The following is a 113318-nucleotide window of genomic DNA, read 5'->3' as shown; positions in this document are numbered from 1 at the left end:
GCCGCCACTGCAAACAGTGCCGATGATGTCGCCGGCTTCGTTGACGATTTCCGCGCCTTCACGCACAGGCGTGCGTTCCTGAGGCAGCAGGCCTACACGCTTGCGGCTGACACCACCTTGTTGTTGTGCGAACACGGTTTCAGCGCCAGGGAAGCCGCCAGCCCGCGCGCCATCGGCACGACGAGGCTTGGATATGGCCCACAGCAGGCTCGCTTCGATAGGCGTGGTGTCGGTGTTCATGTCATGGCCGTAGAGGCACAGGCCGGCTTCCAGACGCAGCGAGTCGCGGGCGCCGAGGCCGATGGCCGCCACTTCAGCTTCAGCCAGCAAGGAGCGGGCAAGGGCTTCGGCGTTGGCGGCCGGTACCGAGATTTCGAAACCGTCTTCACCGGTGTAGCCCGAACGGCTGACAAAGCAGTCAACACCCAGCAGTTTCACGCGGGCGAACTGCATGAAGGTCATCTTCGTCACTTCGGGTGCCAGACGCGCGAGCACGGTAACCGCCGCCGGGCCTTGTAGCGCCAGCAGCGCGCGTTCTTCGAACAACGGCTCGATGGTGCACTGGTCGCCGATGTGCTTGCGCAGGTGCGCCAGGTCCTGATCCTTGCAGGCCGCGTTGACCACCAGGAACAGTTCGTCGTTACCGAGGTTGGCGACCATCAGGTCGTCGAGGATGCCACCGGTTTCGTTGGTGAACATCGCGTAGCGCTGCATGCCCACCGGCAGGTCGATGATGTCCACCGGCACCAGGGTTTCCAGGGCCTTGGCGGCATTGGCACCGGTCAGGCGAATCTGGCCCATGTGCGAGACATCGAACAACCCGGCCTGATCACGGGTGTGTTGGTGTTCTTTCATCACGCCGAGCGGGTATTGCACCGGCATGTCATAGCCAGCGAACGGCACCATGCGTGCGCCGAGTTCGATATGCAGTGCGTGCAGCGGGGTTTTCAGCAATTGTTCGGTGGACATATTCAGCTCCTGAAAAAGTGTGCAGTGCGCGTGAGCATCAGCACTCGATAATGTTGACCGCCAAACCGCCGCGGGCGGTTTCCTTGTATTTGCTTTTCATGTCGGCGCCGGTCTGGCGCATGGTGCGGATGACCTTGTCGAGGGAGACGAAGTGCTGACCGTCGCCGCGCAGGGCCATGCGTACCGCGTTGATCGCCTTCACCGAGCCCATGGCGTTGCGCTCGATGCAAGGCACTTGCACCAGCCCGCCAATCGGGTCGCAGGTCAGGCCGAGGTTATGTTCCATGCCGATTTCGGCGGCGTTTTCCACTTGCTGCACGGTCCCGCCAAGGACCTCGCACAAGGCGCCGGCCGCCATGGAACAGGCCACGCCGACCTCGCCCTGGCAGCCGACTTCGGCGCCGGAGATCGAGGCGTTTTCCTTGTAGAGAATGCCGATGGCCGCCGCCGTCAGCAGGAAGCGCACGACGCCGTCTTCGGTGGCGCCGGGTATGAAGCGCATGTAGTAATGCAACACTGCCGGAACGATCCCGGCCGCACCGTTTGTGGGCGCGGTCACGACACGTCCGCCATTGGCGTTTTCTTCGTTGACCGCCAAGGCGTACAGGTTGACCCAGTCAAGCACCGACAGGGGATCTCGCAGTGATGATTCTGGGTTTTTGCACAATTGCCGATGCAATGCCGCCGCGCGACGTTTGACCTTCAACCCGCCAGGCAGAATGCCTTCGTTGCGACAACCGGCGTCGACGCAGTCCTGCATCACTTGCCAGATCTTCAGCAGGCCGGCGCGGGTTTCCGCTTCCGGGCGCCAGGCGCTTTCGTTGGTCAGCATTACCTGGCTGATGGACAGACCGTAGGTGGTGCAATGACTGAGCAGATCCTTGGCGCTTTTGAACGGGAAGGTCAGCGGTGTGGCGTCTTCGACGATGCGGTCGGCGCCGGCGGCGTCTTCATCGACCACAAAACCACCGCCGACCGAGTAGTACTCGCGGCTGCGAATCTGCAGGCCGGCGGCGTCGAACGCGCGAAAAATCATGCCGTTGGGGTGATAGGCCAACGGTTTGCGAATCATCGCCAGGTGTTCTTTCTCGTTGAACGCAATGCTGTGTTCGCCGAGCAGGTTCAAGCGTCCGTTGCCACGGATGTCTTGCAGACGGGCGGCGACGGTTTCGGTATTCACGGTGTCCGGGTGTTCACCTTCCAGGCCCAGCAACACAGCTTTGTCGCTGCCGTGCCCCTTGCCAGTGGCGCCCAGCGAGCCGTAGAGCTCGACTTTGACGCAGGTGGTGGCCGCCAAAAGCCCTTCACGGCGCAAACCTTCGGCGAAACGCGCGGCTGCGCGCATCGGGCCGACGGTGTGGGAGCTGGAGGGGCCGATGCCAATCTTGAACAGGTCGAACACGCTTAACGACATGGTTGTTCTCCGGTTTCTTGTTATAGGAATAGGCGGAAAAAATGGTTCTGTAGGAGCTGGCTTGTCGGGTCGCCGCATCGCAGCGAAGGCGTTGTGCCAGGCAACTTTTGTGTCGGCTGATCCTCCGTCTTCGCTGGCAAGCCAGCTCCTACAGGGGAATGCGGTGTTGTTGAAAGTGGGGGCGAGTAATCCCGCCCCCCTCATTGGTTTAAGCGTAGCTTTCGATCGACGGGCAGGCGCAGATCAGGTTGCGATCGCCGAACACGTTGTCGACGCGACCGACCGGTGGCCAGTATTTGCCTTCGATCAACGATGCAACCGGGTAAGCCGCTTGCTCACGGCTGTACGGATGCGTCCACTCGCCAACGATTTCCGCTGCGGTGTGCGGAGCGTTCTTCAGCGGGTTGTCGTCCTTGTCCAGCGTGCCGTTTTCCACCGCGCGGATTTCTTCGCGGATGCGGATCATGGCGTCGCAGAAGCGGTCCAGTTCTTCCTTGGATTCGCTTTCGGTCGGCTCGATCATCAGCGTGCCGGCGACCGGGAACGACATGGTCGGGGCGTGGAAGCCGAAGTCGATCAGGCGCTTGGCGACGTCATCGACACTGATGCCGCTGCTGTCTTTCAGTGGGCGCAGGTCGAGGATGCATTCGTGCGCCACCAGGCCGTTGCTGCCGGTGTACAGCACTGGGTAGTGCTCTTCGAGGCGACGGGAGATGTAGTTGGCATTGAGGATCGCCAACTGCGAAGCGCGCTTGAGACCTGCGCCGCCCATCATTCGAATGTACATCCAGGTGATCGGCAGAATGCTCGCGCTGCCGAACGGTGCTGCGCAGACCGCGCCTTCCTTGCGTTCCATCTGGGCGTGGCCCGGCAGGAACGGGGTCAGGTGCGATTTCACGCCAATCGGGCCGACGCCCGGGCCGCCACCGCCGTGCGGAATGCAGAAGGTTTTGTGCAGGTTCAAGTGCGACACGTCGCCGCCGAACTTGCCCGGTGCGCAGAGGCCGACCATCGCGTTCATGTTGGCGCCGTCGATGTACACCTGGCCGCCGTTGTCATGAATGATGCCGCAAATTTCGCGGATGCCTTCTTCGAACACGCCGTGGGTCGACGGGTAGGTGATCATCAGCGCGGCGAGGTGCTCGCGGTGCTCGATGGCCTTGGCGCGCAGGTCTTCGATGTCGACGTTGCCGCGGGCATCGCAGGCGGTCACGACCACACGCATGCCAGCCATGTTGGCGGTAGCCGGGTTGGTGCCGTGGGCGGACGACGGGATCAGGCAGATGTCGCGGCGGTCTTCGCCACGGCTCTGGTGATAGGCGCGAATTGCCAGCAGACCTGCGTATTCACCTTGCGAACCGGCGTTCGGTTGCAGCGAGATCGAGTCGTAGCCAGTAGCGGCGCAGAGCATCGCTTCCAGTTCGTCGGTCAATTGCTGGTAGCCGGCGCTTTGCTCGGCCGGGGCAAACGGGTGCAGGGCACCGAATTCAGCCCAGGTCACCGGGATCATTTCGCTGGCGGCGTTGAGTTTCATGGTGCACGAACCCAGCGGGATCATGGTGCGGTCCAGCGCCAGGTCCTTGTCGGCCAGCTTGCGCAGGTAGCGCATCAGCTCGGTTTCCGAGTGATAACGGTTGAACACCGGGTGGCTGAGGATCGGCGATTGACGAACCAGTGCGGCCGGAATTGCGCTGACCACTGAAGCGGCTAGGGCGGCGAAGTCTGGCAGGGCTTTGCCGTCAGCCAGTACGCTCCACAGGGTTTCGACGTCGGCCTGGGTGGTGGTTTCGTCGAGGGACAGGCCAAGACGTTCAGCGTCGACCACACGCAGGTTGATGCGCTGGGCGCGAGCCTGCTCGTGCAGCTTGGCGGTGTTGGTGCCGGTGTTCAGGGTCAGGGTGTCGAAGAAGCTGGCTTGTTCGACGGTCAGGCCCAGTGCGCTCAAGCCTTTGGCCAGAATGGCGGTCAGGTGATGCACGCGGCTGGCGATCTGAGTCAGGCCTTTCGGACCGTGGTACACGGCGTACATGCTGGCGATGTTGGCCAGCAATACTTGTGCGGTGCAGATGTTGCTGGTGGCCTTCTCGCGACGGATGTGTTGCTCGCGGGTTTGCATGGCCAGGCGCAGGGCCGGCTTGCCGAAACGGTCCACCGAGACACCGACCAGACGGCCCGGCATGTCGCGCTTGAACGCATCTTTAGTGGAGAAGTACGCCGCGTGCGGACCACCGAAGCCCAGCGGCACGCCGAAGCGTTGTGCGCTGCCGATGGCCACGTCGGCACCGAATTCGCCCGGTGGCGTCAGCACGGTCAGGGCCAGCAGGTCAGCGGCCACGGCTACCAAAGCGTTGGCGGCGTGGAAGCGCTCGGTCAGTTCGCGGTAATCGAACACGTCACCGTTGCTGGCCGGGTATTGCAACAGGGCGCCGAAGAACGGCGTCACGTCAGTCAGTTCGAGCTCGTCGCCGACTACCACGTCGATGCCCAATGGCTCGGCACGGGTGCGCAGCACGTCGAGGGTTTGCGGGTGGCAATGCACGGAGGCGAAGAAGGCGTGGCTGCCCTTGTTCTTGCTCAGGCGTTTGCAGAAGGTCATGGCTTCGGCAGCGGCGGTGGCTTCATCGAGCAAGGAAGCGTTGGCAATCGGCAGGCCGGTCAGGTCGCTGATCAGGGTCTGGAAGTTCAGCAGCGCTTCGAGACGGCCTTGGGAGATTTCTGGCTGGTACGGGGTGTAAGCGGTGTACCAGGCCGGGTTTTCCAGCAGGTTGCGCAGGATCGGCGACGGCGTGTGGGTGCCGTAGTAACCCTGGCCAATGTAGGTCTTGAACAGCTGGTTTTTACCGGCGATGGCTTTGATCGAGGCCAGGGCCTCGGCTTCGCTCAAACCGTCTTCCAGGCCCAGGACGCTGGTACCTTTGATGCTGTCCGGGATAACGCTGGCGCTCAGGGCCTCCAGCGAGTCAAAGCCGAGGCTGTTGAGCATGGCTTGCTCGTCGCCGGCGCGCGGGCCGATGTGACGGGCGATGAATTCGTTGGCAGTAGTCAGATTCACTTGGGTCATGTCAGCGCTCCTCAGGCTTCGGCGTTGGCTTTGATCAGACGGTCGTAAGCGTCCTGATCCAGCAGTTTGGCGACCGCCGAGGCGTCGCTTGGCTGGAAGCGGAAGAACCAGCCTTCGCCCAGCGGATCTTCGTTGACCAGTTCAGGGCTGCTGTCGAGTGCCGGGTTGACTTCCAGCACTTCGCCGTCCAATGGCATGTAGACGCCGCTGGCGGCTTTCACCGATTCCACGGTGGCGGCTTCAGCGCCTTTTTCGTAGGACTGCAGCTCAGGCAGTTGTACGAAAACCACGTCGCCCAAGGCGTTCTGTGCGAAAGCGGTGATGCCGACGGTAACGGTGCCGTCAGCTTCGGTGCGCAGCCATTCGTGATCTTCAGTAAAACGCAAATCGCTCATGAGAACTCCTAAGGGGGCCAGACTCGTCTGGTGGACGCTATTGAATGCGTGGGCAATAAGCCCTGTTATGACGAACTACATAGCAAGAACGCGGCCAATGTTGGTTTTGTCCTTATTAATCAATGTTCTATAGGGTTTTATGGGCGGGTAAAACTTGCGCGCTGTAGCGAAATCGATACGGGCAGGAGCGGAGAGGAAAGCCGAGGTGGATCAAAGCCTTGTGCAGCCGTGATTGAAGAGGTGTGTAGCGATATCGTTCCGCTGTAGCGCTTTCAGTACAGATGGAGGTCGTTTTCAGCATAGAGCCCTGTAGGAGCCGAGCTTGCTCGCGATAGCGGTATTTCATTCACCATTGATTTCGACTGAAATACCGCTATCGCGAGCAAGCTCGGCTCCTACAGGGGGGGGATTCAGGGCTTGTTGGGTATGCCGTATTTGCGCAACCGATGGGCAATCGCCGTGTGGGACGTTTGCAGGCGACTGGCCAGTTGGCGGGTCGAGGGGTAGCTGATGTAGAGTTTTTCCAGCAGGGTTTTCTCGAATTCCTCCATTGCCTGCTCCAGGCTGTCGACATCGCTGTCGCTCTGGCGTGCCACCGAGGTGCCGGCGATGTCGAGGTCGCCGATGTCGACCAGCGTGCTTTCGCAAATGGCCGCCGCGCGAAAGATCACGTTCTGCAATTGCCGCACGTTGCCCGGCCAGCGATTACCCAGCAGCGCCGGGTAGGTGCCCGGTGCCAGGCGACAGACCGGGCGCTGGATTTGCGCGCAGGCCTGCTGCATGAAGTAGCGGGCGAGCAACAGAATGTCCTGGCCACGTTCGCGCAGCGGCGGGACTTCGACATTGAGCACATTGAGGCGATAAAACAGGTCTTCGCGGAAGCTGCCTTCGCTGACCATTTTTTCCAGATCGCGGTGGGTGGCGCTGAGGATCCGCACGTTGACCTTCACTTCACGATCGCCACCGACCCGGCGGAAGCTGCCGTCATTGAGAAACCGCAGCAGTTTGGCCTGCAAATACGGCGACATCTCACCGATCTCATCCAGAAACACCGTGCCCTGGTTGGCCAATTCCATGAGCCCAGGTTTGCCACCCCGTTGTGCACCGGTAAAGGCGCCGGGGGCGTAGCCGAACAATTCACTTTCGGCGAGGTTCTCCGGCAATGCCGCGCAGTTCAACGCGAGAAATGGCGAACTGTGCCGAGCGCTGCTGGCATGGCAGGCCCGAGCCACCAATTCCTTGCCGGTGCCGGTTTCGCCCTGAATCAGCAGAGGCGCATCAAGGGCGGCGACCCGTTGGGCGCGAGCCTTGAGGGTGCGGATCACCGGCGACTCGCCGAGCAGCGCATCGAAACCTTCGGCGTGGTCATGGTGCAGCGCCGAGAGGCGTTCGCCGATGCGGTTGGGTTGGTACAAGGTCAGCAGGGCGCCCGCGTCGGTGATCGGCGTGGCGTCCAGCAGCAACGTCTGACCGTCGACGGTAATTTCCCGCAGCGGCAAGCGAAAGCCGTGTTCAAGCAGGGCGTCGAGCAGCGCCGGGTCGGCAAACAGCTCGGCGATGCTTTCACCGGCTGGTTCACGCCCGTACAACGCAATCAGTGCCGGGTTGGCCAACAACACTTTGCCGGCACTGTCCAGCGCCAGTACCGGGTCGGTCATGGCCGCGAGCAATGCGTCGAGTTGCAGGTGTCGGCGCTGGCCGGGAAGGATGTCGACCACCGTCACCGCTTGCACGCCACGCACGCTGAACAGCGCATCGCGCAGCTCCTCGAGGACTTGCGGGCTCAGGGTCGGGGCGTCGATGTAAACGTTGGGCGGGACCATTTCCACCGCATCCAGGTTGAGATTGCGCCCACCGAGCAGGGCCAGGACTTCCTGGGTAATGCCGACGCGGTCGATGAAGCTGACGTGGATACGCATGGGGCGGTTTTTGGTTCTGAGGTGCGGAGGGTGGCAAGTATGCCTTGGGGCGGGCGAATGGTGAAATCCTGCGCAGGATTTCGGGACCACACTGAACCCCTGTAGGAGCTGGCTTGCCCGCGGAGGCGGCGTGTCAGTCGCTATTAATGCCGACTGTTAGACCGCTTTCGCGAGCAAGCTCGCTCCTACAGGGGGGGCGTGGGTTATTGGAAGTGTTCGGGGTCTACCGGGTCGCCTGATTTCATATCCAGCTGTACCCGGATGTCTTCAAACATTAAATCGTAATGTTTGTGTACCGACCCGATCTGGCTGTGTGTCTTCGGAATGCCGTATTTCTCGGCGATTTTCGTCACGTTCCTGGCAAAGTTGGGGGCCTCCTCCTTGGGCAGGAAGAAGGTCTCTGTCATGTCCTTACCCTGAATGCTGCCATGCATCGTGAACTGGATGCCTTTTTCCCCTTTGGGATTCTTGCTGACTTCATAGTCGAGATGAATGTTGTAGCTGACATCATCCTTGGTCAGCGCATGACGCTCGATATGCAAGTGACCCGGTTCAAACTGTGCCATAGACGTCTCTCCCTACAAGTAAGTAATGCCAGGTTTCGCCGTGCTGATGCGCGTACCTGCCTTGCCCTGGACGATCGCTTCGATGTCCGCGAGTGAACCGATCACCGCGACCTTTCCAGTATGGCGTGCGAATTCACAGGCTGCCTGAACCTTGGGCCCCATGGAGCCTGCGGCGAAGCCGAGTTTTTCCATTTCATCCGGGTGAGCCTGGCCGATGGCTTTCTGGGTTGGCTTGCCGTAGTCGATGAAGGCGGCGCTGACGTCGGTGGCGATCACCAGAATATCGGCTTCAAGTTGTTCGGCCAGCAACGCCGAGCACAGGTCTTTATCGATGACTGCTTCGACACCTTCCAGTACGCCGGGAGCCGTGTACATGGTCGGGATGCCGCCACCACCGGCGCAGATCACGATGCTGCCTTTTTCCAGCAGCCATTTGATCGGGCGGATCTCGAAAATGCGTTTCGGTCTGGGGCTGGCCACCACACGACGATATTTATCGCCGTCCGGGGCAATTGCCCAGCCTTTCTCGGCGGCGAGCTTTTCTGCATCGGCCTTGGTGTACACCGGGCCGATCGGTTTGGTGGGGTTCTGGAACGCCGGGTCGTTGGCGTCGACTTCGACCTGGGTGAGCAGGGTGGCGAAGGGCACTTCGAAGTCCAGCAGGTTGCCCAGTTCCTGTTCGATGATGTAGCCGATCATGCCTTCGGTTTCGGCACCGAGCACGTCCAGCGGGTAAGGGGTAACCGAGGTGTAGGCCGCGGCTTGCAGCGACAACAGGCCGACCTGCGGACCATTGCCGTGGGCGATCACCAGTTGGTTACCGGCGTGGACCTTGGCAATTTGTTCGGTGGCGACGCGAATGTTGGCGCGCTGGTTGTCCGCGGTCATGGGTTCACCACGGCGGAGCAGGGCGTTACCGCCCAAAGCGACGACGATACGCATAATGCAGTCCTTCTAAACAGAGGATTAGCAAACGACTCGATCCTTTGTGGGAGCGAGGCTGCTCGCGAAGGCGGTGTGTCAGTAGACATCCATGGTGACTGTCAGATTGCTTTCGCGAGCAGGCTCGCTCCCACATTGATCGGGTTCCGTTCTTTACAGATCAGCCAGGGTCGACACCAGGATCGCCTTGATGGTGTGCATGCGGTTTTCCGCTTGCTCGAAGGCGATGCAGGCCGGCGACTCGAACACGTCATCGGTCACTTCGATGCCGTTCTTCAGGTTCGGGTACTGCTCGGCAATCTGCTTGCCGATTTTGGTGTCACTGTTGTGGAAGGCCGGCAGGCAGTGCATGAACTTGGTGCGCGGGTTGCCGGTGGCTTTCATCAGTTCGGCGTTGACCTGATAAGGCAGCAGTTGCTGGATACGTTCGGCCCAGGCTTCGACCGGTTCGCCCATCGAGACCCAGACGTCGGTGTGGATGAAGTCCACGCCTTTGACCGCGGCTTTCGGGTCTTCGGTCAGGGTGATGCGGGCACCGCTTTCTTCCGCGTATTGCTTGCAGCGCGCGACCAGGTCGTCAAGCGGCCACAGGGCTTTCGGGGCGCAGATGCGTACGTCCATGCCCAGCTTGGCGCCGACCAGCAACAGTGAGTTGCCCATGTTGTTACGGGCGTCGCCCAGGTAGGCGTAGCTGATGTCGTGAATCGGCTTGTCGGCGTGCTCACGCATGGTCAGCACGTCGGCGATCATTTGCGTCGGGTGGTATTCATCGGTCAGGCCGTTGAACACGGGTACACCGGCAAATTTGGCCAGCTCCTCGACGATTTCCTGTTTAAAGCCACGGTATTCGATGGCGTCGTACATGCGCCCCAATACGCGGGCGGTGTCTTTCATGCTTTCTTTGTGACCGATCTGCGAGGAGTTCGGGTCGATGTAGGTGACGTTGGCGCCCTGGTCATAGGCGGCGACTTCGAATGCGCATCGGGTACGGGTCGAGGTTTTTTCGAAGATCAGCGCGATGTTGTTGCCTTTGAGGTGTTGCTGCTCGGTGCCGGTGTACTTGGCGCGCTTGAGGTCGCGGGACAGGTCGAGCAGGTAGCGCAATTCGCGAGGGGTGTGGTGTTCCAGGCTCAGCAAATTACGGTTGTGAATATTAAAAGCCATGATGGATCTCCTTTGGTGTCGGTTATCCCCTTGGTCGTGCATGCCCTGGGGTACAGGGCAGCGACGGCCAAGGCTGAAGGTTAGTAGTCGATTGGGTCGCGAATGATCGGGCAGGTCATGCAGTGGCCGCCGCCACGCCCACGGCCCAGTTCGCCGGCGCTGATGGTGATGACTTCGATACCCGCCTTGCGCAGCAGGGTGTTGGTGTAGGTGTTGCGGTCATAACCGATGACCACGCCTGGCTCCACGGCCACCACGTTGTTGCCGTCGTCCCATTGTTCGCGTTCCGCGGCGAAGCTGTTGCCGCCGGTTTCCACCACTCGCAACGTTTTCAGGTTGAGGGCCTTGGCCACCGTGTCGAGGAAGCTGGTTTCTTCGCGCCGGATGTCAATGCCGCCCGGTTTCTTCTCGTCCGGACGCAGGGTGAAGGCGACGATCTGGTTCACGACTTCGGGGAAAATGGTGACCAGGTCGCGGTCACAGAAGCTGAACACGGTGTCCAGGTGCATCGCGGCGCGGGATTTTGGCAGGCCGGCGACGATGACTTTTTCGACCGCTTTATGTTTGAACAGGTTTTGCGCCAGCAGGCCAATGGCCTGGCGGGACGAGCGTTCGCCCATGCCGATCAGCACCACGCCGTTACCGATGGGCATCACGTCACCACCTTCCAGGGTGGAACTGCCGTGTTCCAGGTCCGGGTCGCCGTACCAGACCTGGAAGTCGGCGTTGGTGAATTCCGGATGGAATTTGTAAATGGCAGTGGTCAGCAGGGTTTCCTGACGGCGTGCCGGCCAGTACATCGGGTTCAGGGTCACGCCACCGTAGATCCAGCAAGTGGTGTCGCGGGTGAACTGGGTGTTAGGCAGTGGCGGCAGAATGAAGCTGGAGTGGCCGAGGAAGTCGCGGAACATCTCGATGGTTTTGCCGCCGAAACTGGTCGGCAGGTCATCGGCGGAGACACCGCCGATCAGGAACTCGGCAATCTTGCGCGGCTCCAGGCTACGCAGCCACGAGCCGGTTTCATTGATCAGGCCCAGGCCCACCGAGTTGGGGGTGATCTTGCGCTCCAGAATCCAGTCGAGCGCTTCCGGGATCGCGACGATGTCGGTCAGCAGGTTGTGCATTTCCAGCACGTCGATGTTGCGTTCGCGCATCTTGGTGACAAAGTCGAAGTGGTCACGCTTGGCTTGGGCGACCCACAGCACATCATCAAACAGCAGTTCGTCACAGTTGTTCGGGGTCAGCCGCTGGTGGGCCAGGCCGGGGGAGCAAACCATGACTTTGCGCAGTTTGCCGGCTTCGGAATGTACACCGAACTTAACTTTTTCCGTGGTCATTACAGTGATCCTCCAGATGACAAATTATTCAGGTGTTACAGGGTCAAGAAGCCGTCATACAGGCCGTAGGCCGCCACCACGGCGCCCACGATTACGGCTGCAAAAATCAGCTTCTCGACGTTGGTGAAAACAGGTTTGTTGAGTTCTCGCTTGGCCTTGGCGAACAGGATCACGCCGGGCGCATAGAGCAGGGCGGACAGCAGCAGGTATTTGGTGCCCCCCGCGTAGACCAGCCAGACCGCGTAGATCACCGAGATAGCGCCGATGAGCAGGTCCTTGGTGCGGTCGCCGGAATTGTTTTCGTAAGTCTCACCGCGCACCGCCAGCAGCAGCGCGTAAGCCGCCGACCACAGGTATGGCACCAGAATCATCGAGGTGGCGAGGTAGATCAGCGACAGGTAAGTACTGGCCGAAAACAGCGTAATGATCAGGAACAGCTGCACCATCGCGTTGGTCAGCCACAGTGCGTTGACCGGCACATGATTGGCGTTTTCCTTGCGCAGAAACTCCGGCATGGTGTGGTCCTTGGCGGCGGCGAACATGATCTCCGCACACAGCAGCACCCACGACAGCAAGGCTCCCAGCAGCGAGATGATCAAGCCGACGCTGATCAGCACCGCGCCCCAATGACCGACCACATGCTCCAGCACTGCCGCCATCGACGGGTTCTGCAGCTTGGCCAGTTCCGGTTGGGTCATGATGCCCAGCGACAGCACGTTCACCAGCACCAGGAACAGCAGCACGGTGATGAAACCGATGACGGTGGCTTTACCCACGTCGCTGCGTTTTTCGGCGCGGGCTGAGAAAATGCTCGCGCCCTCGATGCCGATGAACACCCAGACGGTGACCAGCATCATTTTGCGCACCTGGTTCATCACGCTGCCCAGGTCCGGGTTTTTCAAGCCCCAGATGTCGGCGGTGAAGATGTCCAGTTTGAAAGCGAAAATTGCGATCAACACGAACAGCACCAGCGGCACGATCTTGGCGACAGTGGTCACCATGTTAATGAACGCCGCTTCCTTGATCCCCCGCAACACGAGGAAATGCACACCCCAGAGCAGCGCCGATGCGCCAATGATGGCAGCCACGGTGTTGCCTTCACCGAAAATCGGGAAGAAGTAGCCGAGGGTGCTGAACAAGAGAACGAAGTAGCCAACGTTGCCCAGCCAGGCACTGATCCAGTACCCCCAGGCGGAAGAGAAACCCATGTAGTCGCCGAATCCGGCCTTGGCGTAGGCGTAAACCCCGCCGTCCAGATCAGGCTTGCGGTTGGCGAGGGTCTGGAAGACGAACGCCAGGGTCAGCATGCCGACGGCGGTGATAGCCCAACCGATCAGTACTGCGCCAACATCGGCACTGGCGGCCATGTTTTGTGGCAACGAGAAGATCCCGCCACCAATCATTGAGCCGACTACCAACGCAACCAATGCGCCAAGTTTCAGTTTTCCGGGGGATTCAGACATCGCATGACTCCAGTGCAGGAGAAGAGAGACAACAGAGTAGATCTGCTAGCTGTTCGAACATCTGACTTAGATCAGTGGATGGGCGCATTTCATTGTTAATTAAAGAGTTACTAATCTTTTCCGTCCATGGGGGTGCTGCCGGAGAAAGCCCTATCCAGAGGCCTCGGTAAGAACAAACAGGAATAACGAACCCCCTGCTTCGATTTTCAAGCTAGTTGGTTTTTGGGTTTCCGCAAATATTTGGCGCCGGTTTCATGAACAGACCTGATTCATCAGGATTAGGCCACGAAATTGCTCTTTGCCATGACGCTCATAGAATGATCGGTTATAAATAAAAAGGCCTGACATGGCGTTATCTAATAAACGTTATTACGCTGTATCTATTTAGTTAAATCCAACCATGTGACGGTTTTATAACCATGGTCGCCCCGGCCGGATCAGGAAACAGTGGAGACGCAGGAATGTCACAACCGACGCAAAAGCTACGCCTGAGCGCGCTGATCGCCCTGGTGGTGGGATCGATGATTGGAGGCGGGATTTTCTCATTGCCGCAAAACATGGCGGCGCGGGCCGATGCGGGGGCGGTGCTGATCGGCTGGGCCATTACCGCCGTGGGGATGCTGACGCTGGCGTTCGTCTTCCAGACCCTGGCCAATCGCAAACCCGAACTGGATTCCGGGGTGTATGCCTACGCCAAGGCCGGCTTCGGTGACTACATGGGATTCTCGTCGGCCTGGGGGTACTGGATCAGCGCCTGGCTGGGCAACGTCGGTTATTTCGTGTTGCTGTTCAGCACCCTCGGTTACTTCTTCCCGGTCTTTGGCCAGGGCAACACGCCCATTGCGATCGGCTGCGCCTCGGTATTGCTGTGGGCTGTACATTTTCTGGTGATGCGCGGGATCAAGGAGGCGGCGTTCATCAACCAAGTGACCACCGTGGCCAAGATCGTGCCGCTGATCATGTTCATCGTCATCGCCGCCGTCGCCTTCAAGGCCGACATTTTTACCCGGGACATCTGGGGGCGCAGCAACCCGAGTTTTGGCGGGGTGATGGACCAGGTGCGCAACATGATGCTGGTGACGGTGTTCGTGTTTATCGGCATTGAAGGCGCCAGTGTGTATTCGGCACGAGCGCAGAAGCGTTCGGATGTGGGGCGGGCGACGGTTATCGGTTTTCTCGGAGTGCTGGCGCTGTTGGTACTGGTCAATGTGCTGTCGCTGGGGATCATGAGTCAGCCGGAACTGGCCAACTTGCAGAACCCGTCGCTGGCGGCGGTGCTAGAACATATCGTCGGGCCCTGGGGCGCGTTGCTGATCAGCGTTGGCCTGGCGATTTCGCTGTTGGGGGCGTTGCTGTCCTGGGCGCTGTTGTGTGCCGAGATTCTGTTCGCCACGGCCAAAGACAAGACCATGCCCGCCTTCCTGAAAAAGGAAAACGCTAACCACGTGCCGGTGAACGCGCTGTGGCTGACTAACGTGATGATCCAGATTTTTCTGCTGATCACACTGTTTTCCGCCGGCACTTACACCAGCCTGATCTACCTCGCGTCGTCGATGATTCTGGTGCCATACCTGTGGTCGGCGGCGTATGCGGTGTTGTTGAGCGGGCGGGGCGAAACCTACGAACACGCCAGCGCCGAGCGCACCAAAGACCTGATGATCGGCGGTATCGCGCTGGGGTATGCGGTGTGGTTGCTGTATGCCGGCGGGGTCAAATATCTACTGCTGTCGGCGTTGCTGTATGCGCCGGGGGTGATTCTGTTTGCCAAGGCCAAGCATGAGCAAGGCGAGCCATTGTTCACGCCTATAGAGAAGGGCATTTTTACCGGTGTCCTGATTGGTGCCGGGCTGGCCGCGTATGGGTTGTACAGCGGGTTATTGTCGTTGTGAGATTGTTGTTGGCGTATCAACCGCCGTATGACTGGCCGGCGATGTTGCAGTTTTTATCGGCGCGGGCGGTGGCCGGTATGGAAGTCGTGGCCGGTGGGGTGTATTCGCGCAGCATCGGGCTGAACGGTGTTCACGGTACGTTTTCGATAGGGCCGGCGGACGGTGATGCGCTTGAACTGACGCTGGATTTTGCGGATGCGTCGGCGGTGCCTGAGATTGTGGCGCGACTGCGACGGATGTTTGATCTGGAGGCGGATTTGCCGTCGATTCACCGTCAGTTAGCCTTGGACCCCTTGATGAAACGCTTGATTGCCCAGCGTCCTGGCTTACGGGTGCCGGGGGCGTGGGATGGGCTGGAGCTGGCGATTCGTGCTGTGCTGGGGCAGCAGATTACCGTGAGCGCGGCGATCCGCTTGGCGGGCAAACTGGTTGCGCAGTATGGCGTGCCGTTGCAGTCGCCGCTGGCGGGTTTGACCCATGTATTTCCTGCGCCGGCCGTGTTGGCGCAAGCGGATCTGGCGACGTTGGGCATGCCGAAAAGCCGGGGGCGAACCTTGTCTGGCGTAGCGCAGGCGTTGCTGGATGATCCGCTGTTGTTTGAGCCCAGTCGGGAGGGCGGTGTGGCGCGGTTACTCGCCTTGCACGGGATTGGGGACTGGACGGCGCAGTACATTGCCTTGCGCCAGTTGCGTGAGCCGGATGCATTTCCGTCAGGGGATGTGGGGTTGATCAAGGCGCTGGCCGCGCTTGAAGGCGGGCCGGTGACGGCGCGGGAGTTGCTGCTGCGAGCGCAGGAGTGGCGACCTTGCCGAGGGTATGCGGCGCAGTTGCTTTGGACTTCGTTGAGTCGGTCGGACTGAATTGTCTGTTCGGGCCTCATCGCCAGCAGGCTGGCTCCCACAGTGGATTTATGTCGATCACAAAACCTGTGGGAGCGAGCCTGCTCGCGAAGGCGATCTGACAGTCACCACCACTGCGCGCGATGGGAACCCAATTCAGAGGCAGGAAGCACCCACTGCAACGGCGTCCCGGTGATTTTCAGCGGCACATGAAGCCGATGCGCCGGTCCCCAAGTCGTCTGTTCAACCACTAATCCCTGGTCGTTTTCATCTTCCGCCCGCAACGCCTCGGCTGTTCCCGCGCCATGTTCAACCAACAACTTTGCTGTGCGCGCCAACGACAACCGCGCCGAGCCACCACGCCCCAACAACCTGATCGCCGCAGCCGCCATCAAATACCCGGTGGCGTGATCGAGTGCTTGCACCGGCAAAGGCGTTGGTTTGTCCGCGTTCTTCCACTGCATCCCGGCGTCTGCAATCCCGCTGCTCATCTGCACCAGGCTGTCGAAACCACGGCGGTTTTGCCACGGGCCACTCCAGCCGTAAGCGTTGAGGCTGACATCGATCAGGCCTGGCGCCAGTGTTCGGCGCTCGGCAACGCCGTAGCCCAGGTGTTCCAGCGCATCCGCGCGGTAACCGTGCAGTAGGATGTCGGCCTCCTTGAGCAGGGTTTCGAACACCGCGCGATCCTCGTTGTTGTGCAGGTCCAGGCGTGCACAGCGTTTGCCCAAGGTGATTTCCGGCACCACGCCGGGTTCGTTCCAGGTCGGTGGGTCAATGCGCAACACGTCCGCACCGAGACCTGCGAGAAACCGGCTGGCGACCGGCCCTGCCAGCACGCGGGTCAGATCCAGCACCTTGAGCCCGGTCAGCGGCCGGGCCACATTGCCTTGCCACGGTTTCGCGGGTTGGCCACTGTCGCCGCTGAACTCAATCAACGGCTCGGCGTTCACGGCCAAACCCTGGGGGTGGCGTTGCCATTGCGCCCACGTGCGCATCTGGGCGGCGCATCCCCCGGCGTCGACCACGGCCTGTTCCAGATCGCTTGTGGCCCATTGCGCCACCTTGCTCGCCATTGCCGTGCGGTCGACACAGCTGCCGAGCACGCTTTCAGCCGCTGCGCGGTGATGGGGCGCGTTGGTATGCAGACGGATCCAGCCGTCCTTGGTCGCGTAGTCACCGGCAATCGGGTCCCACAGGGGAGGGACGCTCCAGCCAACGGGACGGATCGAGGTGGCGAACCAGAAAGAGGCGAGGCGGCGGTCGACTAAAACGCCGGGCAAGCGACCGGTGTGCTGCAGCAACAACTCGCTGACAGCTTGTCCGGCCACGGCAATGCTGGCGCAGGCAAGGTCAGTGACGGCAAACGCCGAGGGCAGGGCGCCGCTGGACGTGAAGGGAATGGGGGTGTGAGGCAAGCCGAGCGCGACTTGAATGGACGTGAGTAAATCAGTCATCGAATGCCCTCCGGAACGAGAGCCCGAGCATAGTTCAAAACAGCTGACAGGCCAGATGAAACCTGTAGGAGCAAGGCTTGCCCGCGATTGAGACACCTCGGTTTGTCAGTCCGCCCGCGTCATCGTTCATCGCGGGCAAGCCTTGCTCCTACAGGAACGGGAACTACACCCGGAACTGGTCCATCAATTTCATCTGGTGGGTGGTCAGCGAGTTGAGCTGGCTGCTGATCTGCGCTGACTCGGTGGCTTGGCCGGTGAGGGTTTCGGTGACGGTGCGGATCGCCGAGACGTTGCGGTTGACCTCTTCGGCCACGGCGCTTTGCTGCTCGGCGGCGCTGGCGATTTGTAGGTTCATGTCGCTGATCACCGTTACCGCATCACTGATTTTGCCCAAGGCCTGGACCGCTTGCTGGATTTGTCCGGCGTTGCTGTGGGCCTGGGTCTGGCTTGAATGCATGGTGGCGACCACGCCGCGTGTGCCGCTCTGGATGCGTTCGATCACCTGACGAATTTCTTCCACTGAATCCTGGGTGCGTTTGGCCAGATTGCGCACTTCATCGGCCACCACCGCAAATCCGCGACCACTTTCGCCGGCACGGGCCGCTTCAATGGCGGCGTTGAGCGCCAGCAGGTTGGTTTGCTCGGCAATGCTGCGGATCACTTCCAGTACCGAACCGATTTGCTCGCTGTTGACCGCCAGCGCTTCGACTTCGGTCACGGCTTTGCTGACTTCGTCGGCCAATTGATTGATGTCGCGGGTGCTGCGCTCGATGATCTGCATGCCATCACGGGCCGATTGGTCGGCACCTTTGGCGGCGTTGGCCGCGTTCGAGGCGCTGTTGGCGACGTCGTGGGCAGTAGCGCTCATTTCATTGGACGCGGTGGCGACCTGATCGATTTCGCGGAACTGTAACTGCATGCCTTCGCTGGTCTGACGGGCGATTTCCGAGGATTGGTCGGCGGTGCCGCGGGCGTCGGTGATGCTTTGTTTGATCTGCGCGATGGTCGGCTGCAGCTTGTCGAGGAAGCGGTTGAACCAGCTCACCAGCTCACCCAGTTCGTCTTTCTTGCTGTAGTGCAAACGCTGTGTCAGGTCACCGTCGCCGCTGGCAATCGCCTTGAGCATCTGGGCCACGCTGTTGATCGGCCGGGTCACGCCCGATGCGGTGAGCCAGATCAGCAGCAAGCCGACCAGGCCGGCGATGACCGCGACCAGTACGGCTTTGATCGTGCCGCTTTGCTGGGCGTCATCGAGCAGCGCTTGCAGTTTCACCGAGTCGGCCAGCAATACTTGTTTGGGCAGGTCGATCACCACGCCCCAGGCTTTGGAGTCGCCAATCGGGCTGACCGGGTACACCGCGCGGATCAAGTCACCTTGTTCGAGAATCTTCGGTGCACCGCCGCTGAGCAGTTGCAGGATGTCCTTGCCGTCTGTGCCCAGAGTTTCGCCGATGCTTTTGCCGACCTTGCTGGCATCAACGCTGTAGCCGGCCAGCACGCCAGTTCCGGAGACGATCAGCATGTGCCCGGCGTTGTTGAACAGTTCTCGCTGGGAGTCGACCGCCGCCGCTTGCAGCGCATCGAGCGCAATGTCGACACCGACCACGCCGATGGACTTTCCATCCACCAGCAGCGGCACGGAAATGGTGGTCATCAACACTTCCTTGTTGCCCACGGTATCGGCGTACGGGTCAAGCAGGCAGGTACGCTTGCTGTCACGCGGGCAGGTGTACCAGACGTTGTAAGGCGTGCCGCTGAGGTTCAAGGTGGTTTTGGTCATGTCTTCTTCGACCATGATCGTATTGAGCGCTTGCCCCCCGGCGCGGCTCCAATACGTGGCGAAACGACCGGCTTCGTTGGACTGGCGGGCGGCGTCGTTGACGAACTCACTGTCCTTGCCATCCAGGCCATTGGGTTCGAACGCCAACCAGACGCCCAACACCTTGCCGTTGCGCTCAAACGCGGTTTTGATGCTCTGGTTCAACTCTTCACGCAGGGCGCCGGGCTCAATGGAACGCTTGGCGGCCATGTTGCGCATGTCGTTGATCTGATCCGCCAGGGCGGTCACTACCGTCAGTCTTTCGCCAAAGGTCTTCTGCACCCGCACCGCTTGTTCGGCCGCCTTGGCTTGCAGCAGGTTCTGCACACTGTTGGTGAGCATTTTGCTGCTGGAGGTACTGACCAGTTCATCGTTCTGATTGGTCTGGTACATGTTCATGCCGACGATCAAGGCGACCACACCGAGCAGGCAAAGACCGGACAGCAAAACGATTTTCAGACGGATAGAGAGAGAGTCGAACATAGGGCGAACTCACAAATGGATGAAGTGTTGGCAAGGAGTCGACAGCGACTCGGTACGCCAAATCCATTCAGCGCCATTCAATGCACATCGGCGCCGTGTGACGGTTGCATGAATCGACACCGACGAACGGTAACAAGTAAACGTTTGCGCAGAAAAATGCCCTGAAAAGGCTGGGAATTCAGGAGATTCTCGGTAGTGATTCGGGCCGTTCGGCAGGGTGAGGCAGAGGGGGGCGGCAAGTCGTCCTGCTGGAACAAGCGCCCGCAGGAGGGCGCTTTTTAGTCAGGTGGGCATCCGGGATGCTGAGGCAAGCCTGTTCCGGCAACAGGTCGAAGCGTCAGGTGCGGCCGAGCAGATAGGTCGCGTAATCGGGGATTCGATGTTCGTGGGCCTGGTCCATCAAGGGGCTGCTCAGCAGGTAATCGGCGCTGCATTCGTTGCAGGCCACCGGGATGTTCCAGACCGCCGCGACCCGCAGTAACGCTTTGATGTCCGGGTCGTGAGGCTGTGGTTCGAACGGGTCCCAGAAGAACACCAGCATGTCGACCCGCTGCTCGGCGATTTGCGCCCCCAGTTGCTGGTCGCCGCCCAACGGACCGCTGATCATGCTCTCCACTGGTAAATCCAGGCGTTGTTGCAACAACAACCCCGTGGTTCCGGTGGCGACCAGTTCATGCTGTGCGAGCCTGTCTTTCTGCCGCTCGGCCCAGTCCAGCAAAAACACCTTGCAGTGGTCATGGGCGACCAAGGCAATACGCTTGCGCGCTGCCATGGTCTTTTGCGTAAAGCTGATACCGATCATCGGTGCTGCTCCTGCTTTTTCACGGCGGGTTATTCAGCGTTACAGAGCGCCAGGCAGTTATCGAGCATGCGGTTGGAGAAGCCCCATTCGTTGTCGTACCAGGCCAGCACCTTGAGCAGCTTGCCGCTGGATTTGGTGTGGTTGGCATCGAAGATCGACGACAGCGGGTTGTGGTTGAAGTCGCTGGAAACCAGCGGCAGGGTGTTGTAACCGAGAATTTTCGAGTGCTGGCTGGCTTCTTTAAGCAGCGCATTCACTTCATCGGCCGACGCTTCGCGCTTGAGCTGCACGGTCAGGTCCACCAGCGACACATTGATCACGGGTACGCGCACCGCCATGCCGGTCAGTTTGCCCGCCAGTTCCGGCAGCACCAGGCCGACGGCTTCAGCCGCACCGGTCTTGCTCGGAATCATGTTCTGGGTGGCAGATCTGGCCCGGTACGGGTCGGAGTGATAGACGTCGGTGAGGTTTTGATCGTTGGTGTAGGCGTGGATCGTGGTCATCAGACCGCTCTCGATGCCCAATTCGCGGTGCAGCACCTGCGCAACCGGGGCCAGGCAGTTGGTGGTGCACGACGCGTTGGAAATGATTTGGTGGTGCTGGCGCAAAATGTCGTGGTTAACCCCATAAACCACAGTGGCGTCGGCGCCTTGGGCCGGGGCCGAAATGATCACTTTGCGGGCGCCGGCCGTAATGTGTGCGGCGGCTTTGGCACGGTCGGTGAACAGGCCGGTGCATTCGAATACCACATCAATCTTTTCCGCAGCCCAGGGCAGCTCGGCCGGGTTGCGAATGGCGCTGACTGCAATGCGGTCGCCGTTGACCGTCAGGCTCTCGCGGTCGTGCTGAACATCGGCGTCGAACGTGCCGTGAACAGTGTCAAACTTGAGCAAGTGAGCGTTGATTGCGCTGTCACCCAAATCATTGATGGCAACGATCTGAAGATCCTGACGATAGCCTTGGGTATACAGTGCGCGAAGGACGTTGCGGCCAATCCGGCCAAAACCATTGATTGCAATTCGAAGAGTCATTTACAGCGCCGCCGTCGTTTTGTTGTTGGAATTACAAGATTATTCGCATAAAAATAGAAAACAAGCGTTTTTAATGGCAATATTTTGTTCAATCTACAACGAGTGACCTGATCAACTGGTCCGACCGATCAAGAAAACCGTCTGTCATCCCAATCACAACGGTCCTTGTTCAGCATAGACAATCAGGTCGCCACATCCGTTAGCCTGGAGTTCTACACATGCATCCCCGAGTCCTTGAGGTCACCGAACGGCTTATCGCCCGTAGCCGCGCCACGCGTGAGGCCTACCTTGCACTGATTCGTGGTGCCGCCAGCGACGGTCCAATGCGCGGTAAGCTGCAATGCGCCAACTTCGCCCACGGCGTGGCGGGTTGCGGCACCGAAGACAAGAACAGCCTGCGGATGATGAACTCCGCCAACATCGCAATAGTTTCGTCATATAACGACATGCTCTCGGCGCATCAGCCGTACGAAGTCTTCCCGGAGCAGATCAAACGGGCGTTGCGCGAAATCGGTTCGGTCGGCCAGTTCGCTGGCGGCACCCCGGCCATGTGCGATGGCGTGACCCAGGGCGAGCCGGGTATGGAGTTGAGCCTGCCGAGCCGCGAAGTGATCGCCCTGTCCACCGCCGTGGCGTTGTCCCACAACATGTTCGATGGCGCGCTGATGCTCGGCATCTGCGACAAGATCGTGCCGGGCCTGATGATGGGCGCGTTGCGTTTCGGTCACCTGCCGACGATTTTTGTGCCGGGCGGGCCGATGGTCTCGGGCATTTCCAACAAGCAAAAAGCCGATGTGCGCCAGCGCTACGCCGAAGGCAAGGCCAGTCGTGAAGAGCTGCTGGAATCGGAAATGAAGTCCTACCACAGCCCTGGTACCTGCACCTTTTATGGCACCGCCAACACCAACCAATTGCTGATGGAAGTCATGGGCCTGCACTTGCCGGGCGCTTCTTTCGTCAATCCGAACACGCCGTTGCGTGATGCCCTGACCCGCGAAGCGGCGCATCAGGTGACGCGTCTGACCAAGCAGAGCGGCGACTTCATGCCGATCGGCGAAATCGTCGACGAGCGCTCGCTGGTCAACTCCATCGTGGCGCTGCACGCCACCGGCGGTTCGACCAACCACACCTTGCACATGCCGGCCATCGCCATGGCGGCGGGTATTCAATTGACCTGGCAGGACATGGCCGACCTCTCCGAAGTCGTGCCGACCCTGAGCCACGTCTACCCGAACGGCAAAGCCGACATCAACCACTTCCAGGCGGCGGGCGGCATGTCGTTCCTGATTCGCGAACTGCTGGAAGCCGGGCTGTTGCACGAAAACGTCAACACTGTGCTGGGTCATGGCCTGAGCCGTTACACCATGGAACCATTCCTCGATAACGGCGAACTGGTCTGGCGCGAAGGTCCGACCGAAAGCCTCGACGAAAACATCCTGCGCCCAGTCGCTCGTGCGTTCTCGCCAGAGGGCGGCTTGCGGGTGATGGAAGGCAACCTCGGTCGTGGCGTGATGAAAGTCTCGGCCGTGGCGCTGGAAAACCAGGTTGTCGAAGCACCGGCCATGGTGTTCCAGGATCAGCAGGACCTGGCCGATGCCTTCAAGGCCGGTTTGCTGGAGAAGGATTTTGTCGCGGTGATGCGCTTCCAGGGCCCGCGCTCCAACGGCATGCCGGAACTGCACAAGATGACGCCGTTCCTCGGCGTGTTGCAGGATCGCGGCTTCAAAGTGGCGCTGGTGACGGACGGGCGCATGTCCGGTGCCTCGGGGAAAATCCCGGCAGCGATTCACGTCAGCCCCGAAGCTTATGTCGGTGGCGCTTTGGCGCGGGTGCAAGAGGGCGATATCATCCGCGTCGATGGCGTCAAAGGCACCCTGGAGCTTAAGGTGGACGCCGAAGAATTTGCAGCGCGCGAACCTGCCAAGGGCTTGTTGGGCAACAACATTGGCAGCGGACGCGAACTGTTTGGATTCATGCGCATGGCCTTCAGCTCCGCAGAGCAGGGCGCCAGCGCCTTTACTTCTGCCCTGGAGACGCTTAATTGAAACTGGCTTTGGTCGGTGACATCGGTGGGACCAACGCTCGTTTCGCGTTGTGGAAAAACCAGCAGCTGGAATCGGTCCAGGTGCTGGCGACGGCAGATTTCGCCAGCCCGGAGGAGGCGATCGCTCTCTATCTGAGCGGGCTCAATCTGGCGTTGGGTTTGATCGGTTCGGTGTGCCTGTCGGTAGCCGGTCCCGTGAGCGGAGATGAATTCAAGTTCACCAACAATCACTGGCGTCTGAGCCGCAAGGGATTCTGCGAGACCTTGCAGGTCGAGCAACTGTTGCTGGTCAACGATTTCTCGGCGATGGCGCTGGGCATGACCCGTTTGCAGCCGGGCGAGTTTCGGGTGGTCTGCGAAGGCACCCCGGAACCGTTGCGGCCGGCGGTGGTGATTGGCCCGGGCACGGGCCTTGGCGTCGGTACCTTGCTGGATCTGGGTGAAGGGCGTTTTGCCGCGTTGCCGGGGGAGGGCGGTCACGTCGATTTGCCGCTGAGCAGCCCGCGCGAAACGCAGCTGTGGCAACACATCTTCAACGAGATCGGCCATGTCAGCGCTGAAACCGCGTTGAGCGGCGGCGGGTTGCCACGGGTTTACCGGGCGATTTGTGCGGTGGACGGCCACACGCCAGTGCTTGAAACGCCGGAAGCAATCACCGCTGCCGGGCTGGCGGGCGATCCGATTGCATTGGAAGTGCTGGAGCAGTTCTGCTGCTGGCTCGGCCGTGTAGCCGGCAATAACGTGCTCACCACGGGCGCGCGCGGTGGCGTCTACATCGTCGGTGGCGTGATTCCGCGGTTTGCCGATTTCTTCCTCGAAAGCGGATTTGCCCGGTGCTTCGCTGACAAGGGCTGCATGAGCGATTACTTCAAAGGCATCCCGGTGTGGCTGGTGACGGCACCGTATTCCGGGCTGATGGGCGCGGGCGTGGCGCTGGAACAGGCTTGAGACCGCGTCGCCGCCATTCGCTGGCAAGCCAGCTCCTACAGGGTGCTGCGGTGCCTTTGTAGGAGCTGGCTTGCCAGCGAAGAGGCCGGAACAGACAACATAGATCCGCGATCGATCAGGCATAATCCGCCCAATTCAAACAACATACAAAGGCACCGCAGCCCCCTGTAGGAGCTGGCTTGCCAGCGAAGAGGCCGGAACAGACAACATAGATCCGCGATCGATCAGGCATAATCCGCCCAATTCAAACAACATACAAAGGCACCGCAGCCCCCTGTAGGAGCTGGCTTGCCAGCGAAGAGGCCGGAACAGACAACATAGATCCGCGATCGATCTCAGGCATAATCCGCCCAATTCAAACAACATACAAAGGCACCGCAGCCCCCTGTAGGAGCTGGCTTGCCAGCGAAGAGGCCGGAACAGACAACATAGATCCGCGATCGATCTCAGGCATAATCCGCCCAATTCCAACAACAAGGACGCCGTCCCGTGAGCTCAGTCAACAAGTCGATATTGTTGGTCGATGACGATCAAGAGATACGCGAGTTGCTGGATACCTACCTGACTCGCGCCGGTTTCCAGGTCCGCACCACGCCCGATGGCGCCGGTTTTCGCCAGGCGTTGAACGAGGCGCCTAGCGATCTGGTGATCCTCGATGTGATGCTCCCGGACGAAGACGGCTTCAGCCTCTGCCGCTGGGTTCGTCAGCACCCGCGTCAGGCTCAGGTGCCGATCATCATGCTTACCGCCAGTTCCGACGAGGCCGACCGGGTCATTGGCCTGGAGCTTGGTGCTGACGATTACCTCGGCAAACCCTTCAGCCCTCGCGAGTTGCAGGCGCGCATCAAAGCCCTGTTGCGCCGCGCGCAATTCGGTCAGGAACGCAACGGCGGTGAAGTGCTGGCTTTCGACGACTGGCGTCTGGACATGGTCAGCCACCGGCTGTTCCACACCGATGGTGAAGAAGTGATTCTTTCCGGCGCCGACTTCGCGTTGCTGAAACTGTTCCTCGATCACCCGCAGGAAATTCTCGACCGCGACACCATCGGCAACGCCACCCGTGGCCGCGATCTGATGCCGCTGGACCGCATCGTCGACATGGCGGTCAGCCGCTTGCGCCAACGCCTGCGTGATACGGAAAAACCACCGCGACTGATCCGTACCGTGCGTGGCAGCGGCTACCAACTGGCCGCCAATGTGGTTGCCAGCAATGGCCACTGAGTTCCTGCGCAAGCTCGCCGACCGCGTGCCGGTGCCCCGTTCGCTGTTGGGCCGGATGTTGCTGCTGACGTTGCTGGCGGTGCTGTTTGCACAGACGTTGTCGAGCGTGATCTGGGTGTCGCAACTGCGTGCTACGCAGCTTCAAGGCTTGGTCACCAGTGCGCGCAGCCTGGCGCATTCGATGACGGCCAGCGTCAGTTACTTCCGCTCGTTGCCGGTCGCCTTCAGGCCATTGGTTCTGGACCAGCTGCGCAGCATGGGCGGCACCCGATTCGTGGTGACGCTCAACGACAAACCCTTGGGCATGGAAGTGCTGCCAATCACCCCGCGCAAGGAAGCCGTGCTCAAAGCGGTGGACGAAGTGCTGCGCCAGTCGCTGGGCCAGGACACCGACATTTCGGTGACTTTCGTCAGCCCCGACGACCTGCGGATTTTTAACGGCGGCTTGAAACTCGACGAATTGCCGCGCTCCTGGGCGCACTACGCCTTGACACTGGAGCCTGTGAACCCGCCCGTGCTGGTTACGCAAATCCAGATGGCGCCGGGCGAATGGCTGTACATCGCCTCGTTGTTGCCCGAGCCCTACACCAGTCTTGAAGAAAAAGGTCTGCCGGCGCAGCAGGTCTGGTTCATCATCCTCACCAGCGGCTTTTTGCTGTTGTTCATCGGCCTGCTGGTGCACTGGCAGAGCCGGCCGCTCAAGCGACTGGCGCGGGCTGCGCGCGACATGTCGCTGGGGGCGGAAGTGGAGCCGGTGGCCGAAGTGGGTGGCAGTGAAGTGGTTGAAGTGAGCCGTGCGTTCAATGCCATGCGCGAACGTATCAGTCGCTACCTGACCGAGCGCAGCCAATTGTTCAGCGCGATTTCCCATGACCTGCGCACGCCGATTACCCGGCTGCGATTGCGTGTGGAGTTGCTGGAAGACGAGCAGCTGCAAGCCAAGTTCGGTCGTGATCTGGATGAGCTGGAGCTACTGGTCAAAGGTGCTCTGCAATGTGTGAAAGACACCGACATTCACGAAAATATCGAGCCGGTGGACCTCAACCATGTGCTCGATTGCCTGGTGGAACCGTATCTGGCGCCCTCCGGCAATGGTCGCGTGACTCAGCAGGGGCGGGCGTTGGCGGCGTACCCCGGCAAACCGTTGGCGCTCAAACGCTGCATTGGCAACCTGATCGACAATGCCCTCAAGTATGGGCAGAACGCGCATCTGCACATCGATGACGATGACAGCGCGTTCATCCTGCACGTCGATGACGAAGGGCCTGGTGTGCCGGAGCAACGACTGGAGCAAGTGTTCGAACCGCACTTTCGACTGGCCGGGCAGCAGCAGGGGTATGGGTTGGGGTTGGGGATTGCGCGAAACATTGCGCATAGCCATGGCGGGGAGGTCAGCCTGCAAAACCTGCGTGAGGGCGGGTTAAGAGTGACGCTTCAATTGCCGCGCAGTGTTGATTAACACCAACCTGTGGCGAGGGGGCTTGCCCCCGTTGGGGTGCGAAGCACCCCCCTTATCCCCAAAAAGAATGGGACTGCTGCGCAGTCCAACGGGGGCAAGCCCCCTCGCCACAGGTCATCATTCACTTCAGAGTTGGGGTGAATGTCACAAGTCGGTGACATAACTCGCCCCCTTCGTTACAAGCCCGCCACCGCCCGTTGTTTAGACTGCCCAAAGTCAAAACAACAAAAAAGGCACCCCATGGACACCTTCCAACCGGACTTTAGCAGTTGGCTGAACGCGCCTGCCCATCAGCAATGGCTCGCCGCTGAAGGTCTGCGCCTGCTGGCGTTTGCCAAGGCATCAAAACTTCCCGAAGGCTTCGGCAATCTGGATGAAAAAGGCCATCTCCCGGCCAATGCCCACGCCGAAACCATGAACACCGCACGCATGACCCACAGTTTTGCCATGGCTCATATTCAGGGCTTGCCGGGGTTTGCCGAACTGGTGGATCACGGGGTCAAAGCGCTCAGTGGTCCGTTGCGCGATGCTGAGTCTGGTGGCTGGTTTGCTGTTGCCCATGCGCTGGATGACAACACCGGCAAAGCGGCGTATCTGCACGCCTTCGTTGCCCTGGCCGCCAGTTCTGCCGTGGTCGCCCGACGTCCCGACGCACAAGCCTTGCTTGATGACGCGATCAACATCATCGACACGCATTTCTGGAGCGAGGAGGAGGGCGCGATGCGCGAATCCTTCAATCGCGACTGGAGCGAAGAAGAAGCCTACCGTGGCGCCAACAGCAATATGCACGCTACCGAAGCCTTCCTCGCGCTGGCCGATGTCACGCAAGACAACCGCTGGTTGTGCCGCGCTCAGCGCATTGTCGAGCGGGTGATCCATGGTCATGCGGCCGCCAACGATTACCTGGTGATCGAGCATTTCGACCGCGACTGGCAACCGCTGCGCGACTACAACCTCGACAACCCGGCCGACGGTTTTCGCCCCTACGGCACCACGCCCGGTCACGGTTTTGAATGGGCGCGACTGTTGCTGCACCTCGAAGCGGCGCGGGTTCAGGCCGGGATGCTCACGCCGGGCTGGATGGCCACCGACGCGCAAAAACTGTTCGACCACAACTGCCGTCACGGCTGGAATGTCGACGGCGCACCGGGGATTGTCTACACCCTGGATTGGGACAACCGCGCGGTGGTTCGCCATCGTTTGCACTGGACCCATTGCGAAGCCAGCGCCGCCGTCAGCGCGTTGCTTAAACGCACAGGCGACGAGCAATACGAACGCTGGTATCGGCTGTTCTGGGAATTCTGTGACAGTCATTTCATCGACCGTTGCGACGGCAGTTGGCATCACGAGCTCGATCCGCAAAACCGCCCGAGCGCCGACATCTGGGCTGGTAAACCTGACCTGTACCACGCCTGGCAAGCCGTACTGATCCCGCGATTGCCGTTGGCACCGAGCATGGCCACGGCCTTGGGGCAGTTGTCCCAGGGCGCTCCTGTGTAACCATGCCGTGACATTCAAGCGTCCCTTCGTTACCTGCGAGGGGATAACTCCTGTTTAAAATCCTATGCAGCGCAAGCACCAGACTTGCATGCATAACAACAAGAAAGGTACTTCTAGATGAATGCGATTTCTCGCCTCGCTACTGTCATTTCTCTCGCTTCCCTGTCTGCGCTCCCTCTCAGTGTGCTTGCCGCCGAATCCAAAGGTTCCGTGGAAGTCGTTCACTGGTGGACGTCGGGTGGTGAAAAAGCAGCGGTCGATGTGCTCAAGGCTCAAGTCGAAAAAGACGGCTTCACCTGGAAAGACGGTGCCGTGGCCGGTGGTGGCGGTGCCACGGCCATGACCGTACTCAAAAGTCGCGCAGTGGCGGGTAACCCGCCGGGTGTTGCGCAGATCAAGGGGCCGGACATCCAGGAGTGGGGCAGCATTGGCTTGCTCGCTCCAGACACCTTGAAAGACGTCGCCAAAGAAGAAAAATGGGACAGCCTCCTGTCGAAGAAAGTCGCCGACACTGTCAAGTTCGAAGGTGACTACGTCGCCGTCCCGGTGAACATTCACCGCGTGAACTGGCTGTGGATCAACCCGGAAGTCTTCAAGAAAGCCGGTATCGAAAAAGCCCCGACCACCCTCGAAGAATTCTATGCCGCTGGCGACAAGCTCAAAGCCGCAGGCTTCATCGCGCTCGCCCACGGTGGCCAGCCTTGGCAGGACAGCACCGTGTTTGAAGACGTGGTGCTCTCGGTCATGGGCGCCGACGGTTACAAAAAAGCCCTGGTAGACCTGGATCAGAAAACCCTCTCCGGGCCTGAGATGACCAAGTCGTTCACCGAGCTGAAAAAACTCACCGGCTACATGGACCCGAACCGCGCCGGTCGTGACTGGAACATCGCAGCCGCCGAGGTGATCAACGGCAAGGCCGGCATGCAGATGATGGGCGACTGGGCCAAAAGCGAATGGACTGCGGCCAAGAAAGTAGCTGGCAAGGACTACCTGTGCGTGCCGTTCCCGGGCACCGAAAAAGCCTTCACTTACAACATCGACTCCCTGGCAGTGTTCAACGTCAAGGACAAGGGAACTATCGCTGCTCAGCAAGACCTGGCAAAGGTCGCTTTGGGTGAAAACTTCCAGAAAGTATTCAGCATCAACAAAGGCTCGATCCCTGTGCGGACCGACATGTTGAACGACATGGAAAAACTGGGCTTCGATTCCTGCGCTCAAGCGTCGGCCAAGGACTTCCTGGCAGACGACAAGACCGGCGGCCTGCAACCGAGCATGGCGCACAACATGGCCACTTCCCTGGCCGTGCAAGGCGCGATCTTCGACGTGGTCACCAACTTCATGAACGACAAGGATGCTGACCCGGCCAAGGCCAGCGCCCAACTGGCATCGGCTGTCAAAGCGGCCCAGTAAAACCCTGGCCGCAGGCTTGTCTGCGGCCTGATTCGACGCGTTCCCCTGTAGGAGCCGGCTTGCCGGCGAAGGCGGTGTGCCTGACACACGGCGGTGCCTGAATCGCTGGCAAGCCAGCTCCTACAGGTGATTCTTCAATTTCTGACTGGATTATCCCGATGAACTCTGTGGCGGTTTTCAGCAAAGCCTCACCGTTCGATGCGCTGCAACGCTGGTTACCCAAGTTGGTACTGGCGCCGAGCATGCTGATCGTGTTGGTTGGTTTCTACGGTTACATCATCTGGACATTCGTACTGTCCTTTACCAGTTCCAGCTTCATGCCGAGCTACAAGTGGGTCGGCCTGCAGCAATACGCCCGCTTGCTGGACAACGATCGCTGGTGGGTCGCGAGCAAAAACCTCGCGGTCTTCGGTGGCATGTTCATCGGCATCAGCCTGGTGCTCGGGGTTTTCCTCGCTGTGCTGCTGGACCAACGCATTCGCAAGGAAGGCTTCATTCGCACCGTTTACCTGTACCCGATGGCGCTCTCGATGATCGTCACCGGTACGGCATGGAAATGGCTGCTCAACCCGGGCCTGGGCCTGGACAAGATGCTGCGTGATTGGGGCTGGGAAGGCTTCCGTCTCGACTGGCTGGTGGATCAGGATCGCGTGGTGTATTGCCTGGTGATCGCCGCCGTATGGCAAGCCTCCGGGTTTGTGATGGCGATGTTCCTGGCCGGCCTGCGGGGTGTCGATCAATCGATCATCCGTGCCGCGCAAGTCGACGGTGCGAATCTGCCGACCATCTATATGAAGATCGTGCTGCCGAGCCTGCGCCCGGTGTTCTTCAGTGCCTTCATGATCCTCGCGCACATTGCGATCAAGAGCTTCGACCTGGTGGCAGCGATGACGGCCGGCGGTCCTGGCTACTCGTCCGACCTGCCTGCGATGTTCATGTATTCCTTCACCTTCAGCCGTGGCCAGATGGGCATTGGTTCGGCCAGCGCGATGATGATGCTCGGCGCGATCCTGGCGATTCTGGTGCCGTACCTGTACTCCGAATTGCGAGGCAAACGCCATGAGTAATCAACTCGGCAAACCGGCCTTGAGCTTCAGCCGTATCGCGATCTACGCAACGCTGTTACTGGCGGCTGCGGTCTATCTGATCCCGTTGGTGGTGATGCTGCTGACCAGTTTCAAATCCCCGGAAGACATCCGTACCGGCAACCTGCTGAGCTGGCCGACCGTGATTGACGGTATCGGCTGGATCAAGGCCTGGGACGTCGTCGGCGGGTATTTCTGGAACTCGGTGAAAATCACTGTGCCGGCCGTTCTGATTTCCACCTTCATCGGTGCCATGAACGGTTATGTGCTGTCGATGTGGCGCTTCCGTGGTTCGCAACTGTTCTTCGGCCTGCTGCTGTTCGGCTGCTTCCTGCCGTTCCAGACCGTGCTGCTGCCGGCCTCGTTCACCCTCGGCAAGATGGGCCTGGCCAACACCACCACAGGTTTGGTGCTGGTGCACGTGGTCTACGGCCTGGCGTTCACCACGCTGTTCTTCCGCAACTACTACGTGAGCATCCCGGACGCACTGGTCAAGGCAGCACGCCTGGATGGCGCGGGCTTCTTCACGATTTTCTGGAAGATCCTGCTGCCGATGTCGATCCCGATCGTGATGGTCTGCCTGATCTGGCAGTTCACCCAGATCTGGAATGACTTCCTGTTCGGCGTGGTCTTCGCCAGTGGCGATGCCCAGCCAATTACCGTGGCCCTGAACAACCTGGTCAATACCAGTACCGGGGCCAAGGAATACAACGTTGATATGGCCGCCGCGATGATCGCCGGGCTGCCGACACTGCTGGTCTACATATTCGCTGGCAAGTATTTCCTGCGTGGGCTGACGTCCGGCGCGGTCAAGGGGTAGAAATATGGCAACTCTCGAATTACGCAACGTCAACAAGACCTACGGTGCCGGTTTGCCGGACACCCTGAAAAACATCGAACTGAAGATCAATGACGGTGAGTTCCTGATCCTGGTCGGTCCGTCGGGCTGCGGTAAGTCCACGCTGATGAACTGCATCGCCGGTCTGGAAAACATCAGCGGCGGCGCCATCCTGGTGGACGACGCTGACATCAGCGGCATGAGCCCGAAAGATCGCGACATCGCCATGGTGTTCCAGTCCTACGCGCTGTACCCGACCATGAGCGTGCGCGACAACATCGCTTTCGGTTTGAAGATCCGCAAAATGCCGACCGTCGAAATCGACGAAGAAGTCGCTCGCGTCGCCAAATTGCTGCAGATCGAACACCTGCTGAGCCGCAAGCCGGGCCAGCTCTCCGGTGGTCAGCAACAGCGCGTGGCCATGGGCCGTGCCCTGGCGCGTCGGCCGAAGATTTACCTGTTCGACGAACCGCTGTCCAACCTCGACGCCAAGCTGCGGGTCGAGATGCGCACCGAAATGAAACTGATGCACCAGCGTCTGAAAACCACCACGGTCTACGTGACCCACGACCAGATCGAAGCGATGACGCTGGGCGACAAAGTGGCGGTGATGAAGGACGGGATCATCCAGCAGTTCGGCACGCCAAAAGACATCTACAACAACCCGGCCAACCTGTTCGTGGCGAGCTTCATCGGTTCGCCACCGATGAACTTCATCCCGCTGCGTTTACAGCGCAAGGACGGTCGTCTGGTCGCACTGCTCGACAGCGGTCAGGCACGTTGTGAATTGCCGCTGGGCATGCAGGACGCCGGTCTCGAAGACCGCGAAGTGATTCTGGGCATGCGCCCTGAGCAAATCGTGTTGGCGAACGGCGAGCCGAACGGATTGCCGACAATTCGCGCTGAAGTTCAGGTCACCGAGCCGACCGGTCCAGACACCCTGGTGTTCGTCAATCTCAACGAAACCAAAGTCTGCTGCCGTCTGGCGCCCGACGTCGCACCGGCCCCGGGCGAAACCCTGACCCTGCAATTCGATCCGTCGAAAGTGCTGCTGTTCGATGCCAAGACCGGGGAACGGTTGGGTGTGGCCGGCGAACCAAAAACCGAGACACACATCGCCAACGTAGCCCAGTTCAAGGGCCGCTGAAGATCAAAACTGTAGGAGCCGGCTTGCTGGCGATGGCGGTCTGACATTCAACGTCGATGTCGACAGTCAGATTGCCATCGCCAGCAAGCCGGCTCCTACAGGGGGAAATCCGCGGCGGGTGGCCTGTTATCCGTCGCACCTGATGTCACCGCGTTAGAAAAAGTTAATAACAATAAAACGAGGAAGTAGGGATGAAGAAGAACAACAACGCTCAGCTTATCTGCCAGTTGTCAGCAGTTGCAGCCATGATGCTGGCCGCTAGTGTGCATGCAGCTGACGCGTTCAGCGCCGATTCCGAATGGATGACCGGCGATTGGGGTGGCGAGCGGACCAAGCTGATCGAGCAAGGCATCGACATCAAAATGGACTACGTTGGTGAAGTCGGCAGCAACCTCCACGGCGGCTTCAACGACGACACAACGGCTCGTTACGCCGACCAGTTCGGTCTGGGGGCCGCGCTGGACCTGGAAAAACTGTTTGGTTGGGATAACACCCAAGCCAAGGTCCAGTTCACCAACCGTAATGGCGAGAACATCTCCAATGACCGTGTCGGCGACCCGCGTACCGGCACGTTGAGTTCCTCCCAGGAAGTCTTCGGCCGTGGTCATATGGTCCGTCTGACCCAATTGTGGATCAAGCACCAGTTCCTCGACAATAAACTGGACATCAAAGCCGGTTACTTCGGCGAAGGTGAAGACTTCAACACCTTCCCATGCGAGTTCCAGAACCTGGCGTTCTGCGGTTCCCAAGTGGGTAACTGGGCCACCAACATCTGGTTCAACTGGCCGGTCATGCAGGCTGCGGTCCGCGTGAAGTACAACATCTCGCCTGAGTTCTATGCGCAGATCGGCGCGTACAACCAGAACCCGTCGCAACTGGAACACGGTAATGGCTTCAAGCTGAGCGGCAGTGGCACCGCAGGTACCGTGTTGCCCGTCGAAATGGTCTGGCTGCCTAACCCAAACAACCTGCCGGGCGAATACCGTGTCGGTTACTACAAGAGCACCGCCGAGGCCAATGACGTCCTTAAAGACGCCAGCGGTACTGATGCGGCAACGACCGGCCAACCCTATCGCGAACACAGCAGCAAGCACGGCTACTGGTTCGTTGCACAACAACAACTCACCAGCCACAACGGTGACAAGTCTCGCGGTCTGAACATTGCGGCCAACGCCACTTTCCACGACAAGGAAACCAACATCGTCGACAACTACCAGTCGCTGATGTTTGTGTACAAGGGGCCGTTCGATGCGCGTCCAAAAGATGACATGGGCATCGGTTTCGCGCGTATCCATGTCAACGATGACGTGAAGAAAAACGAAGAAGCGATCAACGCTGCCAACGGTGTCACTGAATACGAAAACCCGCTGTTCACGCCTTTGCAGACCACCGAATACAACTACGAAATCAACTACGGTTTCCACGTTACCAACTGGCTGACCGTGCGTCCTAACCTGCAATACGTCACTCACCCGGGCGGTGTGGATGAGGTTGATAACGCGCTGGTGGCCGGCCTGAAAATTCAGTCGGTGTTCTAACGTTGTTGCGATAAGCTCCCCTCTATGTGCGCATATTTGCGGACAGCCCAGGCTGTCCGCTTTTTTTTGTGTGGCGAGGGGGCTTGTCGGACCGCCGCATCGCCCCGTTGGGTCGCAAAGCGACCCCAGAATTTGCAATCGCGAGTACACCCATTATTTTCAGGACCGCGGCACATGCATGAGCATCCGCTACAACGCTTCTTCAAATCCCTGCGCGAACGTTCGGTGTTTGCGTGGGAGCGCTATCAGAAGCGCGACGTGTTGGTGATCGACCATCCGCTGTGTCAGGCGGTGTTCAGTCGCCAGGGCGCGCAGTTGCTGCACTTCCAGCCAACGGGTCAAAAACCCTGGCTCTGGTGCGCGGCGAAGTGGCCGCAGGTCGGTGCGATTCGTGGCGGGGTGCCGGTGTGCTGGCCGTGGTATGGCCGTCATCCGAGCGAAAATGCCTGGCCTTCCCATGGTTGGGCACGGTTGATCGACTGGAAGCTGCTCGACAGCAGCCATGACGACGATGGCGTGCGATTGCACTGGCAACTCCAGTTGTGCGACTGGCAAGTGGACCTGCATGCCCACCTTGGCGAGCGCATGGATTTGCGACTGAGTACCGAGCATCAGGACAGCCTGCCGTGCCAATTGAGTCAGGCGTTGCACGCTTATTGGCGTATTGGTGACGTGGGAGAGGTAGCGCTGTCTGGGCTGGAGGGCGCGCAGGGTTATGACCATTTGAACCGCCAGATGTGTCAGCAGGAAGGTGAGTTGCGGGTTGATGGCGGGTGCCAGCGAGTGTTCCAGCACGACGGCGAATTGCAGCTCAAGGACCACGCCTGGCAGCGTGAGTTATGCATCGATACCGGTGATCAGGCGGACACGGTGGTCTGGCATCCAGGCTCGCGGCCATTGTTGGGTGTGAGCTGGAATGAGATTTCAGAGTTTGTGTGTGTGGAGGCGGCCAGCGGCGGCACCGACAGCCTGAGCCTGGCGCCGGGGGAGAGGGCGCATTTGAGTTTGCAGGCGCGGGTTGGGGGTTAAAGAGTTCTCAAAAGATCGCAGCCTCGTTTCACTCGACAGCTCCTACAGGTGTGGCGATCTCTTGTAGGAGCTGTCGAGTGAAACGAGGCTGCGAATCTTCAATTAATTAAATTCATCCCCAATCGGATACCGGCTCGCATTCAGGCTCTCTTTGATCTTGCGCAAATGTGGCTGGAAATCCACACCGCGACGCAAGGTCATGCCGGTCGCCAGCACGTCCAGCACGGTCAGTTGGATGATGCGCGAGGTCATCGGCATGTAGATGTCGGTGTCTTCCGGCAGTGGAATGTTCAGGCTTAGCGTACTGGCCTTGGCCAATGGCGATCCCTCGGCCGTCAGGCCCAGTACCGATGCACCGTTTTCACGGGCGATGCGCGCCACTTCCACCAGTTCGCGGGTGCGGCCGGTGTAGGAAATGATCACGAACAGCTCGCCGGTGTGCGCCACCGACGCAATCATGCGCTGCATCAGCACATCGGCGTGGGCGGTGACGGCCAGATTGAAACGGAAGAATTTGTGCTGCGCATCCAGCGCCACCGGGGCCGAGGCGCCGAGGCCGAAGAAGTGGATCTGCCGGGCCTGAATCAACAGATCGACGGCGCGGCTGATCAGGTTCGGGTCCAGCGCCTGCAAGGCGCTGTCCAGAGAGGCGATGGCGCTGCCGAAAATCTTTTTTGTATACGCTTCAGGATTGTCATCGGCCTCGACCGCACGGCTGACATACGCCGCGCCACTGGCCAGACTTTGGGCCAACTGAAGTTTGAGTTCCGGGTAGCCGCTGACGCCGAACGAACGGCAGAAGCGGTTGACCGTCGGCTCGCTGACCTTTGAGGCCTGGGCGAGCGCAGCGATGCTGAACCGGGTGGCCTGCTGTGGGTTGAGCAAGATCACTTCGGCGACTTTACGTTCAGCCTTGTTAAGGTCTTCAAGGCGGTTCTGGATCTGTTCCAGTAAATTTCGCACGCGGTCCATATATGTTCCTTGGGTCAGCAGCGCAAATTAGAGTTCGGCTATGCCAAAAGGGCCTTGGATGCGGCCCCAAACGGTGGCCTATCCTACTGATGGCTCTGACCGACCACCACTCGGAATCTGTATTTTGCGAAAATGTTGTGGTTATTACTACATTTTCTCTTGAGCGATACCTTAAAAAAAGGTATTTGTAGCTTAACTTGATAAAAGAACAAACATCATGCCTTCGATTACGGTTGAACCGTGCACCTTTGCCTTGTTCGGCGCCCTCGGCGATCTGGCCTTGCGCAAGCTGTTTCCTGCCCTCTATCAACTCGATGGCGCAGGCCTCTTGCACGAGGATACGCGCGTTATCGCGCTGGCCAGAGAGCCCGGCACTGAGCAGCAGCACCTGGCATTCATCGCCTCGGAGTTGCGCCGTTATGTGGGTGCCAAAGAGCTGGACGAAGCGGTGGCCGAGCGCTTTCTGGCTCGACTGAGCTACCTGCACGTCGACTTTTTCAACGCTGACGATTACATCGCCCTGGCGGAAATGGCCGGCAGCGCTCAGCGTGTGATTGCCTACTTTGCGACACCGGCTGCCGTTTACGGCGCGATTTGCGAGAACCTGGCCAAGGTCGGTCTGACTGAAAACACCCGCGTAGTGCTGGAAAAACCCATCGGCTCGGACCTGGAATCCTCGCGCAAGGTCAACGACGCCGTGGCGCAGTTCTTCCCGGAAAACCGCACCTACCGTATCGACCATTACCTGGGCAAAGAGACGGTTCAAAACCTCATTGCGCTGCGTTTCGCCAACAGTCTGTTCGAAACCCAGTGGAACCAGAACTACATCTCCCACGTGGAAATTACCGTGGCGGAGAAGGTCGGGATCGAAGGCCGTTGGGGTTACTTCGACAAGGCCGGACAGTTGCGGGACATGATCCAGAATCACCTGCTGCAACTGCTTTGCCTGATCGCCATGGACCCGCCGGCCGACCTGTCCGCCGACAGCATCCGCGACGAAAAAGTCAAAGTCCTCAAGGCGCTGGCGCCGATCAGCCCGGAAGGCCTGACTACTCAGGTGGTGCGCGGTCAGTACATCGCCGGTTACAGCGAAGGCAAGTCGGTCCCGGGTTACCTGGAGGAAGAAAACTCCAACACCCAGAGCGACACCGAAACCTTCGTCGCCTTGCGTGCCGATATCCGCAACTGGCGTTGGGCCGGCGTACCGTTTTACCTGCGTACCGGCAAGCGCATGCCGCAGAAGCTGTCGCAGATCGTCATCCACTTCAAGGAACCGTCGCATTACATTTTCGCCCCTGAGCAGCGCCTGCAAATCAGCAACAAGCTGATTATCCGCCTGCAACCGGACGAAGGTATTTCCTTGCGTGTGATGACCAAAGAACAAGGCCTGGACAAGGGCATGCAGCTGCGCAGCGGTCCGTTGCAGCTGAACTTTTCCGACACCTATCGCAGCGCGCGGATTCCCGATGCCTACGAGCGGTTATTGCTGGAAGTGATGCGTGGCAATCAGAACCTGTTTGTCCGTAAAGATGAAATTGAAGCCGCGTGGAAGTGGTGTGACCAGTTGATCGCCGGGTGGAAAAAATCCGGTGATGCGCCCAAGCCGTACGCGGCCGGGTCCTGGGGGCCGATGAGCTCCATTGCTCTGATCACGCGGGATGGGAGGTCGTGGTATGGCGATATCTAAATTGAAACTGCCTCAGGGCGTCAGCGCCCATGGGTTCAAGAGCCCGGTGCTGCTGGCTGAAGCTTTGGCACTGACGGTCGCCAAGCAACTGAGCGATGCGATCGATACCCAAGGCACCGCCACGCTGGTGGTGTCCGGTGGTCGCAGTCCGGTGGCGTTTTTCCAGCACCTGGCCAAACAGGCGCTGGACTGGTCGAACGTGGTGGTCAGCCTGGCCGATGAGCGTTGGGTGCCGGTAGAACACGCCGACAGCAATGCCGGTTTGCTCAAGCGTTATCTGTTGCAAGGCCTGGCGGCCAAGGCTCAGTTTCTGAGTTTGTACAGCGCCAGCACCAACCTTGAACAGGCCGCCGAGCAGGCCGACCGTTTGCTGTCTGAACTGCCGGTGATCGACGTGCTGGTGTTGGGCATGGGCGATGACGGCCATACCGCGTCGTTGTTCCCGAACAGCCCGAACCTGGCCGATGCCTTGAAAGTCGACGGCACACGTCGCTGCTACCCGATGCTGGCGCCCACCGTGCCGCATCAGCGTTTGACCATGAGCCGTGCGCTGTTGGCCTCGGCCAAACACAAAGTTCTATCGATTTCCGGTCAGTCCAAACTGATCACCCTGAGTGCCGCATTGGCCAGTGACGATGTCGCTGCCATGCCGATTCGCGCGTTTTTGCAACCTACGTTAGAGATTTACTGGTGCCCATGAGCCAAGGAACAGCCGCTATGACAACCCCATCCCCGACCGTTTCCATGGCGGACAAAGTTGCCCTGATCGACAGTATCTGCGCCAAGGCGCGGATTTTGCCGGTGATCACCATCGCTCGTGAACAGGACGTACTGCCGCTGGCCGACGCCCTCGCCGCCGGTGGCCTGACCGCCCTGGAAGTAACCCTGCGTTCGCAGTTCGGCCTCAAGGCCATCCAGATCCTGCGCGAACAGCGCCCGGAACTGATGACCGGTGCCGGCACCGTGCTGGATCGCCACATGCTCGCTGCTGCCGAAGCGGCCGGCTCGCAGTTCATCGTCACGCCGGGCATCACCCGTGATTTGCTCGAAGCCAGCGTCAACAGCCCGATCCCGCTGTTGCCCGGCATCAGCAATGCCTCTGGCATCATGGAAGGCTATGGCCTGGGCTATCGCCGCTTCAAGCTGTTCCCGGCGGAAGTGAGTGGTGGCGTCGCCGCTATCAAGGCCCTGGGTGGTCCGTTCGGCGAAGTGAAATTCTGCCCGACGGGCGGCGTCGGCCCGGCCAACATCAAGAGCTACATGGCGTTGAAAAACGTGATGTGCGTGGGCGGTAGCTGGATGCTTGATCCCGAGTGGATCAAGAACGGCGACTGGGCCCGCATTCAGGAATGCACCGCCGAAGCATTGGCGCTGCTGGACTGATCAGCTTTACCTGACACTTCGTTGTGTGTTCTACGGCTTTACGGTGCACTTGGTCGGTGCACCGTTTTTTTTGTCCAAAGAAAACACTGTAGGAGCATGGCTTGCCCGCGATAAACGATAACGCGGTGCATCTGTTGAACCGCGGTGCCTGAATCGCGGGCAAGTCGGACCGCGGCATCGCACGCTCCCGCATGCGATACATAATTACCGCACATCCGCACTCGTCTCGCCCTAACCTGCGTTCATCTTATGGAAGAGAGAACGTCATGGACGACAACACCTCAGTTACACCCTCACAACCGGTTTACCTGCTGTCTCCCGAACAGATCGCCGGCCCGTATTTCCGTAACCCGAAACTGATCAGGCGCAACATCAGCGAAGGCGCCGATGGCGTTCCCTTGGTGTTGCGCCTGGCAATCGTCGATGCCATGACTGGGCAGCCTGTCACGGGTGCGCTGGTCGATATCTGGCATTGCAACGCGCGTGGCGCCTATTCGGGTTGGAGCAAGATCGATCCGGACAAGGAAGTCGATGTCGATGAAATCGGCTCGATCCCGCGCACCGACGACGACACTTACCTGCGCGGCGGGCAATTCACGGACAAGCAAGGTGTCGTGCGGTTTACCACGATCTATCCGGGGTTCTACGCCGGTCGCGCGCTGCACATTCACGTCGCTGTGCGCATCACGGCCGGCAACAATTATCTGGAAGAACGGCATGTTGCCTGGGTCGGTCAGCTTTACTTTCCACAGGTGGCTTCGCGATCAGTGCTGAACAGCCGTGAATACAGCAGTCGAAAGGCCTTGGCGCTGACCAACGAAGAAGACGTTTACTACAAGCAGCACGGCGGCGAAGCTTCGACCTTAAGCGTTCACACCCTCGCTCGGGACTCGAATGAAGATGGTTTTTTCGGTTTCACCACCATCGGTATCGACACCTTCGCGGTGTCATCGCACCTCAAGCCCGAGGACTTCGACAAGTACACCGTGTGACCTCAGCGCAGTTCGGTCAGCGCCCGGGCCAGCAGTTCCATGTGTGCGGCGGTGGTGGTCAGGCCCGGTGTGATACGAATGCACGGGCCACTCGCGGCGCCGCTGCGCATCACGGTAAACAGGTTGTAGTCGCTGATCAGCCGCTCGACCATGGGCTGTTGATCGACCTGTTTCGTGAAGCGCATCGACGTGATGCCGCAATACAGGCGAGGATCATCCGGCGTCATGACTTCGATCCCCGGGAGTTCGCGTACCGCGCGTACCCACAAATTGCGCAAGTAGTTGAGCCGGGCACCCTTGGCGGCGGATCCGCCCATGACGCGATGTTCTTCAAACACCAGCGGCAAGGTCAGCAGCGCCGGAATATTAGGTGTGCTGTGCGGCGTGCGTGCGCGAATGTCGGTGACAGGGAAACTCGTCTCGCCCATGTCCGGGTCGATGTCGGTCAGGCGCTCGGGGGCAATGTAGATGAACCCCAGCGTCAGCGGTGCACCGATCCATTTGTGCAGGTTGTAGCCAGCGAAGGAGATACCCAATTCATCGAGATTGAAGTCGATTTGTCCCAACGCATGAGCGCCGTCGAGGATCACATCGATCCCGTGTTCTTTGGCCGCGGCGGCAATCGCCTGCACCGGCATGACCAGACCGGTGCGGTGGGTGACGTGAGTCAGGGCCATCAGTTTGAGCTTGGGGTAACGCACAAACGCTTCGCGATAGCTGGCCAGCAAACTGTCGAAAGTGGCGGGGTGCGCATGGTCGATTTCGATCACCTCGACGCCGCGATTGCGCGCCAGCCAACGCATCGCCCCTTTTACGGTGTCGTATTCCAGATCGCAGATCAGCACCTGATCGCCCGGCTGAAGACGGTTGTAGTTGCGGATCAACGATTGCAAGCCGTCCGAGGCGTTGCGGGTCAGGGCCACAGAGTCGGCAGGTACGCCCACCAGTTCGGCCAATTGCGCGGTGATCTTCAGCGTTTCGCCCTGTTCGAACCGCTGGCGCACATACACCGAGTTACTGCGGTTGATGAACTCGATGTGGCGTTGGTATTCCTCAACCACCGTTCGCGACATGCGCCCGAAGTAACCGTTTTCCAGATTGATCGGGCCGGGTTCGACAGCATAGCGATCGGCAAAGGTCTTCCAGAACGTTTCATCACGGGTGCGGCGGGTGTTATCGGGCATGGGCTACTCGGTCAGGATCAATGGCGGGGGGCAGGTTTGCCATGTTTGGCGCGCAGGGGCTCAAGCAATTCCGACAAGCCGTTGTGATCGATCTCCTGCATCAGGGCCAACAAGCCACCCAGTTCGCCATGAGGAAATCCTTCCCGGGCGAACCAGTTCAGGTACTGGCCAGGCAGGTCGGCAATGATCCGGCCTTTGTATTTGCCGAAGGGCATTTCGCGGGTGATCAGCAGTTCGAGTTTTTCAGGGTTCATCAGTCGGTCGTCTTGATTCAATCGGTCTGGAAAATACAGGCATTCTGCATGCAGGCCAATTGACAGATCATGCAAAAAAAACGGATACAGATTTCGCTGTTTAAGCTAACCATATGAAATATAACGGATAAGTTATCAGTTCGAAGCTGGCATGCAGGGTGCAATAGTCATTACATCTTTCATCAACCCGCGAGGAATTGAAAAATGACCGACATGAATAAAGAGGCGATCTCTGTACTCAACGACCTGATCGAAACCAGCAAAGACGGTCAGGAAGGGTTCAAGACTTGCGCTGAAGACATCAAACACCCAGAACTCAAAACGCTGTTCGTTCAGCGTGCCGCCGACTGCGCCTCTGCCGCTTCCGAACTGCAAACCGCCGTACGTTCGATGGGCGGTGATCCGCAAACGTCCACCAGTGTCAGCGGCGACTTGCACCGTCGTTGGGTTGACGTTAAATCAATGTTCACCGGCAAGGACGAAGAGGCTGTGCTGAACGAAGCCGAACGCGGTGAAGACCATGCACTGAAGGCTTACCGAGAAGCCATGGAGAAAATCAACAAACACAACCTGGTGGGTATTCGTGATCTGGTTGAACGCCAATACCACGGCGTGCAACGCAATCATGATCAGGTAAAAGCCCTGCGCAACCAGGCTCGCGCACGCTCGTAAGTTTCACTGAAAAAACTGTGGGAGCGAGCCTGCTCGCGAAGAGGTCGCGTCGGCAACATCATCGTTGCCTGACACTGCGCATTCGCGAGCAGGCTCGCTCCCACAATGGTTTTGACCGGTCGATTAGCCGATGCTGATTGCCGGCAATTTTGGCAACGTCACGGTCTGCTGCTTGCGCGGTGCCAGGATCTCCGCTTCTCCATCCACTACCAATTCATCACGCTGGTTAAACACGCGCGTGGCAATGCGCACACGAAACTTCGGCATTTTCTCGAGGATTTCCAGACGCACGGTCAAGGTGTCGCCAATCTTCACCGGCTTCTGAAAGCTCATCTGCTGGCCAATATAAATAGTCCCCGGCCCAGGCAGCTCACAGGCTACGGCGGCACTGATCAGTGCGCCACTGAACATGCCATGCGCGATGCGCTCCTTGAACATGGTGCCTGCCGCGAATTCGGCGTCCAGGTGTACCGGGTTGTGGTCGCCGGACATGGCGGCGAACAATTGAATGTCGCGCTCTTCGACGGTCTTGCTGTAGCTGGCGGTCTGGCCGACTTCGAGGGCTTCATAAGGGGTGTTGGTAACCTGGGTCATCAGTTTCAATTCCTGTCACGAATAAATAAATTCACAAAAAAACTATTCCGACCGGGGTGGCCGGCGGTGGCTGAGCGCCTCGGCGATCCACTGCAACACGTCGTTGACCACTTCATCGCGATTGCTCTCGTTGAAGAGTTCATGCCGCGCCTGGGGGTAAATCGTCAGGTGCAGGTTCTGGCTACCTGCCGCGCGTAAGGCGTCGGCCAGATCTTTCAGACGTTTGCCTTCGCTCACCGGATCACATTCGCCACCAATCACCAGCAGCGGCAGGCCCGGATCGATCTGCGCGAGATTGGACGCTTTGCTGATTTGCTGCAACCCACCCAGCAAATCGATCCACATCTGGTTGGTGCAGCGAAAGCCGCAGAGCGGGTCGTTGGCGTACAAATCCACTTCTGCCGGGTCGCGACTAAGCCAGTCGAAGCGGGTGCGTGCCGGTTTGAACTGTTTGTTGAATGATCCGAAGGACAGCCATTCGATCAGCGCACTGCGCCCCTTGGGCCCTTGGCGCAACTTTTCTAAACGGGCGATCTGCCGCGCGGCGCGATACAGCGCCACGGGCTGGAAATTGGAGCCGCTAAGCACCGCGCCGTGCAGGCTGGCGCTGTGATGCAGCAAATAGGCCTGCGCGATGTAACTGCCCATGCTGTGACCGAGCAACACGATGGGCACGCCAGGATGCTGTTGGCCAATGTGTTGGTTGAGGCAGGCCAGGTCGCCGACGACTTTGCACCAGCCATCATCATCGGCGAAATGTCCGAGAGTACCGTTTTCGGCAGTTTTGCCATGTCCACGCAAATCCGGTGCGTACACGCCGTAACCCTGCTCGCAGAATTTTTCGGCCAATCGGGCGTAACGAGCGCTGTGCTCGGCCATGCCATGGGCCAGCAGGATCACGGCTTTTAAGGGCGAGGCGGGCAGCCACTGGTTGACGAAAAGGCGGCTGTGGTCCATCGCGGTCAGCCAGAACGTGTCGTGGAGCATGGCGATTCCTTTGCATGGGGCTGCATGTGGCATGGGCTTGGTTGCATTGTATAGCGCATCCCGTGCTCGCCGTCTGATCAGGTCATGCCACGGCTGGAAGATTCACACGGTCAATGACGGCGTTGGCTGTATTTGCCTGAATCGCCATAACTGCTAGTGTCCGTGAAGCCCGCTTTTTTCAGAAGTGACAGAAAAGCGACCCGGATAGGCTCAGGTAAAGAGGACAAGAATAATGCAACCTGAATTCTGGAATGACAAACGCCCGGCCGGCGTGCCCCTGAACATAGACCTTGGGGCCTATAAGTCGGTGATTGAGGTGTTCGAGCGTTCCTGCAAGAAATTTGCTGACCGCCCGGCATTCAGCAACATGGGCGTGACCCTGACCTACGCCGAACTGGAACGCCAGAGCCTGGCATTCGCCGCTTACCTGCAAGCCCACACCGACCTCGTGCCGGGGGATCGCATTGCGGTGCAGATGCCCAACGTCCTGCATTATCCGATTGCCGTCTTCGGTGCCTTGCGCGCCGGGCTGATTGTGGTCAACACCAACCCGTTGTACACCGCACGGGAGATGCGTCATCAGTTCAAGGATTCCGGCGCCCGGGCACTGGTGTACCTGAACATGTTCGGGCAGAAAGTCCAGGAAGTGCTGCCCGACACTGACATCCAGTACCTGATCGAAGCGAAAATGGGCGACTTGATGCCGACCGCCAAGGGTTGGCTGGTCAATACCATGGTCAGCAAGGTCAAAAAAATGGTCCCGGCGTATTCGTTGCCGCAGGCCATTTCGTTCAAGAACGCGCTGCGCATGGGGCGTGGCCTGGGCATCAAGCCGCTGAAAGTCGGCCTCGACGACATCGCCGTTCTGCAATACACCGGCGGCACCACCGGTTTGGCCAAGGGCGCCATGCTGACCCACGGCAACCTCGTGGCGAACATGCAACAGGCGCGGGCGTGCCTGGGGCAGTTCGGCGCTGACGGTCAGTCGCTGCTGCGTGAAGGGCAGGAGGTGATGATCGCGCCGCTGCCGCTGTACCACATCTATGCCTTCACGGCGAACTGCATGTGCATGATGGTGACCGGCAACCACAACGTGCTGATCACCAATCCACGAGACATTGGCGGCTTCATCAAGGAACTGAAAAACTGGCGTTTCTCGGCGTTGCTGGGGCTCAACACGCTGTTCGTCGCGTTGATGGATCACCCGGACTTCAAGACCCTGGACTTCTCCAGTCTCAAGCTGACCAACTCCGGCGGCACAGCATTGGTCAAGGCCACCGCCGAGCGCTGGCAGCAAATGACCGGTTGCCGCATCACCGAAGGTTACGGCCTGACCGAAACGTCACCGGTGGCATGCACCAACCCCTACGGCGACCAATCGCGCATTGGCACGGTCGGTCTGCCGGTGCCGGGCACCGCGCTGAAAGTGATCAACGATGAAGGCGTCGAGCAGCCGTTGGGTGAGCGTGGTGAACTGTGCATCAAAGGCCCGCAGATCATGAAGGGCTACTGGCAGAAACCCGAGGCCACCGCTGAAGTGCTGGATGCCGAGGGCTGGTTCAAGTCCGGTGACATCGCGGTGATCGACCCGGACGGTTTTGTGCGCATCGTCGATCGCAAGAAAGACATGATTATCGTCTCGGGTTTCAACGTGTACCCGAACGAGATCGAAGACGTGGTCATGGCTCATCCGAACGTCGCCAACTGCGCGGTCATCGGTGTGCCGGACGAGCGTTCGGGCGAGGCGGTGAAGTTGTTTGTGGTGGCCCGTGAAGCCGGGGTCAGCGTTGAAGAGCTGAAGGCTTTCTGCAAGGAAAACTTCACGGCCTACAAAGTGCCCAAGCACATCGTGTTGCGTGAGTCGTTGCCGATGACGCCGGTCGGGAAGATTCTGCGGCGGGAGTTGCGTGATATCGCGTAGGTGTTGAATGGCCGCGCTTTGCGCGGATCGTCGGAACGCCGCCCGGGGCAAGCCTCGCTCCTACAGGTTTAATGTTGTCCACATAGAATGTGAACGACGCGGAACCTGTAGGAGCATGGCTTGCCCGCGATGCTTTTAAGGATCTAGAAATCCCCGGATTCAGGGGCTTTCAAGGAGCTATAGAATTTTTGCTCTAAAATGACCGCCAGAAGTTCTTGAGTCATATTTGTGACCGTAGAGGCCGCTTTTGGCTCTGGTCGACCCTTGGCAAAGCTGCTACTCTCGGCGCGCTTTGTGACTTCTCGGCCTAGTAAAAAGCCAGACTCACCATTGAACAAACACCAATAATAATCGCATCAAATGCGGTGCTGAATTCGCGTTGCTGAGGAGTGGGCTTCCATGATCGAAGACTTTTGGAAGGATAAGTACCCAGCTGGGATCGCTGCCGAGATCAATCCAGACGAGTACCCGAATATTCAGGCAGTGTTGAAGCAATCCTGCCAACGCTTCGCCAACAAGCCGGCATTCAGCAACCTGGGCAAGACACTCACCTACGGTGAACTGTACGAATTGTCCGGTGCTTTTGCCGCTTACCTGCAACAGCATACCGACTTGCAGCCGGGCGATCGAATCGCCGTGCAATTGCCTAACGTGCTGCAGTACCCGGTTGCCGTCTTTGGCGCCATCCGCGCCGGTCTGATCGTGGTCAACACCAACCCGCTGTACACCGCGCGGGAAATGGAACACCAGTTCAACGACTCCGGTGCCAAAGCTCTGGTCTGCCTGGCGAACATGGCCCACCTGGCCGAGATCGTCGTGCCGAAAACCGGCGTCAAGCACGTGATCGTCACTGAAGTGGCCGACCTGTTGCCGCCACTCAAGCGTCTGTTGATCAACAGTGTCATCAAGTACGTGAAGAAGATGGTCCCGGCGTATCACTTGCCCAAAGCCATCAAGTTCAACGACGTGCTGAGCAAGGGCCATGGCCAGCCAGTGGCTGAAGCCAACCCGGCCAGCGGCGATGTCGCTGTGCTGCAATACACCGGCGGCACCACCGGCGTGGCGAAAGGGGCGATGCTGACCCACCGCAACCTCGTGGCGAACATGCTGCAATGCAAGGCGCTGATGGGCTCCAACCTCAATGAAGGTTGCGAGATCCTGATCACGCCGCTGCCGCTGTACCACATCTATGCGTTCACCTTTCATTGCATGGCGATGATGCTGATCGGCAACCACAACATCCTGATCAGTAACCCGCGCGACCTGCCGGCGATGGTCAAGGAACTGTCGAAGTGGAAGTTCAGCGGTTTCGTCGGCCTCAACACCTTGTTTGTGGCCCTGTGCAATAACGAAGGTTTCCGCAAGCTGGACTTCTCGGCGCTGAAAATCACCCTGTCCGGTGGCATGGCCCTGCAACTGGCCGCCGCCGAACGCTGGAAAGCGGTCACCGGTTGCGCCATCTGCGAAGGTTACGGCATGACCGAAACCAGCCCGGTGGCCACCGTCAACCCGATCCAGAACATCCAGATCGGCACCATCGGTATCCCGGTTCCATCGACTCGCTGCAAAGTCATTGACGATGCCGGCGTGGAGCAGCCGCTGGGTGAAATCGGCGAACTGTGCGTGAAAGGCCCGCAGGTCATGAAGGGTTACTGGCAGCGCCAGGACGCCACCGATGAAATGCTCGACAGCGAAGGCTGGTTGAAGACCGGTGACATCGCGCTGATCCAGCCGGATGGCTACATGCGCATTGTCGATCGCAAGAAAGACATGATCCTGGTCTCCGGTTTCAACGTGTACCCGAACGAACTGGAAGACGTGCTCGCGACGCTGCCGGGCGTGCTGCAATGCGCGGCCATTGGCGTGCCGGACGAGAAATCGGGCGAGGCGATCAAGATCTTCATCGTTGCCAAACCCGGCGTGACGCTGACCAAAGAGCAAGTGATGGAGCACATGCGTGCGAACGTCACCGGCTACAAGGTGCCGCGAGCCGTCGAGTTCCGCGATGCGCTGCCGACCACCAACGTCGGCAAGATTCTGCGCCGAGAGCTGCGCGACGAAGAACTGAAGAAAATCGCCGCGAAAAAGGTCGGCGCGTAACAAAAAAAAGCCCCGCAGATGCGGGGCTTTTTGTTTTTAGCAAAATCTGAAGTGCCTTTGTGGCGAGGGGGCTTGTCGGAACGCCGCACCGCCCCGTTGGGCTGCGAAGCGGCCCCCAAGCATTTCGTCTGCCTCACCGCGCCAGCAGGTTTTGGGGCGGCTGCGCCACCCAGCGGGGGCAAGCCCCCTCGCCACAGGGATCGGTGTTACAGGCGAAACGGCGCGAAATTGACGTTGGTACCCGCCGGGCGCATGTCTTGCAGGTACGAGTCCTTGTCGGCACTCAGCTCCAGGCTCAATGCAGCCTTGCGCTTGCCTTCATTACGCACCACCAGACCTTCAAGCTTCTCGCGCAGGAACACGGTCGGCACTTTCAGGTGCAGCAGTTCGTCGGTGTCCGGCGTGTGCATCAGCAAGTGAACCCATTCGTACTGACCAACGGCCAGGCGCGCGACCGGGATATCGAACCACCAGATGTTGCGGTTGCGGTTCAATTCGGTGAAATGGCAGTTGTTGACGCCAAGCACGGCACCGCCAAGTTCCTGGTTTCTGCGGGCAATGGCCTGCTTTTTATCGAGTTTCATAACATTCCTACGGGATTGGATCTTCAGCGCCATGGCCTGAATACGTTGCGCATTCTCGGGGGTTGGTCGCTAAACATAAAGCCCAACCTGCTGAGATCGACGAAATGTGCGGTACAAAATAAATGAAACTCCGCGCAAACGCCTCCGGTCGATCCTTGTGTAACGACTTTTCTCATTGAATTGTTCGCAGGAGAAACACCATGAGCAGCACTGGCGATAAAGTAAAAGGTATCGACAACGCTTGATCTGGCCTTTGACGATGATCAGGAACGGCCATCCACGGATGGCCGTTTTTGTGTCAGCCTGAACTTGAACACGGAAATTGTTTCAAAGTCGCCAAGTAGGCTACTTTGATGTAGAAAACGGCCCCTGAGTCGCCACGACTGACTCCCGATCTTGCGGCGAAAGGAGACGCTAATGATTATCCCGGACATGAAAGGTCTGCCCCTGCACCGTGTGATGATGCGCACGGTCACCGAGTTCATCGACGATGAAATGTCGACCTATGCCTCGGCGCTGGCCTATCAGATGTTGTTCTCGTTGTTTCCCTTCATCCTTTTCCTGATTGCCCTGATCGGTTTCCTGCACTTGCCGGATTTTTTCTCCTGGCTGCGCCTGCAATCGGAACTGGTCTTGCCGCCCCAGGCGCTGGAACAGGTCAACCCGGTGATTGACCAGCTCCAGCAATCCAAGGGGGGGCTGCTCTCGGTGGGTATCGTGATTGCGCTGTATACCGCCTCCGCCGGTGTGCGGCTGATGATGAGCGCGATGAACGCAGCCTACGATGTGGTCGAAGGCCGGCCGGCGTGGAAGCGCTTCCCGCTGTCGATCATCTACACCGTCGGCATCGCCGGGATGCTGTTGATCGCCGCCGCGCTGATGGTGCTCGGCCCGCAGGTGATGGGCTGGATCGCCTCGCAAGTCGGCCTCGAAGACTTCATTGTGACCCTCTGGACCATCATGCGCTGGCCGGTGGTCGTGATTCTGTTGATGGTCGCGGTGGCGCTGATTTATTACGTCATGCCGGACGTCAAACAAGAGTTTCGTTTCATCACGCCGGGGTCGGTGCTGGCGGTGGTGGTGTGGATTCTCGCCTCCGTGGGCTTCGGTCTGTACGTCAAAACGTTCGCCGACTACAACGCCATGTATGGCAGTATCGGTGCGATCATCGTGCTGTTGCTGTACTTCTACATTTCCTCCGCGGTGTTGTTGCTCGGCGCGGAGATGAATGCGGTAATCGAACACATGTCGAGGGAGGGCAAGGACCCCGGCGAAAAGTACCCTGGCGAGCCCGGCCATGACCATCAAAAACACCACGTTTCGGGACTGGGGCGCGATCACTCGGTCCATCCCTCCACTGACGAAGTCATCAAATGATCCGTGAAATTCTGAAAATGGGCGATGAACGCCTGCTGCGCATTGCTCCGCCGGTTCCGGCCGAGATGTTCGACAGCCCCGAGTTGTGGCAGTTGATCGACGACATGTTCCAGACCATGGAAAGCGTCGGTGGCGTTGGCCTGGCTGCGCCGCAGATTGGTGTCGACCTGCAGCTGGTGATCTTCGGTTTTGAGCACAGTGAGCGGTATCCGGACGCCGAAGCGGTGCCGCAAACCATTCTGATCAATCCGCTGATCACGCCGTTGAGCCCGACGCTGGAAGAGGGTTTTGAAGGTTGCCTGTCCGTGCCAGGCCTGCGCGGCGCCGTGGAGCGTTACCAGCAGATTCGTTACGAAGGTGTCGACCCCAAGGGCCAGCCCATCGTGCGCATCGCTTCAGGGTTCCATGCGCGTGTGGTGCAGCATGAATGCGATCACCTGATCGGCCGCTTGTATCCGTCGCGGATTACCGACTTCAGCAAGTTCGGATTTACCGAAGTGATGTTTCCGGACCTTGATCCGACAGCAGACGATTGATCCTGTAGACACCGCCAAATCCTGTGTATTCAGGTTGTGTGGGGCTCCAGCCCCATCGCAATCATCGGCTTGCTGCGCGCATAGCGGCTCAAGCGTTCCACCATGGCATAGGGCATCTGCGGATCGAAGGCAAAGCCGCGACGTTCATAAAAGCCACGCAAATCCGGATGGCAAAACAACCACACCGGAAGGTCGAGGTCATTGACCGCCGCGGCGATCAACGCGCCCGCAACCCCTTGTTCGCGACAGGCCGGATCGACAAACAGCCCTGTCAGCCAATGCCCGCCCGCCACCGGCCGCAAACACAGCGCCGCCACAATCTCATCGCGTCGCGCCACCCATAACCGAGCGTCGCGCACGGCCTTCATCGGCGATTGGTGAGCGCGATAAAATTTGTTCATCAGTGGCCATAACGGCTCGTCGAGCAAGGTGTACTGGGTGTCGGGCATGGGTCTTGACTGTCAGTGTGCAAAGCCTGCGATTATAAAAGAACACGCGCGCAGGGATAGGTGTATACCTGATCTCACATCCCGTATGAGTGGAGTACGCATCATGTCCAAAGGTATGGATTCGAAGAAAGCAGCGAAGAAAAAGCCGGCGAAAACCGCCATCGAAAAGCGCGCGGACAAGAAGGCCAAGAAGGTGGATGTGTTCGGTCATTGATCCCGCGCCAAGGGAGCCCGGCAATCGGGCTCCTGCTGCACGTCTAACGATATAAGCAAATAATCTGCAAGATTTTCCAGGGCTATTGCACAGAAGGGGACTGGTTCCCGATCTGAGCAACGCCATGCCTCATTACTTCGATAGCGCCCACCGAGAAAAAATCGAAACCCTGAGTCAACGCCTGACGGCCCGCACCGAATGGCCAACCTGGCTGTTGTTGGTCGGCGTGTATGGCGGCTGGTTCAGCCTTATCTTGGCGAGTGACCGATTGGGGCTGTGGTGGAGCACTGTGTTGTTGATTCCACTGGTGGTGCTGTGGTTGTCGGTACAGCACGAATTGTTGCACGGTCACCCGACCCGCTGGAGTTCGCTGAACAAAGTCCTCGGCTATGCACCGTTCGCTGTCTGGTATCCCTACACCCTGTATCGCGACAGCCATCTGCTGCATCACCGCGACGAAGACCTGACCCTTCCCGGTCGCGATCCTGAAAGCCGCTACCTGAGCGCCGAGCAGTGGCAGGGCAGTTCGCTGTTCGAGCAGGGCCTGCACTGGCTGAACAAAACCGTCCTCGGTCGTTTTGTTCTCGGCGCACCGCTGGCATTGCTGGCGCTGGCCCGGGAAGAAGGGCAGCGACTGAAAGCTGGCCAGCGACAGGCGTGGCTGATGTGGCTGAGCCACGGTGCACTGACCTTGCTGATGCTGGCGTTCATCGCCCGTTATAGCGTGCTGCCGGTCTGGCATTACCTGTTGCTGATCAGCGTGCCGGCGCTGTCGATTGCGATGATTCGCTCCTACTATGAACATCGCCCGCACGCTGCTCCCGAGCAGCGTACCGTGATCAATGAAGCGGCTTGGCCGTGGCGCTGGCTGTTCCTGAATCTTAATTTTCACCTGGTGCATCATGACTTGCCGGGACTAGCCTGGTACGACTTGCCGCGTGCTTATCGCGCACGCCGTGAGCAATGGATTGAGCGCAGTGGTGGGTTTCTGGTGCGGGGTTATGGGCAGTTGTGGCGCCAGAACGGGGTGAAGGCTATCGACAGCCCACAACATCCGTTCCACTGATTTTTTGGATCAACCCCCCAATCCCCTGTGGGAGCGAGCCTGCTCGCGATAGCGGCCTGACATTCAACATTAATGTCGACTGACACACCCTCATCGCGAGCAGGCTCGCTCCTACAGGGGAAATTTGTCACCGGGAAGATTTTGATGACACAACACATTGCCGAACTGCTGATGTACGTCGCCCCAGAGCCGATCCGCCAGGCCAACGAACGCTGGCTGACGCGCATTCTCGAACGTCTCGGTAGCGAGCGTCTTGATGGCAAAGGCCTGTCACTGACGGACCTTTGGCTGTCCCCGCATCTGCTGCTGACCCAAACCTGCGGCTACCCGCTGATGACGGCATTGCGCGGTCAGGTCCGGGTGGTCGGGCGGCCTCGTTATGAACTGCCGGACAGCAGCGGTGGCAGCCATTGCAGTCTGCTGTTGAGTCGCGCCGATGATCGTCGGCGGACCTTGCCTGACTTTCGCGACAGCCGTGGCGTGATCAATGGCGAAGATTCCAACAGCGGCATGAACCTGCTGCGCCATCGACTGGCGCCGCTGCATCGCAACGGACAATTTTTTGCCAGTGTCGCCATCAGCGGCAGCCATCGTGAAAGCCTGCGCTGGCTGTGTGAAGATCAAGCGGATCTGGCGGCCATCGACAGCGTGACCTTTGCTTATCTGGCGCAACATGCCCGCGAAGAAGTCGCCGGCCTGCACGTCGTCGCCCGCAGCGCGCTCAGTCCGACCTTGCCGTACATCTCAGCCGCCGGGACTTCCATTGAACAGGCTGATCACCTGCGGCAAGTGATGAATCAGACCTTGAGCGAACTGCCCGACGTCGCTGAAATCCTCGGGCTTAAAGAAGTGTTACCCGCCAGCGAAACCGACTATCAGATCGTCCTCGACTATCAGCAGGAAGCGCAAATCCTCGGCTACGGACGCTTACGTTGAAATTTCTAAATCGAATATAAAAATGCTTTTTAAATATTATTAAAGAATAAGGCTCCTTGTTAGGATCGCGCCACCGGATCACCGGACATTCAGCGACCCCTAACCCTTGGAGCATCTATGTCCGGCACCGACCTATCCCATCGCAATCACGTGGGCGGATTGTTTCGCGCTCATTACCCTTGGCTGTGCGCACGCTTGCGCCGGCATTTGGGAGCCAGTGCCAGTGTCGAAGACATCGCCGTCGACACCTTTGTGCAATTACTCGAGTCGCCAAACCTGACACCCATTCGTGAGCCGCGTGCGTTGCTCACCACCATCGCCCGCCGACGGGTTTATGAGCTTTGGCGTCGCGGTAATCTGGAGCGCCAGCACCTCGAACAACCGCTAAAGGCAGGCCTTGCTGGCGGGCCATCGCCTGAAGATTTGTTTCAGTTAACGCAAACCCTGAACAATCTGGACCGCACCCTTGAGGGCTTGCCGAGCAAGGTCAGGGCTACCTTCCTGCTGTCGCGAGTCGATGGTCTCACTTACCCGCAAATTGCTGTCGAACTGGGCATTTCCCAGCGTTCGGTCAGCGTCTACATGACCCGCTCCCAGGCACTGTGCGTCCAGCACAGCGTCAACCAACCCTTGACCCTGAGGTCCGCATGAGATCAATCAAAACCCTGCTCGGCAGTTCGCTGCTGGCGCTTAGCCTGGTGGCCAGCCATGTTCCGGCGGCGGAAAAAACCGCACCTATCCACTTCGGCGACATCACCTGGGAGAGCGGTAGCCTGATCACCGAAATCCTGCGGCTGATTGTCGAGAAAGGTTACGGCTATCCGACCGACACGTTGCCGGGCAGCACCGTCAGCCTCGAAGCGGCGTTGGCCAAGAACGATATTCAAGTGATCGGCGAAGAGTGGGCGGGGCGCAGTCCGGCGTGGGTCAAGGCGTCTGCCGAGGGTAAGGTGTTTGGGTTGGGCGACACGGTCAAAGGCGCCACCGAAGGGTGGTGGGTGCCGGAATACGTGATCAAGGGCGACCCGGAGCGTGGCATCAAGCCGCTGGCCCCGGAGTTGAAGTCTGTCGCTGATCTGGCGAAGTACAAGGACGTGTTCCGAGACCCGGAAGACCCGAGCCGCGGCCGCTTCCTCAACAGCCCCACCGGCTGGACATCGGAGATCGTTAACAGTCAGAAACTCAAGGCTTACGATCTGACCGCCAGCTACGTCAATTTCCGCACCGGTTCCGGCGCGGCACTGGATGCCGAGGTCGCTTCATCGATCCGCCGTGGCAAACCGGTGCTGTTCTACTACTGGTCGCCAACGCCGCTGCTGGGTCGTTTCAAACTGGTGAAACTTGAAGAGCCGCCATTCGACGCTGAGGCCTGGAAAACCCTGGCCGATGCGAACAACCCGAACCCCAAGGGCTCGCGCTCGATGCCGGCCAGTCTGGCCATTGGCGTGTCTGCGCCGTTCAAGGAGCAGTACCCGGACCTCGTGGCGTTCTTTGAAAAAGTCGATTTGCCGATCGATCTGCTGAACCAGACGCTGGGGCAGATGAGCGAAAAACGTCTGCAACCGCGTGACGTGGCTCAGGTGTTTTTACGGGAGCAGCCGCAGGTGTGGAAGGCTTGGGTGCCGGGGGAGGTGGCTACCAAGGTGAGTGCGAGCTTGTAATTTGTCGGCACCTGTTACACCGCCGCGCAGTCATGCCAGGCCGTTACAGCCGTGTTTGAGGAAGCCAGGGCGTTGTGCCAGGCGTTGGAAATATTCGTCGATGGCGGGGAAGTCCGGCCGCTCCATCGGGGTCATCAGCCAGCGGTTGACGGACAGCCCGACGACAATGTCGGCCAGCGTAAAGTGAGGCCCGGCGACATAGGCTTTGGTGGTTGCGAGTTGATGTTCGAGGATGGCCATTTTCTGGTTCCAGCCGCGTATGCCGACAGCAATCCGATGCTCGTCCTGAAACTCCGGGTCCTTGCGCACCAACGCAGTAAACGCATAACTCCAGGAGGGATTGAGCTCGGTGGCTTGCCAATCCATCCACTGTTCCACCCGTGCACGCGCTGCCGGTTCGTGCGGCAGCAGATCAGTGTTTTGGTGTTTGCCGGCCAAGTAGCGGCAGATGGTATTGGACTCCCACAACACGCCGGCGTCATCAATGATCACTGGCACCTGCGCATTGGGGTTGAGCCTGAGAAACTCCGGTGCATGGGTTGATGCATATCCACTGCCCCAGTCCTCGCGTTCGTAGGGAACGTCCAGTTCCTCACAGGTCCACAGGACTTTTCTGACGTTGATGGACGACGCTTTGCCGAGAATTTTCAGTGCATGTGTCATTGAGTTATATCCATCCACCAAGCGATCAACAGGATGAGGAACAGTATCAAGGTTAGTTGAAAACCCAAGGCATGGGCGATGCGCCGCTTGACGGAAGGTGGTCTGACAGCCACATCATTCGTTTAATGACACACCACTTTCGTCGGAACGCCGCCCGGAGCCGGCTCGCTCCCACAGTGGGTCAGGTGCTTTCCCGGATTTTCAGTTCAAACCCCATGTCCTGCACCGGCTTCGCCACCGCATTCCCCGCCAGCAACGTCAACATCAACTCCGCCGAACGCCGGCCAATCGCCTCGCGCGGGGTGTTGATGCTGCTCAGGCGCGGCACCATGTGCGCCGAGGCGGGCAAGTCGTTGAAGCCGAGGATGGCGACTTGTTCGGGGATTTTGATCCCGCAGCGCATGGCTTCGAGCAGTGCGCCCTGGGCCAGGTCGTCGTTGCCGAAAAAGATCGCATCGACATCGGGGTGAGTGGCCAGCAGTTGTAGAAACAGTTCGCCGCCCAATCCCACGGAGGAGGCGCGCGGGGTCAGCACTTCAAGGTCCGGGTCATACAAACCGGCCTTTTGCAGGGCTTTGCGAAACCCTTCACCGCGCAGCAGGGTGCGCTGGTCCAGTTGCGCGCCGATGTAGGCCAGGCGCTTGCGACCGCGTGACAGTAAATGTTCAGCCGCTGTTTCGCCGGCGGCCAATTGCGAGAAGCCCACGCAATTCACGCCTGCCGCACTGTCCAGTTCCATCATGTACACACACGGGATGTTGCTCGCCTCGATCATCCGCCGTGAGCTTTCCGTGCGGTCGAAACCGGTCAGCAGCAAACCGCGAGGCTGGTACGCCATGTAATTGCGCAACAGGTTTTCTTCTTCATCGCGCGAGTAGTGGAAGTTGCCGATCAGCACTTCGAAACCCTTGGGACGAAGCACCTGATGAATGGCTTCCAGCGTTTCGATGAACAACAAGTTGGACAGCGACGGCACCAGCACCACCACCGAATGGCTCTGCGCCGAGGCCAACGCGCGGGCGGCGGGGTTGACCACATAGTTGAGTTCAAGCGCGGCTTTCTGGACTTTTTCCACCAGTTCCGTGGCCACGGTGCTGACACCGCGCAGGGCGCGAGAGGCGGTGATCGGGCTGACACCGGCCAGGCGTGCAACTTCGTTCAACGTAGGGCGGCCAGTGGTACGTGTATTTTTATCGTTTTTAGGAGAGGTCATCGGGCTGCTTGCCAAACAAAATTCAAGGCACTAAGGTAGCGCTGTCCCGAAGCAGCTGCAAATGCGTAAGCGAGTTTTGCCTGAACCTCGCTTTTCGGCATCGGGAACGAACATGCTGCAACCCACAAAAATGACAAGAAGGCGTCGGCAACTTCTACTTTTGATCTAGTGTCACAGCTGGCAAAGGTAGCGCTGTCTGCGCGCTGAGGTGTTACATGAATCATCCCATCACCGCCCTGGTCATCATGGGCGTTGCCGGTTGCGGCAAGACATGCGTCAGCGAGGCCTTGTGCCAGCTCAGCGGCGCCACTGCCATTGAAGGCGATACTTTCCACCCTGCCGCCAATATCGAAAAGATGAGCGCGGGTATCCCCCTGAACGACCAAGACCGTGCCGGCTGGCTCGACAGCCTGTGCGACGAATTGCGCCGCGTCGACGCCATGGGCGAACGCCCGGTGCTGACGTGCTCGGCCCTCAAACACAGCTATCGCGAAGTGCTGCGCAGCGCCTTGCCGGGCCTGGGCTTCGTGTTCCTTGAACTGACCCCTGAAGTTGCCGCCGAGCGTGTGTCGCATCGACCGGGCCACTTCATGCCATCGACCCTGATCGACAGCCAGTTCGCCACGCTCGAATCCCCCGTTGGCGAGCCGTTGACCCTGGCTCTGGATGCATCGACCTTCAGCGTCGAGCAACTGGCATCGCAGGCGCATATCTGGTGGCAGGCTCACGGCCTGAAACGCGCCGTATGAGTTTTTCCGAAAAAGATAGCGCTGTCCTGATGGCTTTCGAATTACCCGCTTTAATAACAACAACAACCAGGAGACACCCCTAATGTTTGGCATGTCCCACGAGACGTTCCTGCTGCTCGATGCAGTGGTCACGGTGATCGGGCTTATCGTCCTGATCACCAAGTTCAAGTTCCATCCGTTTATTGCCCTGATCATTGCTGCAGCCTTTCTCGGGCTGACCTCCGGCATGCCAGTCGGTACCATCATCAAGGCGTTCCAGGACGGCTTCGGCGGGGTGCTCGGTTTTGTCGGGATCATCCTGGCGCTGGGCACCATGCTCGGCAAAATGATGGCCGAGTCGGGTGGGGCGGATCAGATTGCCCAGACCCTGATTCGCGCGTTCGGCAAGGATAAAGTGCAGTGGGCGATGATGTTCGCGGCCTTCCTGGTCGGTATTCCGCTGTTCTTCGAAATTGGCTTTGTGCTGCTGATTCCGCTGGTGTTCATCGTGGCGCGCCGCACTGGCGTGTCGATCATCAAGATCGGTATCCCGCTGCTGGCCGGTTTGTCCGCCGTACACGGTCTGGTTCCGCCGCACCCGGGTCCTTTGCTGGCCATCGGCGTGTTTGGTGCCGACATCGGTAAAACCATTCTGTACGGTCTGATTGTCGCGCTGCCAACGGCCATTATTGCCGGCCCGATCTTCGGTACGTTCATTGCCAAGTACATCCCAGGTCACCCTAATCAGGAACTGGTGGATCAACTGGCGCACGAGCCTGAAACGGCGACCCTGCCAAGCTTCAGTATCACGCTGATCACTGTGCTGCTGCCGGTGCTCCTGATGTTGCTCAAAACCTTTGCCGACGTGGTGCTGCCTGAAGGCAATTTCGCACGCGCCTTCATGGACCTGATCGGTCACCCGATCGCAGCGTTGCTGTTGGCACTGCTGCTGTCGCTGTACACCTTCGGTCACCGTCAGGGCGTCGATTCGAAAACCATTCTGAAATGGCTCGATGCGAGCCTTGCGCCGACTGCCGCGATCATTCTGATCATTGGTGCCGGTGGTGGCTTCAAGCAGATGCTGGTGACCAGCGGTGTGGGTGACGTGATCGGCCACATGGCGGTGAACGCACAGATCTCGCCGATTCTGTTGGCGTGGCTGGTGGCAGCGGTGATTCGCGTGGCAACCGGTTCGGCCACTGTGGCGACCATTACCGGCGCGGGCATTGTGGTGCCGGTGGTGGGGATGATTCCGGGTGTTAACCGTGAGCTGCTGGTGTTGGCCACCGGTGCCGGTTCGTTGGTCCTGTCTCACGTCAACGACGCGGGTTTCTGGCTGGTGAAGCAGTACTTCAACATGACCGTGGCGGAAACCTTCAAGACCTGGACCGCGATGGAAACCATCCTGTCCGTGGTTGCGCTGGGCTTTATCTTGCTGCTGTCGATGTTCGTATAAGCAACACCGCAAAACACAGGTGGTGACACAGCTTTTGTGATCGCCACCAAACAAATGTGGGAGCGGGCTTTTGTAGGAGCCGGGCTTGCCCGCGATGGCATCGACTCGGTCTGACGGTAAACCGAGTTGTCTGCATCGCGGGCAAGCCCTGCTCCTACAAAGGCTTTGTGTCAGTTATCAGGATTTGGTGGCTAACCCATCCGCCCTGAACATCCCGCGAATCCCGCGCACGGCCTGACGAATCCGGTCCTGGTTTTCGATCAGCGCGAAGCGCACGTGATCATCCCCGTACTCACCAAAGCCCACGCCCGGCGAGACGCAGACCTTGGCCTCGGCCAGCAGTTTCTTGGCGAATTCCAGCGAGCCCAAGTGTGCATAAGCCTCGGGGATCTTGGCCCAGACATACATCGACGCCTTCGGGTTTTCGACCATCCAGCCCAGTTCATGCAGGCCTTTGACCAGCACGTTGCGCCGCTGGCGATACTGTTCGGCGATGTCTTTGACGCATTGCTGATCGCCTTCCAGCGCCGCAATCGCTGCGACCTGCAGCGGAGTGAAGGTGCCGTAGTCGTGGTAACTCTTGATCCGTGCCAGGGCATTGACCAGTTCCGGGTTGCCGACCATGAAGCCGATCCGCCAACCCGCCATGTTGTAGCTCTTGGACAGGGTGAAAAACTCCACCGCAATGTCCTTGGCGCCCGGCACCTGCATGATCGACGGGGCTTTCCAGCCGTCGTAGACAATGTCGGCGTAAGCCAGGTCGTGCACCACCAGCACGTCGTACTGTTTGGCGAGGGCGATCACACGCTCGAAGAAATCCAGTTCCACGCACTGCGCGGTGGGGTTGGACGGGAAGCCGAGGATCATCATTTTCGGTTTCGGGATCGAGCCGCGAATCGCCCGTTCCAGTTCGGCGAAGAAATCCACCCCCGGAATCAGCGGTACCGAGCGCACCTGGGCGCCGGCAATCACGGCACCGTAGATGTGAATCGGATAACTCGGGTTCGGTACCAGCACGGTATCGCCCTGATCCAGGGTCGCCAGCATCAAATGCGCCAGGCCTTCCTTGGAGCCAATGGTGACAATGGCTTCGGTTTCCGGGTCGATGTCGACCTCGTAGCGATCTTTGTACCAATTGGAAATCGCCCGGCGCAGACGCGGAATGCCTTTGGACGTCGAGTAACCGTGGGTGTCTTCGCGCTGGGCGACGGTCACCAGTTTTTCGACGATGTGCGGCGGAGTCGGGCCGTCAGGGTTGCCCATGCTCAAGTCGATGATGTCTTCGCCACGACGACGGGCGGCCATCTTCAGCTCGGCAGTGATGTTGAAAACGTAAGGGGGGAGTCGATCTATGCGCGCAAAGCGGCGCGGCGAACCTTGTTCGGCCATTGTTGCCTCGAATAACGTAAGCGCCCGGAACCGTCCGAGCGACGCTGGCCACTGCGGTGGCCTGTTGCGGAAGATAAGGGCAGTCGTGGCACACTGTCCAGCGAGTATGTAAACAAATTTTTCCGAAGGAAATCGGTTGATGGAATTTAGCAGCGGCTTCTTGCTGAGCCTTTCGTTGTGCCTGGATATCGGCGTGGCCAATATCGCGATGATCACTCTGGCCATGCAACGCGGCTATTTCCAAGGCTTTGCGTTGGGGTTGGGCACCTGTGTCGGCGACCTGATCTACGCGGTGCTGGCGCTGGCGGGCATGACCGTTTTGCTGCAATACGAAACCGTACGCTGGGTCCTGTGGATTGGCGGTTCAGCGTTACTGGTGTATTTCGCGGCGAAGATGATCTATTCGGCGATTCACCACGAAGCGGTATTGGCGCAAGCCGACGAGGTGGTGCAGAACTCCCATCGTAAAGAATTTTTCCGCGGGATTTTCCTCGCCATGTCCTCGCCCAGCGCCATTCTTTGGTTCGCAGCTGTGGGCGGTACGCTGATCGCCCGTTCTGGCGGCGGTGGTGCCCTCAGTTCGGCGCTGTTTCTCGGCGGATTCCTCTGCGCCGGTTTGCTCTGGAGCGCGGGTTTGTGCTTTGCGGCGAGCCACGGCGGCAAGTTGCTGGGCGACAAACTGCTACGTTATTCCTATATGGCATCGGCGGCGATCTTCTGCTATTTCGCGGTCTACGTGATCCTATCGGGTTACAACGAGTTTGTTGGTGCGGTGGCCGTCGAACAGTTGCACGCCCTGTAACTGGGCGAATCGGGTTTGGCTTCTATACTCCCAGCCGTACCCATTTTTAAGCTCAGGAGATGAGTCATGGATGAGCAAACAGGCGCCGAAGTAATGGAACCACGCTTCGAACACGGACACTTTCTGCTGATTGCAGGGTTTGGTGGACAATTTACCCAACAGACCACCGCAGGCATTCCCTCGCTCTGGGAAAAATTCAATCCGCACATCGGCAATATTCCCGGGCAAAAAGGCGAAGTGACCTACGGGGTCTGCTGCAATTTCGACGGCAAGGGTGGCTTCGATTACATCGCCGGCGTCGAGATCAGTAAGCTCGACGATTTGCCAGAAACCTACCGCTGGGTCGAGGTCCAGCCTCAGCAGTATGTGGTGTTCGAACACAAAGGACCGCTGGAGTCCTTGCCGCAGACCTTCCAGTACATCCATGGCACGTGGTTGCCGCAGTCCGGGCACGAACTGTTGGACGCTCCGGAATTCGAACGTTACAGCGAAGATTTCAACCCGAAGCTCAACACCGGCAAGCTGGAAATCTGGCTGCCAATCAAAGGCTGAACACTTGCATCGAGAGACGGATCGGTGATTCGTCTCTCGATGTCGTGTGGAGGCTGATTTATGATCCTCGGCCTTTCCATCTGATTGCGACCTGCCATGAACACAGTCATCCGCCACGTCACGCCCGCTGATCTGGACCGTTGCTACGCCATCGAAACCGTTGCCTACGAAGGCGACGAAGCCGCCACCCGCGAAAAAATCGCCACCCGTATTGCCACGTGGCCTGAGGGCTTCATCGTGGCTGAAGTCGATGGCGTGGTAGCCGGTTTCATCAATTCCGGTGCGGCGTTTCAAGTGGAAATGTCGGACGAAGCGTTCAAGGAGCTGATCGGCCACGACCCGGCCGGCCCGCATGTGGTGATCATGTCGGTGGTGGTGCACCCGGATTATCAAGGGCAGGGTCAGGCGAAGCGTTTGATGGGCGAGTTCATTGAGCGCATGCGTGCACTGGGCAAGGCCAGCATTCACCTGATGTGCAAGGAGCGGCATATTCCACTGTATGCCGGGTTTGGCTTTGCCTACATCAAACCGTCGGCCTCGGACCATGGCGGGATGGCGTGGCATGAGATGGTGTTGGATTTATAAGTCCGCTAGAGATCCCTTGTAGGAGCGAGCTTGCTAGCGAAGGCGGTGTGTCAGTCAACTATGATGTCGACTGACACACCGCCTTCGCTAGCAAGCTCGCTCCTACATTGGTTTGGCGGTGAGTCAGTAGCTATCTCAGAAAACCAGACCCATTCGCCGCTCATAACCAATCCGCCCCTTGTACGCTTCTCCGCTGTCGACCCAGCCGAACTTTGTGTAAAGCGCGATAGCCGGCTCATTGTCCGCATCCACGGACAATTCCAGCCCCTTTATTTCCGGAAACGCCTGACGCGCCACCTCGGGTAGCGCTTGCAGGCAGGCTTTGCCATACCCTTTGCCTTGAGCGCGTTGGTCGACTTGTAGCGCATGCAGGGTGGCGCTGTGTTCATCGGCCCAGGCCGGCAGCACCGGCGGGCGCTTGAGCAGCAGGAAAGCCACGGGAACGTCCTCGACCAGCAGCGCAAATCCTTTGACACCGGGGCCGGGTTTGGACAACAGGGAGTGCAACGCTCCGTGAATGTCGCCGCTGAATTTTATTTGTTCTTTGTGAACTTCGATGGCCTCGACCTGCTGGCGCTGGCGCGTGTTCAGGCTTTCATAAGGCACGAGTCGGGTAATCACTGGAGTGTCCTTTTTCCAACACGAATGAGCCTCGGATTCTAGCGAGTTTGCGTCGATGGATTATTTTTATTTCGGTTGTCGATTTGGTTTTTTGCCGAACGACTAAGGGTGTCTTCACAACAAAAACCACGGAGAACCACCATGAGCGCCACACACGAAATCCAGACCCTGATCGACACCTATCGCCAGGCCGTCATCTCCAAGGATGTCGACCGAATCATGGCTCTGTATGCCGAGGACATCGTCTCCTACGACGCGGTCAAGGCCTTGCAATTCCGGGGCAAGGCCGCCTACCGCGCGCATTGGCTGGAGTGCATGGAAATGTGCCAGGGCCCGCATAAGTTTGACTTCGACCATATGAACATCGTGGCGGACGAGCACATCGCCTTCGCCCATTGGCTGGCCCATTGCGGTGGCACCAACGACAAGGGCGAAACCCAGGCCTGCTGGATGCGCGTAACCGCCTGCTACCGCCGCGACGCCGGGCAATGGCGCATCGTCCATGAACACTGGTCGGCCCCGTTCGACATGGTCAGCGGTACCACGATCTTCAATCTGGAGCCCTGATCGTCGGGAATTTCGCCAACGCGTCAATCTGCAGCCATAGTTGATTCGTTCGATTCAGGAGAGCCACATGAAATACCTATGCCTGGTCTACAGCAACGAGCACACCTTGCACTCGCTGCCCGAGAGCCCGAACGACGCCGAGTGCATGGCCTACGCTGAGTCGATTCAGAGTGGTGGCCGCATGCTCGCGGCCGAGGCGCTGGAGTCGGTGCAGACCGCCACCACCGTGCGCATGCGTAACGGCAAGATGTCGATCACCGACGGCCCGTTTGCCGAAACCAAGGAGCAATTGGCCGGCTTCTACCTGATCGATGCCAGGGACCTCAATGAAGCGCTCCAGGTCGCCGGCAACATCCCGGCGGCCCGCGTCGGCTGTGTCGAGGTGCGTCCCGTTCGCCAGTTGAATGCTTGAAATACAACGACCAAAAAGGGGGCCTGCATGAGTCCGCAATCGGCTGAAAGAAAGACTGCCGAATTCCAGTTATCCATCAGTCGCTTGATCGAGGAAACACTGGTCACCGAAGGCATGCCGCACTGATGCCTGGCGCCTCGGTGCAGGCCCGGGTCGAGCAGGTTTACCGCGAAGACTCGCGGCGGATTCTCGCGACGCTGATTCGTTTGCTCGGCGATTTTGACCTCGCCGAAGAGGCCCTGCACGAGGCCTTTTTTGTTGCGGTGGAGCGTTGGCAGCGTGACGGCGTGCCGGATAATCCGCGCACCTGGCTGGTATCCACCGGGCGCTTCAAGGCGATTGATGTGTTGCGCCGGCGCGCGCGATTTGCCGCGTCCCGGCCGCTGCTGATTGCGCAGGCCGAGGCGCTGGAACAGGTCGAATGGAGTGAAGAAGACGTGGAAGACGATCGCCTGCGCCTGATCTTCACCTGCTGTCACCCGGCACTCGCAGCGGACGCACAAGTGCCACTGACCTTGCGCGAAGTCTGCGACCTGACTACTGAAGAAATCGCCCGGGCATTTCTCTCGGCGCCCGCCACCATCGCTCAGCGCATCGTGCGGGCGAAGGCGAAAATTCGTGATGCGAAAATCCCTTATCAAGTGCCGACACTGGCGGAATTACCCGAGCGTCTCGACAGCGTGTTGCGGGTGATTTACCTGGTGTTCAACGAAGGTTACTCGGCGTCCATCGGTGCTGAAGTGACGCGTGAAGATTTGACGCGCGAGGCGATTCGGCTGGGGCGGTTATTGATGGACTTGTTGCCGGAATCGGAGGTGATAGGGCTGCTGGCGTTGATGCTGCTGCACGAGTCGCGACGCCTGGCCCGGACGTCACCTGACGGTGAATTGATTGTGCTGGATGAGCAGGACCGTTCGTTGTGGGACGCCGGGATGATTGCCGAAGGGTGTGCGCTGGTGGAATCAGCGCTGACCACCGGACAGTTCGGGCCGTATGGCCTGCAAGCGGCGATTGCGGCCGTGCATGCCGAAGCGCCCTCGGCGGCGGAAACGGACTGGCAGCAGATCGTCGGTTTGTATGACGTGCTGCTGGCGGCAGTGCCTTCGCCGGTGATCGAGTTGAATCGCGCGGCGGCGATCTCCCGAAGGGATGGGCCGTTGGCGGGGCTGACGTTGGTTGAGGCGATTTTGAATCGAGGCGAATTGCAGGATTACCACTTGGCCCACTCGGCGCGGGCAGAGTTTTGTCGGCAGTTGGGACGGATGGAAGAGGCGCGGGCGGCGTATGAACGGGCGCTGGAGCTGACGCAGCAAGTGCCGGAGCGGCGCTTTCTCGAAGCACGGATCAAGGCTTTGGAGTGATGTGATCTTGCGGGCCTCATCGCGGGCAAGCCCGCTCCCACAGGTTTAGCGCCAATTCTGTGGGAGCGAGCCTGCTCGCGAATGGCAGCACCACTATTCGAGCATCTCCCACAAGTGATCTTCGCCGCGCGACAGATCCAGTGTGGGAGCGAGGCTTGCCCGCGATAAGGGCCGAAGGACCTTCATTCCAGCATCTTGCTCAGCAGCCAACTCCCCGCCGGCCCCGGCGGATGCTGGCGCGACCACAGCGCATCGACAAACACCGGTTTCGGCCAGCCGCGCACCTGAAGTTCCTGCAACGAGCCCTTGCCAAACCGCTCCACCAGCCACCGTGGCAACGGCGCCCAGCCGAATCCGCCCTGGGCCATTTCCAGCAACATCAAATAGCTCGGCGCCGACCAGACGCGACCCTTTGCCCGGCTTTCATACGGATTGACGATGGTTGCCAGACGCAGTTCACGGTGCTGTTGCAGCACGTCCTGATCGATATGATCGAATGTCGCCAATGGATGCGCAGGGGAGACGAACAGCGCGATGTCCGTGCGTTCGTCGACGGTCGAACTGACCAGATCCGGCGGATAGCTGTCCTGCATTTCAGCGAAAGCCACCTGCGCCCGACCCCGTTGCACCAGTGCAATCAAGTCATCGCACTCGGCAATCAAGCATTCGAGTTCCAGGTCCGGGTAGCGTTGCTCGAACGCGCCGAGCGCGACTTCGAAGCGATCGGATTGATAGGTGTCGGAAATCGCCACGGTCAGTTTTGGCTCGACGCCTTGTGACAGCTGGCTGGCGGTGATTTCCAGCCGACTGGTGGCGGCCAGAATCTCCTCGGCCCGTTGCAGCATCACATGCCCGGCCGGGGTCAGGCTGGGTTTGCGGCTGCTGCGGTCGAACAGGACCAGGTTTAAATCGATCTCCAGACTGGCCACCGCCGCGCTGATGGTCGACTGGCTGCGCCCCAGTTTGCGCGCCGCTGCGGAAAACGAGCCTTGGGTCGCCGCCTGGACAAAGGCCAGCAACACTTCGTGAGAGGCCATGAACTATCGCCTTGATCGATGGTTATTGGTTATGAAGTATCGGTGTGGCGAGGGATCATGGCAACCACAGTCACTCAGAGGAGTCTGGCCATGAGCGTCAACAAATCCATCACTGAACGAATTTTCCAGGCTGTCGGTTTCGAACTGCTGGCCATCCTGATCTGTACCCCGTTGCTGGCCTGGATCATGGACAAACCGATGCTCGACATGGGCGTCGTGACCATGGCCATCGCGGCCCTGGCCCTGGCCTGGAACGTGGTTTTCAACGGCTTGTTCGACCGCGTGCTCAAGCGCTACGAGATGGCTCACACCGCGTGGGTCCGGGTTATCCATGCGTTGCTGTTTGAGGGTGGTCTGGTCGCGGTCGGTGTGCCGCTGATTGCATGGTGGCTGAAGATCGGCCTGTGGGAAGCGTTCCTGCTCGACATCGGTGTGCTGCTGTTTTTCCTGCCGTACACGTACATCTACCACTGGGTATACGACGTGGTGCGGGAGCGGATGGTGACGCGCACTGTTTGCGAAGGATGAACGTGTTGAGCGGGCTGATGATCAGCCCGCGGTTTTCAATTTTCGGTGTCGGGCCGATCAGAACAGTTGGGTGAATAACCAGTACAAGCTGCCCGACAGCAGGATCGCCGCCGGCAAGGTCAGCACCCAGGCCATCAGCAAGTTACGGATGGTCGTCATTTGTAAACCGCCACCGTTGGCAACCATGGTCCCGGCCACGCCCGACGACAACACGTGGGTGGTCGACACCGGCAGGCCGAACATATCCGCCGCGCCAATCGTCAACATGGCCACGGTTTCCGCCGAGGCCCCCTGAGCGTAGGTCAGGTGGGTTTTGCCAATCTTCTCGCCGACCGTCACCACGATGCGCTTCCAGCCCACCATGGTGCCCAAGCCGAGCGCAATCGCCACGGCGATCTTGACCCACAGCGGAATAAACCGCGTGGAGTTATCGATCTGCTGCTTGAACAATTGCAGCTTGGCACTGGTGTCGGCGTCGAAGTTACCGACCTTGTTCTTGTCCATCAGGCGAATGGTTTCGCTGGTCAGGTACATGTCGTTACGCACGTTACCCACGGCCTCGGCCGGCACTTGGGACAGCGAGCCATAACCCTTGACCTGAGCGCCAATGCTGCCGGTGAGGGCGGCGAGCGCCGGCACCAGTTGCGGTGTCGCTTCCTTGCTGCGCACGTAGTCAGACAGCACCGGACGCGGGTCGGCCGGGGCCAGTTGCGGCGCAGCCTTGACCAGCGCTTGCTGGGTCACTTGCGCCACCGCCGCAAATTGCAGCGCCTGGTCGGCCGGCATGGCGCGGTTCAGCGCGTAGGCCATGGGCAGCGTGCCGACCAGAATCAACATGATCAGGCCCATGCCTTTCTGGCCGTCGTTGGAGCCGTGCGCAAACGACACGCCGGTGCAGGTCACAATCAACATGCCGCGAATCCACCACGGTGGCGGGGTGTTGCCTTCGGGGGCCTTGTACAGCGAGCGATTCTTGACGAATGCGCGCAGGGCCAGCAACAGCAAGGCGGCGAAACCAAAACCGACCAGCGGCGAGAGTAGTAACGCATAACCGATCTTGGTTGCCTGTGCCCAGTCCACACCACTGGTGCCGTCACGGCCGTGCATCAGGGCATTGGCCACGCCGACGCCGATGATCGAGCCGATCAGCGTGTGCGAAGACGAGGCCGGCAAGCCCAGCCACCAGGTGCCGAGGTTCCACAGGATCGCGGCGATCAACAGGGCGAAGATCATGGCGAAACCGGCGGAGGAGCCGACTTGCAGAATCAGTTCCACCGGCAACAGGGCGATGATGCCGAAAGCCACCGCGCCGCTGGACAGCAGCACGCCGAGGAAGTTGAAGAACCCGGACCAGGCCACCGCGAAATTCGGCGGCATCGAGTTGGTGTAGATCACCGTTGCCACGGCGTTGGCGGTGTCGTGGAAACCGTTGACGAACTCAAAGCCGAGGGCGATCAGCAGCGCCACGCCCAGCAGCAAATACGGGGTCCAGGTGGTCACCACGGTGCCGATTTCTTTCACGTCGCGCATCAGGCTATAAGCGGTGAACAGCAAGCCGATGGCCAGCACGCCGAAAAAAATCACCAGCGTGAACGCGCTGTGTTTTTTGTCGAGCTGTGGCCTGGCGCTACTGGCGGGTGCCTGAGCTTTGGCGGTGAATGAAGCAGAAGCCATCACGGATAATCCTGAGGAGGGGGGAATGTCAGTGATGGTCGTTCCAATTTGTTACAGGGGGACTGCTCCAAGTCAGGGTTTTTGGTTTTTTGCGAGGCCGCTGATCTGAACCCGGCAGCCTCGGGTTGAAACAGAGCGCATCACCTGTGGGAGCGAGACCGGCTTGCCGGCGATAGCGATGTATCAGGTATGAAGTTGTTGAATGTGACACCGTTATCGCCGGCAAGCCGGTCTCGCTCCCACAGTATTGCAAGTGTGCTCAATAATCCTGGCGCTTACGAAAGGCCCAACGTCCCGCGATCACGGTAAACGTCGCGACCAGCGCCACCAGTATCCAGAACCCTTCCGGGTCACCCGACAGCGGCACCCCGCCGACATTCATGCCAAAGAAACCGGCAATGATATTGATCGGCAACGCCAGCACCGTCACTACTGTCAGGGTGAACAGGGTGCGGTTGCTCTGTTCATTGAGGTTGGCGGCGATTTCTTCCTGCAACAGTTTGATCCGCTCACCCAGCGCCGTGAGGTCGTTGATGATCAATGCAAACTCCTCGGTGGACTTGCGCAGTTCCTTGACGTCCTCCTTTTGCAGCCATTGCGGCGGTCGATTGAGCAGGCGCAGCAACGACCCCGGCTCCAGCGCCAGCAGGCGTTGCAGACGCACCAGCACCCGGCGGTTGGCGCCCAGTTCGGCACGGTTGGTCGACAGCCGCGACGATAGCAACTCATCTTCGATCTGATCGACACTCAGGCTGGTCTTGCGCACGATTTGCGTCAGCACTTCGCCCTGATCGCGCAGCAGATGCACGAGCAACTCCAGCGGCGAGCGAAAACATTCACCGGCCTTCACCGAAGAGCGCAGCTTGTCCACCGAGTGCAGCGGTTGCAGGCGCGCGCTGATGATCAGCCGACTGCGGGCGCACACCCACAGCGTCGAGACATCCGAGGAAATCATGCTGCTGAGGTTGAACACCACATCGTTGACCACCGCCAGCAAGGCCGAATCCACATGCTCGATGCGCGTCGATCGCGAGCCTTCGTGCAACGCTTCGAAAAACTCGTCCGGCAGCTCCAGATGACTTTTCATCCAGCGCTCGCACGCGGCGTGGGCCAGGTTCAAATGCAGCCAGAGGAATTCACCGCTGTCATCCGGTTGTTGCAGGTATTGCAGCGCCCTGGCTGAATCGATCTCCCGACCGCGTTCACCGGGGCGAAAAACGAAACCGTACAGCAGGCCAAACAGGTCCGGGTCGCGATGGCTTTGATCGATGCTGTGGTTCATGAGTGCTCGCAAGGGAGGCGCCTGTCGCGGGTTTTACAGGTTCACTTGAGCGGCATCATTGCAAGGATTTTTGACGGTTTTGTGACAGGTTGATGGCGGCGATACAGCGGCTCTACTGACGGCTGCGTGATCCGCTTGCTCGGGGCTGCCTGTCATGCCCAGAGAGATGCAAAAAAGCCGCACGATTGGTAAATCGTGCGGCTATTGAGGTGTGTATCAAGTGTCCAATTTGTTGCTCAGGACTTTGCCCGTAGTGGCATCGAAGTCCACATCAAATTCTTTGCCGTCCGGGGTGCGCAGTTCCACTTCGTATTCATATCCATTGAAGTGGTTGTCCAGATCCGTGTCGGTGATGGTCGCCCCAGGATGCAGTTTCAGCGCTTCCTTGTTCATTTCTTCCAGTGGCTTGATCGTGCCGCTCTTGACCAGCTCAGGGATCTGATCGACGCGAACATCAGCCTGGGCCAGGCCGGCGGTGAGGGTCAGGGCAGCGGCGGTGAACAGGGCAGTCAGGGTTTTCATGAGGTTCTTTCCTTGGATTGATCTGTTTAAGTGGGGCCAGATTAGCTGGGGCAACTTAATTCATCCTTAATTCCAGAAAGCCATCGCGGGCAAGTCGGATCGCCGCACCGCCGCTCCCACAGGATCTGCGCAGACCCTTTGTGGGAGCGTGGCTTGCCCGCGATGGCCGCGCCACGGTCCCGGATCAGTACCCATTATTCTGCAGCAACTGCGCAACAGTCCCCGCTGCCGGCCGCTTATAAAACTTCAACAACTCACTGGCCCGATTGGTAAAAATACCATCCACCCCAGCCTCCATCACCTTCTGGTAATCCACCGCATCATCAATGGTGTACACATGCACCAACAAACCCTGATCGTGGGTGAATTGGTTCATCCACGGTTTCACCAGATCCGAGTAGCTCTGATCGCCACCCTCGCTCAGCGCGGCGGAAGGGCCGGTGCCGATGGCGCCCTGAGCCTTGGCGTACTCGACCCATTGCTGGAATTCGGCTTTGTCTTTCGGCTCTTGTTTGGCGTAGTAGGTGGCTTTGTCCTTGTCGCCGGACTCGGCGAACGTCACCTTCGATTGCGGCTCAATGCTGCCTTCGCCGACCCACAACAGCAGGATCTTCGGCACTTTCGGCATTTCTTGTTGCAGCAGTTCGAGGCTGCTTTTTTCGAAGGTTTGCAACACCACTTTGCCTTTACCCTGACCAACCGCCAGATCACTCTTCGCCAGTTTCGAACCGGCCGGGCTCAGCCAGCCACGGTCCTGCAACTTGTCCTTGAGGTCGCGCTCGATGCCGGGGAATTGCTTCGGTTCCTTGGTCTCGATGTACAAGCCTGGCTTGTGCAGCGGGTTGCCTTGGGCAATGTCGATGATTTCGTCCAGGGTCAGGATTTTCAGGCCTGCATAGGAAGGACGTGCGCGATCCGGGTAAGCCGTGTTGAACCAACTGCCGGCGTCGAGGGTTTTGAGCTCGGCGATTGTGAATTCGTTGGCCAGGCTGTCCTTGCGATCAGGGAACTTGGTGGCGACGTCCGTGGTGCGTTGCAGGTTGTTGTCGTGCAGGGCAAACAGCACGCCGTCCTTGCTGCGTTGCAGGTCCATCTCCAGATAATCGGCGCCCAGGTCGCGAGCGAGTTTGTAGGCGGCGGCGGTGGATTCCGGTGCATCGAAAGAGGCGCCGCGGTGGGCGATCACCGCCGGGTGCGGAATGCCCAAACGGCTGGCCAGAGCATTCGGGGCGGGTTCGTTGGCGGCCTGTGCCTGGCCGAGGCCGAGCATCAGGCTCAGCAGCAGGGCGCTTTTGATGAAGGTAACCGGCATGTCGAGATCCTTTCGCAGAGAGATTTTCAAAGACGTCTCTTTTAACAACTGAGCGCTACCAGCGCTATCGCCAGACCGACATAAACATGTTTAAAGCATTTTTTTTCAGCGCAGTTGTGCGCTGCTTTGCAGTACTCTTGGCCACGGCAGTTTCCCCGGCAGAGGGAAACCCGTGTCGTTTCCCTTGCGTGTAAACCATCGATCACCGGTCGTTAACGACCTTTTGTGAGGTTTATATGCGCATCACTTCCGAGCTCATCTGCCAGGCCGCCGACCAACTCAACGGCTTTGTCGGCCTCAATCGCAAGACTGGCCATTACATTGTGCGATTCAGCGAAGACTCGTTCGGCATGGACGTGGCCGATGACGGCATCATTCCAGTGAGCGAGTTTGTCTGGGCGCCGGGGCCGGACCAGACCATGACGCTCAAGCGCGAGCTGATTCAGTTGCTGCTGGATCAGAATGTTGATGAGCGGATCAACATTACCGAGCCGTTGCGGGTGTATATGAAGCGGCGGGAAGTGCCGGAGATAGCGGCGGTCAGGAGTCTTGTGCGGGGTTGATGGTTTGGTGGTGACTGTACTGGCCTCTTCGCTGGCAAGCCAGCTCCTACACAGGTTTTGCGGTGCACACAAAACCAATGTAGGAGCTGGCTTGCCAGCGAAGGCGGCCAAAAGGACACCACAACTTTCACAGCTGAAACCGATAATCCCGCTCAACCCTGCAAACCCGCGTATGACACGCCGAATACCAGGTCGAGCGCCCACGCTCACGAATCTCACTGTGCTCGGGATGATGTTTCCACGCCAGAATCGCCGCTTCACTGGCCCAATACGAAACCGTAATCCCGAGCCCATCCTCACCCCGGGCCGATTCCACGCCCAAAAAGCCAGGCTGTTCACGGGCCAGTTCCACCATGCGCGCAGCGGCCTCGGCGTAACCCTGATCACCTTCAGTGCGCAAAGACGTAAAAATCACCGCGTAGTAAGGCGTCGTCGCGATCATGATTTCTGCCTCACGCATGCCTTGATGTAGGCGCGGACCAGCGGCGGCAGAATGCCTTTGAGCGCTACGCGTTCCGGCTGGAATAGCGTGGCGACGAAGAACGGATGACCTTTGAGCTCCACCGCCCGCAAATCCCCCTGCGAATCATGGCCAACGGCGCACAGCTGTTGGGTCAATAACTCACGTGCGAACGCCGGATTCACCCCGAAGCGGCAGCGATATCCTTCGCGTATTTCAGTCGTTTCGTACGCGTTGGCGATCAACGAGTCTTCTATCAGGTGAATGCTGTCGACGGCTTCCACCAGCGAACAGGTCAGCGGTGTCAGAAGTGCACGCGCAGCCTCAGGATGTGTTTCGCCATGTTCGGCATCTTCCCAACCCAAAACATGTCGAGCGAACTCCAATACCGCATGTTGAAACCCGCCACAGGTGCCGAGGAACGGTCGCTGCTGCTCCCGGGCAAAACGGATCGCCCGCAACGCACCGTCCATGTCGCGGTAAGGGCTGGCGGGCACGCACCAGAAACCGTCGAAATCTTGCAGCGGCGTGTCGGCGTTGATTTGGTCTGTGGCCAACCATTGGAATTGCACGTTCAGGTTGAGCTGTTCGGCGGCCATGCCGAGGGCGACGGGAATGGCTTGATGGGCAGTGACTTGAGGGTCGTAGTCACCGATCAGGGCGATGCGGATTACAGTGGTTTCCATGAGTGCTCTCGACGCTTGTTGATTCCTGGTACCCACTATAGATTGGCGTTCACGCAATCAACATTGGCGTTATCCCAAGTGATCAATGCAGCGGTGCACTATCAGCTGGACTATCCCGACCTGGCCCTGATCCTCGCCCTGGTGCGCGGCGGCTCTCTGGCCCGGGCATCGAGCTTGCTGAAAGTCGACGTTTTCACGGTGTTTCGCGCCGTCCGCCGGCTGGAAGCGGCACTGGGTCAGCAACTGTTCGAAAAGAGCCGCGCCGGCTACTTGCCGACTACGCTCGCGCAAACCCTGGCCGAGCAGGCCGAACGCGCGGAACAAGCGCTGGACGCAGCGCGAATTGGTGTGGAGCAGGGCGGGGAAGTCATCAGCGGCACCGTGCGCCTGACTTGTACGGATTCAGTCCTGCAAGGTTTGCTGTTGCCAGCGCTGGCGCAGTTCATGCCGTCCTACCCGGCGCTGACCATTGAGTTGAGCACCTCAAACGACTTCGCCAACCTCAGCCGCCGCGATGCCGACATCGCCTTGCGCCTCACTCGTACACCGCCAGAGCACTTGGTCGGTCGACGTCTGGCGGATATTTCCTATCGGGTGTGTGCCAGCGCGGGGTATCTGAACACTGCTGACTCTGAAGACCTGGCTTCGCTGACCTGGATCGCCCCCGACGATTTTCTCCCCGACCATCCCACCGTCGCCTGGCGGCGTCAGCACTTGCCTGGCGTCACACCGGCCTATCGCTGCAACAGCATGCTGTCGGTGACCGAGCTGGTGCGAGCCGGGTTAGGAGTCGCGGCCTTGCCGGATTTTTTGATCGGCGACACGTTGCAACCGCTGACCGGTCCGTTGCAGGGTTACGACACCGCGCTCTGGTTGCTGACCCGCCCGGACTGCCGCGCGTTGCGCTCGGTGGTGACACTGTTTGATGAGTTGGGACGAGCATTGCGATTGCCCTGAGCGAGCGTTAAACCGTCGGCGGCGCTTTGCGCACGAAGTGCTGATGCATCTCCGAGGTCAGGTTTTCAATGCGTTCGGTGAGGGTCTTGGTCATCTCGGTGAGCCGAGTGTTTTGTTCGAGCAATTCCAACAATTGCGCGGTGTTTTTTGCGGCTTCGGCCTGACGTTCGCTGTTGGCCACGGCGATGGCCTCACGGTGTTGCGCATCGGCTTCCGACTGCGCTTTGTCGCGCGCCGCCTGACGGGTCTGGGCCAGCAGAATCAGTGGGGCGGCGTAGGCCGATTGCAAGCTGAACGCCAAGTTTAGAAGGATGAACGGATAGACGTCGAAATGGGTCACGCCAAAGATATTGAGACACACCCACAACACCACGATCAGCGTCTGTGCACCGAGAAAGGTCGGCGTGCCAAAGAACCGCGCGAAGGCTTCGGCGCGCAGGGCAAATTTGTCGTTGCCGAAGGTGGGTGCCAGGTGGGCGTGAGGGCGGTGAAAGCGCAGGTGGTCGACGGGAGCGGTGGACGTGGTTTCGGTGGTCGGGGTGGTCATGATGCTCTCTGCATGGCGCTGGGACTGAGGCTCACTATAGCCCCAGCGCCAGTTTCATTCTGAAACACATTGCACTGACTTATTCAGAGGTGACCGATGAGGGGTAAGTGGCGGAAATTGTCACTTTTCGCAGACCTGATAACAGGCCAGGAACATGTCCAGCGCCGACTCCACCACGGTGTTCTGCATCTCCGGTGACAGGCCCGGCAGCCCCATGGAAATCTGCGGCCAGAACGCAAAGGACTTGAGCATTCCCTGGATCTGTTGGGCGGCAAAGGCGGGATCGACCGGTTTCAATCGACCGTCCAGCTGTGCCGCGCGGATCCATATGGTCAGGTCCTCTTCACGCTCACCCATTCTGGCGACCATGTTCTGCGCGCGTTCAGGGGAGTGAATGGTGGCGGCGATGGCCACCCGCGCCAGGTCGAGAAAATTGTCATCGCCCAGCATCTGCAATTTTGCCTGCAACAGCAGGCGCATCTGCTCGCGCAAGGGCAGGTCAGAGCAGTAGGGCATTTCCTGTTCTGCCGTCAGCCGTGCCCATAATTGATTGAGAATTTCGGCAAACAACTCTTCCTTGCTCGGGAAGTGGTTGTACACCGTGCGCTTCGACACGCCGGCGGTGGCCGCAATCTTGTCCATGCTGGTGATGTCGAAACCGTTGGCACGGAACTCGGCAATCGCCGCCTGAATAATGGCTTCGCGTTTTCGGTCGGTGAGGCGCTGTGGAGCTGTCATAAGTACGCTTCGGCAGGAGGCAGAGGAGAATTACACTCGGTAGTTTACTTGTGAACGACTTTGATGCAACCTAGAAACTACACTGTGCAGTGTAATGTTTTGTTAATCCTGTGCAGCGAAAAATAGATCGTCCGGCTGATGCGTGCGTGCTTTGGCCATTTATCGTCCCACCGTGAAAAACCTCAATTTTGCGGTTTTTCTGGAGTCACTCAGTCATGGCCACTTCAACATCCTCTGCGGATAACGCCCCTTTGCCTGAAGCTTCCCGTCAGGCCGAAGGGCACTTTCGAAACCATGCCCCCGTGCAACGCGAAGGCGTGCGCAAAATGTTGCGCATCATGTGGAACATGATCTTCCACAAACCACGCAACACCCGCCCGACCGCCCCGGTGCCGGTACAAACACTGACCCAGGCGGCGTTAATCGCGGCACCCAACCACAGCGTCTATCGCCTCGGCCATTCCACCGTACTGCTGAAACTGCGGGACAAATTCTGGATCACCGACCCGGTCTTCGCCGAGCGTGCCTCCCCGGTGCAATGGGCCGGCCCCAAGCGTTTCCATCAGCCGCCGATCAGCCTGGAAGAATTACCACCGATTGAAGCGGTGATCTTGTCCCACGATCACTACGACCACCTCGATTATCACGCGGTGCTCAAACTGGCGGACAAGGCCAAGTATTTCCTCACCCCGCTGGGTGTTGGCGACACACTGATCAAGTGGGGCGTCAATGCCAGCAAAGTACGCCAACTCGATTGGTGGCAGGGCACTGATGTTGATGGCATCCAGTTCATCGCCACCCCGTCGCAACATTTTTCCGGCCGTGGTTTGTTCGACGGCAACAGCACGCTTTGGGCGTCCTGGGTGATGATCGACGGCGACACGCGGATCTTCTTCAGCGGCGACAGTGGCTACTTCGATGGCTTCAAACGCATCGGCGAACAGTACGGCCCGTTCGACCTGACGCTGATGGAAACCGGCGCCTACAACGTTGAGTGGCCGCACGTTCACATGCAACCGGAGCAAACCCTGCATGCGCACATCGACCTCAAGGGCCGCTGGTTACTGCCGATTCACAACGGCACCTTCGATTTGTCGATGCACGCCTGGTTCGAGCCCTTCGACCGCATTCTGGCGTTGGCCTGGGAACGCAGTGTGTCGATCACCACGCCGCAAATGGGTGAGGCGTTCAACGTGATGTACCCGCAACGAGGTAGCGCGTGGTGGCTCGGGATGGAAAGTGAAAGCGATCAGGTCGCAGCGCAGAACGCGTGATGAGTGAGTGCCGGGCCGAAGGAAGCGGCCCGAGCACTACATCCCGACTAGCTCCGCGTATCGAGCAGCAGACTCAGATATTCCGAGATCTTCGCCACGGTCAAATCGCGAAATTTTCCACGGAGCATTTCATTCAGCTCCTCCACAGACAGCCCGAGCTTTTGTGCCGCCTCAGCCCTGTTCAATCGACCGGTTTCGAGGAGTATCCCGATCTTCATCACGTACTCAGACTTGGCCCGCAGCTCACCTGCATCGGGATAACCGAGCGCCTCAAATGCGCAGTTGTCACTTCCATCGACTTCAATCATCCGCTGACACCTCACTCAACCATCGCATAATCCGCCCGCCCAACCGGGTTCGGCGTAGACCCTTTCACATTCATTCCTCGACCCGGCGCAAACCCCGGGAAAAACACCAACCCCTGCGCCTCAAAGCAATAAGCCAACGCCAACCGGGTAACGTCCAGCACATCGCGCTTTGCCTCAAACCGCTCGATGGCTTCTACCGAAACCCCGGACTCCCGAGCCAGTTCATCAACGCTCCAGCCCAGCATCGCTCGGGCCTGGGCGCAGTGGGCCGGGGTGAATTGGAAGAGGGCGATACGTTCCAGGGTGATTTTCATCGCATGAGAGGCCATGGTGTTCTCCGGGCTCGAGAGTGCTGATTCAAAATGTACTGTGTTTTTGTACAGTTGTTTTGCGCCCGGATCAAACTCATTTTTTGATTTGTTCTATTTCGAGGCTTGCATCCAGACGGACGGTGGCTGCCCCAGTACGCGACGAAACATGGTCGAGAACGCCGCTGGGCTGTCATAACCGAAATCCAGCGCGATGCGCGTTACCGCGGTCCCCGACGCCAACCGCGCCAGGGCCAGCACCACGCAGGCTCGCTGCCGCCATTGGCTGAAACTCAGGTCGGTCTGTTGCCGGAACAATCGATTAAACGTACGCAGGCTGAAGTGCAATTGATCGGCCCATTGCTGCGGCGACTGGTGTGCATTCGGCTGCCGGAGAAACGCCTGACACAATCCCAGCAACCGCGTATCCACGGGCAGCGGAATGTGCAACGGCAGGTGAGTGCTGCGCGCCAGTTCGTGCAGCAGCAAGTCGATCAGGGCACCGTCACGCCCGGCCTCGTCATACGCCTGCGGGATCTCCACCGCCTCCATCAACAAATGCCGCATCAACGTCGACACACTGATCACTTGGCAACGATCCCCCAGATCAACCGCCGCCGGTTCGATATACACACTGCGCGTACTTACCCCGAGCATCAGCACCTCATGCGCCATGCCCGGCGGAATCCACACCGCCCGCTGTGGCGGCACCACCCAATTGCCGTCATGCGTGCTGACCTGCATCACCCCGGTGGCGCCATACAACAACTGCGCCCGCCGATGTGTATGACGAGGCAACAAGTGGCCGTGGGAATAATCCGTCCCAATCGCCACCACCGGGCGAGGCGTGTCATCCAGCAGATCAATCGAAACATTGCGCATAAAGCGGCTTCCAGCAGTTGGCGTAAACGCGAACATTATTGGCTGGCTTGCTGAAGCAGGCCAAGGCGTATCGCTCTATCGTCGACCGCTCCCAACCAATGGACGACGCACAATGTTCTATCTTCTGCTGACACTCTTCGGCTGCATGACCGGCATCACGGCAGTGCTGTTCGGCTTCGGCGGCGGCTTCGTCGTCGTGCCATTGCTCTACCGCATGCTCACTGCCAGCCATGGCGTCGATGACCCCATTGGCCAATCGGCGATGCACATTGCCGTGGCGACTTCGACCTGCGTGATGATCGTCAACGCGCTGATCGCCACCGGCAAACACCGGCGTGCCGGGAACCTCATTCGCCATTACCTGTGGCCGTTGGGCGGGTTTATCGGGGTGGGCGCTATCGTCGGTGCCATGGCGGCGATGCGGGTGAGTGGTGAGGTGATTCGCTATGCGTTTATCGCGTATTTGGGCGTGACCATTGTGGATTGCCTGTTTAGACGCGGATTTCTTACGCGTACCGATATCGCAATCCCACGGCGATTGGGGAGGGCGGAAGTGTCTGGCGGTGGTGTAGGAATCGGCGTAATCGCGACGTTTCTCGGCGTGGGTGGCAGCGTCATGACCGTGCCGTTGTTGCGACGCTGTGGATTGAGCATGAGTCAGGCGACGTCCATGGCTAATCCGTTGAGCTTGCCGGTCGCGGTAGCAGGGACGATGACTTACATGGCCGTGGCTGGTTTCAGTGAGTTTGACCCGGGGGCGTGGTTTATCGGCTATGTGGATCTGTTGGCGTTTGTGGTTTTGTCGATGGGATCGTTGCTGGGGATTCGTTTGGCCACACCCTGGATCGGGCAGATTCCGGATCGATTACACGCTTGGATCTATATTGGATTGTTGGTTATCGTGATACTGAGCCTATCGGTACCGTAAGTTGTCGCACGGCATTGCTCAAAATCTAGTACAGGAGGAGGGGGCCATGTCGATATCCGAAAGTGACTGGAAGAAATACAAAGAACTCTACGAACTGGCGCTGGATCGCTTCTGCCAAGGCGTTCTTGTTGATGCCCAGACTATCGCGCAAAACGATGCTCTATCAGCTCATGCGCGATATCTTACGCTCTACCGCCTCATGCGAAATCGGGACAAGGACCTAGCGATGGCATTCGACGGACTTCGACGCTCAGAAGCATCGTTATCTTTAAGGTTGATGATTGCGTATGACTTGCTCAGTGAAGAGGAATTGTCGGGGCTGAGTGAGGAGTTCCGTGAAAGAGTTTCTGACGCCGTTCGCCAGCCTTATGAAATTGAATGGGTTAAGGACTGAAAGCATTTTTCTAGCATCTAAACAGAGAATCAGGATGTTGATCTTCAACTGCACCGAAGCGGCCAGCAACTTCTTCAGCCGCGTGCAAAAGGGTAAGAAAATCACTCCGGTGGAAAAACCACCATCACCGGTTATCGAGGACGATGAGGCAGTCGAGTTCGCCGAGCAGTGGCTGATCCACGCCATCACCGTCCAACGCAAGCACGTGTTATTTGTCATCCATGTGCAAACCCGTTATTGCATGATTTTCGCGGACGCGAAAAAAGCGGATATCGAAGGTTTCGTTCAACGTTTTACCGAACGCTGGATAAACGGCTTGATCCGCCACGCGGGGCAGCACGACATCCTTCGCTGGATCGATGACGAGCCGATGATGGAGCGTTTCCAGGAGAGTTGCCGTGAGTACGTGTTTTACAAACGCGGTCATCGCGGAGCGCAAAAACACATCAATGAAATCGCCTGGGTATTTGAGGACTGCGCCGCCGAATGGGGTACTTTGCCCTCGGACGAATTCTCGGCTACGCGCTTCGATGGCGATATGAACGACACCCCGAGGGGTAGCAAAGGGCACAAGGACTATTACTACCCCGATGAGGAAATGATCGCTCACTGGTTGCGCCGTTACGGCGGCCTGGATGAGCCCGCAGTAGTGGCAGCCCGTGAACGGCGCATGGAAGTGAAACGGGAGATATGGGCGCTCGAAAGGCAGCTTGATGCCGAAGCGCAATGAGCCGGCGCATTAGCACCGTTGCCTGGTCTACTACCCCTGCAACCCCGGCGCTTCCCGAATAATGAAGTGATCCAGGTTCTCAATATTCGCACTGAACACCCCGAACGTCTGCTCGGGGTTTTTCTTGCTCGGCACCTGCTTCAACTCCGGCGTCACGCCATAAAAGAAGCAATACAAATCCTTCCCGCTCTCGATGGCGTGCTTGATCTCTTCCAGAAACGCTTTGCGCTTGCGGTAGTTGTCGATCAACTTCTTGCTCAAGTAAACATTGACCGAATAAGGCTTCTTCTTCGCCTCATCCGCCTGCTTGAACCAGACCTTCTGTTCGAAATCGATGCGAAAGCTCTGGGTGTAATCCTTGATCTCCTTGATCTTGCCCCAGTAAACCAGCCCCTTGTTGTCCGTCAGGTATTCGATCTTCTTGAAGAACGACCCGTAAGGCGCCGTGTGCTCGCCAATCTTCAGCGGCATGCGCTTGAGCAGCTCCTTGTCCTCGAAGTTCGACACAAAACACTCCACCGGATGGGCGAAGACACTGGTCTTGTCCGGTGCCGTTTCGCGGATCGGGGGCTCTGTGTGACTGTCTGCCGAAACGGTTTTCGGGATATCTCGAACCTCATCCACCGCCTCCGCCGGGCTCGACGGCTGACGCACATACTGACGCCGAGTCAGCAACAACTCTGACGGGAAGTGCTCCTCGCGGCTGTCATCGGTTTCCGTCGCGTCCACATCAGACGCGGAAGCCTTGAGACTGACATAAGGACAATCCGCCACATGCCGGGTGCTGGGCGTGTTCTTGAAGTGCGGGGTGCGGACGTAATTCACGTTTTTGGCGTTGAATGTCGTCAGCACGTTGGCCGCGTCGAACGCCGCCCTGCAAATGTCATTGGGGCATTGAAAGTGTTCTTTGGCGGAATCGAACTCTATGGTTTCGTCGAAATTCAGATCGCGCACGTCGTAGATCGACAGTTTGTCGTCGAGGCTTAGGCAGTAGGCGAGGTCGAATTTCATGGTGGGCTCGGGTCCTTGAGTGGGGACGGGTATTAATAGCGGGAGGCGGGTCGGGCTGCACTGATTGTTTTCAACACACCGAAAAATCTACGGCAACACACCGTCCTCTGTAGGAGCGAAGCTTGCTCGCGAAAAATCCAAGGGCGCCGCTGGGCATCTGGATCTACGCATTATCGTCCACAACTTTCAACGGTACATCGTGAAGCAGGCTCGCCACGGCTATCGAAATTCTCAGGCTTCAGCTAGCGTGGCTAAATCTATGGAGGTGCCATATGACTGTACGGCTACAAGTAAACATGCACGAAGCACAATCCCAACTCTCTCAACTCGCTGAGCGTGCCTGGCGTGGCGATACGGTTGTTATCGTCAAGGACGGCAAACCTTATCTAAATCTACTGCCTCATGTCGAAATGTCTCAGGCACGTAAACCTGGACGATTGAAGGGAAAAATTCGAATGTCTGCGGATTTTACAAAGACTCCCGAAGACATCATTGATGGATTTGACGACAGCTAGTGGCGGTCCGATGATCCAGCACCGGGGGCATATCCTGCCGCAGATTTCCTTGTGGGCGAGACCGCTCGCGATTCGTAACATTACCTCATTCCCCAAACCGACCACTAGCTGTGGCGGGGCCGCTTGCCCCCGTTGGTCTTCGTAGCAGTCCGGGATCCCGCAAACACGAGCTGACGAGTCGCGTTTCGCACTAAGTGAAGAAACGAGTAAACAAAACCCGATCAGGAGACTGGTCGGGTTCTTTGTGTTGAATTTTTCAGGCCATCTATCACTTCGATTGCCACTTGTCTCGATAGACGAACGCTACTTGGTAGTCATAGGAGAGCAACTGAATGGCATGGTGGAAATGGGGTTGAAGAGTGCTTACCCAGTCGGGGGATACGTTGAAACCGCCATTGTTCACATTGTTTTCAATCGGTATGCCCAAGGCTTCGATGACAGAGCCATCATCGCCAAAGTCTTTCGACAATTCCTCCCCTTCGCCCATCTCGGTTCGTTTGTCATACCATTCAAGTCTGATTTTCAGTCCCATAACGTCTTCACAAATATTTTTTCATTGCTGGGAGCACGCCCCTATAAAGTATTCCAATCCCTCAGGGAAACTGACGCTTATAAGGTCTGAGAGCGCCATTACCTGACTTGCATTTAAAAGTAACTCTCCTGGTTCCACTTCGCGAAGTGGCTTGGATTCAATGAGGTGGGCAATTTTCTCATTGAGTTCATTTCCTTCGATATTCAGCTCAAACTGCAGGGAGTCGTTCTGCTTCTCATCGGGGTAAAAGCCGGTGATGGAAAGATAGCGCATGTTTTTTCTCTTTAGGGTCACTTTGGGTCTTCCTGCCTGGCTTAGCGCCCTTTGTTCTCCCGTTAAATGATTGAATTCGCCCAGATGGTCAACGTCGATGGCGGTTCGGGCACAGCGCTACGGCACTTCTCGTCCTGTCGTAATATTTCTCCGCCAGATGTTTAGCATGATGGACCTCGAGGAAGGGCCTGCCATTTTTCTTAGACGGTGCCGGTCGGAACTCATATCGCACACGTTATAGATCGACAACTTGTCGTCGATGCTGAGCTTGTAGGCGGGGCTGAATTTCATGGCGGGTTCGGGCCCTTAGTGCGAGCAGAATGTGGGGCGAATTGCACTGCCTGTTTTCAAAACACCGCAAACCCATCACACGTCAATTTTGACTGGTGGTTAAAAAAAGAATGAGATCGGATGGAAACGAAACCGAGCAGGCCTGTTCAATGGCTGTAATTTGATCCTTCGTCAATTGGTAGTCATACACGTAGTCCTCTTGATCCTTCCAGCCCATCAATACCGCGAGATCCTCGCTTTTGATCGGAAGCACGTTCTCATAAGAAGCAAAGTCGTCTCCCTCATTGATACCCATCACCGTGTGCTTCATGGCTCTACCGTCCTCGTTGGGTCTGCAGGTTTTGTCTGATCGCCTGATGCGTGATCAAACTCGCCCAAGTGTTTTCCGCGTTTGTTGTATTTCTCCACTGCGCCGTGCTGGAAGTCCCATTCGAAAATCGTGCCTTTTTTATCCTTCCAACGAGGACGTAGGCCCCCGCCCTTCATGCGGGTTTTGCCTGGGGCCCATTTTGCATCCGGGAAGGCCGGCAAGATATGTGGCTTCGGGTAGTAATGATGAGAAATACTGACAACAACATAGACCGGCCTTACCCCCGAATCCGCCGGGAACACGAGGATGAAATCCTTGTACTCGGGCGGGTAGACCGGGTTCACGATTATGCTATCAGCCGCTTTCGTCGGCGGGTAAACCCAGATATGCGGCGCTTGCGGTGCAGCCTCCAGCGCCGGAATGCCCAAGATGTCGGAACCATCCACGGCCGGTGTCCAGATCAGTTCAATGCCGTCACCCAGGTCAGCCACCTGCTGGCTGCCACGCAATGTGAACTGCACGACATCAACCATTTCCCAATCGCGATTTTTGCCGGTGTAGAAACCGTATCCCTTGAGGCTGCCGTCAGTCTGTTGCTCGACCCGCAGGCGAACGCGGGTACGGGCCTGTTTGAGTGCGCGGAGTTGGTCTTCACTGTAAAGCGAGCTGTCGCCCAGACTCGATTGTGTGACCAGCGCAACAAGGCCAACCAGCGTTGCTGTTACGGCGCTCGCCGCGACCACGGGAGCAGCGGCGAATGCCGAGCCGGCCAAAGCGAGGGAGCCCAGACCGACGGGAATCGCTGTCCCACTGATCTTCTTCAGTGGCACAGCGCCTGATTCATCCGCTTCGCGAGCACCCAGCAGAATCAGTTCGCCGTAGTCTTTCAGGCTGTCGGTCGGCACCATCCCTGAGGGATTCGAGTAATCGATGATGGCGTCCGGCAGCTTGCAGGACTTGGCGAAGACACATCCGGCTTGAGTGGGCCTTTGCTTTTGCGCTATGACCTGACGGCTGCGTTCGAAGGCGTCTTGCCTGGCCAGCATGGCCTCGTAGGCTTTTTGTCTGGCATCCCGCTCGGCCAATTCGGTGGCAGTCATGTACCGGTAGGTGACGTGATGCCCATCACCGGAGGGTGGATTCTGAATCCGCGGAATGTCCTTGTTGTCAGCCACTGATCATCCTTTCGTTCGTCTATCGGTAGCCCCGGAAAAGGGGCTGCGCGACGTTAACGAACGTGGCTAATCGTGGCTGTAGGACGAGTCCTGGATGACTCTAAGCGTTTTCTCTTTTTATCAGGACGGCAGCGCAATCCTTACGACTCGCCGCCTTCGTGCACATGTGCCGATGAAGTTTTCCAGGTCCAATCACTCAAACTTCAACCGCCCCACCTTCTGAAACAGTGAAGCAGTGAACTCATCCCGGTCGCTCGAATGGTGACAACGTCGATGACAGTTCGGGCACAGAGCCACAGCATTGCTAGGACGATCCGATCCAAACTGCGCCAAATGCTTAACGTGATGAACCTCCAGAAACGGTCTGCCGTCCTTTTCAAACGGAGCCGGTTTTCCGCAACCCTCGCAGATACCCTTGGCTTCTTTCCGCCCCCAGGCTCTAACCTCAGGATCGCGTACAAAAGAGTTGCCCGAACTTGGCATTTGTTGCGGTTTTAAAATCCCTTTCGGCTCCTCCTTGAGCGGTCGCTTCTCAAGTTTGGCAGCACGTTGTTCTAGCGTTGCCTCATCAGCGGTCGGGGCAAAATCTTCCAGCGTTAAAGTGCTAGGCGCGCTCAGCGCTTTACGAATGCAGCGCGCAACATTCGCGCCGACATTCTTGGCGGGTTTGTATCCCTCAATACGATCTCGTTCGAGTTCGACCAGCACGGTAGAAATGTTCTGCATCCGAAACTCAACCGAACCTTTGGTGCGGCCAGCTAAGGCTCCTTCGCGCAGGACACGATTCTCATGAGCTTTATTGACCGTCTGACCGCTCTGCTCGCGTGACAGCATGCTTAGATAGGCATCGACCGCCGCCTGAATCTCCGCATCACTCCAGTCGCTTTTGCTCTTTCCAGTGTTCATACAATCGCCGAGGGTTGAAAACCCTCGGACGATACTGAGTGGCCATTACGACTGTCTACGAAAATTCCTACAAAAAATAGCGACGAGTCTCGCAATCGATCCTACAAGCGAGTCAGCTAACCCATCGAGTGATTCGAAGACTGAAACACCTGCGCGACTCTTCGCCACCAAGGCTTAACCACTGTTGCCCGTCGCTGCGGTTGATCGTGCAGCAGGTAAGGCATGTCCCGCAGCCGAATCCAACCTTCATCCTGCCAATGCAGCAGACTCAACGACATCTCCGGCCAATCCAACAAACTCAACATCGGCCGATCCGAACTTTCCGACTGCATAGCGTCGCGTAAGGCCGGCACCACTTGATGGGTCAACCACTCGCGCAACAAACGGTTCCCCGGTACGTAGTGATACACCAACAACGCATACACACCGGATTCACTCAGCATCAGCTGTTTTTCAGGCTGCCGGAAGTACTCAATCCACAGAATGCGACGCTGATCCTTATCTAGTTTGTTGACCATGCGATCACTCAGATGAACACCCATCAAGCGGCCGATATCGCGGGCGCAGAACCAAGGTTGGTTTTCAATCAGGAGGGCATGTAGAGAGAGGTTGTGACGTGTGAATACAGTGGGGTTGTGTGGGTCAGACATGGTAGGCCTCCAGAGCTGGAAGCTTGCAGATGGTGCGACGGCTGAAGCCGATTACCTTCGTACAGAAGGAGACATTCTTAGGCATATCCTTTACCTCTGTGTGATGTCAGCTTTCTTAGGGCTGGGTGCCGGGAGTTAAGAAACCCCACACAGAGGGCCGGACATATTCCCCTTTCGGGTCTTGTATTAGCCCACTCCCGGCATAACAGAGATTTTTTGATGCCCACGGAGATACCGTAGGCACAAAAAAGCCGCTTCTGTCGGGTGCGGTCGGTCCGCTGTGTGAGGTGTTTCTTAGGCACCTAATCGAGAGGGTAGGGTTTGGGAGGCGGATGGTCAAGGCAGACCTCCAATGATTATTGTGTTTCTAAATAGAGCTTGATGTGAGGCTCTCTGCTAGCATGAGTTCTGAATTCGAGTGTTAGCAGTAAACGGTAGGTTGTGAATAAGTCATGAGAAATTATCGAGAACTGAGTAGGATTTTTTCCACCAATAGTGTGGAGAGTCTTGCAGTTGGAAATGTTGAGCATGTCCTCGATGTTTCGCGCTCTTATGTCGATTTTTTGCCTGAGTGTTTTACGCCTGCCGATGTTTATGAGGTGTGTTATAAGGATCTGAGTAAGAACTATAGGTTTGAGTACTTTTTTAAGAATGTTGTAGCAAATAAAATTGTTCTTGGTCGACATAAGTTTTCAACCGCCACTCTGCTTTCTGAGTTTAGGGTTGCTAATAATAAAGCTGACTGCGTTGTGTTGAATGGTATTAGCACGTGTTATGAAATAAAAACTGATCTTGATAATTTCTCTAGATTGAATGATCAGCTGGAGGCGTATGAAAAGATTTTTGATAAAACATTTGTGGTCGTTGCTGAGAGTCACAGGGAATATGCGCTAAGTAATATTTCTGACAGTGTTGGTCTGATAGTTCTTACTAGCAGGAATACGTTGTCAGAAGTACGAAGTGCGAGGCTTGTAGAAGGTAAGATAAATCCACAGGTTTTGGTTAGATCACTACGCCGGCCAGAATATTTTTCAATTGCTTGTCAGATTGAAGATGCTCCTCGGGGGCTTTCGAATACGGAAGTATTCAGCTGGTGTGAGTCTGTTTTCATGAGGGCGGATGCCAGCTTGTTGAGATCGATTTTTTGTAAGACTTTAAAGGAGGCTCGGCGTACTGATCCGGATTTCTCGCTTGCGTTACCCAGAACTTTGTTAATGGCTAGTCTTAGTGTGAAGCTTTCGAGCGCTAAAAAAAATAACCTCATGAGGGTGCTTCACTCTCCAATTTAAAGGGATGTTTGATGTATTTTCCAATATTAAAGGGCAAGCAGAATGAGTTGATTGCGTTGCGTGAGCTTTCAGAGATAATCGATTCTCAATATATTAAGCCAGTCATCGAACCTGTAAGGGAGAATATTTCTCCATTAAAAAGGACGATAAAAAAATTGGCGGAAAATGGAATAGTACCACTTGTGGTAATAAATCCATCGTTGGGGGATTATGTCGGAGGAGAAGATTCTATAAGTCTTCACTTAGAGAGTGAAGAGGGGGAGTATTTACCATGTGTAAAGATAAAAAATCCTCAGGATATTGCCGCGATTAGGCTTTTTCAATCTTTCGAAGGTCGAGCGGCTGTCTATATCGAAAGTAGTGTCGATAGAGCATTGGTAGATGTGATTAATGCTTCGATGTATACACTGGTGAATCCAGCTAGAGTCAGCACTGCCGCGTTTTCACAACTTCGGAATAAAGTGGTGTATGGAGACTTCTTCAAGAAGGAAGTTAAGAATTCTGATTATGCTGAGGATTCTCTTTTTTCAGGGCTGCACACTGAGTATCGGGGCCTTGAAAACGTTGTAGGGTTTGGTGACTTTACTATTCTTAGTGAGGATTACTCTGAGTCAGGAGGGCCAGCATATGTTGTGGCGGTGCATTTGTCATATATCAATCGAGAAGAGTATGACGCGATGCATGTTCGGCACTTCTCCTCCTATGATGATCGTACCCCTACAAACCCCGGTGGAAAGTTTATGGATGCACTGAACAAGCTCGTTCAGTATGTTTCCGTCAACCCAGGAAAATTTAATCGCACAAGTGGACTAGATGAGTTTTTATCTCTTCATAGTTCAAGGCACTTCCCCGGCCTAGGGAGTGTAAAAAAAATATCGATAAAACATCATATTGAAACTACATGTGACTATATTCAGGGGCACTGAAAATGGCGAAGTGCTGTATTCATTGCTTTACTGATTCTGTTTTGATTGAGATGGCCTCAAGAGGGGAGGTAGGAAATTGTTCGTTTTGTGGCGCGATTAGAGTGCCGACGATAAGCTCAGATACGTTATTTTCTTCTGTTGAGCTAATTCTGTATGGTTTGGAGGTTTCTGCTGCTGGGGAGGATTTGGTCACGTTGCTGTATAAGCAGTTTGGTTTGCTTAATCCGGCGGTGGTGAGGGATGCCGAAAGGCTGGCTCGCGAAATTTTTGGCAATGATATTGCAGATTTAAAGTACGTGTTTAAGTTTGATGTTTCTTTGTATTCGAGTCAGTGGTTGAGCTTTAAAGAGGAACTGAAGCACAAAAATAGGTTTTTTCCTCGCAGTGCATTGATTTCTCAGGTTCTGAACCCGTCATCAAATAATTCAAGTTTTGAAGTTTTTTTGGCGCTTTTGGAGCAGTTAAAAGCACCTTTCGATAGTGGCAGTGTGTTGTACAGAGCGAGAATATCTGAAAGCCCATTAACAGCTGCAAAAATGGGTACGCCGCCTCCAATGGTGGCTTCTGGAGGGCGTGCCAATCCGATTGGGATACCTTATTTGTATCTCGCTGAAAACGTGGATACGTGTGTTGCGGAAGTTAGGCCTAATAATGCTAGCTCTATTTATGTTTCTCAGTTTGTAGCGGTTAGTAATTTGAATTTGCTGAGTCTTACGGATCCTAGATGTGATTCTTCGGTTTTGAAGTTCGAAGAGCAGCAAATGCAGGACGTTCTTTGCTTTCTCGATTTGCTAGAACGTTTTTCACTGGAACTGTCTAAGCCGATTTTGCCTGATAAATCTCATATAGAATATATACCGACCCAGTATATGTGTGAGTTTGTAAAGTCGGTGGCTAATTATGATGGAATTGTTTTTAACAGTTCTTTTGGGCAGGGGAGGAATTACGTTATATTTGATAGTGCTACGTTTTTGGCTAGGGAGCCATACCGTGGGCAGGTAGTTAGTACGCGGCATGAATTTTTAGCTGACCCAGTTTGATTGCAGGCTCTAATCTGCGTTCTTCTGTTTTTGCGAAATTGAAGTATATAAGTGACGCCTATAAAAAAAACCCCGAAAAAATCGGGGCTTTTTGCGTAGGAGAACCTTAGTTACGATCGAATCAATCCCAGCTCAACGCCCCACCAGTCTGATACTCAATAACCCGCGTCTCAAAGAAATTCTTCTCTTTCTTCAAGTCCATAATCTCGCTCATCCAAGGGAACGGGTTAGTCGTCCCCGGATACTCTTCCTTCAACCCAATCTGCGACAGACGACGGTTAGCGATGAACTTCAGATAGTCCTCCATCATCGCCGCATTCATGCCGAGCACGCCGCGAGGCATGGTATCGCGAGCGTATTCAATCTCCAGCTGAGTCCCCTGCAGAATCATCTGCGAAGCCTCTTCCTTCATCTCAGCATCCCACAAGTGTGGGTTTTCGATTTTGATCTGGTTGATCACGTCGATGCCGAAGTTCAGGTGCATGGATTCGTCGCGCAGGATGTACTGGAACTGCTCGGCGACGCCGGTCATTTTGTTGCGGCGGCCCATGGAGAGGATTTGGGTGAAGCCGCAGTAGAAGAAGATGCCTTCCAGAACGCAGTAGTAGGCGATCAGGTTGCGCAGCAGCTCTTTGTCGGTTTCGACGGTGCCGGTTTCGAACTTTGGATCGGAGATCGAACGGGTGTATTTGAGGCCCCAAGTGGCTTTTTTTGCGACCGATGGGATCTCGTGGTACATGTTGAAGATCTCGCCTTCATCCATGGCCAGCGATTCGATGCAGTACTGGTAGGCGTGGGTGTGGATCGCCTCTTCGAAGGCCTGGCGCAGGATGTACTGGCGGCATTCCGGGTTGGTGATCAGGCGGTACACGGCCAGGACCAGGTTGTTGGCAACCAGGGAGTCGGCGGTGGAGAAGAAGCCGAGGTTGCGCATGACGATGCGGCGCTCGTCGTCGGTCAGGCCTTCCGGGTCTTTCCAGAGGGCGATGTCGGCGGTCATGTTGACTTCTTGCGGCATCCAGTGGTTTGCGCAACCGTCCAGGTACTTCTGCCAGGCCCAGTCGTACTTGAACGGCACGAGTTGGTTGAGGTCGGCGCGGCAGTTGATCATGCGCTTTTCGTCGACAGCGACGCGGGCGGAGGCGCCTTCGAGTTCGGCGAGGCCTTCGGCGACGTCGAGGGTGTCCAGGGCAGCTTTGGCACGGGCGATTGCGGCAGAGTCGTTCGCGGTAACGGCGCGAGCTTCTTGAGCGGCGACACCACCAGCGGTGTCGAGTCGGTCCATGTTGGCTTCGGTCGCGTGGCCGGCGTTAGCGCCTTTTACCACGGCTTCGCCGCTGTCTTCTTTGTCGAATTCGTCCCAGCTCAGCATGACGTGTCGTCTCCTGCGTGAGGGCCAGATGCCCGTGTGATGGTTGTTCACACGGTCGCTCTGACCGCGTTGGATCTTAAGGAATCGTTTTTTGCAGCCGAGGCAGGCAATAAAACAGAATTTTGTACGGGGTTCCGAGAGCCACTGATGGGCGCAACCAGCGTTAAACGCTACTGCGGGGCTTCAGACTGGCGTTCCATCCCTGTAAGGGAATATTGCAGGCCCGTTAAGGCGGCATTATAGGGAAATTTTCACCGGCGTGGTGCGGCGAATCGGCTCATGGAATGGCCGGAAGGGCGGGTTTTTCGGGCAAACCGAGGGAATACAGGGCTTTGGCCGGTGCAGATTTTTTTTCGTAAATTTTGACGCTGGATTATTTCTGCTCAAAAAATAGGCAAAAAGGCTGTTTTTCACTACATGTTGTGTTTCGTAGCGGTTTTCGCCGTCTGCAAACACAACTGAGCCCGGCCGGAGCCGGGCTGGAATCGACCTTCAGCGATCAGCTGAAATGGCCCGATTCGGTGCAGTCGAGATCAGCCGTTAGAGCAGCCGTTACCCATCACGCTGTAGTTCAGAATATGGCGTTGGCCCTTGGAGTCTTCGTATTCCATTTTCATCGGTACAACTTCACACACGTTCGGTACTTCGCTCATGGAAACAACTTTGGCGATGTCCAGGTGAGTGGCGTAAGTGTATTGCTCAACGGCCGGTTGTTGCTGTGCGACATCAGTCGGGGCCTCGTCTGCCATGGTGGTTGCGCACAGGCTGCTGAGGGCCAGAACTAATAAAGCTTTCATTTCGGATTTACCTTTTAGAGGTCGAATGGGGTCACGCAACCTTTGTGGGGTTGCGTGTGGAGCTGGTACCGGAGTGTTTGATTAACTGCCTTCGTGGGGGCTGCAACTCGGTTAATCAGGTTGCCTTGTTGGCGGGGTAGATTTTAGGTGTGGAGTTTTCATTCATATAGGCGTGGTTTTGATAAACACCTTTGACGGAATTCGTAACAATCCCCGAGAGAGCGGCAATTATTAAAGGCGACGGACAACCTGTAGCAGCTGGCGAAGCCTGCGTCCGGCTGCGCAGCAGTCGTAAACCCTGCTTAGTTCGGTCTGCCTGATATACCGCATTTGCTGATTTTACGACTGCTGCGCAGCCGGACGCAGGCTTCGCCAGCTGCTACAGGTCGCGTTATGGCTGGGTAATGAAATCGCCTGGAATAGGCTTGGAAGTTGGGTTTGCGGGCTTTTCAGGGCATTTTGTAGGGGCTTGTTACTACCATCGTCGAATGGTTCTATAGGGCCGGCCCGGCTAAAACGGTGTCATACAAAAACAACTATTCCACCGAGGTAAGAAAGATGAGTGCGGCTTCTCTGTATCCCGTTCGTCCTGAGGTCCTGGCTAACACGCTGACTGACGAGGCGACCTACAAGGCCATGTACCAGCAGTCGGTCGTCAACCCGGACGGCTTCTGGCGCGAGCAAGCCAAGCGCCTCGACTGGATCAAGCCTTTCACCACGGTGAAACAGACGTCTTTCGACGATCACCATGTCGACATCAAATGGTTCGCCGACGGCACGCTGAACGTTTCCTACAACTGCCTCGACCGTCATCTGGCCGAGCGCGGCGATCAAATCGCGATCATTTGGGAAGGGGATGATCCTTCCGAAAGCCGCCACATCACCTACCGCGAACTGCACGAGCAAGTCTGCAAGTTCGCCAACGCCTTGCGCGGCCAGGATGTGCACCGCGGCGACGTGGTGACTATCTATATGCCGATGATCCCCGAGGCCGTGGTCGCCATGCTGGCGTGCACCCGGATCGGCGCGATTCACTCGGTGGTGTTCGGCGGTTTCTCGCCGGAAGCCCTGGCCGGTCGCATCATCGACTGCAAATCCAAAGTGGTGATCACCGCGGACGAAGGTATTCGTGCCGGCAAGAAGATCCCGCTGAAGGCCAACGTTGACGACGCGCTGACCAACCCGGAAACCAGCAGCATTCAGAAAGTCATCGTGTGCCAACGCACCGGTGGCGAGATCAAGTGGAACCAGCATCGCGACATCTGGTACGAAGACCTGATGAAAGTGGCCGGCACTGTCTGCGCGCCGAAAGAGATGGGCGCCGAAGAAGCGCTGTTCATCCTTTACACCTCCGGTTCGACCGGCAAGCCGAAGGGCGTGCAGCACACCACCGGCGGTTACCTGCTGTATGCGGCCATGACCCACGAGCGCGTGTTCGACTACCGTCCTGGCGAAATTTACTGGTGCACCGCCGACGTTGGCTGGGTCACCGGTCACACCTATATCGTCTACGGCCCGTTGGCCAATGGCGCGACCACGCTGCTGTTCGAAGGCGTGCCGAACTACCCGGACATCACTCGGGTGGCGAAGATCGTCGACAAGCACAAGGTCAACATCCTCTACACCGCGCCGACCGCGATCCGCGCGATGATGGCATCGGGCACCGCTGCCGTTGAAGGCGCGGATGGCAGCAGCCTGCGTCTGTTGGGTTCGGTCGGTGAGCCGATCAACCCGGAAGCGTGGGATTGGTACTACAAGAACGTCGGCCAATCCCGTTGCCCGATTGTCGATACCTGGTGGCAGACCGAAACCGGCGCAACCTTGATGAGCCCGTTGCCGGGTGCCCACGGTCTCAAGCCGGGTTCGGCGGCGCGTCCGTTCTTCGGCGTGGTGCCGGCCTTGGTCGACAACCTGGGTAACATCATCGAAGGCGTTGCCGAGGGCAACCTGGTGATTCTCGATTCGTGGCCAGGTCAGGCGCGCACGCTGTACGGTGACCATGACCGCTTCGTCGATACCTATTTCAAGACGTTCCGCGGCATGTATTTCACCGGTGACGGTGCGCGTCGTGATGCGGATGGCTACTACTGGATCACCGGTCGCGTGGATGACGTGCTCAACGTCTCCGGTCACCGCATGGGCACCGCCGAAATTGAAAGCGCGATGGTCGCTCACCCGAAAGTCGCCGAAGCGGCGGTGGTCGGTGTGCCGCACGACATCAAGGGGCAGGGCATTTATGTCTACGTCACCCTGAACGGCGGCGAAGAGCCGAGCGAGCAACTGCGCCTGGAGCTGAAAAACTGGGTGCGTAAGGAGATCGGTCCGATTGCTTCGCCGGATGTGATCCAGTGGGCGCCGGGACTGCCGAAAACCCGTTCGGGCAAGATCATGCGCCGGATTCTGCGCAAGATTGCGACGGCTGAATACGATGGGTTGGGGGATATCTCCACCTTGGCCGATCCGGGTGTGGTGCAGCATTTGATTGATACGCACAAGACCATGAATGTTGCTTAAGTAGCGGTTCTTGAGTCATCGAAACCCTGCCAGGTGTTGAGCCTGGTGGGGTTTTTTTGTGCTCTGGGTTTTTGTGTTGGCAGTTCCGGACCCTTCGCGGGCAAGCCCGCTCCTACAGGGGATTTGTGGTGTATGCAGGACCCTATAAAAATGTAGGAGCGGGCTTGCCCGCGAAGGCGGCCTGTCAGGCACCTCATAAACAACGGCCAATAAATATCGACTCTGTTTGTAGTCCGCTTCCCACTGTTACCCATCACCCTTCAAGTAACTGAATGTGTAACCGCCCGCGCCGATCCGGGGCATTGGGAAACGCCAAACCCCATTCCCGGACCTCACCAGCCCCCCTGATAAATAAGACATAACGCCAAGCTTGCCGGATTAGAAGGGTTTGCCAATAATAGGCCCGCAATTTGCAACATTGATCGGTTCACTGTCTTTTGCTCCTGCATGAATTTGCAGGGCTGTCAACGCGCTCAAGCGGCTTTCTTGGTGCTTCTGTAATTAGTTGTCGCATTGAAGAAATATCGGCTTCGGGCCTGTCGTTAGAATGCCGATCACTCGCTCGTTGTGGCTCGCGTTGAAAAAAGCGCGCGATTCCTACAGCGCAGCATCGCTTTGTGGTTCTACTCACTCGCATATTGGGCTGTCGCTCACTCTGCCGTTTTTGCCCTTTACCGATGGAGTCCCAAGATGAAGAAACTCGTGCTGCTTGGCGCCCTGGCACTGTCCGTGCTGTCCTTGCCAACCTTCGCCGATGAAAAGCCTCTGAAAATTGGCATCGAAGCGGCTTACCCTCCGTTCGCTTCGAAAGCGCCGGACGGCAGCATCGTGGGTTTCGACTACGAGATCGGCAATGCCCTGTGCGAGCAGATGCAGGTCAAGTGCGTGTGGGTCGAGCAAGAGTTCGACGGTCTGATCCCAGCACTCAAAGTGCGCAAGATCGACGCGATTCTGTCGTCGATGTCGATCACTGAAGACCGCAAGAAGTCGGTCGACTTCACCAACAAGTACTACAACACCCCGGCGCGCCTGGTCATGAAGGCTGGCACTCAAGTCAGCGAAGGCCTGACTGAATTGAAGGGCAAGAACATCGGCGTGCAACGTGGTTCGATCCACGAGCGTTTCGCCCGCGAAGTCCTGGCCCCGCTGGGTGCCGAGGTCAAGCCTTACGGTTCGCAGAACGAAATTTACCTCGATGTGGCCGCTGGCCGCCTCGATGGCACCGTGGCAGACGCTACGCTGTTGAATGACGGCTTCTTGAAAACCGACGCAGGCAAAGGTTTCGCGTTCGTGGGCCCGGCCTTCACCGACATCAAATACTTCGGTGACGGCGTAGGTATTGCTGTTCGCAAAGGTGACAAGGCTGATCTGGACAAGCTCAACGCCGCCATCGCCGCCATTCGTGAGAACGGCAAGTACAAGCAAATCCAGGACAAGTACTTCGACTTCGACATTTACGGCAAGTAAATACGTCGCAACGAAAAGTCCGAAATGGCGCAAGCAACAGGATCTCTGAGGTTTGCGCCATTTTTTCATCCCAACTTTCGAGGACCTGAATCATGTTGAAAGGCTACGGGGCTGTCATCCTCGATGGCGCATGGCTGACGCTTCAGCTCGCCTTGTCGTCCATGGTCCTGGCCATCGTTCTGGGGCTGATCGGCGTGGCGCTGCGTCTGTCGCCGATTCGCTGGCTGGCCTGGCTGGGCGATCTGTATTCCACGGTGATCCGCGGTATTCCCGATCTGGTGCTGATCCTGCTGATTTTCTACGGTGGCCAGGACCTGCTCAACCGCGTCGCACCGCTGCTCGGTTTTGACGACTACATCGACCTGAACCCGTTGGCCGCCGGTATCGGCACCTTGGGTTTCATCTTCGGTGCGTACCTGTCGGAAACTTTCCGCGGCGCCTTTATGGCGATTCCGAAAGGGCAGGCAGAAGCCGGCATGGCGTACGGCATGAGCAGCTTTCAGGTGTTCTTCCGGGTATTGGTGCCTCAGATGATTCGCTTGGCGATTCCGGGCTTTACCAATAACTGGCTGGTGTTGACCAAAGCTACTGCGCTGATTTCGGTGGTGGGGCTGCAAGACATGATGTTCAAGGCCAAGCAGGCGGCAGATGCTACCCGCGAGCCTTTCACCTTCTTCCTCGCGGTGGCGGCAATGTACCTGGTGATCACCAGTGTCTCGTTGCTGGCATTGCGTCACCTTGAGAAGCGCTACTCGGTAGGCGTAAGGGCGGCTGATCTATGATCTTCGACTACAACGTCATTTGGGAGGCCTTGCCGCTGTACCTCGGCGGCTTGGTGACTACCCTCAAATTGCTCGCGCTGTCGCTGTTTTTCGGCCTGCTGTGCGCGTTGCCACTGGGCCTGATGCGTGTCTCGAAGAACGCCGCCGTCAACATGAGCGCCTGGCTCTACACCTACGTGATCCGCGGCACGCCGATGCTGGTGCAGCTGTTCTTGATCTACTACGGGTTGGCGCAATTCGAAGCGGTACGTGAAAGCTTCCTCTGGCCATGGCTGTCCAGCGCAACGTTCTGTGCGTGCCTGGCCTTTGCGATCAACACCAGCGCCTACACCGCCGAGATCATCGCCGGCAGCCTGCGGGCCACGCCGAACGGCGAGATCGAAGCCGCCAAGGCGATGGGCATGTCGCGCTACAAATTGTACAAGCGCATCCTGCTGCCGTCGGCCCTGCGCCGGGCGCTGCCGCAGTACAGCAACGAAGTGATCATGATGCTGCAGACCACCAGTCTGGCGTCCATCGTGACCCTGATCGATATCACCGGTGCCGCGCGCACGGTCAACGCCCAGTTCTACCTGCCGTTCGAGGCTTACATCACCGCCGGCGTGTTCTACCTGTGCCTGACCTTCATTCTGGTGAAGCTGTTCAAAATGGCCGAGCGTCGCTGGCTGGGCTATCTGGCCCCGCGGAAGCACTGATATGGAACGCATCGATCATGCATTGCCGTGGAGCCACCTGGGCAGCGAACGCCAGATTTCGGTGTTCTGTTTCGGCAATAAGGAGCGTAGTGGCGGGCGCAAGGCCTACATTCAGGCCAGCCTGCACGCCGATGAACTGCCGGGGATGCGCACGGCCTGGGAGCTGAAAAAGCGCCTGGCCGAACTCGAATCCCAAGGCTTGCTCAATGGGGTGATCGAACTGGTGCCGGTGGCCAACCCGATGGGCCTCGGTCAACTGGTTCAAGGCAATCATCAAGGGCGTTTCGAGGCGGGCAGCGGCAAGAATTTCAATCGCGATTTCGTCGAGCTGAGCGCGCCGGTTGCGGCTGCGTTGGCAGAAAGCCTGGGTGACGATCAGCACGCCAATATTCGCCTGATCCGTCAGGCAATGGCCGATCATCTGGCCGTATTGCCAGAGGCGAGTAGCCAGTTGCAAGGCATGCAGCGCATCTTGCTTAGCCACGCTTGCACCGCCGATGTTGTGCTGGATTTGCACTGCGATGCTGAAGCGGCGCTGCACATGTACGCCTTGCCGCAACACTGGCCGCAGTGGCGTTCATTGGCGGCGCACTTGAATGTGCGGGTCGGCCTGCTGGCGGAAGATTCCGGCGGCAGTTCTTTTGACGAAGCCTGCTCGCTGCCATGGCTGCGTCTGTCGCGCCTGTTCCCTGATGCACAGATTCCGCTGGCCTGTCTGGCGACTACCATTGAATTAGGTGGTCAGGCCGATACCGGTCGTCTTGAGTCTGAGGCTCACGCCGAAGGCATTCTGGCGTTCCTCGCCGAGCAAGGCTTGATCAGCGGCGAATGGCCCAAACCCGCGCAAGAAGCGTGCGAAGGCCTGCCGTTCGACGGCACCGAATTGCTGTTTGCTCCGCACCCGGGTGTGGTGAGTTTTCTGCGTAAACCCGGTGAGTGGATCGAAGCCGGTGACGAGATTTTTGAAGTGATCGATCCGTTGTCGGATCGGGTCAGCACGGTGTGTGCTGGTACGTCCGGGGTGCTGTTTGCCATTGAACGGCTGCGTTATGCCCAACCCGGTTTCTGGCTGGCCAAGGTGGCGGGGCGCGAAGCGCTGCGTCACGGGCGCTTGCTCAACGACTGACTGACTGTTTTTGTGAGAACCGACCGCATGTACAAACTTGAAGTCCAAGACCTGCATAAACGCTATGGCAGTCACGAAGTGCTCAAGGGCGTGTCCCTGAAAGCGGCGGCTGGCGATGTGATCAGCATCATCGGCTCCAGTGGCTCCGGCAAAAGTACCTTCCTGCGTTGCATCAACCTGCTGGAGCAGCCGCACGCGGGCAAGATTCTGCTCAACAACGAAGAGCTGAAACTGGTCGCCAACAAGGACGGCGCGCTGAAGGCGGCCGACCCGAAACAGCTGCAACGCATGCGTTCGCGCCTGTCGATGGTGTTCCAGCATTTCAACCTGTGGTCGCACATGACCGCGCTGGAAAACATCATGGAAGCACCGGTTCACGTACTGGGAATGTCCAAGGCCGAAGCCCGGGAAAAAGCCGAGCACTACCTGAATAAAGTAGGCGTGGGCCACCGTAAAGACGCCTACCCGGGCCACATGTCCGGCGGCGAGCAGCAGCGTGTGGCCATTGCCCGTGCGCTGGCGATGGAACCCGAGGTAATGCTGTTTGACGAACCGACGTCGGCACTCGACCCGGAACTGGTCGGCGACGTGCTGAAAGTCATGCAGGCCCTGGCCCAGGAAGGCCGGACCATGGTGGTGGTGACGCACGAAATGGGCTTTGCTCGTGAAGTGTCGAACCAGTTGGTATTCCTGCACAAAGGTGTCGTCGAAGAAAGTGGCAACCCACGTGAAGTGCTGGTTAATCCTCAGTCAGAGCGTTTGCAACAATTCCTCTCGGGCAGCCTGAAGTAATCAAGGCTGCCGTTGTGCACCGCGATAGTGCATGCTTCGCAGTCTGAAAGCCGGCCCCGATTTACTGTGGGAGCTGGCTTGCCTGCGATAGCGGTGTGTCTGTACCAGAGATGTATTCTGATCCACCGCCATCGCAGGCAAGCCAGCTCCCACATTTGATCTCTGCTGGTTTTGAGATTTGTGTTCATTTCCGGGCTAGCATTGGCCCATGCCTTCATCACCGTTCTTCGTTTCGGATTGCCCGCCATGACTGCCCATCGAATTGGTTTCCTGATTTGGCCCAGCACTAAAGCACTGACGCTTGCGCTGGCTGAGGAGGCCTTGCGTGTTGCCCAGCGTGTGCACCCGGACGTGGTCTACGAACTGTCGTTTTTGCAGGCCGAACCGCCGACCGAAGGCGCCTGGCAATTGCCGGGTGAGCCGTGGGCCGGCAAGCTCGAAAACTTCCAGAAGCTGTTTCTACTCGCCGATGAACCGCCGACCACACTCGCGCCAGCGCTCAGCAGTGCGTTGAAACAACTGGTGCGGGCCGGTTGCGTGATTGGCGGTTTGTCGGCTGGTGTTTACCCGTTGGCGCAGTTGGGTTTGCTCGACGGCTATCGCGCTGCCGTGCACTGGCGCTGGCAGGACGATTTCGCCGAACGCTTCCCGAAAGTCATCGCCACCAGCCACCTGTTCGATTGGGATCGCGATCGCCTGACCGCGTGTGGCGGCCTGTCGGTACTCGACTTGCTGTTGGCAGTATTGGCCCGTGATCACGGCGCCGAACTCGCTGGCGCCGTGTCCGAAGAACTTGTGGTCGAGCGCATCCGCGAAGGCGGCGAGCGTCAACGCATTCCGCTGCAAAATCGCCTCGGTTCCAGCCATCCGAAGCTCACCCAGGCGGTGTTGCTGATGGAAGCCAACATCGAAGAGCCGCTGACCACCGACGAAATCGCCCAGCATGTGTGCGTGTCCCGTCGGCAGTTGGAGCGGATCTTCAAGCAATACCTCAATCGTGTACCGAGCCAGTATTACCTTGAGCTGCGTTTGAACAAGGCGCGGCAGATGTTGATGCAAACCAGCAAGTCGATCATCCAGATCGGCCTGTCGTGTGGCTTCTCTTCGGGGCCGCATTTCTCCAGCGCCTATCGCAATTTCTTCGGTGCCACGCCGCGGGAAGATCGCAACCAGCGGCGCAGCAGCAGCCCGTTCGAGTTGTCGTCGATGCCGTCCGAGCGCGGCTGAGTTACTCGTCGACCTCGGAGTCTTCAGAGGTGGACATTTGCACTTCACCTCGATCGATGACTTCGTCCACGCCGAAATCCGCGCCTGTGCGTTGGTAGTAACTGATCAGCCGTAACAGGCTTTCCTCCGACAACGGGTTGCCTCGCAACGTAATGTTCTCTGCCGTTTCCACTGGCAGTTCCATCAAGTCGCTGGGCAGTTCGGTGATCGCATTGGCGCTCAGGTCTACCCAGTCCAGATCGGTCAGATGAAGCAGGCCGTTTGGTATTTCGGTGATGCCAGTGTTGTCGAGCAGGAGGGTCGACAGGTCCGGCATCTGGCTGAGATCAACGGTTTGTCCCAATGGGTTGGAGCCTAGGTCTAGGTAATCGAGCTGTTCCATTCCGGCCAATGCGTTCGCTGACTCTACTGACAGTCTGACGCGGCAAGCGGGAAGTGAAAGGGATCGCAATTGGCCCATGTTGAACACGGCTTCTGGAATGTTGCCCAGCGTGCAGTCGCGCAGCCGCAGGCTTTTGAGGCTGGGGAAGGACTCCAGGAAGCGACCGATATATGTCACGCCACTGGCACTCTGAATCTCCAGCGCTGAAACATGGCTGAAGTCTGCATTCAGTGTAGGTAATTGTCCGTTGATGACCGAGCGGACAGTAAGTTCGTAGGTGGGCGTTATACCGTCGTTGAAATCATCCAGTTCGGATTCATGCTGCCAGCATTGCTCCAGCGCCTGCTTGAGCTCGTCACGATTGGCTTGTTCGACAAAGAGTTCGGCGGCGGTGAAAGGCTGACCCGTCAGCGGGTGTCGGGCGGGAAGGTCGGCGGTCCAGGTAGACAGATCAGTTCTCAAACGAGTCAGCTCCGCTTCCAGGCGCGTCAGTTCTGCCCGACCATCCTCCAGCGTGCCCGGCAACTCGTAGACAAACTCGCTCGCTTGCTCGACCTCCATGCCTGGGTACAGCGTTTTAACGCGATCAATGTCCGCTTCGGGGGCATAGACGCCCATGTCGTAGGCGGTATCGAAATGGTGTTGCTTGACCAGTTCCCATGAGCGGTTGGAAATCGGGTTGTGTGTGAGGTGCACGCCGCGTTTGTCGTACAGTGGGCACTCGAACAACTCGGCAGGCAATTCGCTGATCTTGTTGTTCATCAACAGGAGGGTGTCGAGTTTTGGATGCAGCAGGGCCCCAGCTGGAATGGCGGTCAGGTTGGTATTGCTTAGATCGAGGTGAACCAGCTCATTCATCGAGTCGATGCGAGGGACGATTTCGAACGGGTTTTTGTACAGGTCCAGCATGACCAGCTTGTTCAATGCAGTCAGTTTCGACCACGTGGCAGTGTTCATCCTGATACCGCAATCACTCAACACCAGCGCATCAAGGTTCGGCATTCGGGTGATGGCCTCGGGGAGGGTGGTCAGGGTGAAACGGCGCAGTTCCAGGCGGCGAAGCCCATTAAACCGGTTCAGAAATTCCGACACGCCCTGTTCCGCACGGTCGCCTTCCAGTGAAAGCAGTGACACATGACTGAAGTCGGCGGTCAGTGTCGGCAAGTCGCCCAGGATCGGTTCTGCAAACCTCAGCACATACTGATCGCTGTCATCTGGTGCGTCGAAATCGCGCTCGGACTGGCGGCGCCAGCTGCGCTGGATTTCCTGGGCAAGCTGGGTGCGATTGCGACGCGCGATCTCGCGGTCCAGGTCGCTCAATGCAAGTCGGGTTTGCGGGTGGACGGTCGGGGCGTCGTTTATCCAGCGCCCCAGATCCTGATGCAGGCTGGCCAACTCGTTTGCCAGCCGTGAAAGTTCTACACGGGCGCCATTGGGATGACGCTGCAGCATGAGGACCATGGACTGGATTTCGTCCTCGGAGAGGCTTGGGTAAACCTCGCGCACCCTTTCGTTGAGCGTTGGAGTTGCGGGACCAATGTGCGGGTAACCTTCCGTACCTCCGGGCAGGCGCATGGTCGTTGGATCATAGAAGGGTTTTCGATGGGGGTTTTTCGCAAAGAGTGCACGGAGCTTTGGGTGGTCCAGAGCCTGCTCGGCAATGCGTTGTTTGAGCATTTGTCCTTCCCCAATGGAAAAGCCCAATGTGGTGCGCTCGGTATCCGGCAGTGCTTGAAGGATGGCCTGATAAAAATCGCCAGAGAACAGCGGCCTTTGGCTGTCATCAAGCACCTGATAAACGCCGTCTTCGCTGCGCACGAGCGTTTTTCGGATCGATGCGTCGACGGGTCCAATGCTGTTGCGCACGGTCCCGTCATGGACAAAGTCCCTCACCTCGATGCGCACGTTGGCAGGCCATCCGGGTAGCAAATCCAGGCTGTGCAAGGCGAGCGTGTGGGTGTCTGCGGTCGCCAGGGCATCAGAAAAGAGGCCTTCATACGCTCGGGATGCACGCACAGCCTCCAGTGCTTTTCTTGCTACGTCCTTCAGGCGTTGAGGTGTGGTCCCATTGTGCAATTGCCTCAGTTCGTTGCCCGACGCATTACTCACCAGTTCCTGGGCGATATCGGTCGGTAATCCCTCAAAGTCCGCAAGCAGCTGTTGGGTCGGCAGATCGGCGGTCTTTTCCAGCTCGCGATAGCGAAGCTCAAACAGCGATTTTCGGTAGTTCCGAGCGATATCCGCGGTCTGCTTGCGCAAGGCTTGTGTCTGGGCTCTGGGCTCTCGGCTCCGGCAAGGCGGTATCGACAGGCCATGAGTCGAATCGGGTCAGCAACTGATGCTGCATGAGCGGATCAGCCTTGCTGTATTGCTCAGGCTGGTCGCTGCCAATCTGTTCGATAAACGTCTGAATATCCCGGTCGATCCTGAAACGCTTGATCGTGTCGGTCAGCAGCGATGGCGGGCGATGGTTTTCGACATGGGTTTCTCGCAGCACGTTGTCGTGAAAACCACTGATTCGCAGAATCTGTTCACGCTCGGCGCTGGAAAACGATTCGACACTGTGCCCTAGACGCCGCAGGACGGTTTCCCGGTCCCAATGCAGGGGTTGCTCCAATTCTGATTGCCAGGCGCCATGACCGTTGTGCTGCAATGACGGCTTATAGCTGTCATTGCTGCTTGGGTGTTCGATCTGAAATTGACCGGTATCGCGGGTTGGCCGTACGGCGTACAGCTTTCCTTCAAGGGGCAGAAGCGTTTTGCCCTCGTGGCGGTATAGGCCCAGAAGATCGGGGTTTTTCTCTGCCGGCAGTTCGATGGTTTGTTCGTACGGCGCCAGATCCGGCTTCCAGTATTTGGTTTTGCCCTCTGGTGTGGGTACGGGTTTGAGTGGGGCGATAAGTGCCACTGTTTCGCGAGAAAGGAGGCGACTGAAAGTGCCTGCGGCGATAGCGCCGCCCACCGCGAAGGTTCCCACTTGCACCGCCGTTTCGACGATGCCGATCAAGTGCTCGAACGCTTGTTTTTTCAGCCCTTGCGCCCAGTCAATGATCCCTTCAAAGGTCTCGTCGAGTAGCTGGTAGGCCATATAGGCCAGCATCAACTCACCCAGAAGCGGCACAAAGGGCAGGGCAACGAACGTCGCTACTTCAAGGATCGTGGAGGCAATTTTGCTGAACGCGTCCCACAGCGCCCATCGCGCAGTTTGATCGGCACGAGCGGTGGAGACGGCGAGTGTGCTCGCGTCATTGATGATTTTGTTTAGTTGTCGCTGGTACAGGTGATTCCACAGGCCCGCTCTGAACGGCGTCATCGAAAATTGCAGGTTAGGCTTGTCGATGGGCGTTTCGCGCCAGCTTGGCAGTGGATCGCCGTGAGTGTGTTGATGCCATGTCACCGTTCGCAAGCGACTGTTGAGGTCGGCAAAAAAATGCCCTCGTTCCGCGTGATCGACGAAGCGGCTGAAGAAGGTTTGATAAGCGGGCGAACGCAGCTTGCGGGTCAGTTCGGTCATGAACGCCACGGTGTCGGCGTACAGCTTGAGCGGATGCTGCGGGTCATCCGGAATGTAGGCAATGATGCGGGTAGCCTTGGTTGCCCGGCTCGATTTGGCACCAAAAATGACAATGCCGGTCAGCGATGAAGACATCATCGTCAGGTCGTGACAATGCAGGGGGTGGCCATCCCAAAGCATCGCCGAGCGTCCTTCCAGTACGCGGTAGATCGCGTTAAAGGCGTCGCTATCAATGTCCTGGCGTGTGTGTGCCAGGTGCAACGCAGCGCGCAGTGCTGCTTTGTTCGCACTCATGACATTCGGTTTCAAGGCGGCCCCGGCCACCGGGTTGGTCAACCCCAGGTTTTCCTTGAGGTAGGCGTTGTACTGGCCGCCGATGTCCAGCTCCCGGCACAACCGGGTAAAACCCTGAATCGTGATTTTCCGGGTGACCTGCGGCAGGGTATCGAACTGCCCTGTAGGCGACGGTTCGGTGATAAAGGTCGACGCCGGCTCGTAGGCATCCACCTCGGTCTCTGACGCCTGGAAGTTGTGCAGCGCGGCATCAAGCAGCGAAACCGTCCATGTGCGGGCGGCGCCGGTCTTGATCGCGAAAAAGGGCGTGGTCTGAGGGATGTACAGACGCAGGAAGGTGTTTTTGACGTCTACGTCCAGGTCGAACCGGAGTTTCAGGGCTGGACCCAGAATCGACTCGGCAAAATCCCGGGCGTTTTGCAGTTTTGCCAGCATCGAGCCCAGTCGGTTCCGCTGGGCCAAGTGAGTCTGGCCTGAGGCTTTCAGCACCTGATGTTGCAGTCGAGTCGCGGTGCGGTGCCAGTGTGGCACCTCAAGGTTGGCGTTCTTCAGGGCGCTGCGGGTTTCGACTGAAGATTCCAATACCCACGAGGGCAGGTTTCGGTAAGCGTGATGAAAGTGGGTGTCCGGTTGTGTGCCGAACTCAAAATCGTCTTGGTTCATGCGCTATTCCCTTAGCGTTTGGTTTGAGCCCAAGCAAAACAGACGACGATGCACAGCGTGCGGTACATATTTACCGCACCGTTCATCAAGCCTGCCTATAACCTGTGCCGGCGGTTTAAACTGCGCCTTTGCGACGCTATATGTCGCATTGCCGTAAACCCGGCTGAAACCGGGGTTTGCGCTATAAGAAGTTGTCGCTTGGCGGCAAGGCCGGGCTGAAAACTGTCCTTACAATCCCCCCATCGCTCGCCAGTTTCAGGCGAGTGTTTTCTCTTCAGGAGACTCCGATGTCCGTTGAGCACGCTGCGGTACAACGCGCCGATTTCGATCAGGTAATGGTTCCCAACTACGCGCCTGCCGCATTCATCCCTGTGCGCGGTGCCGGTTCCCGCGTTTGGGACCAGTCTGGCCGCGAGCTGATCGACTTCGCCGGCGGGATTGCCGTTAACGTATTGGGCCACGCACACCCTGCGCTGGTCGGTGCCTTGACCGAGCAGGCGAACAAGCTGTGGCACGTGTCCAACGTGTTCACCAATGAGCCGGCCTTGCGCTTGGCGCATAAGCTGATCGACGCCACCTTTGCCGACCGCGCCTTCTTCTGTAACTCCGGCGCCGAAGCCAACGAGGCCGCGTTCAAGTTGGCCCGTCGTGTCGGTTTCGACCGTTTCGGCAGCGAGAAGTACGAAATCATCGCCGCGCTCAACAGCTTCCACGGCCGTACACTGTTCACCGTCAACGTCGGTGGCCAGTCGAAGTATTCCGACGGCTTCGGTCCGAAAATCACCGGTATCACCCACGTGCCGTACAACGATCTGGCCGCGCTGAAAGCCGCCATTTCCGACAAGACTTGCGCAGTGGTGCTGGAGCCGATTCAGGGCGAAAGCGGTGTGATCCCGGCCGAACTCGAATACCTGCAAGGCGCCCGCGAACTTTGCACCGCGCACAACGCGCTGCTGATCTTCGACGAAGTGCAAACCGGCATGGGCCGTACCGGCCATCTGTTTGCCTACCAGCATTACGGCGTGATCCCGGACATCCTGACCAGCGCCAAGAGCCTGGGCGGCGGTTTCCCGATCGCGGCGATGCTGACCACCGAAGACCTGGCCAAACACCTGGTCGTCGGTACCCACGGCACCACCTATGGCGGCAACCCGCTGGCGTGTGCGGTCGCGGAAGCGGTGATCGACGTGGTCAACACTCCTGAAGTGCTGGCTGGCGTCAACGCCAAGCACGACAAGTTCAAGGCGCGCCTTGAGCAGATCGGCGAGAAGTACGGCCTGTTCACCAAGGTCCGTGGCATGGGCCTGTTGATCGGCTGCGTGCTGAGCGATGCCTGGAAAGGCAAGGCCAAGGACATTTTCAACGCCGCCGAACGTGAAGGCCTGATGATTCTGCAAGCCGGCCCGGACGTGGTGCGTTTTGCGCCTAGCCTGGTGGTTGAAGATGCGGACATCGATGCCGGCCTGGACCGCTTCGAACGTGCTGCTGCAAAACTGACGCAAGCCTGATAGGCCCTTCGGCGCCTGAGTTTCAGGCGTCGAACCCAATTTTTATGCTGGGCCTGCCTGAAGCGTTTACCCATTGTAGGAGCTGGCTTGCCAGCGAAGAGGCCCGAAAGCCTTGCGGCGATCAACCGGCCGTCTTCGCTGGCAAGCCAGCTCCTACAGGGACACGATGCCTTGCAATCCCGGTATTTTTTTCCTGTCGATCATTCGGGTCGACCTGTTTCTTGATTAAGGAGTGACACCATGCTGGTGATGCGCCCCGCGCAAATGGCTGATCTGGGCGAGGTACAGCGTCTGGCTGCGGATAGCCCGATTGGTGTCACTTCCTTGCCGGATGACGTTGAACGCCTGAGCGACAAGATCGCCGCAAGCGAAGCCTCGTTTGCTGCCGAAGTCAGCTTCAATGGTGAAGAGAGCTATTTCTTCGTCCTCGAAGACACGACCACCGGCAAACTGGCCGGTTGCTCGGCCATCGTGGCCTCGGCGGGTTATTCCGAGCCGTTCTACAGCTTCCGTAATGAAACCTTCGTGCACGCTTCTCGCGAGCTGAAGATTCATAACAAGATCCACGTGCTCTCCCAGTGCCACGACCTGACCGGCAACAGTTTGCTGACCAGTTTCTACGTACAGCGCGAGTTGGTGGGGTCGCCTTGGGCCGAGCTCAATTCCCGTGGTCGCTTGTTGTTCGTGGCCAGCCATCCGGAACGCTTTGCCGATTCCGTGGTGACCGAGATCGTGGGCTACAGCGATGAAAACGGTGACTCGCCATTCTGGGATGCCATCGGCCGCAACTTTTTCGACCTCAACTACGCTGAAGCCGAACGTCTGTGCGGTCTGAAAAGCCGCACGTTCCTGGCCGAACTGATGCCGCATTACCCGATTTATGTGCCGCTGCTGCCGGACTCCGCTCAAGAGGCGATGGGCCAGGTGCACCCACGGGCGCAGATCACTTTCGACATCCTGATGCGCGAAGGTTTTGAAACCGATCACTACATCGACATTTTCGACGGCGGCCCGACCTTGCACGCACGTGTGACGGGGATCCGTTCGATCGCCCAGAGCCGCGTTGTGCCGGTGAAAATCGGTGAGCCGGTCAAAGGTGCCGGTCGTCAGTACCTGGTGGCCAATGCCCAGTTGCAGGATTACCGCGCCGTGTTGCTTGAGCTCGATTACGCGCCAGGCAAACCAGTGACCCTGGATCTGGAAGCGGCCGAAGCCTTGGGCGTCGGTGAAGGTGCCAGCGTGCGCCTGGTGGCGGTTTAACGCCGGCTTCGATTTCCAGAAAGAAATGCCTGGAAAGCAGCGAAATTTCACGGGTGGCGCAAGCGACCCGTTTGAGGAGATAGCATGATCGTTCGTCCCGTACGCAGCAGCGATTTACCCGCTCTGATCGACCTGGCCCGCAGCACTGGCACCGGCCTGACCACTTTGCCGGCCAACGAAGAACGTCTGGCCCATCGGGTCGGCTGGGCCGAGAAGACCTTTCGCGGCGAAGCCGGGCGCGCTGATGCGGACTACCTGTTCGTACTCGAAGACGACAATGGCCGTGTGGTGGGCATTTCCGCCATCGCCGGTGCGGTCGGCCTGCGCGAGCCCTGGTACAACTTCCGGGTCGGCCTGACGGTCAGCGCTTCGCAAGAGCTGAACATCTACCGCGAGATTCCAACGCTGTTCCTGGCCAATGACCTGACCGGTAACTCGGAATTGTGTTCCTTGTTCCTGCACGCCGATTACCGCATTGGCCTCAATGGCCGCATGCTGGCCAAGGCGCGGATGCTGTTTATCGCCGAGTTCCCGCAACTGTTCGGCAACAAGATCATCGCCGAGATGCGCGGTGTGTCCGACGAAGCCGGGCGCTCGCCGTTCTGGGAAAGCCTGGGCCGTCACTTCTTCAAGATGGAGTTCAGCCAGGCCGATTACCTGACCGGCGTGGGCAACAAGGCGTTCATCGCCGAACTGATGCCGAAGTTTCCGCTGTACACCTGCTTCCTGTCGCCAGACGCGCGCAACGTCATCGGCCAGGTGCACCCGGACACCGAGCCGGCGCTGGCCATGCTCAAGAGCGAAGGTTTCAGCTACCAAGGTTACGTCGACATCTTCGACGCCGGCCCGGCCGTCGAGTGCGAAACCGGCAAGATCCGCGCGGTACGTGACAGCGAGGCGCTGGTGTTGGCCATCGGCACGCCAGGTGACGACGCTACGCCTTTCCTGATTCACAACCGCAAGCGCGAAGACTGCCGGATCACTGCCGCGCCAGCACGCCTCGCCGCCGGCACACTGGTGGTTGATCCGCTGACCGCCAAACGCCTTCAACTCAACGCTGGCGATCAAGTGCGCGCCGTTCCGTTGTCCGCTGCTCGGGAGTCGAAATAATGAATTCGCTATACATCGCAGGTGAATGGCTGGCCGGCCAGGGTGAATCCTTCCAGTCGCTGAACCCGGTGACCCAGCAAGTGCTGTGGTCCGGCGAAGGCGCCACGGCTGCTCAGGTTGAATCCGCCGTGCAAGCCGCGCGTCAGGCATTCCCCGGCTGGGCCCGGCGTACGCTGGACGAGCGCATTACCGTGCTTGAGGCCTTTGCCGCGGCACTGAAAAGCAAGTCTGACGAGCTGGCGCACTGCATCGGTGAGGAAACCGGCAAACCACTGTGGGAGTCGGCGACTGAAGTGACCAGCATGGTCAACAAGATCGCGATTTCGGTGCAGAGCTACCGCGAACGTACTGGCGAGAAGAGCGGCCCTCTGGGCGACGCCACTGCGGTACTGCGTCACAAGCCTCATGGCGTGGTGGCGGTGTTTGGTCCTTACAATTTCCCTGGCCACTTGCCAAACGGTCACATCGTGCCAGCGCTGCTGGCCGGTAATAGTGTGTTGTTCAAGCCGAGCGAACTGACTCCGAAAGTCGCCGAGCTGACGGTTAAATGCTGGATCGAAGCCGGTCTGCCGGCAGGTGTATTGAACCTGCTGCAAGGTGCTCGCGAAACCGGTATCGCCCTGGCGGCGAACCCGGGCATCGACGGCCTGTTTTTCACCGGTTCCAGCCGCACGGGCAACCATTTGCATCAGCAATTCGCTGGTCGTCCAGACAAGATCCTTGCGCTGGAAATGGGCGGCAACAACCCGCTGGTGGTCGACGAAGTGGCGGACCTCGATGCCGCCGTTTACACCATCATCCAGTCGGCTTTCATTTCTGCCGGTCAACGTTGCACCTGTGCTCGCCGTCTGCTGGTGCCGCAGGGTGCCTGGGGCGACACGCTGCTGGCGCGTCTGGTGGCGGTCTGCGCGACGATTGAAGTCGGTGCATTTGATCAACAACCGGCACCGTTCATGGGTTCGGTCATCTCCCTCGGTGCTGCGAAAGCGCTGATGGATGCGCAAGAACACTTGCTGGCCAATGGCGCAGTGGCCTTGCTGGAAATGACCCAGCCGCAGGCGCAAGCCGCGTTGCTGACCCCAGGTATTCTGGACGTGACCGCTGTGGCTGATCGTCCTGACGAAGAGCTTTTCGGCCCGTTGCTGCAAGTGATCCGCTACGCTGATTTTGAAGCCGCGATCGCCGAAGCCAATGACACCGACTATGGCCTGGCGGCAGGTCTGCTGTCGGATTCCGAAGCGCGTTATCAACAGTTCTGGCTGGAAAGCCGTGCCGGTATCGTCAACTGGAACAAGCAACTGACCGGTGCGGCGAGCAGCGCGCCATTCGGCGGTGTCGGCGCCTCGGGCAACCATCGCGCAAGCGCCTACTACGCAGCAGATTACTGCGCGTACCCGGTGGCCTCGCTGGAAACCCCTAGCCTGGTGTTGCCTGTGGCCCTTACGCCTGGCGTGAAAATGGCGTAACGCCCAATCGCGGGCAAGTCGAATCGTCGCACCGCCGCTCCCACAGGTTTAGCGTTGTTCACAAATTTTGTGCTCGACACAAACACTGTAGGAGCCGGGCTTGGTCCGGGCGGCGATCCGACGATGGCCGCGCCTCGGTCTTACTGACTTGTTACTTGAAGCCTATAACAACAGATTCTCGTGGAGCCTCGCTGATGAAATCCTATGAAGTCAATTTTGACGGTCTAGTGGGGCCGACCCATAACTACGGCGGTTTGTCCTACGGCAACGTCGCGTCCCAGAGCAACAGCCAGCAGTCCTCGAACCCGAAGGAAGCCGCGCTGCAAGGCCTGGCGAAGATGAAAGCGCTGATGGAAATGGGCTTTCAGCAGGGCGTGCTGGCGCCGCAAGAGCGCCCGGACGTAGCCGCACTGCGCCGTTTGGGTTTCAGCGGTACCGATGCTCAAGTGATCGAGCAAGCCGCTAAAGACGCTATGCCGTTGCTGGTCGCCAGTTGCTCGGCGTCGAGCATGTGGGTGGCTAACGCCGCCACGGTCAGCCCAAGTGCCGACACGGCGGATGGCCGCGTGCATTTCACCGCTGCCAACCTCAACTGCAAATACCACCGCAGTATCGAACACCCGACCACCAGCCGCGTGCTGGGCGCCATGTTCGCCGATCAGAAGCACTTTGCTCACCACGCCGCGCTGCCGGCTGTGGCGCAGTTCGGTGACGAAGGCGCCGCCAACCACACCCGTTTCTGCCGTGAATACGGTGAAGCGGGCGTCGAGTTCTTCGTTTTCGGTCGCAGCGCCTTCGACACCCGTTACCCGGCACCGCAGAAATACCCGGCGCGCCAGACACTGGAAGCATCCCAGGCCGTTGTCCGCCTGCACGGTTTGAGCGAAGACGGCGTGGTCTACGCGCAGCAAAACCCGTCGGTGATCGATCAGGGCGTATTCCACAACGACGTGATCGCAGTGGGTAACGGTGAGGTGTTGTTCTATCACGAGGACGCCTTCCTCGACACCGAACAGATGCTCGCCGAACTGCAAAGCAAACTCGCCAAAGTCGGCGGGAAATTTCAGTCCGTCTGCGTACCGCGTTCCGCAGTAACCGTGGAAGACGCGGTTCGTTCCTACTTGTTCAATAGCCAACTGCTGTCGCGTCCTGACGGCTCGATGCTGTTGATCGTGCCGGAAGAGTGCCGTGGCAATGAGCGTGTCTGGCAATACCTGCAAGGTTTGACCAGCTCCGGCGGCCTGATCCACGAAGTGAAAGTGTTCGATCTGAAGCAGAGCATGCAGAACGGTGGTGGCCCGGCTTGCCTGCGGCTGCGCGTCGCACTGAATGAAACCGAACTGGCAGCCGTCAATCCAGGGGTTATCATGACGGCACCGTTGTACGGCACGTTGACCGAATGGGTCGACAAGCACTACCGCGACCGCATGACTGAAAACGATCTTGCGGACCCGCAATTGCTGCTTGAGTGCCGGACGGCACTGGATGAACTGACGCAAATCCTTAAACTGGGCGCGGTTTATCCATTCCAGATCAATTGAAAGTCTCAAACGAGAGCGTAAAAAACATGAGCGATACCCTGCAGCTGATCCTTGAAGACACCGACGGCACGCAACTGGAAACTTCCTGCACCCGCGTCGCGGTCATGTGGCAAGGCAAAGAGCTGTGGATCCAGCACGATGGCCGCGGCCAACTGCTGATCGGTGTGGACGTTGAAGAAGGCGATGCTGAATACGCTAACCTGCTGCTGCGCCCATTGGCGACTAATCTGGTAAGTCTGCAACTGGAAATGGAACCGGCTGAAGTCGGTGACGAAGACCACGAGCACGGCCCGGATTGCGCACACGACCACTAAGGAAACCGCTCTATGCTCGCCCTCGGCAAACTGCTTGAACTGACCCTCGCCGGCCGCGAACCGGCGGAGAAGACTCAACTGACTGTCGAAGGCGTGCGGATGCGCTGGTTGAGCGAAGGTGCGCTGGAAGTCCGGCCACCTGAAGCTCGCGACAATGGCCTGGACCTGCTGCTGTCGGCCGGTATCCACGGCAACGAAACAGCGCCGATCGAGTTGCTTGATCGCCTGTTGCATGACATCGCTCGTGGCGACTTGAAGCCACGCGCACGAATTCTGTTTCTGTTCGGTAACCCCGACGCGATCCGTAAAGGCGAGCGTTTCATCGAACAGGACGTCAATCGGCTGTTCAATGGCCGGCACGAACAGAGCAGCGGCTCAGAAGCCTTGCGCGCTTGTGAGCTGGAGCGGCTGGCGGCGGTTTTCTTCAGCCTGCCGGATCGCCAGCGTCTGCACTACGACCTGCACACCGCGATTCGCGGCTCGAAAATCGAGCAGTTCGCCTTGTACCCCTGGAAGGAAGGTCGCCAGCATTCGCGTCAGGAACTGGCGCGCCTGCGTGCTGCCGGCATGGAGGCGGTGCTGTTGCAGAACAAGCCATCCATCGTCTTCAGTTCCTACACCTACGACAAGCTGGGTGCCGAGTCCTTCACCCTCGAACTGGGCAAGGCGCGGCCGTTCGGGCAAAACGCCGGGGTCAATGTTTCCCTGCTGGAAACCCGCCTGAAACAGATCATCGAAGGTACCGAACCGGAACTGACC

105 protein-coding genes and 2 pseudogenes (2 of these 107 running past the window's edge) are annotated in these 113318 nt (G+C 58.3%); 59 read left to right on the top strand and 48 right to left on the bottom strand.

What is annotated here, in order from left to right; all coding sequences use genetic code 11:
• The 10 genes from gcvT to arcD (ACWGZX_RS07575) form a co-directional block, all read right to left on the bottom strand.
• Positions 1-969 carry the 5' portion of a glycine cleavage system aminomethyltransferase GcvT gene (gcvT, locus tag ACWGZX_RS07620; protein ID WP_452627894.1) on the bottom strand. Its footprint begins 156 nt before the window's first position, so only the first 969 of its 1125 coding nucleotides appear in the window; the start codon lies at positions 967-969; its stop codon lies beyond the left edge, outside the window.
• A 37-nt stretch (positions 970-1006) separates the two neighbouring features.
• Positions 1007-2383, bottom strand: coding sequence for an L-serine ammonia-lyase (locus tag ACWGZX_RS07615; RefSeq protein ID WP_223511855.1), 1377 nt, complete (start codon positions 2381-2383; stop codon positions 1007-1009).
• Between the two features lie 208 nt (positions 2384-2591).
• Positions 2592-5444 carry an aminomethyl-transferring glycine dehydrogenase gene (gene gcvP / locus ACWGZX_RS07610; protein ID WP_452627893.1) on the bottom strand — a complete coding sequence of 951 codons (2853 nt, stop codon included), beginning with the start codon at positions 5442-5444 and terminating at the stop codon, positions 2592-2594.
• An 11-nt stretch (positions 5445-5455) separates the two neighbouring features.
• Positions 5456-5839, bottom strand: a complete 384-nt coding sequence (gcvH, locus tag ACWGZX_RS07605; protein WP_223511857.1) for a glycine cleavage system protein GcvH — start codon at positions 5837-5839, stop codon at positions 5456-5458.
• Positions 5840-6249: 410 nt separating this feature from the next.
• A complete protein-coding gene (locus ACWGZX_RS07600) occupies positions 6250-7758 on the bottom strand; it encodes a sigma-54-dependent transcriptional regulator (RefSeq protein WP_223511858.1) in 1509 nt (502 codons plus the stop codon).
• Positions 7759-7961: 203 nt separating this feature from the next.
• Positions 7962-8324: a DUF5064 family protein gene (locus ACWGZX_RS07595; RefSeq protein WP_452627892.1), complete on the bottom strand. Its 363-nt coding sequence runs from the start codon at positions 8322-8324 to the stop codon at positions 7962-7964.
• 12 nt (positions 8325-8336) lie between these two features.
• Positions 8337-9266, bottom strand: a complete 930-nt coding sequence (arcC, locus tag ACWGZX_RS07590; protein ID WP_452627891.1) for a carbamate kinase — start codon at positions 9264-9266, stop codon at positions 8337-8339.
• A 153-nt stretch (positions 9267-9419) separates the two neighbouring features.
• The gene (locus ACWGZX_RS07585; RefSeq protein ID WP_452627890.1) at positions 9420-10430 is read right to left on the bottom strand and encodes an ornithine carbamoyltransferase; all 1011 of its coding nucleotides are present in this window, start codon (positions 10428-10430) and stop codon (positions 9420-9422) included.
• A gap of 80 nt (positions 10431-10510) precedes the next feature.
• Positions 10511-11767: an arginine deiminase gene (gene arcA, locus ACWGZX_RS07580; RefSeq protein ID WP_452627889.1), complete on the bottom strand. Its 1257-nt coding sequence runs from the start codon at positions 11765-11767 to the stop codon at positions 10511-10513.
• 35 nt (positions 11768-11802) lie between these two features.
• Positions 11803-13230 carry an arginine-ornithine antiporter gene (gene arcD, locus ACWGZX_RS07575; protein ID WP_452627888.1) on the bottom strand — a complete coding sequence of 476 codons (1428 nt, stop codon included), beginning with the start codon at positions 13228-13230 and terminating at the stop codon, positions 11803-11805.
• A gap of 461 nt (positions 13231-13691) precedes the next feature.
• On the opposite strand from arcD (ACWGZX_RS07575), the gene arcD (ACWGZX_RS07570) reads away from it, so the two are divergent.
• Positions 13692-15119: an arginine-ornithine antiporter gene (gene arcD / locus ACWGZX_RS07570; protein WP_223511866.1), complete on the top strand. Its 1428-nt coding sequence runs from the start codon at positions 13692-13694 to the stop codon at positions 15117-15119.
• Positions 15116-15979 carry a DNA-3-methyladenine glycosylase family protein gene (locus ACWGZX_RS07565; protein ID WP_452627887.1) on the top strand — a complete coding sequence of 288 codons (864 nt, stop codon included), beginning with the start codon at positions 15116-15118 and terminating at the stop codon, positions 15977-15979. The genes arcD (ACWGZX_RS07570) and ACWGZX_RS07565 overlap by 4 nt, the downstream gene beginning before the upstream one ends.
• Positions 15980-16083: 104 nt before the next feature.
• Here the strand turns inward: ACWGZX_RS07565 and ACWGZX_RS07560 are convergent, their stop codons facing one another.
• The 4 genes from ACWGZX_RS07560 to gap all read right to left on the bottom strand — a co-directional run bounded on the left by ACWGZX_RS07560 (position 16084) and on the right by gap (position 21550).
• Entirely contained in the window at positions 16084-17415 is a 1332-nt protein-coding gene (locus tag ACWGZX_RS07560; protein ID WP_452627886.1) for a CoA transferase, read from the bottom strand.
• Between the two features lie 163 nt (positions 17416-17578).
• Positions 17579-19717 carry a methyl-accepting chemotaxis protein gene (locus ACWGZX_RS07555; RefSeq protein ID WP_452627885.1) on the bottom strand — a complete coding sequence of 713 codons (2139 nt, stop codon included), beginning with the start codon at positions 19715-19717 and terminating at the stop codon, positions 17579-17581.
• Positions 19718-20054: 337 nt separating this feature from the next.
• Complete coding sequence (locus tag ACWGZX_RS07550) at positions 20055-20519, bottom strand: methylglyoxal synthase (RefSeq protein WP_452627884.1); 465 nt, start codon at positions 20517-20519, stop codon at positions 20055-20057.
• 29 nt (positions 20520-20548) lie between these two features.
• On the bottom strand, positions 20549-21550 hold the full coding sequence (gene gap, locus ACWGZX_RS07545) for a type I glyceraldehyde-3-phosphate dehydrogenase (RefSeq protein WP_452627883.1): 1002 nt from the start codon (positions 21548-21550) through the stop codon (positions 20549-20551).
• A gap of 218 nt (positions 21551-21768) precedes the next feature.
• Between gap and edd the strand changes: the two genes are divergently transcribed.
• The 11 genes from edd to ACWGZX_RS07490 all read left to right on the top strand — a co-directional run bounded on the left by edd (position 21769) and on the right by ACWGZX_RS07490 (position 35769).
• On the top strand, positions 21769-23595 hold the full coding sequence (edd, locus tag ACWGZX_RS07540; protein WP_452627882.1) for a phosphogluconate dehydratase: 1827 nt from the start codon (positions 21769-21771) through the stop codon (positions 23593-23595).
• Positions 23592-24542, top strand: a complete 951-nt coding sequence (locus tag ACWGZX_RS07535; protein WP_452627881.1) for a glucokinase — start codon at positions 23592-23594, stop codon at positions 24540-24542. The genes edd and ACWGZX_RS07535 overlap by 4 nt, the downstream gene beginning before the upstream one ends.
• 489 nt (positions 24543-25031) lie before the next feature.
• Entirely contained in the window at positions 25032-25763 is a 732-nt protein-coding gene (locus tag ACWGZX_RS07530) for a response regulator (RefSeq protein WP_140667520.1), read from the top strand.
• Positions 25753-27222, top strand: coding sequence for an ATP-binding protein (locus tag ACWGZX_RS07525; protein WP_452627880.1), 1470 nt, complete (start codon positions 25753-25755; stop codon positions 27220-27222). The genes ACWGZX_RS07530 and ACWGZX_RS07525 overlap by 11 nt, the downstream gene beginning before the upstream one ends.
• A 240-nt stretch (positions 27223-27462) precedes the next feature.
• On the top strand, positions 27463-28722 hold the full coding sequence (locus tag ACWGZX_RS07520) for a D-mannose isomerase (protein ID WP_452627879.1): 1260 nt from the start codon (positions 27463-27465) through the stop codon (positions 28720-28722).
• A gap of 117 nt (positions 28723-28839) precedes the next feature.
• The gene (locus ACWGZX_RS07515; protein WP_452627878.1) at positions 28840-30132 is read left to right on the top strand and encodes an ABC transporter substrate-binding protein; all 1293 of its coding nucleotides are present in this window, start codon (positions 28840-28842) and stop codon (positions 30130-30132) included.
• 158 nt (positions 30133-30290) lie between these two features.
• A complete protein-coding gene (locus ACWGZX_RS07510) occupies positions 30291-31199 on the top strand; it encodes a carbohydrate ABC transporter permease (RefSeq protein WP_452627877.1) in 909 nt (302 codons plus the stop codon).
• Positions 31192-32037 (top strand): carbohydrate ABC transporter permease, encoded by an 846-nt coding sequence (locus tag ACWGZX_RS07505; protein ID WP_007949443.1) that lies wholly within the window; start codon positions 31192-31194, stop codon positions 32035-32037. Before ACWGZX_RS07510 ends, ACWGZX_RS07505 begins: the two co-directional genes overlap by 8 nt.
• Before the next feature lie 4 nt (positions 32038-32041).
• Complete coding sequence (locus ACWGZX_RS07500; protein ID WP_452627876.1) at positions 32042-33202, top strand: ABC transporter ATP-binding protein; 1161 nt, start codon at positions 32042-32044, stop codon at positions 33200-33202.
• Positions 33203-33393: 191 nt separating this feature from the next.
• On the top strand, positions 33394-34740 hold the full coding sequence (locus ACWGZX_RS07495; protein ID WP_452627875.1) for a carbohydrate porin: 1347 nt from the start codon (positions 33394-33396) through the stop codon (positions 34738-34740).
• A gap of 174 nt (positions 34741-34914) precedes the next feature.
• Positions 34915-35769, top strand: coding sequence for a D-hexose-6-phosphate mutarotase (locus tag ACWGZX_RS07490; protein WP_452627874.1), 855 nt, complete (start codon positions 34915-34917; stop codon positions 35767-35769).
• 102 nt (positions 35770-35871) lie between these two features.
• Here the strand turns inward: ACWGZX_RS07490 and ACWGZX_RS07485 are convergent, their stop codons facing one another.
• On the bottom strand, positions 35872-36732 hold the full coding sequence (locus tag ACWGZX_RS07485) for a MurR/RpiR family transcriptional regulator (RefSeq protein WP_177318169.1): 861 nt from the start codon (positions 36730-36732) through the stop codon (positions 35872-35874).
• A gap of 226 nt (positions 36733-36958) precedes the next feature.
• Here ACWGZX_RS07485 and zwf point away from each other — a divergent pair, with 226 nt between their 5' ends.
• The 4 genes from zwf to ACWGZX_RS07465 all read left to right on the top strand — a co-directional run bounded on the left by zwf (position 36959) and on the right by ACWGZX_RS07465 (position 40803).
• Complete coding sequence (zwf, locus tag ACWGZX_RS07480) at positions 36959-38428, top strand: glucose-6-phosphate dehydrogenase (RefSeq protein ID WP_452627873.1); 1470 nt, start codon at positions 36959-36961, stop codon at positions 38426-38428.
• The gene (pgl, locus tag ACWGZX_RS07475; RefSeq protein ID WP_452627872.1) at positions 38415-39128 is read left to right on the top strand and encodes a 6-phosphogluconolactonase; all 714 of its coding nucleotides are present in this window, start codon (positions 38415-38417) and stop codon (positions 39126-39128) included. Before zwf ends, pgl begins: the two co-directional genes overlap by 14 nt.
• Positions 39129-39145: 17 nt before the next feature.
• Positions 39146-39811 carry a bifunctional 4-hydroxy-2-oxoglutarate aldolase/2-dehydro-3-deoxy-phosphogluconate aldolase gene (locus ACWGZX_RS07470; protein ID WP_452627871.1) on the top strand — a complete coding sequence of 222 codons (666 nt, stop codon included), beginning with the start codon at positions 39146-39148 and terminating at the stop codon, positions 39809-39811.
• A gap of 266 nt (positions 39812-40077) precedes the next feature.
• Positions 40078-40803 carry an intradiol ring-cleavage dioxygenase gene (locus ACWGZX_RS07465; RefSeq protein ID WP_452627870.1) on the top strand — a complete coding sequence of 242 codons (726 nt, stop codon included), beginning with the start codon at positions 40078-40080 and terminating at the stop codon, positions 40801-40803.
• 2 nt (positions 40804-40805) lie between these two features.
• Here ACWGZX_RS07465 and ACWGZX_RS07460 read toward each other — a convergent pair whose 3' ends face one another.
• The gene (locus tag ACWGZX_RS07460) at positions 40806-41987 is read right to left on the bottom strand and encodes an aminotransferase class V-fold PLP-dependent enzyme (protein ID WP_452627869.1); all 1182 of its coding nucleotides are present in this window, start codon (positions 41985-41987) and stop codon (positions 40806-40808) included.
• 17 nt (positions 41988-42004) lie between these two features.
• On the bottom strand, positions 42005-42241 hold the full coding sequence (locus ACWGZX_RS07455) for a DUF3820 family protein (protein WP_007949456.1): 237 nt from the start codon (positions 42239-42241) through the stop codon (positions 42005-42007).
• A gap of 204 nt (positions 42242-42445) precedes the next feature.
• Between ACWGZX_RS07455 and ACWGZX_RS07450 the strand changes: the two genes are divergently transcribed.
• Positions 42446-42913, top strand: coding sequence for a ferritin-like domain-containing protein (locus tag ACWGZX_RS07450; protein ID WP_452627868.1), 468 nt, complete (start codon positions 42446-42448; stop codon positions 42911-42913).
• A gap of 123 nt (positions 42914-43036) precedes the next feature.
• Here the strand turns inward: ACWGZX_RS07450 and ACWGZX_RS07445 are convergent, their stop codons facing one another.
• Together ACWGZX_RS07445 and ACWGZX_RS07440 are read right to left on the bottom strand one after the other, a co-directional pair.
• The gene (locus ACWGZX_RS07445; RefSeq protein WP_452627867.1) at positions 43037-43507 is read right to left on the bottom strand and encodes a MaoC family dehydratase; all 471 of its coding nucleotides are present in this window, start codon (positions 43505-43507) and stop codon (positions 43037-43039) included.
• 42 nt (positions 43508-43549) lie between these two features.
• The gene (locus ACWGZX_RS07440) at positions 43550-44494 is read right to left on the bottom strand and encodes an alpha/beta hydrolase (protein WP_452627866.1); all 945 of its coding nucleotides are present in this window, start codon (positions 44492-44494) and stop codon (positions 43550-43552) included.
• Between the two features lie 232 nt (positions 44495-44726).
• Here ACWGZX_RS07440 and fadD2 point away from each other — a divergent pair, with 232 nt between their 5' ends.
• Complete coding sequence (gene fadD2, locus ACWGZX_RS07435; RefSeq protein ID WP_452627865.1) at positions 44727-46415, top strand: long-chain-fatty-acid--CoA ligase FadD2; 1689 nt, start codon at positions 44727-44729, stop codon at positions 46413-46415.
• Positions 46416-46814: 399 nt separating this feature from the next.
• Positions 46815-48515 (top strand): long-chain-fatty-acid--CoA ligase FadD1, encoded by a 1701-nt coding sequence (fadD1, locus tag ACWGZX_RS07430; RefSeq protein ID WP_452627864.1) that lies wholly within the window; start codon positions 46815-46817, stop codon positions 48513-48515.
• 206 nt (positions 48516-48721) lie between these two features.
• Here the strand turns inward: fadD1 and ACWGZX_RS07425 are convergent, their stop codons facing one another.
• A complete protein-coding gene (locus tag ACWGZX_RS07425; protein ID WP_046032015.1) occupies positions 48722-49099 on the bottom strand; it encodes a hypothetical protein in 378 nt (125 codons plus the stop codon).
• Positions 49100-49516: 417 nt separating this feature from the next.
• Here ACWGZX_RS07425 and ACWGZX_RS07420 point away from each other — a divergent pair, with 417 nt between their 5' ends.
• On the top strand, positions 49517-50476 hold the full coding sequence (locus tag ACWGZX_RS07420) for a YihY/virulence factor BrkB family protein (RefSeq protein ID WP_452627863.1): 960 nt from the start codon (positions 49517-49519) through the stop codon (positions 50474-50476).
• Entirely contained in the window at positions 50473-51012 is a 540-nt protein-coding gene (def, locus tag ACWGZX_RS07415) for a peptide deformylase (RefSeq protein ID WP_452627862.1), read from the top strand. Before ACWGZX_RS07420 ends, def begins: the two co-directional genes overlap by 4 nt.
• A gap of 29 nt (positions 51013-51041) precedes the next feature.
• Here the strand turns inward: def and ACWGZX_RS07410 are convergent, their stop codons facing one another.
• Positions 51042-51461: a GNAT family N-acetyltransferase gene (locus ACWGZX_RS07410; protein ID WP_452627861.1), complete on the bottom strand. Its 420-nt coding sequence runs from the start codon at positions 51459-51461 to the stop codon at positions 51042-51044.
• A 338-nt stretch (positions 51462-51799) separates the two neighbouring features.
• On the opposite strand from ACWGZX_RS07410, the gene ACWGZX_RS07405 reads away from it, so the two are divergent.
• From ACWGZX_RS07405 to ACWGZX_RS07390, 4 genes are all read left to right on the top strand, one after another.
• The gene (locus tag ACWGZX_RS07405) at positions 51800-52741 is read left to right on the top strand and encodes a fatty acid desaturase (protein WP_452627860.1); all 942 of its coding nucleotides are present in this window, start codon (positions 51800-51802) and stop codon (positions 52739-52741) included.
• Positions 52742-52885: 144 nt separating this feature from the next.
• Positions 52886-53677, top strand: a complete 792-nt coding sequence (locus tag ACWGZX_RS07400) for a phosphate/phosphite/phosphonate ABC transporter substrate-binding protein (RefSeq protein WP_452627859.1) — start codon at positions 52886-52888, stop codon at positions 53675-53677.
• A 117-nt stretch (positions 53678-53794) separates the two neighbouring features.
• Positions 53795-54328, top strand: a complete 534-nt coding sequence (locus ACWGZX_RS07395; RefSeq protein ID WP_452627858.1) for a sigma-70 family RNA polymerase sigma factor — start codon at positions 53795-53797, stop codon at positions 54326-54328.
• Complete coding sequence (locus tag ACWGZX_RS07390) at positions 54325-55338, top strand: ABC transporter substrate-binding protein (RefSeq protein ID WP_452627857.1); 1014 nt, start codon at positions 54325-54327, stop codon at positions 55336-55338. The genes ACWGZX_RS07395 and ACWGZX_RS07390 overlap by 4 nt, the downstream gene beginning before the upstream one ends.
• A gap of 30 nt (positions 55339-55368) precedes the next feature.
• Here the strand turns inward: ACWGZX_RS07390 and ACWGZX_RS07385 are convergent, their stop codons facing one another.
• From ACWGZX_RS07385 to gntR, 3 genes and pseudogenes are all read right to left on the bottom strand, one after another.
• Positions 55369-56001, bottom strand: coding sequence for a glutathione S-transferase family protein (locus ACWGZX_RS07385; RefSeq protein WP_223519437.1), 633 nt, complete (start codon positions 55999-56001; stop codon positions 55369-55371).
• 2 nt (positions 56002-56003) lie between these two features.
• Positions 56004-56105: pseudogene (locus tag ACWGZX_RS07380) on the bottom strand (chlorhexidine efflux transporter); the annotation flags it as partial.
• Between the two features lie 77 nt (positions 56106-56182).
• Positions 56183-57214, bottom strand: a complete 1032-nt coding sequence (gene gntR / locus ACWGZX_RS07375) for an HTH-type transcriptional regulator GntR (protein ID WP_452627856.1) — start codon at positions 57212-57214, stop codon at positions 56183-56185.
• 215 nt (positions 57215-57429) lie between these two features.
• On the opposite strand from gntR, the gene ACWGZX_RS07370 reads away from it, so the two are divergent.
• Positions 57430-57963, top strand: a complete 534-nt coding sequence (locus tag ACWGZX_RS07370; protein ID WP_223519441.1) for a gluconokinase — start codon at positions 57430-57432, stop codon at positions 57961-57963.
• Between the two features lie 82 nt (positions 57964-58045).
• Entirely contained in the window at positions 58046-59398 is a 1353-nt protein-coding gene (locus ACWGZX_RS07365) for a GntP family permease (RefSeq protein WP_452627855.1), read from the top strand.
• 177 nt (positions 59399-59575) lie between these two features.
• Here ACWGZX_RS07365 and alaC read toward each other — a convergent pair whose 3' ends face one another.
• Entirely contained in the window at positions 59576-60787 is a 1212-nt protein-coding gene (gene alaC, locus ACWGZX_RS07360; protein WP_452627854.1) for an alanine transaminase, read from the bottom strand.
• Positions 60788-60926: 139 nt separating this feature from the next.
• Here alaC and ACWGZX_RS07355 point away from each other — a divergent pair, with 139 nt between their 5' ends.
• From ACWGZX_RS07355 to ACWGZX_RS07345, 3 genes are all read left to right on the top strand, one after another.
• Positions 60927-61589: a LysE family translocator gene (locus tag ACWGZX_RS07355; RefSeq protein WP_452627853.1), complete on the top strand. Its 663-nt coding sequence runs from the start codon at positions 60927-60929 to the stop codon at positions 61587-61589.
• Between the two features lie 66 nt (positions 61590-61655).
• Positions 61656-62141 carry a GyrI-like domain-containing protein gene (locus ACWGZX_RS07350; protein ID WP_452627852.1) on the top strand — a complete coding sequence of 162 codons (486 nt, stop codon included), beginning with the start codon at positions 61656-61658 and terminating at the stop codon, positions 62139-62141.
• A gap of 96 nt (positions 62142-62237) precedes the next feature.
• The gene (locus ACWGZX_RS07345) at positions 62238-62726 is read left to right on the top strand and encodes a GNAT family N-acetyltransferase (protein ID WP_452627851.1); all 489 of its coding nucleotides are present in this window, start codon (positions 62238-62240) and stop codon (positions 62724-62726) included.
• Positions 62727-62861: 135 nt separating this feature from the next.
• Here ACWGZX_RS07345 and ACWGZX_RS07340 read toward each other — a convergent pair whose 3' ends face one another.
• Positions 62862-63347 carry a GNAT family N-acetyltransferase gene (locus ACWGZX_RS07340; protein ID WP_452627850.1) on the bottom strand — a complete coding sequence of 162 codons (486 nt, stop codon included), beginning with the start codon at positions 63345-63347 and terminating at the stop codon, positions 62862-62864.
• A gap of 141 nt (positions 63348-63488) precedes the next feature.
• On the opposite strand from ACWGZX_RS07340, the gene ACWGZX_RS07335 reads away from it, so the two are divergent.
• From ACWGZX_RS07335 to ACWGZX_RS07325, 3 genes are all read left to right on the top strand, one after another.
• Positions 63489-63914, top strand: coding sequence for a YybH family protein (locus ACWGZX_RS07335; protein ID WP_452627849.1), 426 nt, complete (start codon positions 63489-63491; stop codon positions 63912-63914).
• 67 nt (positions 63915-63981) lie between these two features.
• Positions 63982-64326 carry a YciI family protein gene (locus tag ACWGZX_RS07330; RefSeq protein WP_007945386.1) on the top strand — a complete coding sequence of 115 codons (345 nt, stop codon included), beginning with the start codon at positions 63982-63984 and terminating at the stop codon, positions 64324-64326.
• Positions 64327-64451: 125 nt separating this feature from the next.
• Positions 64452-65687 carry an RNA polymerase sigma factor gene (locus tag ACWGZX_RS07325; RefSeq protein ID WP_452627848.1) on the top strand — a complete coding sequence of 412 codons (1236 nt, stop codon included), beginning with the start codon at positions 64452-64454 and terminating at the stop codon, positions 65685-65687.
• A 182-nt stretch (positions 65688-65869) separates the two neighbouring features.
• On the opposite strand, the gene ACWGZX_RS07320 is transcribed toward ACWGZX_RS07325, so the two are convergent.
• The gene (locus tag ACWGZX_RS07320; RefSeq protein WP_452627847.1) at positions 65870-66724 is read right to left on the bottom strand and encodes a LysR family transcriptional regulator; all 855 of its coding nucleotides are present in this window, start codon (positions 66722-66724) and stop codon (positions 65870-65872) included.
• A 90-nt stretch (positions 66725-66814) separates the two neighbouring features.
• On the opposite strand from ACWGZX_RS07320, the gene ACWGZX_RS07315 reads away from it, so the two are divergent.
• Complete coding sequence (locus tag ACWGZX_RS07315) at positions 66815-67252, top strand: multidrug/biocide efflux PACE transporter (protein WP_452627846.1); 438 nt, start codon at positions 66815-66817, stop codon at positions 67250-67252.
• A 57-nt stretch (positions 67253-67309) separates the two neighbouring features.
• Here ACWGZX_RS07315 and ACWGZX_RS07310 read toward each other — a convergent pair whose 3' ends face one another.
• From ACWGZX_RS07310 to ACWGZX_RS07295, 4 genes are all read right to left on the bottom strand, one after another.
• Positions 67310-68782, bottom strand: coding sequence for an inorganic phosphate transporter (locus tag ACWGZX_RS07310; RefSeq protein ID WP_452628977.1), 1473 nt, complete (start codon positions 68780-68782; stop codon positions 67310-67312).
• Between the two features lie 403 nt (positions 68783-69185).
• Positions 69186-70208, bottom strand: coding sequence for a transporter (locus ACWGZX_RS07305; RefSeq protein WP_452627845.1), 1023 nt, complete (start codon positions 70206-70208; stop codon positions 69186-69188).
• Between the two features lie 216 nt (positions 70209-70424).
• Positions 70425-70730 carry a PepSY domain-containing protein gene (locus ACWGZX_RS07300; protein ID WP_452627844.1) on the bottom strand — a complete coding sequence of 102 codons (306 nt, stop codon included), beginning with the start codon at positions 70728-70730 and terminating at the stop codon, positions 70425-70427.
• A 184-nt stretch (positions 70731-70914) separates the two neighbouring features.
• Positions 70915-72042: a glycerophosphodiester phosphodiesterase gene (locus tag ACWGZX_RS07295; RefSeq protein WP_452627843.1), complete on the bottom strand. Its 1128-nt coding sequence runs from the start codon at positions 72040-72042 to the stop codon at positions 70915-70917.
• Between the two features lie 236 nt (positions 72043-72278).
• On the opposite strand from ACWGZX_RS07295, the gene ACWGZX_RS07290 reads away from it, so the two are divergent.
• Positions 72279-72605, top strand: a complete 327-nt coding sequence (locus ACWGZX_RS07290; protein ID WP_452627842.1) for a DUF2025 family protein — start codon at positions 72279-72281, stop codon at positions 72603-72605.
• Positions 72606-72732: 127 nt separating this feature from the next.
• Here the strand turns inward: ACWGZX_RS07290 and ACWGZX_RS07285 are convergent, their stop codons facing one another.
• A complete protein-coding gene (locus ACWGZX_RS07285; RefSeq protein WP_452627841.1) occupies positions 72733-73047 on the bottom strand; it encodes an antibiotic biosynthesis monooxygenase family protein in 315 nt (104 codons plus the stop codon).
• A complete protein-coding gene (locus ACWGZX_RS07280; protein ID WP_452627840.1) occupies positions 73044-73751 on the bottom strand; it encodes a CTP synthase C-terminal region-related (seleno)protein in 708 nt (235 codons plus the stop codon). Before ACWGZX_RS07280 ends, ACWGZX_RS07285 begins: the two co-directional genes overlap by 4 nt.
• Positions 73752-73766: 15 nt before the next feature.
• Here ACWGZX_RS07280 and ACWGZX_RS07275 point away from each other — a divergent pair, with 15 nt between their 5' ends.
• Positions 73767-74708, top strand: a complete 942-nt coding sequence (locus ACWGZX_RS07275) for a LysR family transcriptional regulator (protein WP_452627839.1) — start codon at positions 73767-73769, stop codon at positions 74706-74708.
• A gap of 7 nt (positions 74709-74715) precedes the next feature.
• On the opposite strand, the gene ACWGZX_RS07270 is transcribed toward ACWGZX_RS07275, so the two are convergent.
• The gene (locus ACWGZX_RS07270; RefSeq protein ID WP_452627838.1) at positions 74716-75255 is read right to left on the bottom strand and encodes a DUF1003 domain-containing protein; all 540 of its coding nucleotides are present in this window, start codon (positions 75253-75255) and stop codon (positions 74716-74718) included.
• A gap of 120 nt (positions 75256-75375) precedes the next feature.
• The gene (locus tag ACWGZX_RS07265) at positions 75376-75993 is read right to left on the bottom strand and encodes a TetR/AcrR family transcriptional regulator (protein ID WP_452627837.1); all 618 of its coding nucleotides are present in this window, start codon (positions 75991-75993) and stop codon (positions 75376-75378) included.
• Positions 75994-76208: 215 nt separating this feature from the next.
• On the opposite strand from ACWGZX_RS07265, the gene ACWGZX_RS07260 reads away from it, so the two are divergent.
• Positions 76209-77267 carry an MBL fold metallo-hydrolase gene (locus ACWGZX_RS07260; protein ID WP_452627836.1) on the top strand — a complete coding sequence of 353 codons (1059 nt, stop codon included), beginning with the start codon at positions 76209-76211 and terminating at the stop codon, positions 77265-77267.
• A 47-nt stretch (positions 77268-77314) separates the two neighbouring features.
• Here the strand turns inward: ACWGZX_RS07260 and ACWGZX_RS07255 are convergent, their stop codons facing one another.
• The 3 genes from ACWGZX_RS07255 to ACWGZX_RS07245 form a co-directional block, all read right to left on the bottom strand.
• Positions 77315-77575, bottom strand: a complete 261-nt coding sequence (locus ACWGZX_RS07255; RefSeq protein ID WP_452627835.1) for an XRE family transcriptional regulator — start codon at positions 77573-77575, stop codon at positions 77315-77317.
• Between the two features lie 11 nt (positions 77576-77586).
• Positions 77587-77904 carry a helix-turn-helix domain-containing protein gene (locus ACWGZX_RS07250; RefSeq protein WP_007946091.1) on the bottom strand — a complete coding sequence of 106 codons (318 nt, stop codon included), beginning with the start codon at positions 77902-77904 and terminating at the stop codon, positions 77587-77589.
• Positions 77905-77997: 93 nt separating this feature from the next.
• Positions 77998-78765: an AraC family transcriptional regulator gene (locus ACWGZX_RS07245; RefSeq protein WP_452627834.1), complete on the bottom strand. Its 768-nt coding sequence runs from the start codon at positions 78763-78765 to the stop codon at positions 77998-78000.
• A gap of 112 nt (positions 78766-78877) precedes the next feature.
• Here ACWGZX_RS07245 and ACWGZX_RS07240 point away from each other — a divergent pair, with 112 nt between their 5' ends.
• The 3 genes from ACWGZX_RS07240 to ACWGZX_RS07230 are packed head-to-tail and all read left to right on the top strand — an operon-like array spanning position 78878 to position 80817.
• Positions 78878-79693 (top strand): sulfite exporter TauE/SafE family protein, encoded by an 816-nt coding sequence (locus ACWGZX_RS07240; RefSeq protein WP_452627833.1) that lies wholly within the window; start codon positions 78878-78880, stop codon positions 79691-79693.
• Positions 79694-79739: 46 nt separating this feature from the next.
• Positions 79740-80087 (top strand): hypothetical protein, encoded by a 348-nt coding sequence (locus ACWGZX_RS07235; protein ID WP_452627832.1) that lies wholly within the window; start codon positions 79740-79742, stop codon positions 80085-80087.
• 34 nt (positions 80088-80121) lie between these two features.
• Positions 80122-80817, top strand: coding sequence for a DUF6933 domain-containing protein (locus ACWGZX_RS07230; RefSeq protein ID WP_452628976.1), 696 nt, complete (start codon positions 80122-80124; stop codon positions 80815-80817).
• A 30-nt stretch (positions 80818-80847) separates the two neighbouring features.
• Here the strand turns inward: ACWGZX_RS07230 and ACWGZX_RS07225 are convergent, their stop codons facing one another.
• On the bottom strand, positions 80848-81828 hold the full coding sequence (locus ACWGZX_RS07225; protein ID WP_452627831.1) for a hypothetical protein: 981 nt from the start codon (positions 81826-81828) through the stop codon (positions 80848-80850).
• Between the two features lie 272 nt (positions 81829-82100).
• On the opposite strand from ACWGZX_RS07225, the gene ACWGZX_RS07220 reads away from it, so the two are divergent.
• Entirely contained in the window at positions 82101-82343 is a 243-nt protein-coding gene (locus tag ACWGZX_RS07220) for a type II toxin-antitoxin system Phd/YefM family antitoxin (RefSeq protein ID WP_452627830.1), read from the top strand.
• Positions 82344-82611: 268 nt separating this feature from the next.
• On the opposite strand, the gene ACWGZX_RS07215 is transcribed toward ACWGZX_RS07220, so the two are convergent.
• From ACWGZX_RS07215 to ACWGZX_RS07190, 6 genes are all read right to left on the bottom strand, one after another.
• Positions 82612-82875 (bottom strand): colicin E3-like toxin immunity protein, encoded by a 264-nt coding sequence (locus ACWGZX_RS07215; protein ID WP_134417880.1) that lies wholly within the window; start codon positions 82873-82875, stop codon positions 82612-82614.
• 21 nt (positions 82876-82896) lie between these two features.
• Positions 82897-83148, bottom strand: a complete 252-nt coding sequence (locus ACWGZX_RS07210) for a pyocin S6 family toxin immunity protein (protein ID WP_452627829.1) — start codon at positions 83146-83148, stop codon at positions 82897-82899.
• A gap of 373 nt (positions 83149-83521) precedes the next feature.
• Complete coding sequence (locus tag ACWGZX_RS07205) at positions 83522-83749, bottom strand: DUF7683 domain-containing protein (RefSeq protein WP_452627828.1); 228 nt, start codon at positions 83747-83749, stop codon at positions 83522-83524.
• Positions 83746-84924, bottom strand: coding sequence for a colicin E3/pyocin S6 family cytotoxin (locus ACWGZX_RS07200; RefSeq protein ID WP_452627827.1), 1179 nt, complete (start codon positions 84922-84924; stop codon positions 83746-83748). The genes ACWGZX_RS07205 and ACWGZX_RS07200 overlap by 4 nt, the downstream gene beginning before the upstream one ends.
• Before the next feature lie 192 nt (positions 84925-85116).
• Positions 85117-85830, bottom strand: coding sequence for an HNH endonuclease (locus tag ACWGZX_RS07195; RefSeq protein ID WP_452627826.1), 714 nt, complete (start codon positions 85828-85830; stop codon positions 85117-85119).
• Between the two features lie 116 nt (positions 85831-85946).
• Entirely contained in the window at positions 85947-86480 is a 534-nt protein-coding gene (locus ACWGZX_RS07190) for a BRO-N domain-containing protein (protein ID WP_452627825.1), read from the bottom strand.
• A 452-nt stretch (positions 86481-86932) separates the two neighbouring features.
• On the opposite strand from ACWGZX_RS07190, the gene ACWGZX_RS07185 reads away from it, so the two are divergent.
• From ACWGZX_RS07185 to ACWGZX_RS07175, 3 genes are read left to right on the top strand one after another with little or no spacing between them, the layout of a single operon-like run.
• Positions 86933-87769 carry a sce7726 family protein gene (locus ACWGZX_RS07185; protein ID WP_452627824.1) on the top strand — a complete coding sequence of 279 codons (837 nt, stop codon included), beginning with the start codon at positions 86933-86935 and terminating at the stop codon, positions 87767-87769.
• Positions 87770-87780: 11 nt separating this feature from the next.
• Positions 87781-88695, top strand: a complete 915-nt coding sequence (locus tag ACWGZX_RS07180) for a sce7725 family protein (protein WP_452627823.1) — start codon at positions 87781-87783, stop codon at positions 88693-88695.
• Positions 88696-88697: 2 nt separating this feature from the next.
• A complete protein-coding gene (locus tag ACWGZX_RS07175) occupies positions 88698-89735 on the top strand; it encodes an RES family NAD+ phosphorylase (RefSeq protein ID WP_452627822.1) in 1038 nt (345 codons plus the stop codon).
• A 121-nt stretch (positions 89736-89856) separates the two neighbouring features.
• Here ACWGZX_RS07175 and ACWGZX_RS07170 read toward each other — a convergent pair whose 3' ends face one another.
• Positions 89857-91107, bottom strand: coding sequence for a ribonucleotide-diphosphate reductase subunit beta (locus ACWGZX_RS07170; protein ID WP_007943877.1), 1251 nt, complete (start codon positions 91105-91107; stop codon positions 89857-89859).
• 533 nt (positions 91108-91640) lie between these two features.
• Positions 91641-91904, bottom strand: coding sequence for a DUF2790 domain-containing protein (locus ACWGZX_RS07165; RefSeq protein WP_452627821.1), 264 nt, complete (start codon positions 91902-91904; stop codon positions 91641-91643).
• Between the two features lie 558 nt (positions 91905-92462).
• On the opposite strand from ACWGZX_RS07165, the gene acs reads away from it, so the two are divergent.
• The 7 genes from acs to argR all read left to right on the top strand — a co-directional run bounded on the left by acs (position 92463) and on the right by argR (position 100507).
• Positions 92463-94418 (top strand): acetate--CoA ligase, encoded by a 1956-nt coding sequence (gene acs / locus ACWGZX_RS07160; protein ID WP_452627820.1) that lies wholly within the window; start codon positions 92463-92465, stop codon positions 94416-94418.
• Positions 94419-95108: 690 nt separating this feature from the next.
• Positions 95109-95885, top strand: coding sequence for an ABC transporter substrate-binding protein (locus tag ACWGZX_RS07155; RefSeq protein WP_452627819.1), 777 nt, complete (start codon positions 95109-95111; stop codon positions 95883-95885).
• A 92-nt stretch (positions 95886-95977) separates the two neighbouring features.
• Positions 95978-96667 carry an ABC transporter permease gene (locus tag ACWGZX_RS07150; protein ID WP_007943881.1) on the top strand — a complete coding sequence of 230 codons (690 nt, stop codon included), beginning with the start codon at positions 95978-95980 and terminating at the stop codon, positions 96665-96667.
• Positions 96664-97362, top strand: a complete 699-nt coding sequence (locus ACWGZX_RS07145) for an ABC transporter permease (protein WP_223516136.1) — start codon at positions 96664-96666, stop codon at positions 97360-97362. Before ACWGZX_RS07150 ends, ACWGZX_RS07145 begins: the two co-directional genes overlap by 4 nt.
• Before the next feature lies 1 nt (position 97363).
• A complete protein-coding gene (locus tag ACWGZX_RS07140; RefSeq protein ID WP_452627818.1) occupies positions 97364-98488 on the top strand; it encodes a M14 family metallopeptidase in 1125 nt (374 codons plus the stop codon).
• A 27-nt stretch (positions 98489-98515) separates the two neighbouring features.
• Complete coding sequence (locus ACWGZX_RS07135; protein WP_007943885.1) at positions 98516-99280, top strand: ABC transporter ATP-binding protein; 765 nt, start codon at positions 98516-98518, stop codon at positions 99278-99280.
• 246 nt (positions 99281-99526) lie between these two features.
• Positions 99527-100507 (top strand): transcriptional regulator ArgR, encoded by a 981-nt coding sequence (gene argR / locus ACWGZX_RS07130; RefSeq protein WP_452627817.1) that lies wholly within the window; start codon positions 99527-99529, stop codon positions 100505-100507.
• Between the two features lies 1 nt (position 100508).
• Here the strand turns inward: argR and ACWGZX_RS07125 are convergent.
• Positions 100509-105360, bottom strand: a pseudogene (locus ACWGZX_RS07125) (dermonecrotic toxin domain-containing protein).
• A gap of 287 nt (positions 105361-105647) precedes the next feature.
• Between ACWGZX_RS07125 and ACWGZX_RS07120 the strand changes: the two are divergent.
• From ACWGZX_RS07120 to astE, 7 genes are all read left to right on the top strand, one after another.
• On the top strand, positions 105648-106868 hold the full coding sequence (locus ACWGZX_RS07120) for an aspartate aminotransferase family protein (protein WP_223516143.1): 1221 nt from the start codon (positions 105648-105650) through the stop codon (positions 106866-106868).
• 240 nt (positions 106869-107108) lie between these two features.
• Positions 107109-108128 (top strand): arginine/ornithine succinyltransferase subunit alpha, encoded by a 1020-nt coding sequence (gene aruF / locus ACWGZX_RS07115; protein ID WP_150779065.1) that lies wholly within the window; start codon positions 107109-107111, stop codon positions 108126-108128.
• An 84-nt stretch (positions 108129-108212) separates the two neighbouring features.
• A complete protein-coding gene (gene astA, locus ACWGZX_RS07110) occupies positions 108213-109238 on the top strand; it encodes an arginine N-succinyltransferase (protein WP_452627816.1) in 1026 nt (341 codons plus the stop codon).
• A complete protein-coding gene (astD, locus tag ACWGZX_RS07105) occupies positions 109235-110704 on the top strand; it encodes a succinylglutamate-semialdehyde dehydrogenase (protein WP_452628975.1) in 1470 nt (489 codons plus the stop codon). Before astA ends, astD begins: the two co-directional genes overlap by 4 nt.
• A gap of 194 nt (positions 110705-110898) precedes the next feature.
• Entirely contained in the window at positions 110899-112245 is a 1347-nt protein-coding gene (gene astB, locus ACWGZX_RS07100; protein ID WP_452627815.1) for an N-succinylarginine dihydrolase, read from the top strand.
• Positions 112246-112271: 26 nt separating this feature from the next.
• Positions 112272-112559 (top strand): topoisomerase II, encoded by a 288-nt coding sequence (locus ACWGZX_RS07095; protein ID WP_223516149.1) that lies wholly within the window; start codon positions 112272-112274, stop codon positions 112557-112559.
• A 12-nt stretch (positions 112560-112571) separates the two neighbouring features.
• On the top strand, positions 112572-113318 hold the 5' portion of the coding sequence (gene astE / locus ACWGZX_RS07090; RefSeq protein ID WP_223516151.1) for a succinylglutamate desuccinylase. It continues 264 nt past the right edge of the window; only the first 747 of its 1011 coding nucleotides appear in the window; it begins with the start codon at positions 112572-112574; its stop codon lies beyond the right edge, outside the window.

The sequence above is a fragment of the Pseudomonas sp. CLCA07 genome, assembly GCF_053615335.1.
This window is presented reverse-complemented; position numbering and strand designations above follow the sequence as displayed.

Bases quoted from the DNA above. Each gene is read 5' to 3' on its own strand.
- ACWGZX_RS07615 (WP_223511855.1), bottom strand. From the start codon at position 2,383: ATGTCGTTAAGCGTGTTCGACCTGTTCAAGATTGGCATCGGCCCCTCC.
- gcvP (WP_452627893.1), bottom strand. From the start codon at position 5,444: ATGACCCAAGTGAATCTGACTACTGCCAACGAATTCATCGCCCGTCAC.
- gcvH (WP_223511857.1), bottom strand. From the start codon at position 5,839: ATGAGCGATTTGCGTTTTACTGAAGATCACGAATGGCTGCGCACCGAA.
- ACWGZX_RS07600 (WP_223511858.1), bottom strand. From the start codon at position 7,758: ATGCGTATCCACGTCAGCTTCATCGACCGCGTCGGCATTACCCAGGAA.
- ACWGZX_RS07595 (WP_452627892.1), bottom strand. From the start codon at position 8,324: ATGGCACAGTTTGAACCGGGTCACTTGCATATCGAGCGTCATGCGCTG.
- arcC (WP_452627891.1), bottom strand. From the start codon at position 9,266: ATGCGTATCGTCGTCGCTTTGGGCGGTAACGCCCTGCTCCGCCGTGGT.
- ACWGZX_RS07585 (WP_452627890.1), bottom strand. From the start codon at position 10,430: ATGGCTTTTAATATTCACAACCGTAATTTGCTGAGCCTGGAACACCAC.
- arcA (WP_452627889.1), bottom strand. From the start codon at position 11,767: ATGACCACGGAAAAAGTTAAGTTCGGTGTACATTCCGAAGCCGGCAAA.
- arcD (WP_452627888.1), bottom strand. From the start codon at position 13,230: ATGTCTGAATCCCCCGGAAAACTGAAACTTGGCGCATTGGTTGCGTTG.
- arcD (WP_223511866.1), top strand. From the start codon at position 13,692: ATGTCACAACCGACGCAAAAGCTACGCCTGAGCGCGCTGATCGCCCTG.
- ACWGZX_RS07560 (WP_452627886.1), bottom strand. From the start codon at position 17,415: ATGACTGATTTACTCACGTCCATTCAAGTCGCGCTCGGCTTGCCTCAC.
- ACWGZX_RS07555 (WP_452627885.1), bottom strand. From the start codon at position 19,717: ATGTTCGACTCTCTCTCTATCCGTCTGAAAATCGTTTTGCTGTCCGGT.
- ACWGZX_RS07550 (WP_452627884.1), bottom strand. From the start codon at position 20,519: ATGATCGGTATCAGCTTTACGCAAAAGACCATGGCAGCGCGCAAGCGT.
- gap (WP_452627883.1), bottom strand. From the start codon at position 21,550: ATGACTCTTCGAATTGCAATCAATGGTTTTGGCCGGATTGGCCGCAAC.
- edd (WP_452627882.1), top strand. From the start codon at position 21,769: ATGCATCCCCGAGTCCTTGAGGTCACCGAACGGCTTATCGCCCGTAGC.
- ACWGZX_RS07525 (WP_452627880.1), top strand. From the start codon at position 25,753: ATGGCCACTGAGTTCCTGCGCAAGCTCGCCGACCGCGTGCCGGTGCCC.
- ACWGZX_RS07520 (WP_452627879.1), top strand. From the start codon at position 27,463: ATGGACACCTTCCAACCGGACTTTAGCAGTTGGCTGAACGCGCCTGCC.
- ACWGZX_RS07515 (WP_452627878.1), top strand. From the start codon at position 28,840: ATGAATGCGATTTCTCGCCTCGCTACTGTCATTTCTCTCGCTTCCCTG.
- ACWGZX_RS07510 (WP_452627877.1), top strand. From the start codon at position 30,291: ATGAACTCTGTGGCGGTTTTCAGCAAAGCCTCACCGTTCGATGCGCTG.
- ACWGZX_RS07505 (WP_007949443.1), top strand. From the start codon at position 31,192: ATGAGTAATCAACTCGGCAAACCGGCCTTGAGCTTCAGCCGTATCGCG.
- ACWGZX_RS07500 (WP_452627876.1), top strand. From the start codon at position 32,042: ATGGCAACTCTCGAATTACGCAACGTCAACAAGACCTACGGTGCCGGT.
- ACWGZX_RS07495 (WP_452627875.1), top strand. From the start codon at position 33,394: ATGAAGAAGAACAACAACGCTCAGCTTATCTGCCAGTTGTCAGCAGTT.
- ACWGZX_RS07490 (WP_452627874.1), top strand. From the start codon at position 34,915: ATGCATGAGCATCCGCTACAACGCTTCTTCAAATCCCTGCGCGAACGT.
- zwf (WP_452627873.1), top strand. From the start codon at position 36,959: ATGCCTTCGATTACGGTTGAACCGTGCACCTTTGCCTTGTTCGGCGCC.
- pgl (WP_452627872.1), top strand. From the start codon at position 38,415: ATGGCGATATCTAAATTGAAACTGCCTCAGGGCGTCAGCGCCCATGGG.
- ACWGZX_RS07470 (WP_452627871.1), top strand. From the start codon at position 39,146: ATGACAACCCCATCCCCGACCGTTTCCATGGCGGACAAAGTTGCCCTG.
- ACWGZX_RS07465 (WP_452627870.1), top strand. From the start codon at position 40,078: ATGGACGACAACACCTCAGTTACACCCTCACAACCGGTTTACCTGCTG.
- ACWGZX_RS07460 (WP_452627869.1), bottom strand. From the start codon at position 41,987: ATGCCCGATAACACCCGCCGCACCCGTGATGAAACGTTCTGGAAGACC.
- ACWGZX_RS07455 (WP_007949456.1), bottom strand. From the start codon at position 42,241: ATGAACCCTGAAAAACTCGAACTGCTGATCACCCGCGAAATGCCCTTC.
- ACWGZX_RS07450 (WP_452627868.1), top strand. From the start codon at position 42,446: ATGACCGACATGAATAAAGAGGCGATCTCTGTACTCAACGACCTGATC.
- ACWGZX_RS07445 (WP_452627867.1), bottom strand. From the start codon at position 43,507: ATGACCCAGGTTACCAACACCCCTTATGAAGCCCTCGAAGTCGGCCAG.
- ACWGZX_RS07440 (WP_452627866.1), bottom strand. From the start codon at position 44,494: ATGCTCCACGACACGTTCTGGCTGACCGCGATGGACCACAGCCGCCTT.
- fadD2 (WP_452627865.1), top strand. From the start codon at position 44,727: ATGCAACCTGAATTCTGGAATGACAAACGCCCGGCCGGCGTGCCCCTG.
- fadD1 (WP_452627864.1), top strand. From the start codon at position 46,815: ATGATCGAAGACTTTTGGAAGGATAAGTACCCAGCTGGGATCGCTGCC.
- ACWGZX_RS07425 (WP_046032015.1), bottom strand. From the start codon at position 49,099: ATGAAACTCGATAAAAAGCAGGCCATTGCCCGCAGAAACCAGGAACTT.
- ACWGZX_RS07420 (WP_452627863.1), top strand. From the start codon at position 49,517: ATGATTATCCCGGACATGAAAGGTCTGCCCCTGCACCGTGTGATGATG.
- def (WP_452627862.1), top strand. From the start codon at position 50,473: ATGATCCGTGAAATTCTGAAAATGGGCGATGAACGCCTGCTGCGCATT.
- ACWGZX_RS07410 (WP_452627861.1), bottom strand. From the start codon at position 51,461: ATGCCCGACACCCAGTACACCTTGCTCGACGAGCCGTTATGGCCACTG.
- ACWGZX_RS07405 (WP_452627860.1), top strand. From the start codon at position 51,800: ATGCCTCATTACTTCGATAGCGCCCACCGAGAAAAAATCGAAACCCTG.
- ACWGZX_RS07400 (WP_452627859.1), top strand. From the start codon at position 52,886: ATGACACAACACATTGCCGAACTGCTGATGTACGTCGCCCCAGAGCCG.
- ACWGZX_RS07395 (WP_452627858.1), top strand. From the start codon at position 53,795: ATGTCCGGCACCGACCTATCCCATCGCAATCACGTGGGCGGATTGTTT.
- ACWGZX_RS07390 (WP_452627857.1), top strand. From the start codon at position 54,325: ATGAGATCAATCAAAACCCTGCTCGGCAGTTCGCTGCTGGCGCTTAGC.
- ACWGZX_RS07385 (WP_223519437.1), bottom strand. From the start codon at position 56,001: ATGACACATGCACTGAAAATTCTCGGCAAAGCGTCGTCCATCAACGTC.
- gntR (WP_452627856.1), bottom strand. From the start codon at position 57,214: ATGACCTCTCCTAAAAACGATAAAAATACACGTACCACTGGCCGCCCT.
- ACWGZX_RS07370 (WP_223519441.1), top strand. From the start codon at position 57,430: ATGAATCATCCCATCACCGCCCTGGTCATCATGGGCGTTGCCGGTTGC.
- ACWGZX_RS07365 (WP_452627855.1), top strand. From the start codon at position 58,046: ATGTTTGGCATGTCCCACGAGACGTTCCTGCTGCTCGATGCAGTGGTC.
- alaC (WP_452627854.1), bottom strand. From the start codon at position 60,787: ATGGCCGAACAAGGTTCGCCGCGCCGCTTTGCGCGCATAGATCGACTC.
- ACWGZX_RS07355 (WP_452627853.1), top strand. From the start codon at position 60,927: ATGGAATTTAGCAGCGGCTTCTTGCTGAGCCTTTCGTTGTGCCTGGAT.
- ACWGZX_RS07350 (WP_452627852.1), top strand. From the start codon at position 61,656: ATGGATGAGCAAACAGGCGCCGAAGTAATGGAACCACGCTTCGAACAC.
- ACWGZX_RS07345 (WP_452627851.1), top strand. From the start codon at position 62,238: ATGAACACAGTCATCCGCCACGTCACGCCCGCTGATCTGGACCGTTGC.
- ACWGZX_RS07335 (WP_452627849.1), top strand. From the start codon at position 63,489: ATGAGCGCCACACACGAAATCCAGACCCTGATCGACACCTATCGCCAG.
- ACWGZX_RS07330 (WP_007945386.1), top strand. From the start codon at position 63,982: ATGAAATACCTATGCCTGGTCTACAGCAACGAGCACACCTTGCACTCG.
- ACWGZX_RS07325 (WP_452627848.1), top strand. From the start codon at position 64,452: ATGCCTGGCGCCTCGGTGCAGGCCCGGGTCGAGCAGGTTTACCGCGAA.
- ACWGZX_RS07320 (WP_452627847.1), bottom strand. From the start codon at position 66,724: ATGGCCTCTCACGAAGTGTTGCTGGCCTTTGTCCAGGCGGCGACCCAA.
- ACWGZX_RS07315 (WP_452627846.1), top strand. From the start codon at position 66,815: ATGAGCGTCAACAAATCCATCACTGAACGAATTTTCCAGGCTGTCGGT.
- ACWGZX_RS07310 (WP_452628977.1), bottom strand. From the start codon at position 68,782: ATGCGCGACGTGAAAGAAATCGGCACCGTGGTGACCACCTGGACCCCG.
- ACWGZX_RS07305 (WP_452627845.1), bottom strand. From the start codon at position 70,208: ATGAACCACAGCATCGATCAAAGCCATCGCGACCCGGACCTGTTTGGC.
- ACWGZX_RS07300 (WP_452627844.1), bottom strand. From the start codon at position 70,730: ATGAAAACCCTGACTGCCCTGTTCACCGCCGCTGCCCTGACCCTCACC.
- ACWGZX_RS07295 (WP_452627843.1), bottom strand. From the start codon at position 72,042: ATGCCGGTTACCTTCATCAAAAGCGCCCTGCTGCTGAGCCTGATGCTC.
- ACWGZX_RS07290 (WP_452627842.1), top strand. From the start codon at position 72,279: ATGCGCATCACTTCCGAGCTCATCTGCCAGGCCGCCGACCAACTCAAC.
- ACWGZX_RS07285 (WP_452627841.1), bottom strand. From the start codon at position 73,047: ATGATCGCGACGACGCCTTACTACGCGGTGATTTTTACGTCTTTGCGC.
- ACWGZX_RS07280 (WP_452627840.1), bottom strand. From the start codon at position 73,751: ATGGAAACCACTGTAATCCGCATCGCCCTGATCGGTGACTACGACCCT.
- ACWGZX_RS07270 (WP_452627838.1), bottom strand. From the start codon at position 75,255: ATGACCACCCCGACCACCGAAACCACGTCCACCGCTCCCGTCGACCAC.
- ACWGZX_RS07265 (WP_452627837.1), bottom strand. From the start codon at position 75,993: ATGACAGCTCCACAGCGCCTCACCGACCGAAAACGCGAAGCCATTATT.
- ACWGZX_RS07260 (WP_452627836.1), top strand. From the start codon at position 76,209: ATGGCCACTTCAACATCCTCTGCGGATAACGCCCCTTTGCCTGAAGCT.
- ACWGZX_RS07255 (WP_452627835.1), bottom strand. From the start codon at position 77,575: ATGATTGAAGTCGATGGAAGTGACAACTGCGCATTTGAGGCGCTCGGT.
- ACWGZX_RS07250 (WP_007946091.1), bottom strand. From the start codon at position 77,904: ATGGCCTCTCATGCGATGAAAATCACCCTGGAACGTATCGCCCTCTTC.
- ACWGZX_RS07245 (WP_452627834.1), bottom strand. From the start codon at position 78,765: ATGCGCAATGTTTCGATTGATCTGCTGGATGACACGCCTCGCCCGGTG.
- ACWGZX_RS07240 (WP_452627833.1), top strand. From the start codon at position 78,878: ATGTTCTATCTTCTGCTGACACTCTTCGGCTGCATGACCGGCATCACG.
- ACWGZX_RS07235 (WP_452627832.1), top strand. From the start codon at position 79,740: ATGTCGATATCCGAAAGTGACTGGAAGAAATACAAAGAACTCTACGAA.
- ACWGZX_RS07230 (WP_452628976.1), top strand. From the start codon at position 80,122: ATGTTGATCTTCAACTGCACCGAAGCGGCCAGCAACTTCTTCAGCCGC.
- ACWGZX_RS07225 (WP_452627831.1), bottom strand. From the start codon at position 81,828: ATGAAATTCGACCTCGCCTACTGCCTAAGCCTCGACGACAAACTGTCG.
- ACWGZX_RS07220 (WP_452627830.1), top strand. From the start codon at position 82,101: ATGACTGTACGGCTACAAGTAAACATGCACGAAGCACAATCCCAACTC.
- ACWGZX_RS07215 (WP_134417880.1), bottom strand. From the start codon at position 82,875: ATGGGACTGAAAATCAGACTTGAATGGTATGACAAACGAACCGAGATG.
- ACWGZX_RS07210 (WP_452627829.1), bottom strand. From the start codon at position 83,148: ATGCGCTATCTTTCCATCACCGGCTTTTACCCCGATGAGAAGCAGAAC.
- ACWGZX_RS07205 (WP_452627828.1), bottom strand. From the start codon at position 83,749: ATGAAGCACACGGTGATGGGTATCAATGAGGGAGACGACTTTGCTTCT.
- ACWGZX_RS07195 (WP_452627826.1), bottom strand. From the start codon at position 85,830: ATGAACACTGGAAAGAGCAAAAGCGACTGGAGTGATGCGGAGATTCAG.
- ACWGZX_RS07190 (WP_452627825.1), bottom strand. From the start codon at position 86,480: ATGTCTGACCCACACAACCCCACTGTATTCACACGTCACAACCTCTCT.
- ACWGZX_RS07185 (WP_452627824.1), top strand. From the start codon at position 86,933: ATGAGAAATTATCGAGAACTGAGTAGGATTTTTTCCACCAATAGTGTG.
- ACWGZX_RS07180 (WP_452627823.1), top strand. From the start codon at position 87,781: ATGTATTTTCCAATATTAAAGGGCAAGCAGAATGAGTTGATTGCGTTG.
- ACWGZX_RS07175 (WP_452627822.1), top strand. From the start codon at position 88,698: ATGGCGAAGTGCTGTATTCATTGCTTTACTGATTCTGTTTTGATTGAG.
- ACWGZX_RS07170 (WP_007943877.1), bottom strand. From the start codon at position 91,107: ATGCTGAGCTGGGACGAATTCGACAAAGAAGACAGCGGCGAAGCCGTG.
- ACWGZX_RS07165 (WP_452627821.1), bottom strand. From the start codon at position 91,904: ATGAAAGCTTTATTAGTTCTGGCCCTCAGCAGCCTGTGCGCAACCACC.
- acs (WP_452627820.1), top strand. From the start codon at position 92,463: ATGAGTGCGGCTTCTCTGTATCCCGTTCGTCCTGAGGTCCTGGCTAAC.
- ACWGZX_RS07155 (WP_452627819.1), top strand. From the start codon at position 95,109: ATGAAGAAACTCGTGCTGCTTGGCGCCCTGGCACTGTCCGTGCTGTCC.
- ACWGZX_RS07150 (WP_007943881.1), top strand. From the start codon at position 95,978: ATGTTGAAAGGCTACGGGGCTGTCATCCTCGATGGCGCATGGCTGACG.
- ACWGZX_RS07145 (WP_223516136.1), top strand. From the start codon at position 96,664: ATGATCTTCGACTACAACGTCATTTGGGAGGCCTTGCCGCTGTACCTC.
- ACWGZX_RS07140 (WP_452627818.1), top strand. From the start codon at position 97,364: ATGGAACGCATCGATCATGCATTGCCGTGGAGCCACCTGGGCAGCGAA.
- ACWGZX_RS07135 (WP_007943885.1), top strand. From the start codon at position 98,516: ATGTACAAACTTGAAGTCCAAGACCTGCATAAACGCTATGGCAGTCAC.
- argR (WP_452627817.1), top strand. From the start codon at position 99,527: ATGACTGCCCATCGAATTGGTTTCCTGATTTGGCCCAGCACTAAAGCA.
- ACWGZX_RS07120 (WP_223516143.1), top strand. From the start codon at position 105,648: ATGTCCGTTGAGCACGCTGCGGTACAACGCGCCGATTTCGATCAGGTA.
- aruF (WP_150779065.1), top strand. From the start codon at position 107,109: ATGCTGGTGATGCGCCCCGCGCAAATGGCTGATCTGGGCGAGGTACAG.
- astA (WP_452627816.1), top strand. From the start codon at position 108,213: ATGATCGTTCGTCCCGTACGCAGCAGCGATTTACCCGCTCTGATCGAC.
- astB (WP_452627815.1), top strand. From the start codon at position 110,899: ATGAAATCCTATGAAGTCAATTTTGACGGTCTAGTGGGGCCGACCCAT.
- ACWGZX_RS07095 (WP_223516149.1), top strand. From the start codon at position 112,272: ATGAGCGATACCCTGCAGCTGATCCTTGAAGACACCGACGGCACGCAA.